At 70.2% G+C, this 99,633-nt stretch carries 93 protein-coding genes and 2 pseudogenes; 48 read left to right on the top strand and 47 right to left on the bottom strand.

The annotated features are described in order from the left end of the window. Window positions 1–263: 263 nt before the first annotated feature. Together IEY89_RS31845 and IEY89_RS31840 are read right to left on the bottom strand one after the other, a co-directional pair. Window positions 264–1,976, bottom strand: a complete 1,713-nt coding sequence (locus IEY89_RS31845) for a cellulose-binding protein (protein WP_229695515.1) — start codon at window positions 1,974–1,976, stop codon at window positions 264–266. A 390-nt stretch (window positions 1,977–2,366) separates the two neighbouring features. Continuing rightward, window positions 2,367–2,609 carry a hypothetical protein gene (locus IEY89_RS31840; RefSeq protein WP_189150983.1) on the bottom strand — a complete coding sequence of 81 codons (243 nt, stop codon included), beginning with the start codon at window positions 2,607–2,609 and terminating at the stop codon, window positions 2,367–2,369. Between IEY89_RS31840 and IEY89_RS31835 the strand changes: the two genes are divergently transcribed. After that, a complete protein-coding gene (locus IEY89_RS31835) occupies window positions 2,604–4,046 on the top strand; it encodes a non-reducing end alpha-L-arabinofuranosidase family hydrolase (RefSeq protein WP_189150982.1) in 1,443 nt (480 codons plus the stop codon). The two genes, IEY89_RS31840 and IEY89_RS31835, sit on opposite strands and share 6 nt — an antisense overlap. Before the next feature lie 499 nt (window positions 4,047–4,545). Here IEY89_RS31835 and IEY89_RS31830 read toward each other — a convergent pair whose 3' ends face one another. Beyond that, a complete protein-coding gene (locus IEY89_RS31830) occupies window positions 4,546–4,941 on the bottom strand; it encodes an ArsI/CadI family heavy metal resistance metalloenzyme (RefSeq protein WP_189150981.1) in 396 nt (131 codons plus the stop codon). A gap of 28 nt (window positions 4,942–4,969) precedes the next feature. Further along, a complete protein-coding gene (locus IEY89_RS31825) occupies window positions 4,970–6,352 on the bottom strand; it encodes an NAD(P)-binding domain-containing protein (protein ID WP_229695514.1) in 1,383 nt (460 codons plus the stop codon). Between the two features lie 144 nt (window positions 6,353–6,496). Here IEY89_RS31825 and IEY89_RS31820 point away from each other — a divergent pair, with 144 nt between their 5' ends. From IEY89_RS31820 to IEY89_RS31810, 3 genes are all read left to right on the top strand, one after another. Then, complete coding sequence (locus tag IEY89_RS31820; RefSeq protein WP_189150979.1) at window positions 6,497–6,868, top strand: ArsR/SmtB family transcription factor; 372 nt, start codon at window positions 6,497–6,499, stop codon at window positions 6,866–6,868. 49 nt (window positions 6,869–6,917) lie between these two features. Beyond that, window positions 6,918–7,361, top strand: coding sequence for a GNAT family N-acetyltransferase (locus IEY89_RS31815; RefSeq protein WP_189150978.1), 444 nt, complete (start codon window positions 6,918–6,920; stop codon window positions 7,359–7,361). A gap of 103 nt (window positions 7,362–7,464) precedes the next feature. Beyond that, window positions 7,465–8,250: a sulfite exporter TauE/SafE family protein gene (locus tag IEY89_RS31810; RefSeq protein ID WP_189150977.1), complete on the top strand. Its 786-nt coding sequence runs from the start codon at window positions 7,465–7,467 to the stop codon at window positions 8,248–8,250. Here IEY89_RS31810 and IEY89_RS31805 read toward each other — a convergent pair. Genes IEY89_RS31805 through IEY89_RS31795 form a run of 3 tightly spaced genes read right to left on the bottom strand, consistent with a single transcriptional unit; the run spans window position 8,182 to window position 10,444 of the window. Beyond that, window positions 8,182–9,345 carry an ArsO family NAD(P)H-dependent flavin-containing monooxygenase gene (locus tag IEY89_RS31805; protein ID WP_189150976.1) on the bottom strand — a complete coding sequence of 388 codons (1,164 nt, stop codon included), beginning with the start codon at window positions 9,343–9,345 and terminating at the stop codon, window positions 8,182–8,184. The two genes, IEY89_RS31810 and IEY89_RS31805, sit on opposite strands and share 69 nt — an antisense overlap. After that, window positions 9,342–10,139, bottom strand: a complete 798-nt coding sequence (locus IEY89_RS31800) for an aquaporin (RefSeq protein ID WP_189150975.1) — start codon at window positions 10,137–10,139, stop codon at window positions 9,342–9,344. The genes IEY89_RS31805 and IEY89_RS31800 overlap by 4 nt, the downstream gene beginning before the upstream one ends. Then, window positions 10,136–10,444, bottom strand: a complete 309-nt coding sequence (locus IEY89_RS31795) for an ArsR/SmtB family transcription factor (RefSeq protein WP_189150974.1) — start codon at window positions 10,442–10,444, stop codon at window positions 10,136–10,138. The genes IEY89_RS31800 and IEY89_RS31795 overlap by 4 nt, the downstream gene beginning before the upstream one ends. A 100-nt stretch (window positions 10,445–10,544) precedes the next feature. Between IEY89_RS31795 and IEY89_RS31790 the strand changes: the two genes are divergently transcribed. From IEY89_RS31790 to IEY89_RS31775, 4 genes are all read left to right on the top strand, one after another. Further along, window positions 10,545–10,958 (top strand): arsenate reductase ArsC, encoded by a 414-nt coding sequence (locus IEY89_RS31790; protein ID WP_189150973.1) that lies wholly within the window; start codon window positions 10,545–10,547, stop codon window positions 10,956–10,958. After that, window positions 10,955–11,947 carry a thioredoxin-disulfide reductase gene (gene trxB, locus IEY89_RS31785; RefSeq protein ID WP_189150972.1) on the top strand — a complete coding sequence of 331 codons (993 nt, stop codon included), beginning with the start codon at window positions 10,955–10,957 and terminating at the stop codon, window positions 11,945–11,947. The genes IEY89_RS31790 and trxB overlap by 4 nt, the downstream gene beginning before the upstream one ends. Before the next feature lie 35 nt (window positions 11,948–11,982). Then, window positions 11,983–12,306 carry a thioredoxin gene (gene trxA, locus IEY89_RS31780; RefSeq protein WP_189150971.1) on the top strand — a complete coding sequence of 108 codons (324 nt, stop codon included), beginning with the start codon at window positions 11,983–11,985 and terminating at the stop codon, window positions 12,304–12,306. 557 nt (window positions 12,307–12,863) lie between these two features. Further along, window positions 12,864–13,238, top strand: coding sequence for a peptidase inhibitor family I36 protein (locus tag IEY89_RS31775; RefSeq protein WP_189150970.1), 375 nt, complete (start codon window positions 12,864–12,866; stop codon window positions 13,236–13,238). A 196-nt stretch (window positions 13,239–13,434) separates the two neighbouring features. Here the strand turns inward: IEY89_RS31775 and IEY89_RS31770 are convergent, their stop codons facing one another. Then, window positions 13,435–14,937, bottom strand: a complete 1,503-nt coding sequence (locus IEY89_RS31770) for a SulP family inorganic anion transporter (protein ID WP_189150969.1) — start codon at window positions 14,935–14,937, stop codon at window positions 13,435–13,437. A 409-nt stretch (window positions 14,938–15,346) separates the two neighbouring features. On the opposite strand from IEY89_RS31770, the gene IEY89_RS31765 reads away from it, so the two are divergent. From IEY89_RS31765 to IEY89_RS31720, 10 genes are all read left to right on the top strand, one after another. Further along, a complete protein-coding gene (locus tag IEY89_RS31765) occupies window positions 15,347–15,760 on the top strand; it encodes a MerR family transcriptional regulator (RefSeq protein ID WP_189150993.1) in 414 nt (137 codons plus the stop codon). Window positions 15,761–16,604: 844 nt separating this feature from the next. Further along, entirely contained in the window at window positions 16,605–17,045 is a 441-nt protein-coding gene (locus IEY89_RS31760; protein WP_189150968.1) for an STAS domain-containing protein, read from the top strand. Beyond that, a complete protein-coding gene (locus IEY89_RS31755; protein ID WP_229695513.1) occupies window positions 17,042–17,716 on the top strand; it encodes a hypothetical protein in 675 nt (224 codons plus the stop codon). The genes IEY89_RS31760 and IEY89_RS31755 overlap by 4 nt, the downstream gene beginning before the upstream one ends. Then, window positions 17,706–18,452 (top strand): ANTAR domain-containing protein, encoded by a 747-nt coding sequence (locus tag IEY89_RS31750; RefSeq protein ID WP_229695512.1) that lies wholly within the window; start codon window positions 17,706–17,708, stop codon window positions 18,450–18,452. Before IEY89_RS31755 ends, IEY89_RS31750 begins: the two co-directional genes overlap by 11 nt. 81 nt (window positions 18,453–18,533) lie before the next feature. After that, the gene (locus IEY89_RS31745) at window positions 18,534–19,250 is read left to right on the top strand and encodes a GAF and ANTAR domain-containing protein (protein ID WP_189150967.1); all 717 of its coding nucleotides are present in this window, start codon (window positions 18,534–18,536) and stop codon (window positions 19,248–19,250) included. Between the two features lie 501 nt (window positions 19,251–19,751). Beyond that, window positions 19,752–19,964, top strand: a complete 213-nt coding sequence (locus IEY89_RS31740; RefSeq protein WP_189150966.1) for a hypothetical protein — start codon at window positions 19,752–19,754, stop codon at window positions 19,962–19,964. A 212-nt stretch (window positions 19,965–20,176) separates the two neighbouring features. Continuing rightward, window positions 20,177–20,386, top strand: a complete 210-nt coding sequence (locus tag IEY89_RS31735) for a hypothetical protein (protein WP_229695511.1) — start codon at window positions 20,177–20,179, stop codon at window positions 20,384–20,386. 61 nt (window positions 20,387–20,447) lie between these two features. After that, window positions 20,448–21,185: an ANTAR domain-containing protein gene (locus tag IEY89_RS31730; protein ID WP_189150965.1), complete on the top strand. Its 738-nt coding sequence runs from the start codon at window positions 20,448–20,450 to the stop codon at window positions 21,183–21,185. After that, window positions 21,182–21,949 (top strand): GAF and ANTAR domain-containing protein, encoded by a 768-nt coding sequence (locus tag IEY89_RS31725; RefSeq protein WP_189150964.1) that lies wholly within the window; start codon window positions 21,182–21,184, stop codon window positions 21,947–21,949. Before IEY89_RS31730 ends, IEY89_RS31725 begins: the two co-directional genes overlap by 4 nt. A gap of 147 nt (window positions 21,950–22,096) precedes the next feature. Beyond that, a complete protein-coding gene (locus IEY89_RS31720; RefSeq protein WP_189150963.1) occupies window positions 22,097–22,459 on the top strand; it encodes a hypothetical protein in 363 nt (120 codons plus the stop codon). 318 nt (window positions 22,460–22,777) lie between these two features. Here IEY89_RS31720 and IEY89_RS31715 read toward each other — a convergent pair whose 3' ends face one another. After that, window positions 22,778–23,320, bottom strand: a complete 543-nt coding sequence (locus tag IEY89_RS31715) for a GNAT family N-acetyltransferase (RefSeq protein ID WP_189150962.1) — start codon at window positions 23,318–23,320, stop codon at window positions 22,778–22,780. 49 nt (window positions 23,321–23,369) lie between these two features. After that, window positions 23,370–24,599: an FAD-dependent oxidoreductase gene (locus tag IEY89_RS31710; RefSeq protein ID WP_229695510.1), complete on the bottom strand. Its 1,230-nt coding sequence runs from the start codon at window positions 24,597–24,599 to the stop codon at window positions 23,370–23,372. 111 nt (window positions 24,600–24,710) lie between these two features. Between IEY89_RS31710 and IEY89_RS31705 the strand changes: the two genes are divergently transcribed. Continuing rightward, complete coding sequence (locus IEY89_RS31705; RefSeq protein WP_189150961.1) at window positions 24,711–25,286, top strand: TetR/AcrR family transcriptional regulator; 576 nt, start codon at window positions 24,711–24,713, stop codon at window positions 25,284–25,286. 255 nt (window positions 25,287–25,541) lie between these two features. Next, window positions 25,542–26,756 carry an acyltransferase family protein gene (locus tag IEY89_RS31700; RefSeq protein ID WP_189150960.1) on the top strand — a complete coding sequence of 405 codons (1,215 nt, stop codon included), beginning with the start codon at window positions 25,542–25,544 and terminating at the stop codon, window positions 26,754–26,756. Window positions 26,757–27,018: 262 nt separating this feature from the next. Here IEY89_RS31700 and IEY89_RS31695 read toward each other — a convergent pair whose 3' ends face one another. From IEY89_RS31695 to IEY89_RS31675, 5 genes are all read right to left on the bottom strand, one after another. Then, window positions 27,019–29,283, bottom strand: a complete 2,265-nt coding sequence (locus tag IEY89_RS31695; protein ID WP_189150959.1) for a bifunctional serine/threonine-protein kinase/ABC transporter substrate-binding protein — start codon at window positions 29,281–29,283, stop codon at window positions 27,019–27,021. Window positions 29,284–29,401: 118 nt separating this feature from the next. After that, on the bottom strand, window positions 29,402–31,546 hold the full coding sequence (locus tag IEY89_RS31690) for a bifunctional serine/threonine-protein kinase/ABC transporter substrate-binding protein (protein ID WP_189150958.1): 2,145 nt from the start codon (window positions 31,544–31,546) through the stop codon (window positions 29,402–29,404). Beyond that, window positions 31,546–32,529, bottom strand: coding sequence for a hypothetical protein (locus IEY89_RS31685; protein ID WP_229695509.1), 984 nt, complete (start codon window positions 32,527–32,529; stop codon window positions 31,546–31,548). The genes IEY89_RS31690 and IEY89_RS31685 overlap by 1 nt, the downstream gene beginning before the upstream one ends. Before the next feature lie 542 nt (window positions 32,530–33,071). Then, window positions 33,072–33,893 carry an SDR family oxidoreductase gene (locus tag IEY89_RS31680; protein WP_373287316.1) on the bottom strand — a complete coding sequence of 274 codons (822 nt, stop codon included), beginning with the start codon at window positions 33,891–33,893 and terminating at the stop codon, window positions 33,072–33,074. 116 nt (window positions 33,894–34,009) lie between these two features. After that, window positions 34,010–34,780: a sugar isomerase domain-containing protein gene (locus IEY89_RS31675; protein ID WP_189150957.1), complete on the bottom strand. Its 771-nt coding sequence runs from the start codon at window positions 34,778–34,780 to the stop codon at window positions 34,010–34,012. A gap of 244 nt (window positions 34,781–35,024) precedes the next feature. On the opposite strand from IEY89_RS31675, the gene IEY89_RS31670 reads away from it, so the two are divergent. From IEY89_RS31670 to IEY89_RS31650, 5 genes are all read left to right on the top strand, one after another. Next, on the top strand, window positions 35,025–35,909 hold the full coding sequence (locus IEY89_RS31670) for a MurR/RpiR family transcriptional regulator (protein WP_189150988.1): 885 nt from the start codon (window positions 35,025–35,027) through the stop codon (window positions 35,907–35,909). A 414-nt stretch (window positions 35,910–36,323) separates the two neighbouring features. Continuing rightward, complete coding sequence (locus IEY89_RS31665) at window positions 36,324–37,697, top strand: extracellular solute-binding protein (RefSeq protein WP_189150956.1); 1,374 nt, start codon at window positions 36,324–36,326, stop codon at window positions 37,695–37,697. A 2-nt stretch (window positions 37,698–37,699) separates the two neighbouring features. After that, window positions 37,700–38,728: a carbohydrate ABC transporter permease gene (locus IEY89_RS31660; protein WP_189150955.1), complete on the top strand. Its 1,029-nt coding sequence runs from the start codon at window positions 37,700–37,702 to the stop codon at window positions 38,726–38,728. Window positions 38,729–38,733: 5 nt separating this feature from the next. Continuing rightward, window positions 38,734–39,636: a carbohydrate ABC transporter permease gene (locus IEY89_RS31655; protein ID WP_373287317.1), complete on the top strand. Its 903-nt coding sequence runs from the start codon at window positions 38,734–38,736 to the stop codon at window positions 39,634–39,636. A 121-nt stretch (window positions 39,637–39,757) separates the two neighbouring features. After that, entirely contained in the window at window positions 39,758–40,732 is a 975-nt protein-coding gene (locus tag IEY89_RS31650; RefSeq protein ID WP_189150953.1) for a DUF4232 domain-containing protein, read from the top strand. An 11-nt stretch (window positions 40,733–40,743) separates the two neighbouring features. On the opposite strand, the pseudogene IEY89_RS41720 reads toward IEY89_RS31650, so the two are convergent. After that, a pseudogene (locus IEY89_RS41720) lies at window positions 40,744–40,830 on the bottom strand (transposase); the annotation flags it as partial. Window positions 40,831–40,961: 131 nt separating this feature from the next. Here IEY89_RS41720 and IEY89_RS31640 point away from each other — a divergent pair. The 6 genes from IEY89_RS31640 to cpt all read left to right on the top strand — a co-directional run bounded on the left by IEY89_RS31640 (window position 40,962) and on the right by cpt (window position 46,216). Next, complete coding sequence (locus IEY89_RS31640; RefSeq protein ID WP_189150951.1) at window positions 40,962–41,303, top strand: PadR family transcriptional regulator; 342 nt, start codon at window positions 40,962–40,964, stop codon at window positions 41,301–41,303. Continuing rightward, window positions 41,300–42,259 (top strand): hypothetical protein, encoded by a 960-nt coding sequence (locus IEY89_RS31635; protein WP_189150950.1) that lies wholly within the window; start codon window positions 41,300–41,302, stop codon window positions 42,257–42,259. Before IEY89_RS31640 ends, IEY89_RS31635 begins: the two co-directional genes overlap by 4 nt. Before the next feature lie 93 nt (window positions 42,260–42,352). Next, complete coding sequence (locus IEY89_RS31630) at window positions 42,353–43,276, top strand: phosphatase PAP2 family protein (RefSeq protein ID WP_189150949.1); 924 nt, start codon at window positions 42,353–42,355, stop codon at window positions 43,274–43,276. Window positions 43,277–43,478: 202 nt separating this feature from the next. Then, the gene (locus tag IEY89_RS31625) at window positions 43,479–44,612 is read left to right on the top strand and encodes an IS630 family transposase (RefSeq protein ID WP_189150948.1); all 1,134 of its coding nucleotides are present in this window, start codon (window positions 43,479–43,481) and stop codon (window positions 44,610–44,612) included. Between the two features lie 449 nt (window positions 44,613–45,061). Continuing rightward, on the top strand, window positions 45,062–45,457 hold the full coding sequence (locus IEY89_RS31620) for a DUF6281 family protein (RefSeq protein WP_229695507.1): 396 nt from the start codon (window positions 45,062–45,064) through the stop codon (window positions 45,455–45,457). Window positions 45,458–45,640: 183 nt separating this feature from the next. After that, complete coding sequence (gene cpt, locus IEY89_RS31615) at window positions 45,641–46,216, top strand: chloramphenicol phosphotransferase CPT (protein WP_189150947.1); 576 nt, start codon at window positions 45,641–45,643, stop codon at window positions 46,214–46,216. A gap of 13 nt (window positions 46,217–46,229) precedes the next feature. Here cpt and IEY89_RS31610 read toward each other — a convergent pair whose 3' ends face one another. Next, the gene (locus tag IEY89_RS31610) at window positions 46,230–47,003 is read right to left on the bottom strand and encodes an SCO4225 family membrane protein (protein WP_189150946.1); all 774 of its coding nucleotides are present in this window, start codon (window positions 47,001–47,003) and stop codon (window positions 46,230–46,232) included. A 374-nt stretch (window positions 47,004–47,377) separates the two neighbouring features. Beyond that, window positions 47,378–49,603, bottom strand: a complete 2,226-nt coding sequence (locus tag IEY89_RS31605; RefSeq protein ID WP_229695516.1) for a glycoside hydrolase family 3 N-terminal domain-containing protein — start codon at window positions 49,601–49,603, stop codon at window positions 47,378–47,380. A gap of 270 nt (window positions 49,604–49,873) precedes the next feature. Here IEY89_RS31605 and IEY89_RS31600 point away from each other — a divergent pair. Next, a pseudogene (locus IEY89_RS31600) lies at window positions 49,874–51,504 on the top strand (nuclease/transposase family protein). Window positions 51,505–51,510: 6 nt separating this feature from the next. Here the strand turns inward: IEY89_RS31600 and IEY89_RS31595 are convergent. After that, entirely contained in the window at window positions 51,511–52,641 is a 1,131-nt protein-coding gene (locus tag IEY89_RS31595; RefSeq protein WP_189150944.1) for an N-acetylglucosamine kinase, read from the bottom strand. Between the two features lie 84 nt (window positions 52,642–52,725). On the opposite strand from IEY89_RS31595, the gene IEY89_RS31590 reads away from it, so the two are divergent. Next, on the top strand, window positions 52,726–53,967 hold the full coding sequence (locus IEY89_RS31590; RefSeq protein ID WP_189150943.1) for a glycoside hydrolase 5 family protein: 1,242 nt from the start codon (window positions 52,726–52,728) through the stop codon (window positions 53,965–53,967). Window positions 53,968–54,257: 290 nt separating this feature from the next. On the opposite strand, the gene IEY89_RS31585 is transcribed toward IEY89_RS31590, so the two are convergent. Next, window positions 54,258–55,847: a glycoside hydrolase family 3 N-terminal domain-containing protein gene (locus IEY89_RS31585; protein WP_373287315.1), complete on the bottom strand. Its 1,590-nt coding sequence runs from the start codon at window positions 55,845–55,847 to the stop codon at window positions 54,258–54,260. A gap of 178 nt (window positions 55,848–56,025) precedes the next feature. Here IEY89_RS31585 and IEY89_RS31580 point away from each other — a divergent pair, with 178 nt between their 5' ends. From IEY89_RS31580 to IEY89_RS31570, 3 genes are all read left to right on the top strand, one after another. After that, window positions 56,026–57,417, top strand: a complete 1,392-nt coding sequence (locus tag IEY89_RS31580) for a histidine-type phosphatase (RefSeq protein WP_189150941.1) — start codon at window positions 56,026–56,028, stop codon at window positions 57,415–57,417. A 70-nt stretch (window positions 57,418–57,487) separates the two neighbouring features. Then, window positions 57,488–57,919, top strand: coding sequence for a DUF6153 family protein (locus IEY89_RS31575; protein WP_189150940.1), 432 nt, complete (start codon window positions 57,488–57,490; stop codon window positions 57,917–57,919). Between the two features lie 66 nt (window positions 57,920–57,985). Next, window positions 57,986–58,579 (top strand): DUF305 domain-containing protein, encoded by a 594-nt coding sequence (locus IEY89_RS31570; RefSeq protein ID WP_189150939.1) that lies wholly within the window; start codon window positions 57,986–57,988, stop codon window positions 58,577–58,579. Window positions 58,580–58,663: 84 nt separating this feature from the next. Here IEY89_RS31570 and IEY89_RS31565 read toward each other — a convergent pair whose 3' ends face one another. The 5 genes from IEY89_RS31565 to IEY89_RS31545 form a co-directional block, all read right to left on the bottom strand. Further along, the gene (locus IEY89_RS31565; RefSeq protein ID WP_189150938.1) at window positions 58,664–60,076 is read right to left on the bottom strand and encodes a HAMP domain-containing sensor histidine kinase; all 1,413 of its coding nucleotides are present in this window, start codon (window positions 60,074–60,076) and stop codon (window positions 58,664–58,666) included. Continuing rightward, entirely contained in the window at window positions 60,077–60,811 is a 735-nt protein-coding gene (locus IEY89_RS31560) for a response regulator transcription factor (protein ID WP_308437467.1), read from the bottom strand. Window positions 60,812–60,865: 54 nt separating this feature from the next. Next, the gene (locus IEY89_RS31555) at window positions 60,866–61,465 is read right to left on the bottom strand and encodes an FMN reductase (RefSeq protein ID WP_189150936.1); all 600 of its coding nucleotides are present in this window, start codon (window positions 61,463–61,465) and stop codon (window positions 60,866–60,868) included. Then, entirely contained in the window at window positions 61,462–62,562 is a 1,101-nt protein-coding gene (locus tag IEY89_RS31550) for an LLM class flavin-dependent oxidoreductase (RefSeq protein ID WP_189150935.1), read from the bottom strand. The genes IEY89_RS31555 and IEY89_RS31550 overlap by 4 nt, the downstream gene beginning before the upstream one ends. A 170-nt stretch (window positions 62,563–62,732) precedes the next feature. Then, window positions 62,733–63,212 carry a hypothetical protein gene (locus IEY89_RS31545; RefSeq protein ID WP_229695506.1) on the bottom strand — a complete coding sequence of 160 codons (480 nt, stop codon included), beginning with the start codon at window positions 63,210–63,212 and terminating at the stop codon, window positions 62,733–62,735. Window positions 63,213–63,416: 204 nt separating this feature from the next. On the opposite strand from IEY89_RS31545, the gene IEY89_RS31540 reads away from it, so the two are divergent. Continuing rightward, on the top strand, window positions 63,417–63,755 hold the full coding sequence (locus tag IEY89_RS31540; protein WP_189150934.1) for a YnfA family protein: 339 nt from the start codon (window positions 63,417–63,419) through the stop codon (window positions 63,753–63,755). A 49-nt stretch (window positions 63,756–63,804) separates the two neighbouring features. Here the strand turns inward: IEY89_RS31540 and IEY89_RS31535 are convergent, their stop codons facing one another. Continuing rightward, the gene (locus tag IEY89_RS31535) at window positions 63,805–64,239 is read right to left on the bottom strand and encodes an ester cyclase (protein WP_189150933.1); all 435 of its coding nucleotides are present in this window, start codon (window positions 64,237–64,239) and stop codon (window positions 63,805–63,807) included. A 166-nt stretch (window positions 64,240–64,405) separates the two neighbouring features. Here IEY89_RS31535 and IEY89_RS31530 point away from each other — a divergent pair, with 166 nt between their 5' ends. After that, window positions 64,406–65,182 (top strand): SDR family NAD(P)-dependent oxidoreductase, encoded by a 777-nt coding sequence (locus tag IEY89_RS31530; RefSeq protein WP_189150932.1) that lies wholly within the window; start codon window positions 64,406–64,408, stop codon window positions 65,180–65,182. A gap of 87 nt (window positions 65,183–65,269) precedes the next feature. Here IEY89_RS31530 and IEY89_RS31525 read toward each other — a convergent pair whose 3' ends face one another. Then, the gene (locus IEY89_RS31525) at window positions 65,270–66,463 is read right to left on the bottom strand and encodes an RtcB family protein (protein ID WP_189150931.1); all 1,194 of its coding nucleotides are present in this window, start codon (window positions 66,461–66,463) and stop codon (window positions 65,270–65,272) included. 225 nt (window positions 66,464–66,688) lie between these two features. Here IEY89_RS31525 and IEY89_RS31520 point away from each other — a divergent pair, with 225 nt between their 5' ends. From IEY89_RS31520 to IEY89_RS31510, 3 genes are all read left to right on the top strand, one after another. Continuing rightward, on the top strand, window positions 66,689–67,546 hold the full coding sequence (locus IEY89_RS31520; RefSeq protein ID WP_189150985.1) for a DUF3558 domain-containing protein: 858 nt from the start codon (window positions 66,689–66,691) through the stop codon (window positions 67,544–67,546). Between the two features lie 135 nt (window positions 67,547–67,681). Then, window positions 67,682–68,620: a DUF3558 domain-containing protein gene (locus tag IEY89_RS31515; RefSeq protein WP_189150930.1), complete on the top strand. Its 939-nt coding sequence runs from the start codon at window positions 67,682–67,684 to the stop codon at window positions 68,618–68,620. Window positions 68,621–68,699: 79 nt separating this feature from the next. Next, entirely contained in the window at window positions 68,700–70,142 is a 1,443-nt protein-coding gene (locus IEY89_RS31510) for a DUF2637 domain-containing protein (protein WP_189150929.1), read from the top strand. A gap of 120 nt (window positions 70,143–70,262) precedes the next feature. On the opposite strand, the gene lysS is transcribed toward IEY89_RS31510, so the two are convergent. Continuing rightward, on the bottom strand, window positions 70,263–72,050 hold the full coding sequence (lysS, locus tag IEY89_RS31505) for a lysine--tRNA ligase (protein WP_189150928.1): 1,788 nt from the start codon (window positions 72,048–72,050) through the stop codon (window positions 70,263–70,265). Between the two features lie 467 nt (window positions 72,051–72,517). Here lysS and argS point away from each other — a divergent pair, with 467 nt between their 5' ends. Next, on the top strand, window positions 72,518–74,299 hold the full coding sequence (argS, locus tag IEY89_RS31500) for an arginine--tRNA ligase (RefSeq protein WP_189150927.1): 1,782 nt from the start codon (window positions 72,518–72,520) through the stop codon (window positions 74,297–74,299). A 412-nt stretch (window positions 74,300–74,711) separates the two neighbouring features. On the opposite strand, the gene IEY89_RS31495 is transcribed toward argS, so the two are convergent. After that, the gene (locus IEY89_RS31495) at window positions 74,712–75,329 is read right to left on the bottom strand and encodes a helix-turn-helix domain-containing protein (protein ID WP_229695505.1); all 618 of its coding nucleotides are present in this window, start codon (window positions 75,327–75,329) and stop codon (window positions 74,712–74,714) included. Window positions 75,330–75,470: 141 nt separating this feature from the next. Here IEY89_RS31495 and IEY89_RS31490 point away from each other — a divergent pair, with 141 nt between their 5' ends. Then, window positions 75,471–76,022 (top strand): type II toxin-antitoxin system RelE/ParE family toxin, encoded by a 552-nt coding sequence (locus IEY89_RS31490; protein WP_189150925.1) that lies wholly within the window; start codon window positions 75,471–75,473, stop codon window positions 76,020–76,022. A 56-nt stretch (window positions 76,023–76,078) separates the two neighbouring features. Here the strand turns inward: IEY89_RS31490 and IEY89_RS31485 are convergent, their stop codons facing one another. Together IEY89_RS31485 and IEY89_RS31480 are read right to left on the bottom strand one after the other, a co-directional pair. Then, entirely contained in the window at window positions 76,079–76,390 is a 312-nt protein-coding gene (locus tag IEY89_RS31485) for a type II toxin-antitoxin system prevent-host-death family antitoxin (protein ID WP_229695504.1), read from the bottom strand. A gap of 134 nt (window positions 76,391–76,524) precedes the next feature. Beyond that, window positions 76,525–76,881 (bottom strand): DUF805 domain-containing protein, encoded by a 357-nt coding sequence (locus IEY89_RS31480; RefSeq protein WP_189150924.1) that lies wholly within the window; start codon window positions 76,879–76,881, stop codon window positions 76,525–76,527. Window positions 76,882–77,279: 398 nt separating this feature from the next. On the opposite strand from IEY89_RS31480, the gene IEY89_RS31475 reads away from it, so the two are divergent. After that, window positions 77,280–78,098, top strand: a complete 819-nt coding sequence (locus IEY89_RS31475; RefSeq protein ID WP_189150923.1) for a DUF4253 domain-containing protein — start codon at window positions 77,280–77,282, stop codon at window positions 78,096–78,098. Window positions 78,099–78,217: 119 nt separating this feature from the next. On the opposite strand, the gene IEY89_RS31470 is transcribed toward IEY89_RS31475, so the two are convergent. Then, window positions 78,218–79,447: an aminotransferase-like domain-containing protein gene (locus IEY89_RS31470; protein WP_189150922.1), complete on the bottom strand. Its 1,230-nt coding sequence runs from the start codon at window positions 79,445–79,447 to the stop codon at window positions 78,218–78,220. A gap of 152 nt (window positions 79,448–79,599) precedes the next feature. Next, window positions 79,600–80,502: an SAM-dependent methyltransferase gene (locus IEY89_RS31465; RefSeq protein ID WP_189150921.1), complete on the bottom strand. Its 903-nt coding sequence runs from the start codon at window positions 80,500–80,502 to the stop codon at window positions 79,600–79,602. Window positions 80,503–80,798: 296 nt separating this feature from the next. On the opposite strand from IEY89_RS31465, the gene IEY89_RS31460 reads away from it, so the two are divergent. Beyond that, window positions 80,799–81,035, top strand: coding sequence for a hypothetical protein (locus IEY89_RS31460; protein WP_189150995.1), 237 nt, complete (start codon window positions 80,799–80,801; stop codon window positions 81,033–81,035). On the opposite strand, the gene hemB is transcribed toward IEY89_RS31460, so the two are convergent. The 6 genes from hemB to IEY89_RS31430 form a co-directional block, all read right to left on the bottom strand. Beyond that, window positions 81,002–81,991 (bottom strand): porphobilinogen synthase, encoded by a 990-nt coding sequence (gene hemB / locus IEY89_RS31455; RefSeq protein WP_189150920.1) that lies wholly within the window; start codon window positions 81,989–81,991, stop codon window positions 81,002–81,004. The two genes, IEY89_RS31460 and hemB, sit on opposite strands and share 34 nt — an antisense overlap. Window positions 81,992–82,262: 271 nt before the next feature. Further along, window positions 82,263–83,969, bottom strand: coding sequence for a bifunctional uroporphyrinogen-III C-methyltransferase/uroporphyrinogen-III synthase (locus IEY89_RS31450; RefSeq protein ID WP_189150919.1), 1,707 nt, complete (start codon window positions 83,967–83,969; stop codon window positions 82,263–82,265). Next, the gene (gene hemC / locus IEY89_RS31445; protein ID WP_189150918.1) at window positions 83,966–84,952 is read right to left on the bottom strand and encodes a hydroxymethylbilane synthase; all 987 of its coding nucleotides are present in this window, start codon (window positions 84,950–84,952) and stop codon (window positions 83,966–83,968) included. Before hemC ends, IEY89_RS31450 begins: the two co-directional genes overlap by 4 nt. Then, window positions 84,949–86,760, bottom strand: coding sequence for a glutamyl-tRNA reductase (locus tag IEY89_RS31440; RefSeq protein ID WP_189150917.1), 1,812 nt, complete (start codon window positions 86,758–86,760; stop codon window positions 84,949–84,951). Before IEY89_RS31440 ends, hemC begins: the two co-directional genes overlap by 4 nt. Continuing rightward, window positions 86,757–87,557 carry a redox-sensing transcriptional repressor Rex gene (locus IEY89_RS31435; RefSeq protein WP_189150916.1) on the bottom strand — a complete coding sequence of 267 codons (801 nt, stop codon included), beginning with the start codon at window positions 87,555–87,557 and terminating at the stop codon, window positions 86,757–86,759. The genes IEY89_RS31440 and IEY89_RS31435 overlap by 4 nt, the downstream gene beginning before the upstream one ends. A 346-nt stretch (window positions 87,558–87,903) precedes the next feature. Then, entirely contained in the window at window positions 87,904–88,179 is a 276-nt protein-coding gene (locus tag IEY89_RS31430; RefSeq protein WP_189150915.1) for a glutaredoxin family protein, read from the bottom strand. Between the two features lie 148 nt (window positions 88,180–88,327). Here IEY89_RS31430 and IEY89_RS31425 point away from each other — a divergent pair, with 148 nt between their 5' ends. The 3 genes from IEY89_RS31425 (at window position 88,328) to IEY89_RS31415 (ending at window position 92,032) form a co-directional block, all read left to right on the top strand. After that, the gene (locus IEY89_RS31425) at window positions 88,328–89,272 is read left to right on the top strand and encodes an HAD family hydrolase (RefSeq protein ID WP_189150914.1); all 945 of its coding nucleotides are present in this window, start codon (window positions 88,328–88,330) and stop codon (window positions 89,270–89,272) included. 320 nt (window positions 89,273–89,592) lie between these two features. Next, window positions 89,593–90,363, top strand: coding sequence for an ECF subfamily RNA polymerase sigma factor, BldN family (locus tag IEY89_RS31420; RefSeq protein ID WP_189150913.1), 771 nt, complete (start codon window positions 89,593–89,595; stop codon window positions 90,361–90,363). Window positions 90,364–90,721: 358 nt separating this feature from the next. Further along, a complete protein-coding gene (locus IEY89_RS31415; protein ID WP_189150912.1) occupies window positions 90,722–92,032 on the top strand; it encodes a DUF5667 domain-containing protein in 1,311 nt (436 codons plus the stop codon). A gap of 86 nt (window positions 92,033–92,118) precedes the next feature. Here IEY89_RS31415 and IEY89_RS31410 read toward each other — a convergent pair whose 3' ends face one another. From IEY89_RS31410 to IEY89_RS31375, 8 genes are all read right to left on the bottom strand, one after another. Next, window positions 92,119–93,216: a lysophospholipid acyltransferase family protein gene (locus IEY89_RS31410; protein ID WP_189150911.1), complete on the bottom strand. Its 1,098-nt coding sequence runs from the start codon at window positions 93,214–93,216 to the stop codon at window positions 92,119–92,121. Window positions 93,217–93,264: 48 nt separating this feature from the next. Next, window positions 93,265–94,362 (bottom strand): NAD-dependent epimerase/dehydratase family protein, encoded by a 1,098-nt coding sequence (locus tag IEY89_RS31405; protein WP_189150910.1) that lies wholly within the window; start codon window positions 94,360–94,362, stop codon window positions 93,265–93,267. Between the two features lie 268 nt (window positions 94,363–94,630). Then, window positions 94,631–94,729: a 30S ribosomal protein bS22 gene (locus IEY89_RS31400; RefSeq protein ID WP_003948845.1), complete on the bottom strand. Its 99-nt coding sequence runs from the start codon at window positions 94,727–94,729 to the stop codon at window positions 94,631–94,633. Between the two features lie 184 nt (window positions 94,730–94,913). Beyond that, a complete protein-coding gene (locus tag IEY89_RS31395; protein ID WP_004984898.1) occupies window positions 94,914–95,126 on the bottom strand; it encodes a helix-turn-helix domain-containing protein in 213 nt (70 codons plus the stop codon). Between the two features lie 130 nt (window positions 95,127–95,256). Beyond that, window positions 95,257–96,072 (bottom strand): phosphatase, encoded by an 816-nt coding sequence (locus IEY89_RS31390; RefSeq protein ID WP_189150909.1) that lies wholly within the window; start codon window positions 96,070–96,072, stop codon window positions 95,257–95,259. Between the two features lie 298 nt (window positions 96,073–96,370). Beyond that, window positions 96,371–97,546 (bottom strand): acetoin utilization protein AcuC, encoded by a 1,176-nt coding sequence (locus tag IEY89_RS31385; protein WP_189150908.1) that lies wholly within the window; start codon window positions 97,544–97,546, stop codon window positions 96,371–96,373. Beyond that, complete coding sequence (locus IEY89_RS31380; RefSeq protein ID WP_189150907.1) at window positions 97,497–98,744, bottom strand: MFS transporter; 1,248 nt, start codon at window positions 98,742–98,744, stop codon at window positions 97,497–97,499. Before IEY89_RS31380 ends, IEY89_RS31385 begins: the two co-directional genes overlap by 50 nt. A gap of 156 nt (window positions 98,745–98,900) precedes the next feature. Then, window positions 98,901–99,545, bottom strand: coding sequence for an HAD family hydrolase (locus tag IEY89_RS31375; RefSeq protein ID WP_189150906.1), 645 nt, complete (start codon window positions 99,543–99,545; stop codon window positions 98,901–98,903). Window positions 99,546–99,633: the final 88 nt, after the last annotated feature.

Below are 99,633 nucleotides of genomic sequence, written 5' to 3'. Positions count from 1 at the left end.
ACGGTGTCGTACACGCCGGAGCCGACGAACTGCATCCCTTCGTCCCGGAACCGGCCTGACGAGGTCGGTCCCAGGGTCTGTTCGAGGCAGTCGGCACCCTCGGGCAGCGAAGCGGCGCTCAGGCCGCGGCTCGCTCAGTGTGCATCAGCCGACCGAAGGTTGTTTGTTTCCTGACCGCCGACGCCGGCGTGGAGGCCGACGGCCCGGCGCGCATTCCACGGGTGGGTGGCGTTGCTGCCGGGCCGTCAGTCACTCACGCGGTCTCACTTCCCGTGCGAAGCCCTGCGGCGACGTCCCCGAAGCACCAGCATGCCGCCGGCAGCGATGACCAGCAGGCCACCGAAGGCGCTGTACGTGACAGCGGTGCCCGCCCCGGTGGCAGCCAGGGGGCCGGACGTGCTGCTCGGGGTCGGCTGGCCGACGGGTGCGCCGAACTCCGCCTGTGCACGGGTGCCGGTCGTGTCGGCGGCGGAGACAACCGGCGTGGGGACGGTCGGCGTGGGGGCGGGCGACGGCTTGTCAGCGCTGGCCGTCCCCGACGCGGGCTTCAGCTGAAGAGTCGTGATCGAGTACGGCGGCAGCGTCTGTGCGACCGCCGTGCCCCGCTTCGCCGTCGTCAGGGCGGTGTCTCCCTTGGCATACGAAACGGTCGTGACCGCCCCTGCGGCCGGGGTGAATCCGGCGTACGAGAGCGACACCGGCGCCGCGTCCTTCGGGCTCTTGTTGATCAGCATGACGTTCAGACCGCCGGTGCTGTTCCGCACCGCGTGCACGGCGACCGACGAGTTGCGCGAGGACGACTTGACCATGGTGTCGCCGGGCTTCGCCAGTGCGGTCAGCGAGCGGATGCCCCAGTAGGTGGGGAAGGGCGTGTCGCGCGGCGGTTCGCACTTCCCCCCGGCGCAGGTTCCGGCGGAGAGAATGCCCCCGTCCTGGTAGTCGGTCTCGCCGTTGACGGTGGTGGGTGCGTCGCCCGAGCCGTTGTGCAGGTTCCACCAGTCCACGTGGGTGGCGCCTTGCTCGAACCAGGTCATGTAGGTGTCCGGCGCGAACAGGGCCGCGGCCTGGCTGGTCAGGGCGGGCGAGAAGACGGTGTCGGTCTCGGTGACCGCGATCTCCACCGAAGCGGCGTTCGAGCCCGCGTACTTGGCGATCAGCGAGCGCAGCGAGGACCTGACACCGGCGATCCGGGAGGGGGTGTTCAGCAGGTCGGCCGTGGTGGTGCCGCCCGGATACCAGTGGACGATGACGAAGTCGATCGAGCGTCCCGCGATGGAGAGCACCGTGTTGTTCCAGTCGGCGGTGTCACCGGGAGCCTTCTCCGCATCCGGCCAGAAGCCGGGGGTGGTGAGCACCGCTCCGATCTTCACCTTCGGGTCCACGGCCTTCATCGCCTTCGAGTAGGCGACGAGGTTCTTCCCGTACTCCTTCGGGCTCTTGTCGGCGTGGTTGTCGGTTTCCCATCCCTTGCCGTTGCTGTAGTGCCCGTTGCCGTAGACCTCGTTGCCGATCTCCCAGTACTTCACGCCGTAACCTTTGTCGACGTTGGCGTACTTGACCCAGTCGGCGGCCTCCTGGGGGGTGCCGGAACCGTAGTTCGCGGTCAGGATCGGCTGGGCACCGACCTTCTTCGCGGTGGCCATGAAGCTGTCGAAGTCGGTGTTGGGTACGATCCAGCCGCCGTTGCCCATGGTGTGGGTCTTCCAGTGGAAGTCGTCCGCGCCGGAGCCGCCGGGATAGCGAAGCTGCCGAACTCCCGCGGCCTTCATCAGCGATGTCACCTTGGCGTCCCCCAGGCGGTCGTCGCCGACGCCCGTGTTGAGGCCGACACCACTGCTGGGCACCGTGCCCAAGGAGGTACCGGCATCCACACTGATGCCGACGGTCGCCGCGGCGCCCGCGCTGGGCGCCAGGGCGCCGACACCGGCCGAGGCGGCGAGCACCGCCACCGCCCCCGCGACAAAGCGGAGGCGCATCCGGCTACGGCGGGGCGTGCGACCCCGAGGCATCGGCTGCTCGGCGGATCTCGGGTCGTCTGATGACACGTAGTGCTCCGATCGGGTGGTGACACAGAGGGCGTAACGCCGCTGAACCCGGCTCGCCCTCGTCGGTACACCGCTAAGTGGCCACTCGGAGCGGAAAGGTTGCCCTCTCAAATACTTCTTTCGCCGAGACGCGACCGCCCCGCCCCACCTGACCCCGTGACCCCGCGCCCCCGTGCCCCGGTGACCGGGCCAGCGTCAGTGAATGACACCGGCCCGCCGCGAGCGCGGGTCGGGCACCGACCCGAACCAGAGGCTCGGGTGAGCGACCTGGTCGGGGTTCTTAATGATCACCAAGCCCCCGCCCGCACCGCTGCCTGCCCCTCACGCCAAAGACGCGTACACCCCCGGGACTTGAAGCCGCCTGGTTTCAGCCTGCGAATCTTTCTGCCCGCGATTTTCGCGAGAGATATTGACGCTGATCATCGGATCTTTATCATCCAATTGCTCGACACTTCGACCCTTGTTCGACATATCGGACAACCGGGGCCGCACCACACCGCCTCCGGACAGCCCTTGATGGGCCACCGGAGTCGCTTGCTCAAGGATGACGAGGTCCTTATGCACAGTCGTAGTTTCAGTCTCAGACGCCCGTCCGCGGTGCTCGCCGCCGTGGTCTCGGCGCTGGCCGCGTTGGCGGCGCTGCTCGTCGCCGGCCCGGCCCAGGCGGCCACCACCAGCGATGTGCGCGGTGTTGACTCCGGCCGGTGTCTCGATGTGGCGGGCTTCAGCCAGACCGACGGCGGAAACGTGCACATCTGGGACTGCCACGGCGGAACCAACCAGCAGTGGACGTCGACGGACAGCAGCCAGCTGACCGTGTACGGCAACAAGTGCCTGGATGTCCGGGGCGGCGCCACCACGTCCGGGACCCCGGTGCAGATCTGGACGTGCAACGGCAGCGACAACCAGCAGTGGCGGGTGAACCCCGACGGCACGGTCGTCGGCGTGCGGTCCGGGCTGTGCCTGGAGGTCTCGGGCTGGGGCAAGGCCAACGGCACGGGGGTACAGATCTGGTCGTGCCACGGCGGCACCAACCAGAAGTGGACCGGCCTGTCCGGGACGGGCAACACGTGTGCTCTGCCGTCGACCTACCGGTGGAACTCGACCGGCCCGCTGGCGGAGCCGAAGGCGGGGTGGGCCTCGCTCAAGGACTTCACCACCGTGAAGTACAACGGCAAGCACGTCGTCTATGCCACGACGCACAACACCCTCGCCGGTAACGACGGGCGCTGGGGACTGACGGCCTTCAGCCCCTTCACGAACTGGTCCGACATGGCCACCGCCACCCAGAACACGATCCCCTTCGACGGCATCGCGCCGACGCTGTTCCACTTCGCCCCGAAGAACACCTGGGTGCTCGCCTACAACGGGGCTTGGCCATACAGCTTCGGCTACCGCACCTCGAGCGACCCCACCAACCCCAACGGCTGGTCCGCGCAGCAGGAGCTGTTCACGGGCACCCTCCCGAAGGGCGGCCCCCTCGACGTGACCCTCATCGGCGACGACACGAACATGTACATGTTCTTCGCCGACGATGAGGGCGGCATCTACCGCGCCAGCATGCCCATCGGCAACTTCCCGGGCACCTTCGGTTCGTTCACGAAGATCATGAGCGACACGCCGCTCAACCTGTTCGAGGCGGTCGAGGTCTACAAGGTTCAGGGTCAGAACCAGTACCTCATGATCGTCGAGGCCCAGAACTACACAGGGTATGGCCGCTACTTCCGCTCGTTCACGGCCACCAGCCTCGGCGGCACGTGGACACCGCAGGCCGGGGCCGACACCGTGACCAACCCCTTCGCCGGCAGTGCCAACAGCGGCGCGACGGCCTGGACCAGGGACATCAGCCACGGCGATCTGATTCGCACCAACCCCGACCAGACCAAGACCATCGACCCCTGCAACCTGCAGTTCCTCTACCAGGGGCGCGACCCCAGCACCGACGGCGGGGACTACGGCCTCCTGCCGTACCGGCCGGGGGTACTGACACTGCAGCGCTAGCCGGTGGCGTGACACAGGTCCGGCTCCGGTGTTCCTGACGTTCGCGGGCAACGACGTACGCCGAACCGGGTTAGCGTCACAGCGAGCGATCAGGAACGGGTGGAGTGGGAGCGGCGGGCTCGGTGCAAGGCCGAGCCCGCCCGTGCACGCGGAGAACCACGGGTGGTGACGGCCTCGTCCTGGTCGACCACGAGACGCGGAACGTCTCAAGCCTGGTGAGTCGGTCGGTTTCAGGGTTTGCCGAGTGCGCCGGGGTCGCCGGCGTCCGAGGTGATCACTGGGCGGCGTGGTCGTCCGGCTGGTTGATCCCCCCCGTTGGTGGGGATGATCGGCGGTGGGTGGGTTGTTGACGAACCGTTCGGGGTTGCGCTGGCAGACATCGGCGCGGACGGCGAACGTCGACGTCGTGCCCTGCGCCCCAGCCTCAGCCTGCCGACGTCGCCGGTGATTCCGCAGGCGCACACGACGACGCACAGGCAGGGCTTCCTGGCCGCTTCGGTCACGTGGGTTGCTTGGCCAGGGAGTCGGCGTCGGCCTTGACGACGTAGACCTCCCAGGGTTCCTGGCCGGGGCCGTGGACCCAGACCTTGTCCTGGAGGGCGTAGCAACAGGTGGTGTCGTTCTCCACGGCGGTGGTCAGGCCGGACTCGCCCAGGCGGGCGGTGGCGGCGTGGACGGCCTCGGTGCTCTCGACCTCGACTCCGAGGTGGTCCATGCGCGTCGCCTCGTCCGCGCCGCCCTCGATGAGGACGAGCTTGAGCGGGGGCTCGGTGATGGCGAAGTTGGCGTAGCCGTCGCGGAGTTTGGCGGGCTCGGTGTTGAAGAGCTTGCTGTAGAAGGCGACGGATGCGGCGAGGTCGGGGACGCGGAGGGCGAGCTGTACGCGGGATGTCATGGCGAACCTCCTTGGGTGGGTGGGGAGTTCAGCAGCCGCCGGAGGTGGCGGCCGGGGTGCCGGTGCCGATCTGGAGGGTGCTGGGGGCGGCGCAGCAGCCGCCGCCCTCGGTGCTCTGGGCGGCGTCGGGGTCGTCGAACAGGCCCGCGCCGCCGCACACGCCCGTCTCCGGGAGGGTGAGCTCGACGCGCTCGGCGGCTTCCTGGTCGCCGGCGAGCGCGGCGGCGACGGAGCGGACCTGCTCGTAGCCGGTCATCGCGAGGAACGTGGGCGCGCGGCCGTAGGACTTCATGCCGACCAGGTAGACGCCCTGCTCCGGGTGCGAGAGCTCGTTCACGCCGTGCGGGTAGACCGTGCCGCAGGAGTGGACGTTCGGGTCGATCAGCGGGGCGAGCGCGGTGGGGGCCTGGAGGCGTTCGTCGAGGCCGAGGCGGAGTTCGGAGAGGAAGGACAGGTCGGGGCGGAAGCCGGTCAGGACGATGACCTCGTCGACCGGGTTCAGGCGGCGGCCGTCCTCGGCGACGAGGACGAGCCGGTCGCCCTCCCGCTCCACAGCCTGTGTACGGAAGCCGGTGACCGCGCTCGCGTGGCCGGCCTCGACCGCTTCCCTGGCACGCAGGCCCAGCGCGCCGCGCGCGGGCAGCTCGTCCGCCTCGCCACCGCCGTAGGTGCTCGCGCCGATGCCGCGGCGCAGGATCCACGCGGCGTGGGTCCCGTCCTCCTCCTTGGCCAGGTCGGCGAGGTGGGCGAGGGCGGTGAAGGCGGAGGCACCCGAGCCGATCACGGCGGTGCGCCTGCCCGCGTAACGGGCGCGTACGGCCGGGTCGCCCAGGTCGGGGACCTGGTAGGAGACGCGGTCGGCGGCTGCCTTCTCGCCGAGGGCGGGCAGGCCGTCGGCGCCCATCGGGCCGGGGGTGGACCAGGTGCCGGAGGCGTCGATGACGGCGCGTGCGGTGAGCCGCTCCTCGCGGCCGTCGGCGAGCTGGACGTGAACGGTGAAGGGCTGCTCCTCGCGGCCGGAGTCGACGATGCGGTCACGGCCCGCGCGGGCGACACCGGTGACCGTGGCGCCGTAGCGGACCCTGTCGCCGAGGACGTCGGCGAGCGGCTGCAGGTACTTCCCGGCCCAGTCGCCGCCGGTCGGGTACGTGGCGGCGTCGGGGCGGACCCAGCCGGTCGGGGCGAGGAGCTTCTCGGCTGCCGGGTCGACGACCTCGCCCCAGGTCGAGAACAGCCGCACGTGCGACCAGTTCCGGACTGCGGTGCCGGCGGACGGCCCGGACTCCAGGACGAGCGGTTCGAGACCGCGCTCGACGAGGCGGGCGGCGGCGGCCAGACCGATCGGGCCGGCTCCGACGACCACGACGGGCAGCTGGTCGACGGTGAGCACGCTGTTGATGGACTCGGCCACGAGATACCCCTTTGTTTCGACACTTATCGATGGCTTACGTGGCCCAGGATGACACCTGTATCGATAGACGTCAACATAGACATTCATCGAATCCGATCGCCCCGACCCTCACCCAACTGGTTCGACGTATGTCAACATAGATGCATGTCGAACACGAAAGTGCTGCCACTGCTGGACGCCGGTGACGCCGTGGCGGCGTGCTGCCCGCCTCTGACGGAACGCCCGTTCACCGCGGAGGAGGCCGAGACGGCCGCGCGGATGTTCAAGGCGCTCGGTGACCCCGTGCGGCTGCGGCTGTTCTCGGCCGTGGCCTCGCACGAGGGTGGTGAGGCGTGCGTCTGCGACATCTCCGACGTGGGCGTCTCGCAGCCGACCGTGTCCCATCACCTGAAGAAGCTGAAGGAGGCCGGTCTGCTCAGCTCCGAGCGGCGCGGCACCTGGGTCTACTACCGGGTCGAACCCTCCGTACTGGCCGCGATGGGCAAACTGCTGACCATCACACCGGCCGCGGCCTGACCGTCGCGAACCACACGCGCCGACGGAAACCGACGTGAAACTGGTGGGAGTGGACAGCTTGAACGACCCCTATACGTTGCGCGTGGGCGTCCCCTCCGTCGAGGTGTTCCGCCGTCTGCGCACCGAGGCCGGCCTGTCGGACAAGGACCCCGACGCGGTTGCGCTCGCCCTGCCCCACACATGGCACGGAGTGGTCCTCCAGCACCAGGGGGAGCCCATCGGTATGGGGCGGATCATCGGTGACGGCGGTACCGCCTTCCAGATCGTCGACATGTGCGTCCACCCCGCCCACCAGGGCCGCGGCCTCGGCAGGCGCATCATGGCCGCGCTCACCGAGGAGTTGGACCGCCGGGCGCCCGCCACCGCCTACGTCTCGCTCATCGCGGACGGCCCCGCCCGCTTCCTCTACGAGAAGTTCGGCTTCGCCGACACCGCCGAGCACGGCTCGATCGGCATGTACCGCGTGATGGGCGAAAACCCTGGGCCCGCATGAACATCTCGTTGCGGACCGTCCCGCCGCCCTCCGGGACGCCGATACTGGCCGGGCGCCCGAAGGGCCAGGGGCAGAGGCAGGGGACGGGGATGCGGGGGCGACGGTGGACTGGACGGTGCCGGGAGGGCTGGCCGCCGGCCTGCTGATCGCGACCGTGACCGCCCCGGTCGGCGTCTCGGGTGCGGTGTTCCTTCTCCCCATCCAGCTGAGCGTCTTCGGTGTGCCCAGTCCGGCCGTCACCCCGACCAACCTGCTGTTCAACGTCGTCGCCGGACCCGGCGCCCTGTGGCGCTACCGCGACGACGGCGCCCTGCACGGCGATCTCGCCCGACGCCTGGTGCTGGGCACGCTGCCCGGTGTCGTCATCGGCGCCGCCGTCCGCGTCTTCGCCCTCCCCGGCCCGGACGTGTTCCGGTTCCTGATAGCCGCCCTGCTGCTGCCGCTCGGCCTGTGGCTGTGCCTGCGCACCCTCACCCCGGCACGCCATCGGCCGCCACCCGCAGGCGAGTTGGCCCCGCGCACGCTCACCGGCCTCGCCCTGGCGGTCGGCATCGTCGGCGGCGTCTACGGCATCGGCGGGGGTTCCCTCCTCGGCCCGATCCTCGCCGGACGCGGCCTGCCCGTCGCACGCGTCGCCCCGGCCGCGCTCGCCGCCACGTTCGCCACCTCCGTCGTCGGTGCCGCCGCCTACGCGGTGCTGTCGCTCGTCAGCACCGGAGAGGTCGCCCCCGACTGGTGGCTCGGGCTGGCCTGCGGCACCGGCGGCCTGATCGGCGGCTACCTCGGCGCCCGCCTCCAACCCCGCCTGCCCGAACGGGCCCTACGGATTCTGCTCGGCACCCTCGCGACCGGCGTCGGCGCCCTGTACGCCGCCCAGATCCTGACCTGAGCCCCGAGTCGGGACAGGCGCGGGTCCGCGGCCGGGCTCCTGCGCGAGCAGGCCGGCGATCTCCCGGGCGGCCTCGCGGGCGGGACGCCCGACGCCGATGAGGGTGGCGGAGGCGGGGCCGGTCCAGTCTCCGTAGCCGAGCAGGTGCACGCGCGGCTCGTCCACGGCCCGCGTTCCCTCGGTGGCGATGTGGCCGCGAACCCCGCGCAGCCCCAGCGGTGCCAGGTGGGAGAGTGCTGGGCGGAAGCCGGTGCACCAGACGACCGCGTCGGCCGGCGCCCGTGTGCCGTCGGCCCAGACGACTCCGTCGCGGTCGAGGCGTACGAACATGGGTGCCGCCTTCAGCCGTCCGGCGTCCCGGGCCTCCCGCACCGGCGGTACGGCGACGATGTCGCCCAGGGACACGACGCCGCCGGTGTCCGTGCGGCCCTCTTCGAGGGCGCGGCGGCGGGCGGTGGCCACGTCGAAGAGGGCTCGGCCGTCGATGTCGTCGGCGAGGAAGCGGGGCGGACGCTGGGTGGCCCAGGTCAGCTCCGTGTCGTGGGCGAGGTCGGCGGCGATCTGGGCGCCGGAGTTGCCGCCGCCGACCACGACGACCCGTTGTCCGGCGAAGTCGCGCGGGCTGCGGTACTCGACGGTGTGCAGCTGCCGCCCGGAGAAGTCCGCGCGGCCGGGAACGGCGGGCAGGAAGGGGCGCCACCAGGTGCCGGTGGCGCTGATGACGGCCCGGGCTCGCCAGAGGCCCGCGTCCGTCTCGACCCGCAGGAACTCGCCGTCACGGTGGACCCCGGCGACACGTACGGGACGGTGCACCGGAAGGCCGTACCGGCGCTCGTAGTCGGTGAGGTAGCCGACCACGTGGTCCGCGTCCGGGTACGTCTGCCCCGCCTGTACCGGCATCGGGCGGCCCGGCAGCGAGGAGTACGCGGCCGGGGAGAACAGGTGCAGGGAGTCCCAGGCGTGCTGCCAGGCGCCGCCCGGCGCTGCCTGGGCGTCGAGGACGACGAACTCCAGGCCGAGGCGGCGCAGGTGGTACCCGGCGGCGAGCCCGGCCTGGCCACCGCCGATCACCACCACCTGCGTCTCGACGGTCACTCGGCCGATCGTCCGGGCATGAAGATGAGCGCGACCAGCGCCAGCCCGACCACGCCGCCGATGATCTGCATGCCGATGAAGCCCAGGACCGAGCCGGGGGCGATGCCCGCGAAGGTGTCGGTGAAGGCGCGCCCGATCGTCACCGCCGGGTTGGCGAAGGACGTCGAGGAGGTGAACCAGTACGCGGCGCCGATGTAGGAGGCGACAGCCACGGGGGCGTACCGCAGGCGGTCGACCCGTGCCAGGCCGAAGATCAGGAGGATCAGACCGGCGGTGGCGACGATCTCACCGAGCAGCAGGTGTCCGGCGGAGCGGTCGTGGGTGGACCACTTCACGAGGGGCTCGGCGAACATCGCGTCCGCCAGGATCGCGCCCGCGATCGCGCCGACGATCTGCGCGGGTACGTACACAGCCACCTCACGCGGGGTGACCCCCAGGCCGCCGCGTCGGGCCGTCCACCACTCGGCCAGCGTGACGACGGGGTTGAAGTGGGCGCCGGAGACCGGGCCGAGCAGGAGGATCAGGATGCCGAGGCCGAAGACGGTGGCCGTGGAGTTGGCCAGCAGTTGCAGGCCGACGTCCTCGGTCAGTTCGGTGGCCTGGATGCCGGAGCCGACCACGACCGCCACCAGCAGTGCCGTGCCTATGAGTTCGGCGGCGGCCCGGGCGACCAGGGGGGTACGCGGCGGGGTGGCACCCGGCGCAGGTGCGACGGAGTCGGGTGCGGCGGCGGCCGGCGTGGACTCCGCGGTCGGCGTGGACTCCGCGGTCGGGGCTGCTTCGGCGGCGGTCATGGACAGGCCCTCTTGTTCTCGGCGGCGTTGCGAGCGGATTCGGCCAGGTCGGCGAACTGGCCGGCGAGCTGGGCGATGACGTCGGGGCGCAGCTTGTAGTACGTGTACCGGCCGCAGGGTTCCGTCTCGACCACCCCGGCCTCGCGCAGCACTCTCAGGTGGTTGGAGAGGTTGGTCTGCTTCGCACCGGTCTCCTCGATCAGGTGCGTGGAGCAGAGCGTCTCCCGGGCGAGGAGGGTGACGATCTGGAGGCGGAGCGGGTCGGCGAGGACCCGCATCAGATCAGTGTCGACTGACGTCATCATGGACTGATACTGTCACATCAGTGGTGGCTGACACCACCGGGTGCTGAACTCCTTCGTGCCTGATGCCGTCGTGAGACACGTGAGACAAGAGAGACCTCTGATGTCCGACAAGCCCTCCGTGCTGTTCGTCTGTGTCCACAACGCGGGCCGGTCCCAGATGGCCGCCGCGTGGCTGACCCACCTGGCCGGGGACCGCGTCGAGGTCCGCTCCGCGGGCTCGAACCCGGGCGCCGGCGTCAACCCGGCGGCCGTAGAGGCCATGGCCGAGGTCGGCATCGACATCTCCGCCGAGGTCCCGAAGATGCTCACCGTCGACGCCGTGAAGGAGTCCGACGTCTGCATCACCATGGGCTGCGGCGACACCTGCCCCGTCTTCCCCGGCAAGCGGTACCTGGACTGGCAGCTGGAGGACCCGGCGGGCCAGGGCGTGGAGGCCGTACGGCCCATCCGCGACGAGATCAAGGTGCTGATCGAGGGCCTGATCAAGGAGATCGCGCCGGAGCCCCAGGCATGAGCACCGCGACCGGCACGACTGGGGACATCCGCAACGTCATCGTCGTCGGCTCCGGTCCCGCCGGATACACCGCCGCCCTCTACACGGCCCGCGCCTCGCTGAAGCCGCTGGTCTTCGAGGGCGCGGTCACGGCCGGCGGAGCGCTGGTGCAGACGACCGAGGTGGAGAACTTCCCCGGCTTCCGCGACGGCATCATGGGCCCGGACCTGATGGACAACATGCGGGCCCAGGCCGAACGCTTCGGCGCCGAACTCGTCCCCGACGACATCGTCGCGGTCGACCTCACCGGCCCGGTCAAGACCGTCACCGACAGCGCGGGGACCGTCCACCGCGCCAAGGCCGTCATCGTGGCGACCGGCTCGCAGCACCGCAAGCTGGGCCTGCCCGGCGAGGACGCGCTGTCCGGCCGGGGCGTGTCGTACTGCGCGACCTGCGACGGCTTCTTCTTCCGCGAGCACGACATCGTGGTGGTCGGCGGCGGCGACACGGCGATGGAGGAGGCCACCTTCCTCTCCCGCTTCGCCAAGTCGGTGACGGTCGTCCACCGGCGCGACACCCTGCGGGCCTCCAAGGCCATGCAGGACCGCGCCTTCGCCGACCCGAAGATCTCCTTCGCCTTCCACCGCGAGGTCGCCGAGATCCACGAGGCCGACGGCAAACTCGCCGCTCTCACCCTGCGCGACACCGTCACCGGCGAGACCTCCCGCCTCCCGGCCACCGGTCTGTTCGTCGCCATCGGCCACGACCCGCGCAGCGACCTGGTCACCGGCCAGCTCGACCTGGACGACGAGGGCTACCTCAAGGTCGCCTCCCCCTCCACCCGCACGAACATCTCCGGCGTCTTCGGCGCCGGCGACGTCGTCGACCACACCTACCGCCAGGCCATCACGGCGGCCGGCTCCGGCTGCGCCGCCGCCCTCGACGCCGAGAAGTACCTCGCCGCCCTCGCCGACACACCCGCGACGGCCGCGGCCGTCGCCGCCGTCTGACGGCACCCGCCCCACCCCTGTACGAGGAGACCCGCATGGCCCTCAAGAACGTCACCGACGGCTCCTTCGCACAGGACGTCCTCACCAGCGACAAGCCCGTGCTCGTCGACTTCTGGGCGCCCTGGTGCGGCCCCTGCCGCCAGCTCGCCCCCTCTCTGGAGGCGATCGCGGCCGAGCACGGCGACGCCATCGAGATCGTCAAGCTCAACATCGACGAGAACCCGGACACCGCCGCGAAGTACGGCGTGATGTCGATCCCCACGATGAACGTATACAAGGGCGGCGAGGTCGTGCAGACGATCGTCGGCGCCAAGCCGAAGGCCGCGCTGGAGCGTGAACTGGCCGACCACCTCGGCTGAGCGGCCACAAGGCAACGAAGAAGGACCGGCTCCCGAGGGGCCGGTCCTCGCGCCGTACGACTGTACGGACAGCGGCCGTAGCTGTGGTGCCGACGCGGCCGGCCGCACCCGGTCGAGTGCCTGGGTCGCCAGTTCGCCGACCGACTGCCGCGGGATCGCGCGCACCCTGTTCAGGCCGTCGTAGTCGACCGAGTACCAGGACCAGGTGCCGCAGCGTTCGCGATTCAGCAGGCCCGCCACCCTGGAGCGGCAGCGTTGAAAAGGTCACTGACCGAACCCGTCACCTCCCGCGCTTTGCGGGGGGTGGCGCGCCTCGCCGGACGACGACTTGGCGGCGGCCCCGGCGCGGTGGTCGGCTCGCCGGGAACCGCGCCACGGCGCTCAGGCGTACGGGCAACGACCGCAACGGCACCGCCACCGCCGGGAGTTATGGGCAACATCACTCCTGCGAACCATCTGTGCGCGGGGACGCTCTTACGTGCGTAAGGCCTCGAGATCGACAGATGGACGGGGCGACCACGACCGCGCTTCCACAGGCGGCAACGGGAAGGGTTCTCATGAAACTGAATCTGAAGACCGCGGTGGCGGGAGCGGCCATCGCCGCCACCGCCGTCCTGGCGGCCTCGGGAACCGCGGCGGCCGACTACAACGCCTGCCAGGCGGGCAAGGTGTGCCTCTTCGACGGCCACGACGGCACAGGCGACGTCCTCCAGCTCGACGGGGTGGACAACCCCAACGTCGGCCAGGCGTGGAACGACCGGGCCGGCTCGCTCTGGAACCGCACCGACAAGAACGTGTGCGTCTGGACCGACGCCAACTACCGCGGCCTCAACTGGATCATCGAGCCGGGTCAGAAGCAGGAACTCCTGTTCCTCTACGACAACGCGGTGACCAGCATCGAGGTCCACTACGGCTACGGCTGCGGCGGCTGATCCAACGAACCGACCGTCCCCGCCGTCCCCCGCGAAGCGCGGGGGACGGCGGGGACGCGGGTTCCCGCCCCATGACGGGCGGCTCCTGCGCCCCGGGCCGCTACCGCGTCAACGTCCTCTGGGCCCTCCTGCGCGATCGACGGACCTGCGAAGCTTCCGCCCACCGCTCTCGCAGCTTGACAGACAGCATTAGGAATCAGTGGCTGGTGAGTTCGCCGGTGAGCTTGCCGTGAAGGTCGGCGCTGGGGTTGTTCAGGCCGATGATCTCCACGGTCTTGCCGCGCTGGGCGTATTTGGTCTCGATCGCGTCGAGGGCGGCGACGGACGAGGCGTCCCAGATGTGGGCGGCGGACAGGTCGATGACGACCTTGTCCGGGTCGGTGGCGTAGTCGAACTGGCCGACGAGGTCGTTGGAGGAGGCGAAGAACAACTCCCCGGTCACGGAGTACACCACGGTGCTGCCGTCGGGGTCGGTGACGGCACTGACGTTGGCGAGGTGGGCGACGCGCTTGGCGAAGATGACCATGGCGGTGACGGAGCCGACGACGACGCCGATGGCGAGGTTGTCGGTGGCGACCACGCAGATCACGGTGATGACCATGACGGTGATCTCCCCGGCGGGCATCCGCTTGAGGGTCTTGGGGGCGACGGAGTGCCAGTCGAAGGTCGCGAAGGACACCATGACCATCACGGCGACCAGGGCGGCCATGGGGATGTCCGAGACGATCGGGCCGAAGACGATGCACAGCATCATCAGGAACACGCCGGCCAGGAAGGTGGAGAGGCGGGTGCGGGCGCCGGAGACCTTCACGTTGATCATCGTCTGGCCGATCATGGCGCAGCCGCCCATGCCGCCGAAGAAGCCGGTGACGATGTTGGCGATGCCCTGGCCGATCGACTCGCGGGTCTTGGACGAGTGGGTGTCGGTGATCTCGTCGACCAGCTTGGCCGTCATCAGCGACTCCATCAGGCCGACCAGCGCCATCGCGAAGGCGTACGGGGCGATCGTCGTCAGAGTCTCCAGGGTGAACGGCACGTCCGGCAGGCCGGGCACCGGCAGGGAGGACGGCAGGGCGCCCTTGTCCCCGACGGTCGGCACGGCGATCCCGGCGGCGACGGTGATCACGGTGAGGATGACGATGGAGACCAGCGGGGCCGGAATCACCGTGGTGACCTTCGGGAAGAACACCATGAGGGCCAGACCGGCCGCGATCAGCGGATACACGGGCCAGGGCACGTCGTGCATCTCGGGGACCTGAGCCATGAAGATCAGGATCGCGAGGGCGTTGACGAAACCGACCATCACCGAGCGCGGCACGAACCGCATCAGCTTCGCCACCCCGAGCGCGCCGAGCGCGACCTGGATGACACCGGCCAGGATGACCGCGGCGACCAGGTACCCGAACCCGTGTTCACGGTTCAGCGGGGCGATCACGAGCGCGACCGCGCCGGTCGCGGCGGAGATCATCGCCCGTCGGCCACCGACGACCGAGATGACCACGGCCATGGTGAACGAGGCGAAGAGGCCGACGGCCGGGTCGACCCCGGCGATGATCGAGAACGAGATCGCCTCGGGAATCAGGGCGAGGGCGACGACCAGGCCGGCCAGGACCTCGGTACGCCAGACCTTCGGGTCGTTCAGCCAGTCGGGGCGCAGGCCGCGGAGCCGCGCGGCGGAAGTCGCTACGGAGGAAGACAAGGAGATGAGTACCTGTCGTGCTCGGGCACACCCCACTGGCAGGGCGGGCAGGGTGTGGGGAGAACGCGGAGGAACCGGGCCGGCTCCCCGCGGACGGCCCGCGAGGAGCGGGCCGGAAGTCGAAGAAGCGACGGAACCGAGGGCCTGCGCGCGGCGCGGCCGAGCGGCTCACATCGAGGGGCGAAGGGTCACGGCGGGCAGGCGGCGGCGGTGGGCGTCATGGGCTCGCGCACGCTCTCTCCTGCAAGAATCGGATCTTCGCCGGGGGCGCCATCGGCCCCGGAACAGCGGTTTGCGGGGCAGCCGGACCGCCCTCACCGCCAGCGACTCTACCCTAACGTTAGAGTAGAGATCGGTGGGGCAGCGCAGGATGCGGTCCCGGCAGGACGAGAAGGGCCAGGACACGGGCGTGGACGACAGGCACATGCAGATCGGCGAGGTCGCCGCGCGGACGGAGCTGTCCCTGCGCACCATCCGGCACTACGAGGAAACCGGCCTGGTCATCCCCTCCGCCCGCTCCCAGGGCGGCTTCCGCCTCTACACCGAGACCGACGTCGCCCGGCTCATGGTCATCCGCCGCATGAAGCCGCTCGGCTTCCCCCTCGACCAGATGCGCGACCTCCTGGACGCCACCGACCGCCTCGACAGGGACGACCCCCTCGGCGCCGCCGAGCGGGAGGTCCTGCTGGGCCGTGTCCGCGCCTACGAGCAGGCCGCAGCCGAGCAGGTGGACAAGCTCCGCGTCCAGTTGGCCCGCGCCGAGGACTTCGCCGCCACCCTCCGCGCGCGCCTGGACCAGAACACCCCTGTCGCCCCGTCCTGACACGCGCGCCTTACCTGCCTGGCCCATGCCCGGCGGGGTGCTCGGCGGGGTGCTCGGTCGGCAGTGCGCGGGTTAGGGCCGGCCTGGCTCCAGCCGTTCACAGTGGTCGGACCGTCACTGCGACCCGGGGGCCGCGGGTCTGCGTACACGGGCCGGCAGCCCGTCGCCGATCCTGGTCGGCGGCGGGGCGAGTCCCTGCCCGCAGTTGGACCGGACTCGGACAAGGCCAGCAGCATGCGATTCCGGACCCCTGTGGCCGGATTGCCGTGGGCGGCTGCACCGGACGGGTACGGGCGGGATGAACGGCGTACCGCACATGGGCAGTTCACCTGCCGGACCCGGCGCTCCGCGACCCCTGAGGTGACGGCGGGTTCGGCCTGTGCTCCGGGATGGGCGGGGCGGGAGGACCCGGTGCCGGTCTCGCTGATGGCGCCGGTGAGCACGACGAGCTGGAGGTCAGCGGCGGTCTGCGGCTCGCCGGCCTCGGCCCTGGCGCCGCGCCCGACATCCGTAGCGGGGTCCGGGCCGGAGGGGTTGGGTCCGGACAGGGCGGCTGCGGCCTGTCCATCGAACGGCGCAAGGACTAAGCTGTTGCGCAGACGTCCCAGACCCCGGCGGCATGCTGTTACCCGAACGCAGATGGCTGTGGGGTGCGGACTCTTCGTCTTCACCCGGCGCATCCCTGGAGGGAACTGGGTGGATCCTCTGTCCTGCTGCGCAGGTTGTCGGACCGGCCGTTGCCCTGCCTCCGCCGAAAACACGACACCGCCGGGAGCGCGCTCAGGAAGCCGGAACTCCGGCACCACCGCACCCGCTGCCGGATGGTCTTCCGAACCGAGGCATCATGCCCCTGCCACAGCTCACAGTCCACCGCCATGACCGAAGTACACGGGCGTTGGTCACCCTGGCCGGTGAGATCGACCTCGAATCCGCGCCGTTGGTGCGAATGTCCCTGGAAGAGTGCCTACGAGACGGTATCCGCGCCATCGACGTCGACCTCACACATGTCACCTTCTGCGACTGCAGCGGACTCAACACGTTCCTCTCCGCCGCAGAGCAGACCACCGCGGTCGGCGGGACCGTGCGACTGCATCATCCGCCGCCGACGCTGGCCCTGATTCTCGATCTCGTCGGCTGCGGGTCACTGCTCCTCGGTACTCCGCCCGCCCACTTTCCCGCTTCGCTCAGGGACACCCCGGTCCCGCCCGCCCCCGTCCCGCAGCACGGGTCCGTCCAGTTGGTGTCCGTGCCCTTGATATCCGTCCTCCTGGGCGACGGTCGATGACGGCCGACGCCCGGCAGGCCCAGTCGCGGAAGCCGGCGGACGGCAGGCCGTCCGCCGCCGTGGCTCCGGCGCGGCTGCGCCGGCTGAACCGTTGGCTGGTGGAGGGAGTGCGTGAGGACCTGGCTGATCTGTATACGGAGTCCCGTGCGACGGCGCCGGGCGACCCGTACCCCGGTCCCGGCCGCCGGAACTTCCTGAAGCGTCTCACCACGAACATGCATCGGCCGGGGTTCGCCCTGGTGATCGCCGAGACGGACCGCCTGATGGGATGCGCTTTCGGATTCCCGGTACGCGCCGACGGCTCCTGGTGGTCAGGCCTCGACAGAACACTGCCGCCCGGCATCGATCAACTCACCCTTTCCGGAGGGGTCTTCGCGTTCGGTGACATCTTGATCCGGCCACACGCGCAGGACCGGAGCCTCGCCCGTCGGGTGCAGGAACGGCTGCTGACCGACCACCAGGCGTCACTCGGCGCCACGTTGGTGGACCGGACCGATCACCCGGCTCTCGCCGCGGTCCGCTCCTGGGGATGGCTGGACGTCGGAGAACTGCGCAGGCCGGCCGGTCCCACCACGTTCCGCGCACTGGTCCTTCCCGTCGGGGAACAGTCCGCGGCGAGGCTGGAGGGCCTGGTCGAGATGCCCGGAGGTGGTGGCCCGGGTGGAGCCTGACAGCCGGTCGGCCCGTATCCAGGTGCTGGTGGCCGAGCACGCGGCGCGGCGCGGTGTCCGGGTCGGTGTGGCGGATGTGTGCAGCGCTGCTGTGGCCACACTGCCGGTCGGCGGGGCCGGGCTGTCGGCGATGTCCCGGACCGCGCCGAACCACCCGCTGTGCAGCACGGACGACATCAGCGAACAGTTGGAAGAGCTCCAGCTCACGCTGGGCGAGGGTCCCTGCGTGGACGCCTTCCTGCACGGCGCGGCCGTCCTGACACCCGATCTGCTCACCCGTGACCTGCAGGACCGCTGGACGGTGTTCACCGAGGCGGCCCTGGCAGCCGGGGCACGCGCGGTGTTCGCGCTCCCTCTGCAGCTGGGCGCGATCACCCCGGGAGTTCTGAACCTGTACGCCCACCTCCCGGTCCGGTTGAACGCGGACGAACTGGCGGACGCGCTGGCGTTCGCGGATCTCGCGACTCTGGTGCTGCTCGACACCCGGATCACGGAGACGGGCTACCCGCGCGGTGGCTCCGTCGAGGACCTGGGCGCGAACCGGGCGGAGGTCGACCAGGCCAGCGGCATCCTGACCGTCCAGCTCGGCGTCGGCATCGAAGAAGCCTTCGTCCGGCTTCGTGCCCACGCCTATGCGCGCGGACGCCGGCTCGCCGAGGTGGCCGCTGACGTGGTGGCCCGTCGGCTGCGTTTCTCACCGGACGCGGAGCCGGACCAGGCCGAAGAGGAAACCTGACGTCCATGGGTGCCGACCGACGAACGTGCCGTCCACCCCGCCTGTTCAGGCCGGGACCAGTCTCAATCGAGGGTGCCCACGATGGATCAACAACTCCTGGCCAAGACCTTCGTCGAGCTGGCCGACAGCCTGGTCGCCGACTTCGACCTCATCGACTTCCTGCGTCTGCTGACCGACCGCTGCGTCGGCATGCTCGACGCGAGCGCCGCCGGGGTGCTGCTCGCCGACCAGGACGGCAAACTCCGCGTCATGGCCGCCTCCGACGAACAGGTGCGCCTGCTGGAACTCTTCCAGCTCCAGAACGACGAAGGCCCCTGCCTCGAGTGCTTCCACACCGGCGCACCGGTGATCGTTCACGACCTGACCCGGGAGATCGACCGCTGGCCGCGCTTCGTCACGGCGGCCCACCGCAGCGGATTCGGGGCCGTCCAGGCCCTGCCCATGCGCCTGCGGGACCACACCGTGGGCGCCCTGAACCTCTTCCGCGCCGCCCCCGGTCCCTTCGACCCGCCCGCCACACTCATCGCCCAGGCCCTGGCCGACGTCGCCACCATCAGCCTGCTGCAACAACGCACCGCCCACCGCAGCACGATGCTCAACGAACAGCTGCAGACGGCGTTGAACAGCCGGGTCCTGATCGAACAGGCCAAGGGAAAGCTGGCCGAACGTCAGGGCATCGACATGGAGCAGGCGTTCAGCGCGCTGCGCGGTTACGCCCGCTCCCACAACCGGCGCCTGGCCGACGTGGCCCGCGCCTTCGTCGACGACTCCGAACCCCTTGCCGGTCTGTGCGTCTGACCCGCACGCCGGCCCTGGCCCACGTCCCGGCCCCTGCCCCTGCCCCCACTCCGGCGGGGGACCGCGGACGGAGGGAGGAGCCCGACAGGACCACGGTGAGGATGACGAGCAGGGCGAACACGGTGGCCTCCCCGGGAGCCGAACACGGCATCGGTACCGGGGACCGGGGCCTGCCCCCCAGCCGTGGTCCTGCCCGAAGGCTGGGGACACCGTCCGACGTCAGCGCGTCCTGCCCGATGGGGATGGCTGCTTGCCACCTGTCGGGAAACCGCTGCGAGGACTAGCGTTCGACATGCCGCCCCGGCCCCTGGCAGCGCCGCTCCGCCCACGCGCTCCCCCGAGGGCGCACCCCGCGCATCGGTGCCGGTACCCGCCGTGTCACGAGCAGGGCCGTTCCCGCACACGACCGTCGTCACGCGATCCCGGCGCGCCCGATGCGCATCAAGCGGGCACCGATCCGGCGCCCGCCGCGTCGCACGCATCCCCTGCCAGGCGGTACCCATGTACGCGCTGATCGTTCCCGCTTCGACCCCCCTCGTCCTGCTCGCCCTCGTGATGGCCCTGTCGTGGTGGGAGGACCGCATCCTGCCGTCGCCACCGGCCGAGAACGCCGAGGCACCCGCAGAGACTCCGGTCACCGCCGTTGCCCCTGCACAGCTCTTCGAACTCACCCCTGTCGAAACCGCGTTGGCAGGGGAGGCGGCCGGACCCTGACCGGCAGCACGGGCACGGGGCACGGGGCACAGGACCGTGCCCCGACCTGACCGATCCTGACTTCTCTCTCGCAACCTCACCCCTCGATCCGTCAGAAACCGACCAGGGACGACAGTTTCGACCACCCACACGGGCACCTGGAGAGGACCGACCGGCCGCTCTCTCCACGGCACTACTCTCCTCGTACGGCAGCCCGTGCCCCGGTCACGTTCATGGACGGCAGCGTTCTGGACCCGCTGTGCGCGGCGTGGGAGGACTGTCATGACCGGCTCGGATGGGCGCGGGTCGTGTACCACCGTCCGGCCGCAGATCTCGTGTTCCGGGCCGCCGGTCTGCTGGAGCGGTTCCCGCGGTACGCCGGTACCCGGAACGCCTGGCAGGACGTCACCGCGGGCCGTGCGGCGGTGGACCGGCCCGCGTAATGTACGGCGAAGGCCGAGCGGCGCCCCACCTTGAAGTGCCACCGACACGGGACGGAGACCGGTGATCAGCGACGGCATGGCCGAAGTCCTGCGGTCGCTGCGCCAAGGCGAGGTGGCCGACCCGGCTCCGGCGTGTGCGAGGGCGCTGGGCGCCGAGGGCATCGTGCTGTCCCTGCTGGTCGGCACGGCCCCGACGGCCGAGCCGGTCTGGTGCCATCCCGAGCTGAGCGCGCGGTTCGACGAGCTTCAGTTCACGCTGGGTGAAGGGCCTGGCCCGGACGCCGTCCACACGGGTTCGCCCGTCGTGGAACCGGACCTGCGCCGGGTACGCCCCGAGCGCTGGCCCGCGCTGCTGCCGGCCGCGTACGACCTGGGCGTACACGGCGTGTGCTGCTTCCCGCTGGGTATCGGAGCCATCCGGGTCGGGGTACTCACCGTGCTGTGCGACGGCGACCGACGGCTGAGCGAGCAGCAGTACACCGACGCCACCGCCCTCACGGCCGCGCTGACCGGAGCTTTCCTGAACGGGGGTCCGGGTGAGGGGAACGGGAACGTGCGCGGGTTCGACATGTCGCTGGACCCACCGTCGGAGCTGCGCCGCGCGGTGGTGCACCAGGCGACGGGAATGATCAGCGTCCAACTGGGTGTGGCCATGGAGGAGGCGCTCCTGCGCCTGCGTGCCCACGCGTACGGCAGTGAGCGCCCCCTCGGCGAGATCGCGGCGGACGTGGTGGCCCGCAGGCTCCGATTCGAAGACGATGTGAGCGGGCCGCAATCGCCCGACGGTGGAAAGGGATGATCGGCATGGCCCGTGAACGACGTCTGGCCGAGATCTTCGTGGAGATCGCGGACTCCCTCGTCGAGGACTTCGACGTCATCGACCTGCTGCACCGGCTGTGCGCACGCTGCGTCGAACTGCTCGACGTGTCGGCGGCCGGGATCCTGCTCGTGGACGCGCACGGTGAACTCCAGGTCATCGCCGCGTCCGACGAGCACACCCGGCTGCTGGAGCTTTTCGCGCTCCAGCACGACCAGGGGCCCTGCGTCGAGTGCTACCACACCGGCGTCGCCCGCACGAACATCGATCTGACGCGACCGCAGGCCAGCGTCGGCTGGCCGCGCTTCGCCCTACAGGCCCGCGAGACGGGATACGTGGCCACCCACGCCATCCCGCTTCGTCTGCGCAACCGGGTCGTCGGCGCCCTCAACCTCTTCCAGACCACGCCGCACCACCTCGCCGACGACGACATCGCTCTCGCCCAGGCCCTCGCCGACGTGGCCACCATCACGATCCTCCAGCAACGCACACTGGAGCGGTCGCACGTGGAGAACAGCCAGCTGGAGAACGCGCTGACCAGCCGTGTCCTGGTCGAGCAGGTCAAGGGTGTCCTGGCGGAGCGCTGGGACACCTCGGTCGACAACGCCTTCGACACGTTCCGGTCGTACGCCCGCGCCCACCATCTGCGCCTGTCGGACCTCGCCGTGCAGATCATCGCGGGCGACTTCGACACCGCGGCCATCCCCGCTCCGGCGCCGGACCGGCCTGGAGCCCAGCACGACTGACCGGCTTCACACCTCCGCCTCGGGGAGTAGCGTGAGGTCATCGGGAGCACCTCGCGCACCGGCTCCGCTGCCGGGGTCGTTCCTGGTGAGCAGCGACACCGGACACCTGACCGCAGACGCCTTCAGACGGAACGGATACGACCCCCGATGATGTACGACCAGACACGCGCCCAGCAGCCCGCGAGCCACAACCAGGGCTCGGACGAGCGCCGCAGGCCGGGCCCGGAGACGCTGCTGCCGTCGGACGAACAGGCCAAGATCGTCCAGCGTCTCCAGCACGCCCTCAACACCTTCGCCGACACCCCGCTCAAGGCGCTGGAAGAGGCCGAGAGCGCCTACGACGAGGCCACCGCCCAGCTCGTGAACGCCCTCGCGGAACGCCGGAGTCTCCTGCGCGCCGGCTGGCAGGACCAGAACCCCGAAACACAGCCCACCGAAACAGAGTCCGACGAACTCCGGCTCGCCCTGCGGCAGTACCGCGAGATCACCCAGCGCCTGCTCCGCCTCTAGTCTTCCGCGTCAGGAATCCCGCTCAGACGCAGAGGCCTGCTTGCTCCATGGCAGGACGGGGCGGCCGAAGGCCGGGGTGACGTTGGTGAGGTGATGTTGTCGGACGGGCGACGGGCAACGACGAGCATCGTGACGCCCTCGAGATTGTGCAGGCGGGCGGACGCCGAGCATGGAGGGCGTGGTGGAAGCGGGCGCGGACCCGTCGTGCGAGCGCCTGTGCTCCCGCTTCCAGTCGGACAACTCGTCATGTCCCCACCTCACCGCGGAAAGAGCCGAGCTGCGGCACCGGCTCCGTCTCCGGCTCCGGCTCCGGCTCCGTCAGCAAGCGGAAGGACCCGCCCCGTACTCCGCGGCCAGCAGACCGAAGAGGACATCGTCGGTCCACTCCCCCTTGATCCAGGTGCTCCGGACGAGGTGACCCTCGCGGCGGAAACCCACCCGCTCCAGCAGTCGCGCCGAGCGGACGTTGCGTCCGTCGCAGGCGGCCGAGACCCTGTGCAGCCCCTCCTCCACCAGCAGGAACCGCACCAGCCGCGCGACCGCCTCGGTGGCGTACCCCTGCCCCTGGAACTCCGGGGCGAACGTGAAGCCCAGTTCGGCCTGGCGTCCGTCCTCGCTGCGGCACACCCCGATGTCGCCGATCAGCCCCGGGACATCCCGTCGCTCGACGGCGTACTGGAACCAGCCCGGGGCACGAGGGTCCCCGGCCGAGAAGGTGCCCGCCAGCCGCTCGGCCTCCGTCAACGGCACCGGCGATTCCCAGGACTGGTACCGGCTCACCTCGGGGTCGGACCGGTACGCCGCCAGGGTCGGCGCGTCCGCCACGGTGAACCTCCGGAGCAGTAGCCTCGTCGTCTCCATGCCTTCGTTTCCCTTTCCTTCAGGGGTAGTTGAGTCAGTGGCAGGCGAGTCAGCGGTAGTTGAGTTCCGCCAACTCGGTAGCGAGCTTCCTCGGCATGGCCGTGTGACCCAGCAGGGGAAGCGCGATGTTACGCGCGCCGCGCACCACGGGGTTGCGGGTGGTGGCCATACGGGTCATCCGGTGGGTGAAGGCGACGACCCGCAGGGCGACGGGGCGACGCTGGGCCTCGTAGCCGTCGAGTCGCCCGGTGGCGAACGCCCGGCCGAGGGCGTAGCCGTCCTGGATGCCGGTGTTCATGCCCTGGCCGCCGGCGGGGCTGTGCACATGCGCGGCGTCGCCCGCCAGGAGCAGGCGGCCGGCCCGGTAGTGGTCGGCGACGCGGTGGTGCACCCGGAACCGTGAGGACCACGCGACGCCGGTGACCTTGGCCTGACCGGGGCCGCGCTCGTCGAGCAGCCGTTGGACGAAGGCGAGGTCGGGGGCGGGCGGGGCGTCGTCCACGGTGGCGACGACCCGGTAGTGGCCGCCGGGGAGCGGCGCGACGACGGCGAGACCTTCGGCGCCGAAGGTGAGCGACACCTCGGCGGGTCCCGGCGCCCAGTCCATCACGACGTCGGCGAGCACGAACGACTCCTCGTACGCGCTGCCGGTGAACCCGATCCCGGCGGCTTCGCGGACGGTGCTGTGCATGCCGTCGGCGCCGACGGCGTATGCGGCGCGCAGGGTTTCCCCGGTGCTCATGGTGAGCGTCACGCCGTCGGCGTCCTGGACGACGGAGGCGACCTCGTACGGGCGGTGCACGGCGCCGCCGAGCGCCCGCAGCCGGTCCAGCAGCACGCTCTCGGTCTCGTACTGGGGAACCATCAGGGCGTACGGGTGGACTGTGGGCAGCCGGTCGAACGGCACGGTCAGCAGGCGCCGGGAGCCGTCGCGGACGCCGAAGCGCGTGACCCTGATACCGCGGGCGATCAGCTCCTCGGAGGCTCCCAGCTCGTCGAGGACCTCCAGGGTGCGGGCGTGTACGACGGCGGCGCGCGAGGTGTTGGCGCCCTCCGTCAGCTTGTCCAGGACGACGAAGTCGATGCCGGCGGCAGCGAGCGTGACGGCCAGCGCGAGCCCGGCCGGACCGGCACCCACGACGGCGACCTCGGTGCGGGCGGGCAGTGCGGCGGTGTTCACGTCGTTCACGTCGTTCACGTCGTTCATGTCATTCACGCCCTTCTCGTCGTTCTTGTCGCTCACGTCGTTCGCTTCGTTCATGTTGTTCATGTTGTTCATGGCGGCCTCCTTGCCAACGAATGTTTGCCAACAAATGTTGGCCAACGCCTGTTGGCATGATGCTCGCACCCGCGCTGGAAAGTCAACACCTGTTGGCCTACAGTTGTTGGCATGAACCAGCACACCGAGCCCACCAGCACGGACAAACGCTCCGACCGCACCAAGGCCACGATCCTGCGCGCCGCACGCGAGCGGTTCGCGGCTCAGGGCTACGAACGCACCACCATCCGGGGTGTGGCCGCCGATGCCGACATCGACCCGTCGATGGTCATGCGGTACTTCGGCAACAAGGCCCAGCTCTTCGACGCGGCGCTCGCCATCGACCTGCGCCTGCCGGACCTCACCGGCGTTCCGGCGGACGAGCTGGCACGGGTGCTGGTACGGCACTTCCTCGACCGCTGGGAAGGCGACCCGGCCGACGAGGCGCTGCTCGTCCTGCTCCGTTCGGCGGTCACCAACGAGCACGCCGCGGCGCGGATGCACGAGATCTTCGCGACCCAGGTCGCCCCGACACTGGCCGCCGCTCTGGGCCCGGAAACGGCAAGGCGCCGGGCCGGCCTGGTCTCCGCCCAGCTTCTCGGCCTGGGGCTGACGCGCTACCTGCTACGCCTCCCGGCGGTGACCGGCCTCACCCGGGACGAGATCGAGGACGGCCTCGCCCCGGCCATCGAGGCCGTTCTTCATTGAGGGGCGATATTGGAGACGCGGCATTGAGGGGCGGTGGCGGGACCCGTCGTGAGTTGTCCGGTCAGCGCGTCGCGCCGGCGCCCGCGCTCAGAGAGGACGGGTGGCGACCGACAAAGACGCGTGGAGGACGGATCGAATCCGGGTGGACTTCGGGTGGAATTCGGGTGGAGACGCGGCGTCCGGAAAGCGGTGCCGAAGCTGTGGAGACCGTAAGAACGGGTGTGACTGCGCCAAGGCTGGGCAGGCGCGGACGATATGAGCACCCCCACCGACCGGAGCACGGTAGACGCCGCTGACACCGTTGAGGCCGTTGACGCGGCCACGGACCGGAGCGCGCACAGCCTGCGCGGGCCGGCGGCGGAACCGCGGCGCAGATCCGGTGGTGGGCGGGGTTTTCCGTCGGCGCTGCGTGGTGGCGGGCGGGTGGCGGGGCTGGACGGACTGCGGACGGTCGCGGTCGTGCTGGTGATCGTCTACCACGTGAAGCCGGATCTGGTACCCGGCGGCTCGGTCGGCGTGGACGTCTTCTTCACCCTCAGCGGGTTCGTCATCACCCGGCTGCTGATCGCCGAGTACGCCCGCACCGGCGGCATCGGCCTCCGGTCGTTCTACAAGCGCCGGTGGCTACGGCTGGGCCCGGCCATGCTGACGATGTGCGCGGTCACCGCGCTCCTCTCCCTGGCGCTTCCGCTGCCGCTGTTCGACGGGGCGTGGAAGGCGGCGGTGCTGGCGGCGGTGTCGGTGGTCAACCTCGTACGGGCGGGTGAGTCCGGCCCGTACTCCGACCTCACCGCCCCCCTGAGCCACACCTGGTCCCTGGGGGTGGAGGAGCAGTTCTATCTGGCCTGGCCGATCGTGCTCCTCCTGCTGCTGCGGCACACCACGGCACGGAGGGCACTGGCCTGGGTCGCGGCCCTGTGCGTCCTGCCTCTGCTGTGGCGTCTCGCCCTCTGGGACCCCTCGGCGGCCCACCGCATCTACAACGGCCCCGACACCCGCGCCGACCAACTCCTGATCGGCGCGCTGCTGGCCGTGGTCCTGGCCCGCCTACGCGCCGACGACCCCCGGCTGGCACTGCTCGGCCGCTGGGCGGGACGCCTGTGCTGGCCGGCGTTCGCGCTGCTGGGCCTGGTCGCCTGGCAGATCCCGATCGCCGACACGAGCGCGTGGAACCCCGTCTGGTACACGGCCGGCTTCATGATCGCCGCCCTTCTGACGGCCACGGTGGTGGCAACCCTGGACCTGCTCCCCGGGTCGTGGCCCTCCCGCCTGCTGTCACTCACGGCTCTGTCCTGGATCGGCCGCAACCTCAGCTACGGGATGTACCTGTGGCACTACCCCGTCATCCGCCTCCTCTCCGACCTGGGAGTGGAGGACGACCAGTTGCTGCCGATGGGCATGGTGGCGACGGTCGCGGCGGCGCTCGCCTCGTACGCACTGGTGGAACGGCCGCTGATGCGACGGGGGTGAGGGGACCGAACGGCAAGGTACGTACCCAGACCTTCTTCTACGACGTACCGCGCGGCGCCGCTGACCCGGCGGCCTCTCCTCCATCGCCGACGACCCGCCCGAGGAGGTCGGAGCCCGGCAGGGGCAACACACCCGCGGCTCCACCGACACCGGCTGCTGGAGCCGCGGCACCGCCCGCACGCTCAGCGTCCCGATGTGGCCGTGCTTCGGAGCGTCGAGGACGACCGCAAGGGTGTGCGGTTCGCCTGCGGAACGGCGCCGGTCAGGTCACCTGGTCGTATCGGCCGAGGAAGCGGAACTTTCCGTCCTTGGCCTGGTACAGGAAGCTCGTGTTCTCGGGTCTGAGTCCCTGGGTGATGTCCTGGTTGAAGCGGATGGGCTTGGCCACACCGGCGTAGGTGAGTTTGAAGAGGCGCTCGGCGACCTGCCCGGGTGCGATGTCGGCGCCGCCGCCCAGGGCGTCCAGGGCAGCGGCGATCAGACCCACCGCGTCGTAGGCTTCGGCGGCCCAGCGGGCGGGAAGCACGCCGTAGCGGTCGCGGTGCGCGGCAGTGAAGTCTCGGGCGGCCTTGCTGTCCGACGACTGTGGTTCGCTGTAGGGCGCCTCGAACACCCAGCCCTCGGCGGCCTCGCCGGCGGCTGCCAGGAACGCCGGGCGCATGACGGATTCGAAGGTCACCCGGGGACCGGTGAAACCCGCGGTGGCCAGTGCGCGGGCGCAGTCGGCGGCCCGGGTCGGCGAGGTGCCCGCGTAGACGACGGCCTCGGGGTGCGTGGCCAGCGCGGCGGCGACGGCCGGGCCGAAGCCGTCCGTGCCGGACGCCACCGGGTGGACCGTGGCGGTGCCCTCACCGGGCGGTGTCTCTCGCAGAGTGAGAGCGGTCTCGGCCATCCCGGCCGTGGCCTGGTCCTGGACGACGGCCGTGCGCTCGACCTCGCGGACCCGGGTCAGGTAGGCGAGCACCGGCAGGGTCCGGTACCTGCTCGGGGCCGTGGTCACGCAGAGGGTGCGTTCCGTGGCCGCGGACAGCCCCAGCGCGTCGTAGTCGGCCGAGACGAGCAGAACCGGCGTGAGTGCCTCCCCGTACCTGGGGACCGCCGCGCGGGCGGCGGCGACGGTGGTGGGGCCGATCACCGCGCACAGGGACGGCTCAGCAAGCAGCTTGCGGGCGCCTTCCTTCGCCCGCCCGGCCTCGCCCCGGTCGTCGTACGTGGTGAGGGCGAGCCGGAAGCGAATGTCCTTGCGGGCGTTGTGGGCGGCCACGGCGAGCCGGACGCCGCGCTCCTGCGCCAGTCCGACATCTTTCTGATCACCCGTCAGAGCCGCCTGGAAGCCGATGACATGGGCGGGCAGACTCTGCACCGCGCCACCCTGCGCGGCCTTCCGGCGGTTCGCCAGAATGATCGCGGTGCCGGTGCCGGACGCGGCGAGGACCGTGACGGCCGAGCCGCCGATGGCGAGAATCCGACGCCGGGAGGGCGCGCGTCCCTCGTCGACGACGGTGGGCTCCAGTGGCGCGGCAGGGCCGCTCTGCCGGGGCGGCGGGTCCAGGGCCCGGGCTGAGCGGTCGGCGACCAGGCGTAGTACGGCGGAGGGGAGCCAGTCGGCCGGAGGGCCGGGGGTGGACATGAACTCCTGGGCAGGAGTGGCCTGTTTATGGGAAAGGATGTGGTGTACGGGAGAGGCCTGTTGATCGGGACTGGTCGCCGTCCGATCGACATCCCGTAGGGAGTGGGCGAGTTCGGTCGCCGTGGGTCGTCCGGCGGGGTCCTTGGCCAGGCAGCCGGTGATCGCCGTACGCAGGGGGAGCGGCAGTCGGTCGAGGTCGGGGACGTCGGGTTCCTCGTGCACGGTGCGGTACAGGACGGCGGCCGGGTCGCCGAGGCCGAAGGGCCGCTGCCCGGTGAGGGCGTACGCCAGCACACAGCCCAGGGCGAACAGGTCGCTTGCCGGGACGGCCTCGCCGCCGGTCCGGACCTGCTCGGGGGCGAGGTAGCCGGGGGTGCCGACGATCACGCCGGGCTCGGTCAGCGCCGTGACGCCCGGCGACCGGGCGATGCCGAAGTCGATCAGCCGGGGGCCGTCGAGGGCGAGCAGGACGTTGCCCGGCTTGACGTCCCGGTGCACCAGACCGGCGTCGTGCACCTCGGTCAGCGCCTCCGCCAGCCGGGCGCCGAGCGCGGTGACGACGGCCGGCGGCAGCGGTCCGTGGCCGTCCACCGCCTCGGCCAGGGAGGGTCCTGGCACGAACTCGGTGGCCAGCCACGGCTCGCGGGCCTCGGCGTCGGCGTCGGTGACCGGCACCAGCCAGCGGCAGGTGAAACCCCTCGCCAGCCGCGCCTCGCGCCGGAACCGTTCCCGAAAGGCCCGGTCGGCCGCGTACTCGGCACGGATGACCTTCAGGGCGACGAGGGTCCCGTCGGCGGTACGGGCCAGGTAGACCACGCCCATGCCGCCGGCGCCGAGCCGGGCGAGCAGCCGGTGCCCGCCCAGTTCGCCGGGGTCCTGCGCGTTCAGCGCCCGCATCAGTCCAGATCCTCCGCTCCCACCGCCCTTCCGGCCCCTTCAAACCCCTCTGGCCCCTCAGCCTCTCCGGCCCGCTCAGTCCTCTCAGCCCCCTTCGGCCCCTCCGACCCCTACCGCTTCAGGAGCCGGTGATGTCCTGGACGCCCGCGTAGGCGAAGCGGCCGTTCTGGACGCGGAACTGGTGGAGCAGTTGCTGCTTCATCCGCTTCTTCTCGTCGAAGGCATAGGTCGCCGCCACCCCGGTGAACCGGGCTGAGGCGAGGGCCCGGGTGAGCCGGTCGTGGGTGGGACGTCTGCCGCCCTTCGGGGCGAGGGCGGTGAGCCGGTCGGCGAGCAGGCGTGTCACGTCGTAGGCCTCGGCCGCCCAGGGGCCCGGCGCGCTGCCGTACCGCTTGCGGTGGGCGGCGGCGAAGTTGCGCACGGGTGGGGCGTCGGGCCCGATGTAGGACGTATGCACCTGCCAGCCCTCGGCCGCCTGGCCGGCCAGGGAGACGAAGGCATCGGTGGCCGAGGCCGGGTCGAGGTAACGGGGCCCGGTGAAGTTCCGCTCCGCGAGGGCGCGGGCGACCGCGGCGGCACGTTCGGGTGTGCCGACGTAGTAGAAACCGTCGACGCCGCGGCCGAGCATGTCGTCGGTGACGGGTCCCAGAGCGCTCGTGCCCGCGAGGGCGGGCACGACGCGCAGATACAGTTCCGGCTGACCGGTCGCGGCGCTGCCGGCCACGAGCACCGACTCCATGCCGGCCACCCTCCCCGCCCGGTCGCCCAGCAGGCCCATCTTGCCGACACCCGCCGCGCCGAGCGCGGTGACGGTGGTGATGGCGCTGTACGCGGACAGCGTCGCGGCACGGAAGTACGCGCGCGGGGCGGTGCCGGCGATGGCCGTCTGCGAGGCGCTGGTCGACAGCTCCGACACCGTCAGCAGCGGCATCCCGGCACCCTCGTAGACCTCCACCGCGGCCTGCGCCGAGGTGTACCCGGTGGGGCCGAGCACGGCGACGACATCGGCGGCACCGGTCAGCCGCCGCGCCGCCCGTACCGCTCGGGCCGGCTCTCCCCGGTCGTCCTCCGTCCGCAGGGCAAGGGTGAACGGTCCGGCCCCGCGTGCGTTGAACCGCTCCACCGCCAGCCGCGCCCCCCGCTCCTGCGCCCGCCCGCTCTCCCGCAGCGGGCCCGTCAGATCCGCGTGGAGGCCGATGATCCAGGGGCTGTTCGTGGACTGTGCCTCCGGGGTGTCCTCGTCGCCGCGCAGCGCCGCCCACAGCGCGGCACCTCCGCCCGCCAGGAGCAGCGTCGCACCGCCGCCCAGGGCGAGGACCCTGCGGCGGCTGTGGCTCCGCGTCTCCGGTGACACCTCGGTGGGCTCGATGCCCGGAAGGGCGAGCATCTCCGCCGACCGTTCGGCGATCATCCGTACCACCGGGTCGGGCAACCAGTCGACCGTGCCGGCCGGGGCGTCCTCCACCAGTTCCGCGTCCACCTCGGCGGCCGTGGGCCGCTGCTCCGGCTCCTTCGCCAGACAGCGGCCGAGCAGCGCCCGCAGCTCGGTGTCCGCCACACCGTCCAGCTCGGGCGTGTCGTGGACGGTGCGGTACAGCAGCGCGTCCACCGCGCCGGTGCCGAACGGCGGGCGGCCGGTGGCCGCGTACGCCAGCACGCACCCCAGCGAGAAGACGTCGCTCGCCGCCCCCACCTGCCGCGCCCGCGCCTGCTCGGGCGAGAGGAAGCCAGGGGTACCGATCACCATGTTGTCCGAGGTCAACTCGGTCTCGTCGGCCGCCTGGGGGCGCGCGATGCCGAAGTCGATCAGCCGGGGGCCGTCGAGGGCGAGCAGCACGTTGCCCGGCTTGACGTCCCGATGGACCAGGCGCGCCTCGTGCACGGCGGTCAGGGCGCGTGACAACACCTTGCCCAGCACCCGTACCGCACGGTCCGGCAGTGGTCCGCAGGCCACCACCGCCTCCTCCAGGGAGGGTCCTGGCACGAACGCGGTGGCCAGCCAGGGCGCCGCCGCCTCCGTGTCGGCGCCCAGCACCCGTACCACCCAGGGGCTGTCGACCTGGCCGGCGGAGGACGCCTCGCGGCGGAAACGGGCCCGGAACTCGGCCTCATCGGCGTACTCGGGCTGGATCACCTTCACCGCGGCCAGGTCGCCGGTCCCGGTGCGGGCCAGGTAGACCACGCCCATGCCGCCGGCGCCCAGGCGGCCCAGCAGGCGGTTGCCGCCGAGGCGGGAGGGGTCGGTGGGAAGCAGCCGCTCCATCACTCGCCGCCCTTCTTGTTGTCGACGCCCGGACTCGTGGGACTTCCGGAGGCCGCGGAACTTTTGGGACTCCCGGAACTCCCGGGGGACGCGGCCGGGCCCGGATCCGGTGAGGCCGAACCGGCCCCGGTGGGGCTCCCGGTCGCTTCCTGCACCCGCAGCAGCATCCTGACCGCCACATCCAGCTCGTTCGTGGCGCCCTCCTGCCCTCCGCACGTGGACACGGCGATCACGACCGCGCCGAACACGGACTGCGTCCACGAGTAGGGGGACGACACGCCCCGGGTGTCGCTGACACACGTGCCGTACTCCGACAGCGAGTCGTCGCTGGAGGAGTTGCCGCTCTCGCCCCACGCGACGGCGACGGAGGTGAGCCCGGTCAGCCGCTCGCCCGCCCGTAGCGTCTGGTCCGGACACCGGACGGCCTCCTCCAGCATCCCGGCCTGCTCCCAGGCGGCGTCCAGCGCCGTACGGTGCACCGTGACCGTGGCCGACAGCCGCACCGGCTCCTCGGCACCGCTCGCGGGCAAGTCGAAGTGGCGGGTGAGCGTGGCCAGTACGTCCTCCGGCAGCCCCTGCCGCTGCCAGGCGCAGGACTCGCCGAGCACGGCCCAGGTGTTCGGGTCGCTCTCGTACGGTGTCGCCGGTACCGCCCCCGACCCGGCCAGCTCCGGATCGGCGATCATCTTCCGGACGAACGCCCGCGCCTCGGCCGCGGTGTGTGGCTGCTTCGCCGGGTCCGCCTGTTCGGTCGGCGAGGCCGCGGGTAAGGCACCGGCGCCGGTGACCTCGTCCGAGTCAGTGTCTGTGCGTGTTCCTGCGGACGACCCGGTCTCCGCGTCACCAGCACTCCGGGTGGCATCCGGACTCGACCTCCGCGTCGTCTCCCCGCCCGGACCGCCGCCGCCGTCCGTACAGCCGGCCAGCAGCGTCGCGCACGTCAGCACGACCCCGCAGACCAAACGGGCCTTCGTATACGTCACGACCCCTCCCCCTCCCCTCGTCGCGTGCTCACCTTCCGGCTCCAACGCTCCGGTTCAACGCTCCACGTGACGACCGCCGCGCACGCCGTGTCAACGGCCGCGGTTCATGTCTGTACCGATGCCGCGCGGGTACCGGACGGTTCCCAACCCCCTGCTTTCTCAAGGTAGTTCAGAGTGCTCGTGATGTACGGGGTATGCCTCGTGAACTATCCGCAACCGGTGACGCCGGCACCTCGCCAACGGCCTGCCCAGACTCCGACGTCCCACAGAGAGCGCATGGACCAGCGGCGACCTCGACACCACCTCCCTCGACTTCCTGCACGCCGAGGGCTTCGGTGGTCGTACGGGGCCTCCGGCTGGCGCACGCGGTTACGACGTCACAGCCTCGGCTGGGTCTGCGCCCGGGACGGCGGCTCCCTCGTCGGGTTCGTCAACGTCACCTGGGACGGCGGAGTGCACTCCTTCGTCCAAGACAAGGTCATGGCCCGGCACTGCCGGTCCCAGGGCAACTGCGCCGCCCTGAACACCGCCGCGGCCCAGTTCTATCCGAGCCCCCCGTCACTCTTCAGCAGCTGACCGTTGATCCACTGCCCCTCCCCCGAGCACAGGAAGTCCACGAGGTGGGCCGTGTCCTGTGGGGTGCCCAGGCGGGCCGACGGGGTGTGGCGGATGATGTTCGTCCGGGCCTCCTCGGACATCCAACCGGTGTCCACCGGGCCGGGGTTGATGACATTGGCGGTCACCCCGAGGTGGGAGAGTTCACGGGCCGCCGCCAGAGTGATGCGGTCCAGCGCTCCCTTGCTCGCCCCGTACGGCAGGTTGCCCACCGTGTGGTCGCTGGTGAGGCCGATGATCCGACCGGTTCCCGGGGTCGCCGCGAAGCGGCGGCCGAACTCCCGGATCAGCAGCCAGGTCGCGCGTGCGTTGACGGCGAAGTGGCGGTCGAAGCTCTCCAGGGTCGTGTCGAGCAGGCCCGAGTCGACCGACTCGCAGTGGCACATCACCAGCGCGGTGACAGGGGCACCGCCCATCCGTCGCCCCACCTCGTCGAAGACGTGGGCCGGGGTGTCCGGGTCGGCGAGGTCCGCTTCGATCGCCGTGCTCGCGGCGCCCTGCCCGGCGAGGGACCGGGTGATCGCCTCGGTCGCACCCGATTCGGCGCCCCAGGACATACGCGCGTCATACGGGGTCCAGTACGTGAAGGCGATGTCCCAGCCCGACGCCGCCAGTCGGCGGGCGATCCCTGCACCGATCCCGACGGTCCGGCCCACTCCGGTCACCAGAGCGAGGGGGCGGGTGGTGGGAGGGGACGGAGTCGGAGTCGGGGTTCGGTCGGGGTAGGGCTCGTCGGCATGCGTCGTCACGGTTCGGGATCGTCCATGACCGACGCCTGCTCAGCAACTGCTTTCCCTGTGGCCGAAGTCGAGGCCGAAGTCGAGGTGAGGAGGGGAACCCATGGGATCCCCCGCCCCCAGCCACCTCAGCTCGCCGGCCGCCGGATCCGGTCCCCGTAGTGCCGCTCCAGCCCGAGGTTCCCCTCGAACCCCCCGGGCACGTTCGCCGACACGTACACCGGCGGACGCTCCCCCGCCCCGATCAGCAGCGCCGCCGTCTCCGCGACCGCCATCTGCACGAGCATCACGCCGGTCAGCGTCGACAGGGCGCACACCGCGCCGCCGCCCGGGAGTTCGAGGAGCGCGTCGCCCGTGGGGGCCGCGTTGTCCAGCACGACGTCCGCGATGTCGGCCAGTTTCCTGCCGCTGGCGTGGCCCGCCGGGACCGTGCGGGTGTGGGTGAGGGACGTGATCGCGAGGATCCTGTGGCCGCGTTCCTTCGCCCGGAGGGCCATCTCGACGATGACGTTGTTGACGCCCGAGTTGGAGATGATCACGAACAGGTCGGACGGGTGTGGCGCGGCGAGTTCGTACAGACGCCCGGCGATGCCCGGCTTGCGTTCCAGGAGGGGGTCGTCGAGGGCGCTGGGGTCGTCGCCGCCGTAGAGGACGAGGTCGGCCATGCTCAGGCGGTTGGTGGGGACGAGGCCGCCGGCCCTGCCCGCCAGTTCCAGGACGAGGGCCTGGGAGTGGCCCGTACCGAAGGCCTGGATCACGCCGTCCGCGCGGATGCAGTCCGCGATCAGCCCCGCGGCGCGGGTCACCGACTCCTGGACCGCCTCCGACCCGGTGATGCGGTCGAGAACGGCCCGGCTCTCGCGCGCGAACCCCTGCGCGCTGACGGACTCGACGGACACTCGACACTCCCAACCGGTGGATTGAACCACCCACTCTACCTCTATCAGTGAATCAATAAATCACAGTGTACGGGCTGTGAGCAACGGGCCGCGGGCAAAGCCCCTGCGGGCCACCGGTCCCGGTCCTGGGATTCAAACTGCCCTACAGACGGTGGCTGGTACATTCGCCACTACCGTCAAGTACAGCCGCACAGCACCAAGGAGATCGGGTAACCCCATGGAACGGACCGGCTCCGGCAACGGGATGCCCTCGACCGACGTCACCACGCTCATCCGTACGGAGCTGCCGCGTCTCGCCGGCTCCCTGCGGAAGGTGGGCGAGCTGATCCTCGAGGACCCCGCCGCCGTCACCCACTGCTCGGCCGCCGAGCTGGGCCGCCGCACCGGCACCTCCCAGGCCACGGTCACCCGGTTCTGCCGCGCCATCGGCCTCGACTCCTACCAGCATCTGCTCATCGAGCTGGCCCAGGAACGCGGTCGCGGTGAGGTCTCCGACTGGGGCACCGCCGAGATCGGGCCGGACATCTCCCCCGACGACAGCCTGGAGCGGGTCGTCCAGGTCGTCGGCAGCGCCGATCTCCGCGCCATCCAGCAGACCATCGACCGCATCGACCTCGACTCCATCGAGCGTGCCGGCCAGGCCACCGCCCGTGCCCGCCGTATCGACGTGTACGGCGTCGGCGGCAGCGGAGCCGTCGCCCAGGAGACCGAGACGCGGCTCTTCCGCATCGGCTGCGCGGTGCGCGGCTGGACCGAGGTGCACGCCGCCCTGACCTCGGCCGCCCTCCTCACCCCCGCCGACGTCGCCATCGGCATCTCGCACTCCGGCTCCACCCGCGAGACCATCGAGCCCTTCGAACTGGCCAAGCAGCGCGGCGCCACCACCGTCGCCATCACCGCGGACCCCAAGTCCCCGCTGGCCCGCGCCGCCGACGTACGGCTCATCTCCTCCTCCTCCGAGACCAGTTTCCGCACCGAGAGCATCGGCGCCCGCCACTCCGTGCTGGTCCTCATCGACTGCCTGTACGTCCGGGTCGCCCAGCTCTCCTACCAGCGCGCCAGCGCCTCCCTCGCCCTGACCGACCACATCGCCAGGGAGCACGCGGTGAAGTCCCGCCGCACACGCTGAGCAGTCACAGAAATTCGCAGAACGTCACAAAAGCCGCCTCGGGCCCTCTCGCCCCCGGGGCGGCTTTTGCATGGATGAACCACCAAGGAAACTTGAGGATGGTTGTTTGAACCATCCGAACGGTGCCACGATGGGTGCCCGCGTTCTCCCGCAGGCCCCACAGGAGACCCATGCGCGTCACCCCAGTCGAGCCGACCGGGCTGTTCGCCGTCGGCAACGCCGAGCATCCGCGGGGACCCGTCCCACCCGGACCGCGTACGCCACCGCCGAAGCGGTCGCCGTCGGTTCCGGAACCTAAAAGCAACACGGCACCCCATTGACCTCCGATGAATTCTGGTCCACATTTTCATCAGCCGGAGTCAAACTTGGTGAATTGAACCAGCACCAGCATCCGCATCCAGGAGGGCAGCAGCAATGCGCGCAAGAAGACTGACCGGGTCCCTGTCCTGTCTCGTCGTACTGACGTTGACGGCCGCCGGATGCGGCCTCTCCGGAGGCTCCGACGACAGCGGCGGCGCCACCGCCGGCGGCTGCTCGGTCGACAAGGGCAACGTCGGCTCCGGGAAGCTCACCGGTGACGTCAAGGGCAGGATCACGTTCCAGACGACGAACCTGAAGAAGGACTTCGGCGGCTACTTCAACGGGGTCATCGCCGCCTTCGAGAAGGCCCACCCGGATACGACCGTCAAGTGGATCGACGACCCGGGCGACAGCCAGTTCACCCAGCGCCTGGTCGCCGACGCTCAGGCCTGCACCCTCCCCGACGTCGTGAACCTGAACGTCAACACGTCGATAGCCCTCACCAAGGCCGGCTACCTCCTCGACCTCGACAAGAAGGCGCCGGGCTCGGGCGAGTCGTTCGGCGCCTCGATGTGGAAGTCCAGCGTGTTCACCGACGCCTCGGGGGCGAAGGTGCACAGCGCGTATCCCTGGTACTCCGGCGGTATCGCCCAGACCTTCAACGTCGACCTGATGAAGAAGGCGGGCCTGGACCCGGCCAAGCCGGCGACCACGATCCTCGGCATGTTCGACGACGCCCTGAAGATCGCCAAGGTGTCCGACGGCAAGTACTACGCCACCGTCGCCAACCCGATCTGGCGCATCCCGGCCGACTGGCAGCAGATGGGCGTCAAGGTCCTGTCCGACGACGGCAAGTCGTTCACGTTCGCCGACGACCCGAAGACGGTGGCGTGGGTCGAGGCGATGACCAGGATGTACCAGGCCGGCGCGATGCCGAAGGACTCGCTCTCCTCCAACCAGGACGCGTCGACCCTCTATGCGCAGGGCAAGCTCGTCTACGGCTCCACCAACCCCAACTACCTGCGCTTCATCCAGCAGAACAACCCGAGCGTCTACAAGAAGACGGGCGTCGCCCGCTACATGCTGGACGACCTCGGCCACACGGTGGGCGCCCCCCAGTACATCTCGGTGGCGGCAACGAGCAAGAACGCCCCCACGGCTCTTTCCTTCGCCCAGTTCCTGACGAACGCGGAGAACCAGCTGGCGTGGGCCAAGGACCCGAACGTGGTCATCTTCCCGTCCACCACGGCCTCCCTCGACGACCCCTTCTTCCAGTCGGTCAAGGGCACGGACCCCTTCTCCGAGGCCCGCAAGATCGTCGCCGAGGACCGCAAGACCGCCACGGCCGACGAAATCGCCCTGTCCCCGGGCGAGTTGAACGCCATCACGGCCCAGGTGCAACTGGCGATGCAGGGCAAGAAGAGCGCGGCGGACGCCCTCAAGGAGGCACAGTCCAAGGCCGACGAGCTGCTGAAGCAGGGCAGTTGAGGATGACGGCCGTACGTACGATGCCTGACGGCGAGGCGCCCCCGACCGCTCCGGCGGCCCCGGGCGCCCCGGCGCCGCAGTCACCCGGCAGGATGCGCCGCGCGCTGAAGGCGGTCACCCCGGGTCCGACCCCGGACGCGGGCGGCGCGGCCATCTACCGCCGCTGGTGGCTCCCTTGGCTGTGGATGCTCCCGGCGATCGTCGGAGCGGCGGCCTTCGGTGTCTTCCCGTTCCTGAACACGCTGGTCCTCTCCTTCACCGACGCGAAACCGCTCGGCGGCGCGGCGGGCTTCGTGGGCCTCGACAACTACACCCGCATGCTCGGGGACTCGGACTTCTGGCTGGCGACCCGCAACAGTGTGCTGTACGCGGTGATCGTGGTCCCCCTGATGGTCATACTCCCTCTGTTCCTTGCGGTGTTGGTCGAGAAGAACCTGCCGGGCATCGGCTTCTTCCGCTCGGCGTTCTACACCCCGGTGCTGGCCTCCAGCGTGGTCGTCGGCCTGAGCTGGCAGTGGCTGCTGGCGGACCAGGGCCTGGTCAACACCTGGCTGGAGAAGACCCACATCATCAAGGGGGCCATCCCCTTCCTCTCCGACAGCTGGCTGATCCTGCTGTCGGCGATGGGCCTGACCCTGTGGAAGGGCCTCGGCTGGTACATGATCTTCTACCTGGCCGCCCTCGGAAACGTCCCCAAGGAACTCCACGAGGCGGCCTCGGTGGACGGCGCCGGCGCGGTACGCCGCTTCTGGCACATCACGGTGCCCGGCGTACGCACGTCGATGATGCTGGTCGGCACGCTGACGGGCATCGGGTCGCTCCGCGTCTTCACGGAGATCTACATGCTCGGCGGTTCGACAGGCGGCCCCGGCGGCGCCGACCGGACGCTCCCCTTCTACATCAGGGACGTCGGCCTCGACCCGCTGAGCGGCAACGCCGGTTACGGCGCGGCGGTCAGCGTCGCCCTCTTCGTACTGACCCTGGGCCTGACGCTGCTCGCACAGCGCCTGACGAAGGAGAACGAGTCGTGACGACCGTGGCCCCGACCACCTCCGGGGCGCCGACCACTCCTGGGGCGCCCCGCCGACGCTTCCTGCCCCGCTGGCGGGACTACGGCCGCCCGCGCGAACTCGTCGTCCGCTACCTGCTGCTGCTGTTCGTGCTGGCCATCACGATCGGCCCGCTCCTCTGGCAGCTCCTGGCGTCGCTGAAGGGCGTGGGCGAGGACGTCTTCGGCTCGAACGCCTCCCTGATCCCCCACCATCCGACGCTCCGCGCGTACCGCGAGGTCTTCGACCAGGTCCCGGTGGGCACGTACATCAGGAACAGCGTGATGATCGCGCTGCTGTCGATAGCGAGCCAGCTCGCCTTCTCGACCCTGGCCGGCTACATGCTGTCCAAGCCGGGCTGGAAGGGCAAGAAGGCGGTCTGGGTACTGCTGTTGGCGTCAATGATGTTCCCCTTCGAGTCCATCATGGTGTCGCTGTTCCTGAGCATCCGGGACCTGGGCCTCGTCGACCACCTGGCGGGCGTGTGGCTCCCCGGTTTCATCGGCGCGATCAACGTCCTGATCATGCGGGCGGCTTTCCTCGCGGTCCCGCGCGAGATCGAGGACGCGGCGATGCTGGACGGCGCGGGCGAGTGGAAGCGATTCCGCTACCTGTACCTGCCGTCGGCGTACGGCGCGATCCTGGTCGTCACCATCAACACGTTCATCAGCGCCTGGGACGACTTCCTCTGGCCCCTGATCGTGCTCCGCTCGGAGGAACACTTCACGCTGACACTGGGGTTGGCGAGGCTCCAGACGTCGTCGTTCGGGTACGACCAGCGGATGGTGATGGCGGGGTCGGTGATCTCGGTGGTGCCTGTGCTGGTGCTGTTCGTGATCACGCAGCGGTGGTTCTATCGGGGGGTGGCTGCGGGGGCGGTGAAGATCTGACGGCCGGGGGGCGGATGGGGAGACCCCCTGGCTCGATGCCCGCCGACCTTGTGACACCCCCGTGACGGGAATTGTGCCCTCCATCACACGCACACGGTTCACACCCTGATCAGATGACCGGATGCGTGGACCCGCCCCCCTCCGCCCGGCTCTCGCCAGGACCGCCCCCTTTCTGTCGGCTCTCGCCGCGACCGCTCTGCTGCTCACGGCCTGTGGGACGGAGCACGCGGGCACCGGGAGCACCGGCGCCGACGCGGTCCAACCGCCGTCCTCCGCGCAGCTCGACGACCCCGGCAAGGACGGCGTACGGATCACTTCACTGACCCTCCCGTCGACCTCCCCCTCACCCACTCCCTCTCCCACCCGCGACTACTCCGTCTCCGCCGACAGCCTCGACCTCGCCACGGACTCCGAGGTCATCGCCGACTACGAGGTCACCAACGAGGGCACGGAGAGCCTGACTTACTCGGTCGTCTTCACCTTCATGAGCGATGACGGCGGAGCCGTGACCAACCAGACCGCGACCGTGCGCGACGTCGGCCCCGGGAAGACCGTGCGGGGCACGGTCCGGGCCGGGGAGCTTCCGCCCGCCGCGCCACGGGTGACGCGGGCCAAGGTGCTCGAAGTGACCAAGGTCCCCGCGAGCGAGGACCCGGCCGCTCCGGGAACGTGCCCCGCCTCCGGGATCCGGGTCAGCGCCGACGAGGGCGACGCGGCCATGGGACTGCGCGTCGTTGGCTTGCACCTCGACAACTGCGGCACGCGCGACTACACCGTCGAGGGCTACCCCCTGCTGAAGCTGCTGGACAACGACCGCAAGCCGGTCAACGGCATCAAGATCCTCGACGGCAGCAGCGAGATCACCACGGGCGCCGGACCCGACAACCAGCCCCGCCCCGTCACCCTCGCACCCGGCGAGTCGGCGACCGCCGGCCTGGTCTGGCGCAACACCACGACATCCGGCACACCGGTGAACGTCCCCTACGTACAGGTCCGGGCAATGCCCGACGCCGCCCCGGTGACGGTGACCCCGAACCTCGACCTCGGCACCACCGGAAAGCTGGGGGTCAGGCCGTGGGAGAAGGCGGAGCGGTAGCTGGTGCCGCATCAGGCAACGTTCGCCCTGTTCACGACCTCGCGGAGGCGTTCGTCGGCGGCGTGCTTGTTTCACCAGATGATGTAGCGACGGATCATGGGTGCGTCGAGGAGACCGCCGTCGCGCCCGCCGACCGGGAGAGGGTGACGCTCGCCGCGGGCGTGGAGGTGCTGCCGGTGATCACCCAGGGCTGGCAGATATATTTCGTAGCTCGATATATGCTCGATGCATGACCAGACAGAATCCGCCCTTGACGGAACCGCAGTACTTCATCCTTGCTGCGCTCATGGATGGTCCGTTGCACGGTTACGGCATCATCAAGACTGCCGAGCAGGCCACCGACGGGCGGCTCCGGATCGCTGTCGGCACTCTCTACGGCGCGCTGGAGCGGATGGAGCGGGCCGGGCTGGTGGCCGCCGGCCATGAGGAGATCGTGGACGGGCGGGCGCGGCGCTACTACCGGCTCACCGAGGACGGCACCGAGGCGCTCGGCCGGGAGGCGCTGCGGATGCAGCAGGCAGCGGCCGTCGTCATCGGACGCTCGCGGGATGCCGGAGCGGCCCCGGCATGAATCGTCTGCTGCTTGCGGCCTATCCCGAGCCCTACCGTTCCCGGCAGGGAGAGGAGGTGCTGGCCTGCCTGGCCGAGGCGTATCCCGGCCGCTCCTGGCCCCCGCCGCGGGAAGTTGCCGCCCTGGTGCGCGCCGGGGGGCAGGCCCGCGCCCGTGCCGTCGTCGACGACACGGCCCGGCCGTGGTGGCTGGACGGCATCCATCTGGCCGCCCTGGCCCTCGCCGCGCTGGCGCTGGTTCCGTACTTGCAGGATGTGTGGCATTGGGCGCTGCACATCGATCCCGGCCGGAATGCCATCGCCTTCCCCTTCTCCGGCTGGTACCCGTGGGCGCAAGGTCCCGGCGGCCGGACACGGCTGTTGCCCTACGGGGTGCTTCCGCTGGGCTGCCTGATCGCCCTGCTGCGCGGCAGACCGTGGATCGCCCTGCCGGCCGCAGCAGCCATGATCTGGGCCGGTGCCACGTCCCACGGCGGCACCCTCTTCGGCGACGAGGGCAAGGCGGGCCTGAGCTACTACGGTCTCGGCGCCCCGATAACGGCCCGTGACCTGGTGCTGTCGGGGGCACTGTGCGCCGCGTGCGCCGTGCTGGCGCTCTGCCGTCCCAGTCGCCTGCGACGCCGCTCCTACCGCTGGCTGGCCCCCGTCGTACTCGCCATGTTCATTGCCGGGAGCCTGCACATCATCTACGTCAGTCCGGCTTTCCAGCGCGGCTTGTTCGTCCTCGAAGCCACCGCGCTGATCGCCGCGTGGGTGGCGACGGCAGCCACCGGCGACCACCGGTGGCTGATCCCCGTCGCGGCGGTCGCGATCGTCCGCACGCAGGCGATCGTCGTCCAGCCGGACGCGTTCATGCAGTCCTTTCCAGACCTGGTCGTCCTCATCCTGCTGATCGCGCCCCTCCCCGCCCTGGCGATCGCCGCCCAGCGCCGGCAGGGGCAGGCAGTCGCCGAATAGGAGCGGACTCCCGGTGGGCCGGCCGAGCCCGGCGGCCCACGTCGTGTCGGCAGGCGTGCGTGACCGAACTCCCCCAACGGAAGAAACAGAGCGATGACTCAGCACGAATCTCCGTCCCTGCCCGCGCACCGTCCAGGGGCCTCAAGGCAGGCCCCCGAGGGCCCCGACGACCCCAGCCCGTCGCGTACGACACGGCCGTGGATGCCGGCTCTGCTGTACACCCTGGGGTTCCTGACGGTCTACCTGCTCGCCATCTGCACCCCGTGGGGACAACGAGCTGAGAACGCCCTGTTTGATCTCGGTAAAGACAACCCTGAAGATGTATGGATCTACCCCTTGTCAGGAGCGGAATACGGCTCGACGCCCCTGCCCCCGCTGGAATTGAGCGCCAAGCCCACCCTGATGGCGGGCCTGGCCGTCATCGTGGTCCTCACTCTGGTGCGGCGCTGCTGGCGGCAGGGGTGCGCGGCGCTCGGGGTCGTCATTCTCACGGCCGGAAGCCAGGATGTGCTCAAATCGACCATCCTGCCCCGCCCCGATCTGGCGGGCGCGCCGGAGAATCTCCTTGATCAGGGTTTCCCCAGCGGGCACACGGCCATCCCCGCCGCGCTGACCCTCGCCGCCGTCCTCGTGGTTTCCCCCCGCATCCGCCCCTACGTCGCCACGGCCGGTGTGCTGTGGCTCGCCTGCATCGCCGCCTACAGCGCGACCAACGGCGGCCACCGGCCCAGCGAAGTGCTGGGGGCCACACTGTTGGCCTGTGCCTGTTACGGCCTCGCAACCTGGCTGCTGCCGCCAGCCGCCGCGCCAGGCGCCACGCGGAGCCACCGTGCGCTGCCCGTCATCACCCTGACGCTGGCACTGGCCGTCGCCCTCGTTTCCGGCGCACGGAACGACACCCTCACAAGGTCACTAACCTCCGCGGCGGCGGCCTTCATATGCGCGGCCATGGTCTGGTACGCCGCAGTCGGGCGGCCCGCACACACCGCACGCCGCACACGCCCCGCACTGGACTGACCACCCGGCCGGCTCCGGGCGGGAACCGGCGCATCCTGGCAAAGCGGCGGTCCGACGCCACCGCCCAGTCGTAGAAGCCGTCGACGCCCGAGCGGGGATGCGCTACCGCCCTGTGTGTCCTCCCGTACTCCGGTCAACAAGCCGGTGTCGCCCGGCGCGGCAACCGGACGACACCGGACGGCACCGGACGGCCAATGATCACGTGGCTGAACGAGTGCAGGTCCGGGAGATCGACGATGACGAGGGCCGGCGGCTGCTGCGGATCATCCGCAGGGGCACCGGGTCGATGGTGACCTGGCGGCGGGCCCAGATGGTTCTGCTGTCCGCGCAGGGGATGCCCCTGGCGAAGATCGCCGAGGTGTCGTTCAGCAGCGACGACCGGGTCCGCGATGTGATCCACAACTTCAGCACCGACGGCTTCGACTCGCTCTACCCGAAGTACAAGGGCGGGCGGCCCAGGACGTTCAAGCTGCCCGAGCGCCGCGAGATCAAGAAGATCGCGAAGTCCAAGCCGACTGAGCACGACCTGCCGTTCTCGACCTGGAGTCTGTCCAAGCTGGCGGACTTCCTGGTCGCCGAGGGGGTGGTCGACGACATCAGCCACGAGGGCCTGCGCATCCTGCTCCGCGAGGAAGGCGTCTCTTTTCAACGCCTGAAGACGTGGAAGACCTCCCGCGACCCGGACTACGCGGCCAAGAAAGCCCGCGTCGAGCACATCTACGCGATCGCCGACGGCGAGGTCATAGCCGAGGACGGCGAGCCCGAAGTCATCTTCTGCATGGACGAGTTCGGCCCGCTCAACCTCATGCCCCACCCCGGGAAGCAGTGGGCCGAGCGCGGCGGCAAGCACAAGGACCCCGACCGTGGGCCGCGCCGCAGGCGGCGGGCGACCTACAACCGCTACGGCGGAGTACGGCACCTGTTCGCCGCCCTGGACCTGGCCAAGGACAAGCTCTACGGCCACATCAAGCCGGTGAAGCGGCGGACGCAGTTCCTGGAGTTCTGCCGCTACCTGCGCACCCTCTACCCGGACAAGGTCCGTACCGCGATCGTCTGCGACAACTTTTCCCCGCATCTGACCACGAAGAGGTGCCAGCGGGTCGGCACCTGGGCGGCGGCGAACAACGTCGAGATCGCCTACACCCCGACGAACTCCTCCTGGCTCAACCGCATCGAGGCCCAGTTCACGGCTCTGCGCTACTTCACCCTCGACGGCACCGACCACGCCACCCACAAAGAGCAGGGCAGCATGATCCGCCGCTACATCATCTGGCGAAACCGCCATGCCGACGACCGGCACCTACGCGCCGTCGTCGACAGGGCGAACGTTGCCTGATGCGGCACTAGTTGCGCCTTGGGCCTTGGTCGTGGCGGGCGGTTACGCCGGCCGCTAGCCCTTGTGACGTGCTCGGTGGAGCCCTCAAAGCGATCTGGGTCGCCTTGTGGAAAGACCTGAGTGACAACCAGAAGCGTTGATCGCTCGGGCAAGGGTCTACACATCGGTATAAGAGAGACGCCCCGCCGAGCGTTGGGGCGTCGGCACACCCGTGCCCATCCCGAGCGAAATACCCCGCCCGGCCAATGCAACCCCGCCCACCCCTGAAAACGTGGCATCACGCGAACGGTTGGCCGAACTGCGGAAACGCCACCGCATACAGCCATAGCCCCGGTCGGCAGTCACACGAACGAAAGCGCCCTCCGCTCCGTCGGTACTCATGGGGAAGGCAAGGACGTTCGGCAAGAGACGCGTCCTCGCACCTCGAAGTACTCACCAGGAGGACACCGATGAGACGGACCGGACGACGATTCGCGGGCACCCTGCTGGCAGCCGCCATGGCATCAGCCGCGTGCACCTCGGGAAGCAGTGGCGCCGACGAGGCATCGGCATCGTGCGCCTACCTGATCCTGTACGAGGGCCGCACCTACCAGGACGTCGCCGACGTGGAGTTCACGATCGGCCGGCGACTCGGCGAAGCCACCCTGCCGGCCTGCGACGACACCGGCGGCCAGGACGAAGCCGAGGACCCTGGTACGACACTGAGCGCATATGAGGTGGACGGAATCTCCCCGAAGGTGGCCGTCGCAGTCGGGGACTCACCCGATGAAGCCGTCTTCGTCGCTGTCCGCTCCGGCACCGAGCTGCCTGCCGAGGTGCAGAAGCTGACGATCGACGGCTCATGACCGAAACTCCTCGTGGGGGAGAACGGCCAGGTCACCCGGATCAACGGGTGAACCCGCCGCCCCGCGCACCAGGGGACAGCCCGCTCCGGGCGGAACTCGTTTCGTTCCCTGCGGCGGGCGCCCTAGTGTGGCGCGGTGGCGATTCAGGCTCAGGACCAGGTTCCGGCTCAGACTCAAGTTCAGATGATCATTCTCAACGGTGGTTCCAGCTCGGGGAAGTCCGAGATCGTACGGTGTCTGCAAGCCGAACTGCCGGAGCCGTGGCTGGCGTTCGGGTGCGACTCGTTCGTCGACGCCCTGCCGGCGAGGATGCGGGAGTCGGACGCGGGGATCGAGATCGCGGCGGACGGCGAAGTGAGCGTCGGGGCGGACTTCCTGGCCCTGGAGGCCGCCTGGCGGGAAGGCATCGCGGCGATGGTCCGGGCCGGTGCCCGGGTCGTCATCGACGATGTCTTCCTCGGCGGGGCGGCGTCCCAGCAGCGGTGGCGGAAGGCTCTCGGCGAGGCAGGTGACCTGCCCGTACTGTGGGTCGGCGTCCGGTGCGAGAGCACCGTCGCCGCACGCCGCGAGGTCGCCCGGGGAGACCGGGTCCGGGGAATGGCCGCGTCGCAGGCGGATGTGGTTCACGAGGGCGTGGTCTACGACCTGGAGGTCGACACGACGCGTACCGAGTCCCTGGTGTGCGCGCGAACCATTGCCGCCCACGTCCACGACGGCGAGGTGGCTCACAGCCGTTACGCCCTGGACCCGGCCGACTGATCCGGCGTCTCCCTCAACCGGCGGGGCGCGGTTTTGGAGCCCGCAGCCTGCGTGCGAGGCGGCCGAGCAGCACGGCGTTGAACAGCCCGGCCAGGACCGCACCCGCGGAGAAGACCAACGGGCTCAGCCAGGCGAGCGCGGGGTTCCACTCGGGTGACACCACCAGCGAGACGAGGACGGCGAGGATGCTGAGCGGCGCCGTGGCCATGAACGGCCAGATCCCGGAGAACTGCGGGTCCGGCAACACGTACGCGGCGTACAGGAAGTATCCCACCGCCGCCGCGACCACGGCGAGGTACCCGCGCGCGAGCCAGTTGTCGACCGCGGGCGCCAGCAGAGCCTGAATCCCTTGCCGCCGGGGGTGTGCGGCATCAGTCGCGACCGCCGTAACCGTTGCCTTCTGCCCGGAGGAATCCGAGACACTCGGGAGGGTCTCAGGCGCGCCGGGCGATGCGGCGGTACCCGACCTCGCGGCGAGGGCGCCGATCACGGCGGCGTTCACGAGGGCGCAGAGAAGCAGCCACGCGACCCAGTAGCCGACGGCCAGCGCCTCGACCGCCCCGCCGCCCTGGGTGCCGGGACCGAAGGGGAGGACCACGCTCAGGAAGGAGAGGGGTGCCGTGAACAGCGCGGGGATCCCGGCGAAGCCGCTGTCCGGGAAGAGCAACATGGCCGCGACTGAGGCTGCGAAGACGGCCAGATAGCCCCGGGCAGGCCAGTTGTCCGTGGCGAGCGCGAGGAGCCGTCGCAGTCGCGGGAGGCGGCGCGGGCGGGAGGCGTTCGGCATCGCGGGGGCCCTTCGGGTCGGTCCGTGAGTGGTGCGTGGGTGATACGTGGGTGGTGTTCTCCACGGTGGACCGGGGGGGCGCGCTCAGACACGAGTACGGGTACTCATCCCCGTGTGGGGGCAAGGCGGGTTGCCCTCTCGGCATCGTTTCCTCGTAGATCTCAACCAGTCAAATGCCGTACGGGGCAAGTTGGTTCACTGATCGTCGGGCCTGTTGCACAGCCTGCATGAACCGCCGGTTTCTGTTACACGTCACCGCTCCTCCGCACGCGACGGTGACCGGGACATCCCCACCGGCGTGACAGCGAGACGACGGCGCCCCGGCGGCGGAGGCCGCACTGCCCTGGTGAACTCTTCGATGTCCGCCCTGCCGGTCAGCCTTGGACATCGAGGACGGCCGGTACGGCGTCCAGCGCCCCCCGCGCCGACTCCGCCACCCGGATCTCCACGCTCCCCGGCAGTACCGTCCGCTCCAAGTCCACGCCCACCTGAGCGAGTTGATCCACCCCGAGGGTGAACGCGACCGTACGGCACTCGCCCGGAGCCAGGTCGACGCTCTGAAAGGCGCGGAGTTCGAGGGTCCGGGGCCACACCGTCGTACGCAGCGGGCGGATGTACAGCTGGACGACCGAACACCCCGCCCGTTCACCGGTGTTGGTGACATCGACCTCACAACTGACCCCATAACTGGTGCCGTCCCGAACGATGTTCGGAACGCCGTACTCGAACGACGTGTACGTCAGACCCTGCCCGAAGGAGTACAGCGGCTCGGCGTCCTCGTCCACGTACGACCCGTACTCCGTGTCCTTGTGGTTGTAGTAGACGGGGAGTTGGGCCGCCGAGCGCGGCACCGAGACGGGGAGGCGGCCGGTCGGGGCCGTATGGCCGAGGAGGATCTCGGCGATCGCCTCGCCGCCCCAGGGGCCCGGATACCAGGCCGTCAGGAGCGCGGCGGCGCGTTCCGCCGCCTCCGGGACCGCGTGCGGGCGGCCCTGGACCAGGACGACCACCGTGGGTGTGCCCGTCGCCGTCACCGCGTCCAGCAGGGCGTGTTGGGCCTGGCCCAGCCGCAGACCGGCCAGGTCGACGCCCTCGCCGCAGGTCATCTCCGAGACGATCGTCCGGGCGGCGCCGTTGGCGTCGAACTCCGTGTCCGGTGTACGGGCGCTGCTGCCGCCCAGGACCAGGACCGCCAGGTCGGAGGCCGCTGCCGCCGCCACCGCCTCCGGGATGCCGGAGCGGTCGTCGCCGGTCAAGGCGCAGCCTGGAGCGTGGCGGACCTCCGTCCCGGGAAAGGTGAGCCGGTTCAGGGCGGCCAGAACGCTGGTTCCTGTGCCGGGGCGTTGGGGGGCCGTGTAGTCGCCGAGTTGGTGGGCCGTGGTGGCGGAGTGCGGGCCGATGACGGCCATGCGGGAGACCCTGGCCGGGTCGACGGGCAGGACGCCCGCCTTGTTGTGGAGCAGGGTCACGGCCGAGCGCGCCAGCGCCGTGCTCAGGGAGCGGCCGTCTTCCCCTGAAGCGGGCGGCAACTCCGGTGTCATATAAGGGTGTTCGAAGAGGCCCAGGCGGAATTTCAGGGCCAGGACCCGGGACACGGCCGCGTCGAGCGCCGACTCCTTCACCAGGCCGCGCTCCACCGCCTCCGCCAGGTGCGTGAAGCCCTCGTCCCAAAGGCTCAGGTCGATACCGGAGTTGAGGGCGAGAGCGCCTGCCGAGACCTTGTCGCCGGTGATACGGGCGAGGCGGTCCACCGCCAGGCCGTCCGCCATGACCAGGCCCTCGAAGCCCCAGTTTTCGCGCAACAGCCGGTTCAGCAGAGGGCCGTTGGCCGAACACGGGATACCGTCGACCTCGTTGTACGCGGCCATGACGCCCGCGGCACCGGCCCGTACGCCGGCCCTGGCTGCCGGGAGGTGGATCTCGTGGAGTTCGCGGGGGCCCAGCTCCGACTCGGCCGAGTTCCGGCCGCCGACCGTCGCGCCCTGGCCGGCGAAGTGCTTCAGGACCACCGGGGCCTTGTCCGAAGAGAAGCCGACCTGCTCGGCCGCGTTGCCCTGCATGCCTCGCACCAGCGCCTCCGTCAGGCGCGCGGCGAGGTACGGGTCCTCGCCGAAGCATTCCTCCGTGCGGCCCCAGCGGGGGTCGCGGGCGATGTCCAGCGCCGAGACCAGCGCCAAGTGGCCGCCCCGGGCGCGGAGTTCGGCGGCGGCGTGGGATGCCGCCCGCTCGTACAGCTCCGGGTCCCAGGTGGCGCCGACGGCCAGGTTGACGGGGAGGACCGTGCCGTCGAGGGCCATGAGGCCGTGCGGTACCTCCTCGACGAAGAGAGCGGGAATGCCCAGGCGGCTGCGTTCGAGTACGTGCCGTTGGACCAGGTGGGCCAGTGCCGGGCCCGCCTGCGCGTCGGCACCCGTCGAGTGGTCGACGCCGGACCAGGCGTCGGCGCGCAGCAGCCCGTACAGGGCGCCGAGTCCCTCGAAGCGGTCGGTCTCCTCGTACAGGGCACGGGTCAGCTCGAACTCGCCGTCCGGGCGGCGGCGGTAGGCGTTCCAGCCGTACATCCGCTGGTTGAGCTGGCCGACCTTCTCGCGCAGGGTCATCCGGGCCAGGAGGTCGGCGACGCGGGCGTCGACCGGGGCCGCCGGGTCATGGTAGAGAGGGGTTTGGACCTGTTGCCGCTGGAGTGTGTTCAAGCGCGTTCTGGTGAGCGGGAGTGAGCGCGCGGGGCCTGTGTCGTGTCGCGCGTCTCGGCCGTGGTGTTGATTCTCGGTAGGGAACTGACGTTCTTGCATCGAATGCGTGACCTTCCCGGGTGGCACTCGTTCCTCATGGCGACGGATCTTCGGATGGGGCCGGGCGGGGGTGACAGGGTGGGCGAGCTAAGGAGCATTGCGCCGCCATTCGTCGCGTCCGGTCCGAGTGGTGTGGCCGTCCGTACCCGCCTCAAGGACCTGACGCCGGACGATGAGAAGGTGCTGCGCCTGCTGGGTGCGCATCTGGGGTCGCTGGCTTCGAGGGATCTCAAGACACGGTGTCGGGACGGTCTTTCGCATACTGGTGAGGCGTGGGCGGTGCGTAAGCGGGAGCTGACGCCGCTGTCGTCGTCGCGGTGGGCGGGGTCGATTACCAAGGCTACGCATGACCAGTGGGCGCTGGCCCGCCGCTGCCAGCTCGCACACATCCAGAACCTGGAAGCGGGCGTCCACACCATTGAGGACCGCCTGGCACTGCCGGTCGGACAGAAAGGGACGAAGAAGGCGCCGGGGGGTTACCGCTCCCAGCGGGAATGGCATGCCAAGTCGCGGCGGCTTCGGGCGCTTCAGGATCGGCTGGCCGCCGTGCGTGCCGACCGCGAGGCAGGCGTCGTGCACGTCGTACGCGGCGGCAAACGTCTGGCCCGTGCCCGGCATCACCTGGACGCGGCGCAGCTGACCGAGTCCGAGTGGCGCCGGGGCTGGGAGGCGGAGCGCTGGTTCTGCCAGGCGGACGGCGAGTCCGGCAAGCGCTACGGCAACGAGACGATCCGGATCAGTCCGGACGGCGAGGTGAGCATCAAGCTCCCCGCGCCACTCGCGCATCTGGCGAACGCCCCTCACGGGCGGTACGTCCTGGCCTGCCGGGTTACGTTCGCGCACCGGGGCGAGGAGTGGGCTGACAGGATCGCGGCCAACCGGGCTGTGGCCTACCGCATCCACCTCGATATCGGACGGGACCGCTGGTATCTGACCGCCTCCTGGCAGATCCCGCCCACCCCCACCCTCCCCATCGAGGCCGCCCTCGCCCACGGCGTGATCGGCGTCGACATGAACGCCGACCACCTCGCCGCCTGGCACCTCGACACCCACGGCAACCCACCGGCAACCCGCACCGTTTCTTCTACGACCTCACCGGCACCGCCCAGCACCGTGACGCCCAGGTCCGCCACGCCCTCACACGCCTCCTGCACTGGGCCCAAACGTGCGGCGTCAAGGCGATCGCGGTCGAGGACCTGGACTTCGCCGCCGAGACGACCCGGGAAAAATACGGCCGCCGCAAACGCTTCCGCCAGCTGATCTCCGGCATGCCCACCGCCAAGTTCCGCACCCGGCTCGCCTCGATGGCGGATCAGACGGGCATCGCGGTCCTCGCCGTCGACCCCGCCTACACCAGCCGCTGGGGCGCCCAGCACTGGCAGAAACCCCTCACCACCACAACCCGCACAACCACCCGCCACGATGCTGCCGCCGTGGCGATCGGAAGGCGCGCCCAGGGACACCCGATCCGGCGACGGACGACACCGCCCCCACACGACCGGAGTGATCGTGCGGAGCATCGGACCGCCCAGGCCAGACCGAGTGTTCCTGGGCGTGAGGGAACCCGCCCCCGCATCCCCGGACCACGGACACGATCCGTGCCGCCAGGACGCGGAGCGAACGCGGGCAACCAGAACGCCCAACACCGTCCGGGGCGTTCGGTCGAGCATGATTTCTGGCAACAGGACTCACTCCCGCTCAGTCTCTAGGAACGGTCACTTTTCCTTCTCCGGGTAGGTAACGGCGCCGTCGTGGGCGAGGCGGGCCAGGGCCACCGCACCCCGGCTGCCGTCCGGGACCCAGTGCGCGACCAGGCCGAGGGCGCTGAGATGCCGGTCCAGGGGAGCGGTCAGCGGGCCTTCCGGGCCGAGCAGACCGCCCGTCGCGACCACCGACTCCCCCGGCGCCGGCTCCAACGCCCTTACGCAGTCGGCGAGATGACCGGCCGCCTCCCTGAGGATCGCCCCCGCGAGAGCGTCCCCCGCCCGAGCCGCCTCGGCGACCAGCGGGGCCAACCGGGCCAGCCGGACCGGTGGTTCGGCCATGACAGCGGGGAGGACGTGCCGGCGATAGGCCTCGCGGGCGGTACGGGACCATGCCCGACCGCCACCACCCCCACCCTCGTACCCCTCGCGTTCCCCGTACTCCTCGAAAGCCGACACCTCGCCCCCGGAGGGGAGAACCGCCTCCGGCACCCCCAACTCCCGTCCCACCAGCACCGCCAGAGCCGTGTCGCCACCCCGCCGGTCCGCCATGCGCAGGGCGACCCGGACCGCTTCCCGGCCGATCCAGAAGCCGCCACCGTCGTCGCCGAGGAGCCAGCCGTCGCCGCCGACCGTCTTCTCGCAGTGGCGGGCGGTGATACGCATCGCGACCGCGCCCGTACCGGCGACCAGGGCCAGGCCGTCAGCCGGGGTGTCCGGGGCGGCGGCGAAGGCGGCCTCGATGTCGCTGCTGATCCGGATCTCGCGCGCGGGGATGCCGAGGCGCCGCAGGGCTTCCGTCAGCGCGGTGAGGGCGTTGACGCGGCCGGGTTCGTCGGCGGTGCCGGCGGCGCCCGCGAAGCCGCCCGCGACGGCGACGACCCGGGGGCGGTCCGGCTCCGGCACCGCCCCCGCGAGAGCCTCGACGAGGTGCTCGGTGAGCTGCGGCACGGGGACGGTGAGAGCGTTGCCCGGCCCCGCGACGCCCTCACCGAGCGGGCGCCCGTCGGAGGCGGACGCCAGCACGGCACGCGTACGGGTGCCACCGGCGTCGAGCCCGACGACGAGGGCGCCGCCTGCCCGGACACCGTGTTCGCCCCGGCCGGGATCCCGACCCAAATCTTGGTTCAATTCATTGCTCATCGCGCACTATGGTGGTTCATACATTCGCCGAGGACAAGACCCGACTCGCGGCCCGGCGCAGTCACGCACGTCCGAGGAGGACCCGTGAGCACTTCCCCTGCCCCCTCTTCCGCCCCTCGTTTCGGCGTCAACTACACGCCGCGCCGGGGCTGGTTCCACTCCTGGTACGACTTCGACGCGGCCCTCGCCCGCGAGGACCTCGACCAGATCGCCGGGCTGGGCCTGGACCACGTACGGATCTTCCCCCTCTGGCCGCTGCTCCAGCCGAACCGCACGCTGATCCGCGCGTCCGCCGTCGACCAGGTGGCCCAGCTCGTGGACGTGGCGGCGGAGGCGGGCCTCGACGTCATGGTGGACGGCGTGCAGGGCCACCTCTCCAGCTTCGACTTCTACCCGGAGTGGACCCGCAGCTGGCACCACCGCAACGTCTTCACGGACCCGGAGACGATCGAGGCGCAGGCCAACCTCCTGCGCACCCTCGGCAGCGCCCTGGCCGGCCGCCCGAACCTCCTCGGCCTCCAGCTCGGCAACGAGCTCAACAACCTGGTCGAACACAACCCGGTGACGGTGGCCGACGTCGACCACTACCTGGACACCCTGCTGGCCGCCGCGCGAACAGGGCTGGGATCGACGGCGGGCCTGGTCACGCACTCCGCGTACGACGCCGCATGGTATGGCGACGACCACCCCTTCACGCCGGAGGCCTCGGCCCGCAAGGGCGACCTGACGACCGTCCACCCCTGGGTGTTCTCGGCCGACTGCGCCCGCCGCTACGGCCCCCGCTCCCCCCAGGTCGAGCACCTCGCGGAGTACGGCGTGGAACTGGCCACCGCGTACGCCGAGGACCCCGCCCGGCCCGTCTGGGTCCAGGAGACCGGCGCCCCCGAACCACACATCCCGGCGGCCGACGCCCCCGGTTTCGCCCGCGCGACCGTACGCAACGCCGCCGGGTGCGCCAACCTGTACGGGGTCACCTGGTGGTGCTCCCACGACGTCGACCGCTCCCTGGCCGACTTTCCCGAACTGGAGTACACCCTCGGCCTGTTCGACGCCACGGGCCGCCCGAAACCCATCGCCCAGGCCCTCGCGGAGACGGTCGCCGAGCTGCGCGCCGAACCCCGCCCGACAGAGCCCCGTACGACCGCCCTGGCCCTGGTCCGCACACCAGGGACTCGTTCGATTTCGGGCCCTGGAGGCGCGTACTTCGAGGCGTGGATGCGGCTACGGGCGGAGGACGTACGCCCGGCGGTGGTACTGACGGAGCACGCCGAGGACGAGACCTACCTGACGGCACGCGGCATCAAGGAAGTCGTCCGCCCCCTTTGACCGGGTCGAACGACGAGAGCCGAGGAGACACCCCCGACCGCGGCCCTGCCCGGAGGCCTGCGGCAGGGGGCCACTCCCCGGGCACCAGCCCAACCAGAAGCCAGCAGCAAAGGGCCGTCCCCGAGACTCGGGTCCGGCCGGAGCCCAGCAGCAAGGGCGAGCGCTCCCAGGGCGCGAGTGACCCGGCGCAGGCAGGGACCGGCCTGCTTCAGGGGCGCGGGGCTGTGACATGTGCGGCTCCGCCACATGGGCGCGACCAGCCGCCACCGGCCCGCACCAAACACACCACCTCAGACGCCCCCCACCAACACCTCGGCCAACGCCCGCAGATTGACCCGCCCCCGCCCGTAAGAACACCACGCACCCGCACCGGAACGAGCACCAGCACCAGCACCAGCACCAGCACCAGCACCAGCGTCCGGCAACCCCGTCTCCACCAGCACCGCATCCCCCCGCCCCGCCACCAACGCCCCCCGCAGCTCCCCCTGCCACGGATACAACCCCGCGTCCGACGTGGCGACCACCAGCGGCACCCCGGCCGCCCACCGCAGAACCCCCTCGACCAGGGCCGCCGGATCCACCGGAGCCTCGTTGAGCGCCATGCCCGAAGCCGTGGGATCCAGCGCGCGCACCGCGCTCAGCAGATCCTCGCCACCCCAGTTCAGCGCGGGATGCGGCGGCGGGAACAGATCGAGGACGTACGCACCCCGCCCCGGAGCCGACACCGCACCGCCTCCGGAACCGGTGGAGCCACCCCGCACAGCCCGCCGAGCCGCATCGAGCCCCGCACCCGCGTCCCACGGCTCGACCGCGCTCTCCCTCGCCCCCTCCCCCACCGCGCCCGCATACCGCTCCGCCAGCTTCCGCACCCGCCCGGCGGCCTCCCGTACCCGCTCCTCCGCGAGCATGCCGTCCCGCAGCGCGCCGATCACCGCGTCCCGGCAGGCCAGGGTGGTCGCCAGGTCCGGTACCGCCACGATCACCTGGTCGGCGCCCGCGGCGAGGGCGAGCCGGGCGCCGGCCGCCTCGCCGTACCGGTCGGCGATCGCCTTCATCTCCAGCGCGTCGCTGACCAGGACCCCGTCGAAGCCGAGGTCGTGGCGGAGCAGGTCGCCCAGGATCCGGCGGCTGAGGGTCGCGGGCCGCTCCGGATCCAGCGCCGGGTACACCACGTGTGCGCTCATCAGCATCGGCACGCCCGCCGCCACGGCCGCCCGGAACGGCTCGACATCGGCACGGATGTCGTCGTACGACCGCAGGTCGACCGCCATCTCGTGGTGGCTGTCGGTCACCGTGCCGCCGTGGCCGGGGAAGTGCTTGGCGCAGGAGGCGATGCCGCGTGCCTCGGTCGCCGTGATCCAGGCCCGTAGGTGACGGGCGGCGAGTTCCGGACCGGCGCCGAAGGAGCGGGTGCGGACGATCGGGTTGTCGGGGCGGTGCTGGAGGTCGGCCACGGGGGCGTACGAGACGGTGATGCCCAGCGAGGCGAGGTGACCGGCGAGGGCGTCGGCGCAGCGGGCGGTGAGATCCGGGTCGTCGACGACACCGAGGGCGTACGAGCCGGGCACCTCGGGCGCGCCCGCGGCGACGAGGTGGCCGATGCCGCCGCCCTCGTTGTCGATGGCGACGAGGAGGTCGGGGCGCAGGGCGCGCAGTTCGTCGGTGAGGCGGCGGACCTGGTCCGCGTCGCGCACGTTGCGGGTGAAGAGGATCACCCCGCCGAGGCCGCGCCCGATGAGCCGCTTGAGGGTGTCCGGGACGCCGGTGGTGCCGTCGAAACCGGCGACGAGGCATCGGTGGACGGCCTCGTCGAGGTCGACGGGCAGGTCGACGGGCAGGTCGAGGGGCAGGTGGTGCTGGGGCTGCTGCATCGACTTCATCGGACGGCCTCTGGGTTCGCGGGAAGGTCCCTGGATGATAGAAGTCACCAAAACTTCTGCACAAGGTGAATCAAACAACCAGAATCCTCGCCTCATTTGCCCCGCACATGCCGAATACGCCCCTCGCGCGCCATGACACGGACGCCGCGCATTCACCCACGCCCCCCACGATGCGCCCATGAACCGCACCGCCCTCGCCCTCGCCGCACCCCTGTGCGCCCTGCTGGCCACCGCCCTCCCCGCCCACTCGGCGGACCGTTCCGCCCCCGGGTCCGTCTCCGGGTCCGTCTCCGCCGACAGCTACGGCACCAAGGCCTCGTACGCCCCCCAGCAGAGCCTGCGGAGCTACCAGCAGCCCCCGAGGGGCTTCGTCCCGGTGTTCACGGAGAACGTCTCCCGGCACGGCTCCCGGGCTGCGACCGACAGCTCGGACGGCGACCTGATCCTCAAGCTGTGGGACCAGGCGGCGAGCGAGGGGCAGCTCACGGCGCGCGGCAAGGAGTTCGGGCCGAAGGTGCGGGCCCTGCTCGCCGCCATGGCCGAGGTCGGCTACGGCAACCTCAGCGGACGCGGAAAGAGCGAGATCGCGGGCACCGCCGTCCGGATGGAGAAGCGCCTGCCGGGCCTCTTCGCCGGCATCGCGAGGAACGGCGAGAGGATCGACGTCGTCAGCTCCGGACAGGGCCGCGCCGTCGACAGCGGCCAGCTCTTCGCGGACACCCTCGCGGCCACCGATCCGGCGCTGGGGCCGCTCATCGGCGCGGCCCGCACCGACAAGGACCTGCTCTACTTCCACAAGGCCGCCGGCGGCGCCGCCTACCGCGACTACATCGCGAACGACCAGCGCCTCGCCACCACCCTCACGTCGATCACCGACCAGCCGGCCACCCACCGCGCCGCCTCGGACGTACTGCGGAAGATCTTCAAGCGGGCGTTCGTCCAGCGGATCGTCGACGGCGACTTCTCCTCCGTCGGCAGCGCGGTGGCAGCGGCCGAGGCGGTCTACAACCTGTACGGCATCGCCCCGGCCATGAGCGACGAGAGCCCCGGCGGCAAGGGCTGGCACATGGACCGGTACATCTCGCAGCGCGACGCCGCCTGGTTCGGATATTTGAGCGACGCCGAGGACTTCTACGAGAAGGGTCCCGGCTTCGCCGACAGCGACATCACCTACAAGATGGCGAACGTCCTGCTCGACGACTTCTTCAAGAAGGCCGAGACCGCGCAGGACAGCACGGCCGACGCCGGCACCCTCGGCGCCGAACTGGGCTTCACGCACGCCGAGGAGATCATCCCGCTGGCAGCGCTGATGGGCCTGCCCGGCAGTACGCGAGGGGTGAGCGCCCAGCGGCCGTACACGTACGGCGACAACCCGTGGCGGGGCGCGGCGGTTGCGCCGATGGCCTCGAACATCCAGTGGGACGTGTTCCGCAAGGGCGACACCACCCTCGTACGGATGCTCTACAACGAGAAGGAGACCGCCTTCAAGGCAGGCTGCCGACCGGTGTCCAAGGGCAGCAAGTTCTACGCCCTGGATGAGCTGGAGCGCTGCTTCGGCCGTACTTCCTGACGTACGACGCGCGGCGCGCATATACGGATACCCCGTACCCCTATACGTCACCTGGGCTAGCATGACCCGCGTGACAGCCCGCGCCCAGCGACAGCAGCGCACGCACCCACCGTCCTGGTGGACGCGTGCGTTCGTCGTGCTCGGGCTGCTGGCCGGTGTCCTCGCGATGCACGGCCTCACGCCGGGTGCCATGTCCGGCGGAATGACGGACAGCGCCCATCACGGGCACCGGGCGCAGGCCTCGCAGGCGATGAGCATGCGGGCAGGGTCTGCCGACGAATCCGTCTGCCACGGCTCCGGCTCGCACGGCGGTCACACCAAGCACGCCGACTCGACCTGCGCGTCCGGCGCCGTCCCGGCCGGGCATACGTTCCCGGTTCTCGCGCCCGACCCGGCCGGGGCCTCGGTCCTGGCCGCCCGTGCCGACCGCTCGCCGCCCCGGTCCCCCGAGGGCGCCCGCGCGCCACCGTCCCTGGCCGAACTCCAACTCCTGCGGATCTAGAGGCCGCCGCACGCCACCGGCGTGTCCGCCAACCTCAATTCCCTTTCGGACATCAGGAGTTCCAGCATGCGCACAACCCGCAAGACTCTCGTCGCCCTGGCCGCCGCAGCCGTGCTCGCCGTCACGCTCACCGCCTGCGGCAGCGACGACGGCAACAGCGACGCCGGCACCGACAACACCAGCAGTGGCGCCAAGGCCGAGGGCCACAACGCCCAGGACGTCAGCTTCGCGCAGGGCATGATCCCCCACCACAAGGGCGCCCTGGAGATGGCGGAGGCGGCGGCCGACAAGGCCTCGTCGGCCGAGGTCAAGTCCCTCGCCGCGCGCATCGAGAAGGCTCAGGCCCCGGAGATCGAGACCATGTCGGGGTGGCTGAAGGCCTGGGGCGAGGACGTCCCGACGTCGACCGAGTCGATGCCCGGCATGGAGTCGATGGAATCCATGGAGGCGATGCCGGAGATGAACCACGGTTCCGCCGCCGACGACTTCGACAAGGCGTTCCTCGCCATGATGATCGAGCACCACAAGGGCGCCGTGACCATGGCCACCACCGAGAAGGCCAAGGGCGAGTACGGCCCCGCCACCGCTATGGCCGACGACGTCATCCGCACCCAGAACGCCGAGATCACCGAGATGAACAAGCTCCTCGGCAAGAACTGACCCCGGGACCGACACCGCGGGTGAGCCGGCCGACCGCTACCGGGCCGGCCGGCTCACCCCTGCCCGTGCCGCGCGCATGCCCGCTCACCCCTGCCCGCCCACCGTGAACCCGATGACCGCCCCGCCCCCGTCCCGCCGGTTCGCGAAGGGTGCCCCGCCGTGCGCGATCGCCACCTCGCGGACGATCGACAGCCCGAGGCCCGAACCCGGGAGGCTACGGGCGTCGGCGGCACGGTAGAACCGGTCGAACAGGCGCAGCAGGTCGCCCTCGGTGACTCCGGGCCCCCGGTCGAGCACCTCGACCCGGATCGCGCCGGGCCGTGCCCGTTCCGGCCCGGTGACCGCGATCTCGATGGGCGTCGTGCCGCCCCGGTCGAACTTGGCGGCGTTCTCGACGAGGTTGGAGATCGCGCGCTGGAGCGCGGCGGGCCGGGCGTCCGCGGCCGTCTCCCCGCTCACCCGGACGACGACCTCCCGCCCGGTACGCCGCCGGGCCACCACCGCGACCTCGTCCGCGATGTCGGCGAGGTCGATCCGCTGCTTCGGCTCGGTGTCCGACTGACCGGCCGCCAGGTCCACCAACTCGTTGACCAGATCGGTGAGTTCACGCGCCTCAAGGGCAAGGTCGTCGACCAGGTCCTCCCGCGTCGCGGGCGGCAGTTCGTCGATACGGCGCAACAGCGAGATGTTCGTACGGAGGGAGGTGAGCGGGGTGCGCAGCTCGTGCCCCGCGTCCTGCACCAGCCGGCGCTGGTCCTCCTCCGACTGGGCGAGCCGGCCCAGCATGCGGTCGAAGGACCGGCCCAGGCGGCCCACCTCGTCGGACCCGGTCACCGGCACCTGGATGCCGAGGCGGCGGGTGCGGGCGACGTCCTCGGCGGCGGAGGCGAGGATCCGCAGCCGGTGCGTGATCCGCCGGGCCAGCCACCACCCGAACAACCCTGCCGCGACGACGACCGCGACCTCCGTCAGGATCGTCCGCTGCTGCAGCTCCCGCAGCAGGTCCTCCGTGTCGCTGAACTCCTGCGCGACCTGCACCGCGCCCCGCCCCTCCCCCCGCTCCCCGCCCAGCGAGACGGTCGCGATGCGGTAGACGTCCTGGCCGACGGCGACGTCCTTGTGCTGCACGGCCAGCCCGGCGACCGGGGAGGCGGCGACGCGACGGTCCTCGGCGGTCACGGGCAGCCCCGGACTACCCTTGTCGACCACCTCTCCCCCCGGCCCGAGCACCTGCACATCGGTACGGCTGGGCCGGACGATGTCGTGCCCCGGCTCGGACGACGAGAAGTCCCGCGGCGTCATCGTGTTGTGCCGCACCTCGTCCTGGAGGTCCTGCACGACCTCGGCGAAGGCGGACTGCTGGTCCACCCGGACCAGTCGCGCGGCGGCGTCGTACGACAGGAACCCGACCAGGACGGTCACCCCGGCGGCGACCGCGGCGAACGACACGGCGAAGGTGGTCCGCAGCGAGGCGAGTCCCGCCCTCCGCAAGGTCACTCAGTCCTCCCTGAGGACGTAACCCACGCCTCGCACCGTGTGGATCAGCTGCGACGCGCCCGGCTCGTCGAGCTTGCGGCGCAGATAGCCGACGTACACGGCGAGGTTCTTCGAGCCCGGACCGAAGTCGTAGCCCCAGATACGGTCGTAGATCGTGGAGTGGTCGAGCACGATCCCGGCGTTGCGCACGAGCAGTTCCAGCAGCTCGAACTCGGTCCGGGTCAGCTCCAGCTCCCGCGTCCCGCGCCACACGCGCCGCGCCTGGAGATCCATCCGCAGCCCGGCCGCGGCGAGCTGCCGCTCGGGAACTGCGGGTTCCCTCGGTACGGGGGACGCGGGTACGCCGAGGGGGGCGACGCCCCTGGGAGGACGCTCGGCGGTGCCGGTGCGCCGCAGCAGCGCACGCAGCCGGGCGAAGACCTCCTCGACGTCGAACGGCTTGACGACGTAGTCGTCGGCGCCCGCGTCCAGGCCGGCGATCCGGTCGGCGGTCTCCACGAGCGCGGTGAGCATCAGGATCGGCGTACGGTCCCCCTCGGCGCGCAGCACCCGGCACACCTGAAGCCCGTCGATGCCGGGCATCATCACGTCCAGGACGAGAATGTCCGGCGGCGTGCGATGCGCCTGGGCGAGCGCCTCGACGCCGTCGGCGACCGCGGTGACCCGGTAGCCCTCCAGGGTCAGGGCCCGCTCCAGGGCATGGCGGATGGCACGGTCGTCCTCGGCGAGCAGCACGGTTTGTGGCACCCGCCCAGTGTGCCAAGGGGGGCTCTTACTCGCCTCTCACCCTCATCCCCGGAGCGCGTTCAGCCGCTGCTCGAACGGGACCACCTCGAACCCGCCCGCCAAGGGCTTCGGTACCGGGGGCCGCTGTGCCGACAGCCCCGACATCAGAACCGCCAGTTCCCCCGCCGCCCGCTCCACCCGCGCCGCGAGCCCCTCCGCACCCCAGTCCTCGGAGGCCGCGTACACGGCCGTAGGCACCACCACGGCCCGCAGATACGCGAACAACGGCCGCATCGCGTGCTCCAGCACCAGCGAATGCCGGGCCGAGCCACCGGTCGCGGCGACGAGCACCGGCTTCCCCGCCAGCGCGTCCTTCTCCAGCACATCGAAGAACGACTTGAACAGCCCGCTGTACGAGGCGGAGAAGACCGGCGTGACGACGATCAGCCCGTCCGCCCCCGTCACCGCGTCCAGCGCGTCCGCGAGCTTCCGCCCCGGGAACCCGTTGGTGAGGTGGTGCGCGATCTCCACGGCCAGTTCGCGCAGCTCCACGATCTGGATGTCGACGGCCGCCTTCCGGTCCACCTCGGCGGCCAGCCGGTCGGCCAGCAGCCGGGTGGACGACGGAACGCTCAGCCCCGCCGAGACGACGACGAGCTTCATACGGCCGTCTCCTCCTTCGAAACGCCCTGAGCCGCGGCCAGCAGAGAAGCGTGCGTCGGCGCGTCCGGCACCTCCGCGGCCCGGCCCTTGGCGAACTCCGCCCGCAGCACCGGCACGACGTCCTCGCCGAGCATGTCGAGCTGCTCCAGCACCGTCTTCAGCGGCAGCCCCGCGTGGTCGATCAGGAACAGCTGGCGCTGGTAGTCGCCGGCGTACTCCCGGAAGGCCAGCGTCTTCTCGACGACCTGCTGCGGCGACCCGACGGTCAGCGGCGTCTGGTCGGTGAAGTCCTCCAGGGAGGGCCCGTGCCCGTACACCGGCGCGTCGTTGAAGTACGGCCGGAACTCGCGTACCGCGTCCTGCGAGTTCTTCCGCATGAACACATGGCCGCCGAGCCCCACGATGGCCTGCTCGGCCGTCCCGTGCCCGTAGTGGGCGTACCGGGACCGGTACAGCTCGACCATCCGCCTGGTGTGGTCGGCCGGCCAGAAGATGTTGTTGTGGAAGAAGCCGTCGCCGTAGTAGGCCGCCTGTTCGGCGATCTCGGGCGAGCGGATGGAGCCGTGCCAGACGAACGGCGGTACGTCGTCCAGGGGCCGGGGGGTCGAGGTGAACCCCTGCAACGGCGTCCGGAACTTCCCCTCCCAGGTCACGACGTCCTCGCGCCACAGCCGGCGCAGCAGGGCGTAGTTCTCGACGGCGAGGTTGATGCCCTCGCGGATGTCCTGCCCGAACCACGGGTACACCGGGCCGGTGTTCCCGCGCCCCATCATCAGGTCCACGCGCCCGTCGGCCAGGTGCTGGAGCATCGCGAAGTCCTCCGCGATCTTCACCGGGTCGTTGGTGGTGATGAGCGTGGTGGAGGTGGAGAGGACCAGCTTCTCGGTCCGCGCGGCTATGTAGCCGAGCATCGTGGTCGGGGACGAGGGCACGAAGGGCGGGTTGTGGTGCTCACCCGTGGCGAACACATCGAGCCCGACCTCCTCGGCCTTGAGCGCGATGGCGACCATGGCCTTGATGCGCTCGCGTTCGGTCGGCGTACGTCCCGTGGTCGGGTCCGGTGTGACGTCGCCGACGCTGAAGATCCCGAACTGCATGGTCGCTCACCCTCCAGGTTGTTAACTCTTCAACTATAGCGTCCGCGTGCGACAACCGCGCCCCTGCCAGAGGTATTCCGCCGGCCTTCCCCCTGGACGCCGTACCGCGCGGGCGTGGGGTCACCGTCCTGGAGGTGGCGGTGACCCCACGCGAGGCGGAGACGGGAGCGTCAGAAGTAGTACGCGTCCCCGGTGTCGAGCACGAGCACGCGCTGCTCGTCGTTGCCCCGGTTACGGTCCACGACACCGCCGCTCCAGACCGTGCCGATCTCCAGCGTCACCTCGGCGGGCATGCCCTGGAGCCGCATCCGCAGCCCGATCTGCTCGCCCACACCATCGGCGGTCAGCGCCCCCGTACGGCACACGACCACCCGCGCCCCGAGCCGCGCACATCCGTCCGGCAACTGCTGCCGGGCGGCCAGCGGAGCCGACCAGGTCAGCCGCACGGTCGCGTCGGCGACGGCGGACGGCCCGTGGTTGCGCGGGGTCACCCGCAGGTCGATCTGCCCACGGTCCAGGGAGACCGCCCCGTGATACGCGAGATCGGCCTCGGGCCCCTCGCTGTCGGCACCGGCGAACCCCCCGACCCCGACCAGCCCGATCGCCACCGCACCCGCCACCAGCCCACGCACCCAAACCCTCGTGCTCACGCCACCCACTCCTCGCCCGGAAGACCGTCACCGCCGTCGAAGCGATGTATCCCACCTGACGCGCCCCGCAGGCGCCCTCCAACAGGTGACGGTGAAGACGGGAGCACGGGAGACGGCGAGCGCAGGAGACGGGAGTACAGGGGACGGTGACAACAGAGGACCTCGAGAGCAGGGGACAGCGGGCGGGCATGCGAAGCTGCCCGCATGTCGTCGGTCGTGCGCTCCGTAGTCCTGTTCCTGGTCGCCGCCCTCTTCGAGATCGGTGGCGCCTGGCTGATCTGGCAGGGCGTACGGGAGCACCGGGGCTGGGCGTGGATCGGCGCGGGCGTCCTGGCCCTGGGCGCGTACGGGTTCGTCGCCACCCTCCAGCCCGACGCGCAGTTCGGCCGCATCCTGGCCGCGTACGGCGGAGTCTTCGTCGCCGGTTCACTGGCCTGGGGCATGGCCGCGGACGGCTACCGCCCGGACCGCTGGGACGTGACGGGCGCGCTGATCTGCCTCGCCGGCATGGCCGTGATCATGTACGCCCCACGAGGCGACTGACGGACGTACGAACGCAGACGGGTCAGACGGGTCAGACGGGTCAAGCGAGTCAGGCGAGCTCGTCGGGCAGCAGCCCGAGCTGACCCAGGAACTCCATCTGGTCGAAGTAGAGCCGGTAGTCGACGATGTGACCGTCCCGGACCGTCGCGACGTCGACGCCCCGGACACGCACCTCCTTCTGCGTCGCCGGCAGATGGTCGCCGGAGGGCAGCGGGATCGGCCCGGTGTTCCGGCCACTGAAGTAGCCCTCGTCGACGGCGGTGTCGCCGATCTCGTACGAGTGCACGGGTTCGTACGTCGCCTCGGGCATCGCGCCGGTCATCTGCCGCCAGTACTCCACGATGTTGTCGCGCCCGTGGATCTCCCCGCCGTCCGGCGTGACGGCGACCGCGTCGGGCGCGTAGAGCTCGGCGACGGCCTTGAGATCGGGCGTCGAGGTGAGCGCCTCCGTGAGCCGGTCCATGACGTCACGTGCTTCTCCCATGATCCACCTCCACCACTTCCGCGGATCACCCATCCCATTTTCCCACCGCCGCCCGGACCCCGCAGCACCACACCGGCCCACCCTCCGGACACCCCGCCGCCCGCCGGCCCCGCCTGCCTATCCTGGGCGCGCACCCCCAGCACCCCGATACCCGAGGAGCAGTCCCATGGCCCCCGCCGCCCCGTCCGCCGCCTCCCGCATCGCCGTGGTCACCGGCGCGAGCAGCGGAATCGGCGCCGCGACGGCCCGCCGGCTCGCCGCCGCCGGTTACCGGGTCGTGCTGACGGCCCGCCGCAAGGACCGTATCGAGGCGCTGGCCGAGGAGATCAACGCGACGGGCGGCCAGGCCACGGCGTACCCCCTGGACGTCACCGACCGCACGGCGGTCGACGAGTTCGCCACCGCCTTCAAGACCATCGGTGTCCTCGTCAACAACGCGGGTGGCGCGCTCGGCGCCGACCCGGTGGCCACCGGTGACCCGGCCGACTGGCGCCAGATGTACGAGACGAACGTCATCGGCACCCTCAACCTCACCCAGGCACTCCTCCCCGCCCTGACCGCGAGCGGCGACGGGACCGTCGTGGTCGTCTCCTCCACCGCCGGCCACGGCACGTACGAGGGCGGCGGAGGCTACGTCGCCGCCAAGCACGGCGCCCACGTCCTCGCCGAGACACTGCGCCTGGAGATCGTCGGCACCCCCGTCCGGGTGATCGAGATCGCGCCGGGCATGGTGAAGACGGACGAGTTCGCCCTGACCCGCTTCTCCGGCGACACGGAGCGGGCGGCCAAGGTCTACGAGGGCGTGGCCGAGCCCCTCACCGCCGACGACGTGGCCGAAACGATCACCTGGACGGTGACCCGCCCGAGCCACGTCAACGTGGACCTCCTGGTCCTGCGCCCCCGCGCCCAGGCGTCGAACACGAAGGTTCACCGGGACGCGTGACCTCGGGACGCGTGGTCCGGAGTCGGGACACAGAGGCGGCGGAGGGCCTGGCCATCATTGGCCAGGCCCTCCGCCGCAGCCCACGGATCAGCCCTTCACGCAGACGACCTGCTTCAGCTTCGCCACGACCTCCACCAGGTCCCGCTGCTGGTCGATGACCTGCTCGATCGGCTTGTACGCGCCCGGGATCTCGTCCACGACGCCGGAGTCCTTACGGCACTCCACGCCCCGCGTCTGCTCCTCCAGGTCCTTCGTCGAGAAGCGCCGCTTGGCCGCGTTGCGGCTCATGCGCCGACCGGCGCCGTGGGACGCCGAGTTGAAGGACTTCTCGTTCCCCAGGCCCTTCACGATGTACGAACCCGTGCCCATGGAGCCCGGGATGATCCCGTACTCCCCGGAGCCGGCCCGGATGGCGCCCTTGCGGGTGACGAGGAGGTCCACGCCCTCGTACCGTTCCTCGGCCACGTAGTTGTGGTGAGCACTGATCTCCGGTTCGAAAGTCGGCTTCGCCTTCCGGAACTCCTTGCGGATCACGTCCTTCAGTAGCGCCATCATGATCGAGCGGTTGTACTTCGCGTACTCCTGCGCCCAGAAGAGGTCGTTGCGGTAGGCCGCCATCTGCGGGGTGTCCGCGATGAAGACGGCGAGGTCGCGGTCGACCAGCCCCTGGTTGTGCGGGAGCTTCTGGGCCACGCCGATGTGGAAGTCGGCCAGCTCCTTGCCGATGTTGCGGGAGCCGGAATGGAGCATCAGCCAGACAGAACCGGTCGTATCCGTGCACACCTCGATGAAGTGATTTCCGCTTCCGAGTGTTCCGATCTGCTTAGTGGCGCGCTCCTGACGGAATTTGACCGCTTCAGCGATTCCATCAAACCGCCCCCAGAAGTCGTCCCACCCCCCGGTGACGAACCCGTGCAGCCGCCCCGGATCAACGGGACTGTCATGCATTCCCCGCCCCACCGGAATAGCCTCCTCGACCTTCGACCGCAGCCGGGACAGGTCACCCGGCAGGTCGTTCGCCGTGAGCGACGTCCTGACGGCGGACATCCCGCAGCCGATGTCGACCCCGACCGCCGCCGGGCACACCGCGCCCTGCATCGCTATGACCGACCCGACCGTCGCCCCCTTGCCGAAGTGGACGTCCGGCATGACGGCGAGACCCTTGATCCACGGCAGCGTCGACACGTTCCGCAGCTGCTGCATCGCGACGTCCTCGACCGAGGCCGGGTCGGCCCACATGCGGATGGGTACCTTCGCCCCCGGCACTTCCACGTACGACATATCGTCCTCATTCCCCCGAAAAATCAACAGAGTTCTTTAATCGCAAAACCGGCGCCAAGGTCAACGAAAGGGATGCCGGACCGGCGTGCACGGTGGTGCGTGCGATACACATTGTCTGCCGGTGAGGCCCCCGTGCGGCAAGCGATTAACCAGCGGGGACACTGGAGCAAGCACCGCCCCACAAAGATCGTCCCCATCGCCGAGATCGTCGAGAGGAACCTGACCGTGCAGCGGAAGGCCTACGTACCCGGCGTCGCCGCCCTCCTCGCGGCGCTGCTGGCCGGCTGCACCAGCGGCTCGGGCGGTGACGACACCGCCGAGGACGCCAAGCCCGGCGACAGCGGCACCACGACCGCCGCGGCACAGCCCGGCCGCTACCTCACCCTCCCCGAGCCCTGCGTCGCGGTCGGTCAGGGCACCCTCGACTCGCTGCTGCCCGGCATCAGGCAGATCACGGACGAGGACCAGCGCGAAGAGGCGTACGAGGGCGAGTCGACACTCACCTACAACACGGACCGCAAGGTCGGCTGCCGCTGGAAGGTGGAGTCCACGGACGCCGCCGATCATCTCCTCGTCGACTTCGAACGGGTGGTGTCGTACGACAACTCCGTGAGCGACGACAGTGAGGCGACGGACCTCTTCGCGACCAAAGTGGTGGCCGCCGACCTCCCGGAGCCCGCCGCCACCGAGTCCGCCACCGCCACCGAGTCCGCGTCCGAGTCCGCGCCCCCGTCGGCTTCCGCGTCCGGCTCCCCTTCCTCCTCTTCCTCCTCCACCACCCCCACCGGCACGGCCTCACCCTCCGCCTCCCCTGACGCCGAGGCGGACGCGGAGTCTGCCGCCGCTCTCCAGCCCCGTCTCCTCGACGGCCTCGGCGACGAGGCGTTCCTCGACGACGAGCTGACCCCCGCCGGTTCAACGGCCCAGCAGCGCACGGTGACTGTGGCGTTCCGCACGTCCAATGTGATCGTGACCATCGAGTACGTCGAGCAGCCGACGACGCTCGGCACCGTGCCCGACAGCAAGGAAATGCAGGACAGGGCGCAGAAACTGGCCTCGCAGCTCGCCGGCGCGTTCGACTAGGACACGGCCCGTGTCCCCTCGTGCCGGCCGTCCGCAAAGGGCGTGAAGCAGGACGGCGTGCCCCCCTCACCGCGTACCGTGGCCCCTCGGACCCGATCCGACCGCAGGAACCGAGAGCCGCAGGAACCAAGCGCGATGAGTGAAGGAACCATGCACCGACCCGCACAGCGAGACCAGCGCAGCCGGAACACCGGAGTGACGACGAGGCGGCCGCACCGCGCCCTCGCCACCCTGGCCGCCGTCCCCGTACTCCTCCTCGCGGCCGTCGGCTGCTCCTCCGACTCGGGATCCGACTCCGGGTCGGGATCCGGTTCCACCGACAACGCGGCGCAGAAGAAGGGGGCCGGCGCCGGCGAGACGGTGAGCGCGTCGCCGACCGTGCAGGCGGCGGCGTACCAGAAGCTTCCGGAGCCGTGCGCGGTGCTGTCGACGAAGACGCTGAAGGACCTGGTCCCGAAGGGTGTGAAGTCGGGCAAGGAGGGGTCGTCCAACGACACGTCCACGCGCGGCAGTTGCTCCTGGACGAGCCTCGTCAACAACGGTGTGAAGGGCTCCCAGTTCCGCTGGCTGAACGTGTCGCTGCTGCGCTTCGAGTCGACAGCGTCGCGCGGTTCCGGCGAGGAGCTGGCGCAGGCGTACTACGACAGCCAGGTGCAGGACGCCGAGTCGTCGACGGGTGCGAAGAACACCCGTTCGGAGCCGGTGGCCGGGGCGGGCGACGTCGCGACGTCGGTGCGTTACGACCTGAAGAAGAAGGAAGGCTCCTTCCGGCAGCAGACGGTGGTGGTCCGGGTCGAGAACGTCGTCGTGACCCTCGACTACAACGGCGCCGGGCTCGCGGGCGAGAAGACGCCGAGCGCGGACAGTCTGGCCAAGGCCGCGGTGAAGGCCGTCAAGGAGGCCGTCGCCAAGGTGTCGTCGGAGAACGGCGAAGGCGGCGCGGGCACCCCCGCTCCCACCAACTCCCCTTCCTCCTCGGCGAGTTCGTCGGCGAAGCCGAGCGCGTCCCCGTCCAAGGCGGCGTCCGAGGCACCTTCCTCGTCCGCGTCCCCCTCAGCGTCGAAGAAGAACTGACCTTGTCTCGGCAACACGTACGCCGCACACATGTGCCACCCTGTTGCGCGCAACAACACGCACTGGGAGGGGAGTACGGGTGGCCGCGCCACTGCAACTGACACGAACGCACCGAATACTCATCGGCGTGGTCGTCGCCGGTGCGGTGGTCATCGCCGGGATCGGCTTCGCGGGCTCGTACGCCGCCGTCCGTGAACTGGCCCTCCAGAAGGGCTTCGGGAACTTCAGCTACGTCTTCCCGATCGGCATCGACGCGGGTATCTGCGTCCTGCTCGCTCTGGATCTCCTCCTCACCTGGATCCGGATCCCGTTCCCGCTGCTGCGCCAGACGGCGTGGCTGCTGACGATGGCGACGATCGCGTTCAACGGCGCGGCGGCCTGGCCCGACCCGCTGGGCGTGGGCATGCACGCCGTCATCCCGATTCTGTTCGTGGTCTCGGTGGAGGCGGCCCGGCACGCCATCGGCCGGATGGCCGACATCACCGCCGACAAGCACATGGAGGGCGTCCGCCTCACCCGCTGGCTCCTCTCCCCCCTGCCGACGTTCCTCCTCTGGCGCCGGATGAAACTGTGGGAGCTGCGTTCCTACGACCAGGTCATCAAGCTGGAGCAGGAACGTCTCGTCTACCAGGCCCGTCTGCACGCCCGCTTCGGCCGCGCCTGGCGGCGCAAGGCCCCGGTGGAGTCCCTGATGCCCCTGCGCCTGGCCCGCTACGGCGTCCCCCTCGCGGAGACGGCACCCTCGGGCCTCGCGGCGGCGGGCATCGAACCGGCGCTGCTGCCGCCGGCCCCGCAGCCTGCCCTGGAGGCGGCCGACGCGGGCGCGAGCAGCCGTACCCCGGAGGCGGTGGCCGTCGTACAGAGCAGCGGGGCACCGGCCCAGGAGCAGCGCCCCGCTCCCGAGCAGCCGGACCAGTCCGAGACCGAGCCCCAGAACCCGTGGCTCCAGGCGCGGGACCCCCGGGCCATCGCGTACCAGGGCGGCTACGACCCGACGTACGACCCCGAACCCGCGGACGCCCAGTGGTACGAGGAGCAGCAGCGGGCCGAGCAGTACGACGCCAGGCAGCAGTACGACGCCCGACAGCAGTTCGAGAACCGGCAGCGGCACGAGGCCCAGCAGCAGTTCGAGGAGCAACAGCGGTTCGAGGAGCAGCGGTTCGAGCAGCGGATGTTCCCGCAGCAACAGGCCGACCAGTTCGACCAGGTCGACGATTCGCCGGCCCGCGCCCCGGAGCCGCTTCCGGAGCCCTCTCCGGAGGACACCGGTACCTTCCCGATCCCGGCCGGCCCGGGCCGCACCCGTGAGATGGGCGCGGGCGGCGGTACGGAGCCGACGGAGGAGGACTACTACCTGGTCTTCAAGAAGTCGATAGACGGCAGCTACCCGACCTCGGGCCAGTTCAGGGGCGATGTGGAAGCGACGTACGGCACGAAGCTCCCGCAGCGCGAAGCCGACCGCATGGTCAACCGCTTCACCAACCGCCACACGGCGGAACTCCAGGACGACCACATCGCGTAGTCGTCCCTGTTGTCCGCCGGTACGAGGACGGGGCGCCCGGAGTTCACCGGGCGCCCCGTCCTCGTAACAAGGGAGCACACGCTCCCTGCTGCTCAGCTACTCGGCTACTCGGCTACTCGGCTACTCGCCCAGCAGGGCCCGCACCCGCTCCTGCCCCACCGCGAGCAGCAGCGTGGGCAGGCGCGGACCGGTGTCCCGGCCGACGAGCAGGTGGTACAGCAGCGCGAAGAACGTGCGCTGGGCGACCTTGATCTCGGCCGGAAGCTCCTTCGCCGTGGCGTCGGCGGAGAAGCCGGCCTGGACCTTGGGGACGCCGTAGACGAGATGGCTGAGGCCGTCCAGGGACCAGTTGTCGGCCAGCCCGTCAGCCAGAAGCCGAAGCGACTGGCGCCCCTGCTCGTCAAGGGACTTGATCAGCTCGGTGTCGGGTTCCTGACGGACGATGGTCCGCTGGTCCGCCGGCACCTGGGTGTTGATCCAGGCCTCGGCCTTGTCGAGCCGGGGCCGGACGGCATCGAGCGAGGAGAGCGGATCGGAGGGATCCAGCTCGCTCAGGATCCGCAGCGTCTGATCCTCCGCACCGGCGGTGATGTCGGCGACGGAAGCGAGCGTCCGGTACGGCAACGCCCGCGGTGTACGCGGCAGTTCACCCTCGGCGGTACGCACCGCGCGGGAGTGCGCGGCGACGTCCGCCGGGAGCGCGGTGCCGTCGGCGACCTTGGCGTCGAGCTTGTCCCACTCGTCGTAGAGCCGCTGGATCTCCTGATCGAAGGCGATCTTGAAGGACTGGTTGGGCCGCCGGCGGGCGTACAGCCAGCGCAGGATCTGCGGCTCCATGATCTTCAGCGCGTCACCGGGAGTAGGCACACCACCCTTGCTGCTGGACATCTTGGCCATGCCACTGATGCCCACGAAGGCGTACATGGGCCCGATCGGCTGCTTGCCACCGAAGATGCTGCCGACGATCTGCCCGCCGACCTGGAACGAGGATCCAGGGGACGAGTGATCAACACCGCTCGGCTCGAAAACGACCCCTTCATAGGCCCAGCGCATCGGCCAGTCGACCTTCCAGACCAGCTTGCCGCGGTTGAACTCGCTCAGCAGGACGGTCTCGGAGAACCCGCAGGCGGTGCAGGTGTAGGTCAGCTCGGTGGTGTCGTCGTCGTAGGCGGTGACGGTGGTGAGGTCCTTGCCGCACCCACCGCAGAAGGGCTTGTACGGAAAGTACCCGGCGGACCCGGAACTCCCGTCGTCCTCCGCGGCGGCCCCGGACCCCTCGGCGGCCTCGACCTCGGCCTCGTCGAGGGGCTTCTGGGACTGCTGAGGCTTCTTACCGGAACTGCCGGAACTACCAGGAGTACCGGGATTGCCGGGGGTCTTCTTGGTCCGGTACTGGTCCAGAATCGCGTCGATGTCACCCCGGTGCTTCATGGCGTGCAGGATCTGCTCGCGATAGACACCGGAGGTGTACTGCGCGGTCTGGCTGATCCCGTCGAACTCGACACCGAGCTCGGCGAGCGCGTCGACCATCGCGGCCTTGAAGTGCTCGGCCCAGCTGGGGTGGACGGACCCCTTGGGCGCCGGTACGGCGGTCAGCGGCCGTCCGATGTGCTCGGCCCAGGAAGCGTCGACACCCTCGACCCCGCTGGGCACCTTGCGGTAACGGTCGTAGTCGTCCCAGGAGATCAGATGCCGGACCTGGTACCCCCGCCGCCGGATCTCGTCGGCGACAAGGTGCGGAGTCATCACTTCCCGGAGATTCCCCAGGTGGATGGGCCCGGAGGGCGACAGCCCGGACGCGACGACAACAGGTTTCCCCGGGGCTCGGCGCTCCGACTCCTCGATGACCTCGTCCGCGAAACGGGAGACCCAGTCGGTGGTCTCGGTGCTCTGAGCCACGATCGGCACGTCCTCTTTTTCTGAGAGTTCCTCAAGGCCAGCCGTGACGGTCGGACGGCTGACCGCCCCATTCTCCCAGGTGGTCCCAGAACAACGAAAACGCCTTTCCGCGGAGCGGCGTTTCCCACCCACCCGCTCACCGTCTGTATCCAGCCCAGGCCCGGGCACCTCCAGCCCGTCCGGCGTTCGAGGACAAGGCCCGTCCAGCCCGGGCGGTGTTTCCCACCCACCCGCCCCCGCCCTCTCTACAGCCCAGGCCCAGGCCCATCCAGCCCGTCCGGCGTTTGAGGACGAGCGCGTCCAGCGCGAAGGGGGGTCTGGGGGCGCAGCCCCCAGAAACAGGATGGGACGGGTAAGGGCGGCGGGGGCGAAACAAACCCACCCCACCCACCCTCTCGCCCAGGAAAACCCCTTTCCCCCCCATGGGATACTGACCCCATCCACACGTACCCACCAGGAGAACGGCACCCACTCCTATGGCCCCGGTCAAGTCCCTCACCGCCACCGTCCACCAGCGCCTCGCGGACGCCCTCACGGCAACCCTGCCGGAGGCACACGCGGACCCGCTGCTGCGACGCAGCGACCGTGCGGACTACCAGGCGAACGGCATCCTCGCCCTCGCCAAGAAGGCCAAGGCCAACCCCCGTGACCTGGCGACCCAGGTCGTGGAGAACGTCGTGTCCGGCGACCTGATCAAGGACATCGAGGTCTCCGGCCCCGGCTTCCTGAACATCACGCTCACCGACAAGGCGATCATCGAGAACCTGGCGGCCAGGACCACGGACCCCGACGCCCGCCTCGGCGTACCGCTCGCCGCCCACCCCGGCACGACGGTCATCGACTACGCCCAGCCGAACGTGGCGAAGGAGATGCACGTAGGCCACCTCCGCTCCGCGGTGATCGGCGACGCGGTGGCCCAGCTCCTGGAGTTCACGGGCGAGAACGTGATCCGCAGGCACCACATCGGCGACTGGGGCACCCAGTTCGGCATGCTCATCCAGTACCTGGACGAGCACCCCCACGAGCTGGACCACAAAGCCAACAACTCGGACACCGAAGCCAGCGGCGAGGAGGCGATGTCGAACCTCGACCGCCTCTACAAGACGGCCCGCAAACTCTTCGACTCCGACGAGGAGTTCAAGACGAGGGCGCGGCTGCGCGTCGTCGACCTCCAGGCCGGCGACCCCGCGACCCTCGCCATCTGGCAGAAGTTCGTCGACGAGTCGAAGATCTACTTCTTCTCGGTCTTCGAGAAGCTGGACATGGAGATCCAGGACGCGGACATCGTCGGCGAGTCGGGTTACAACGACATGCTGGACGAGACATGCCGCCTCCTGGAGGAGTCGGGCGTGGCGGTCCGTTCGGAGGGCGCCCTGTGCGTGTTCTTCGACGACATCAAGGGCCCGGAGGGCAACCCGGTCCCGCTGATCGTCCGCAAGTCGGACGGGGGCTACGGCTACGCGGCCACCGACCTCTCGGCGATCCGCGACCGGGTCTTCAACCTCAAGGCGAACAGCCTGGTCTACGTGGTCGACGCCCGTCAGTCCCTCCACTTCAAGATGGTCTTCGAGACGGCGCGCAAGGCCGGCTGGCTGAACGACGAGGACGTCAAGGCGTACCAGTTGGCCTTCGGCACGGTCCTCGGCAAGGACGGCAAGCCGTTCAAGACGCGTGAGGGCGAGACCGTACGGCTGGTGGACCTGCTGGACGAGGCGGTCGACCGGGCGACGACGGTGGTCAAGGAGAAGGACACTCAAGCCCAGCTGTCCGACGACGAAGTCGCCGAGCGCGGCGCCCAGGTGGGCATCGGCGCGGTGAAGTACGCGGACCTGTCGACGTCGGCGAACCGGGACTACAAGTTCGACCTGGACCAGATGGTCTCGCTGAACGGCGACACGAGCGTGTACCTCCAGTACGCGTACGCCCGTATCCAGTCGATCCTGCGCAAGGCCGGCGAGGTACGCCCGCAGGCGCACCCGGAGCTCGAACTGGCGGACGCGGAGCGGGCGTTGGCCCTGCACGTGGACGCGTTCGCGGAGACGGTGGCGGACTCGGCGACGGAGTACGCCCCGCACAAGCTGGCGGCGTACCTGTACCAACTGGCGTCGCTGTACACGACGTTCTACGACAAGTGCCCTGTCCTGAAGGCGGAGACCGCGCAGCAGGTGGAGAACCGCCTGTTCCTGTGCGACGTCACGGCGAAGACCCTGCACCAGGGCATGGCCCTCCTGGGCATCAGGACGCCTGAGCGTCTCTGACGCACTGCCGTACTGAAGCCGGGTACCCATCGGGGTACCCGGCTTCCGGCTTCCTGCCGCCTTCCAGCCCGATTACATACCCCCTGGGGGTATGTAAATTAACGCCATGACGCACCCTACGGAACACCCCGCAGAGACCAGAACGCCCACCACCCGACCAGGCGGCGCGCGGGGCATCACACACCACTGGCCCGTCCTGGCCGGCATCGCGGCAGCCGCACTAATAGGCCTAGACATGTCCGAAGGCGTCGACGCGGCCCCCGCCCTGGCGGCCTCCGCACTCGTCTACTTCGGCACCGCGGCCCTTCGAAGGCCCTCGTCGGAATAGCCGCTGTTCTTCGCGTCGGTCGTCGTCATCTCCGCCACCACCCGGCAGGCCTGGACGGCGTTCACCGCGTACGCGGCCCGCTGATCACCACCCCCGGAGACCCTGGCGCCTCTCGCTCTCCGCTCTCCGCACATACGCGACCGGCCCCCCGGACTCCGAGTCGAGGCGTCTGCCCAGCAGGCGCCGCGCCTCGTCGGCGCCAGGTACGTCCGTGTGTACGACCTGCACAGGAGTGACCAGGTCGCTGGTGAACCCGGCCAGTCGCGCCGAGAAGCGGTAGCGGCCGGCGCCGTCCGGCTCGGCGCCCCGGAACCCGGTGAGCACCGCGACGACGTACGGCCCGACGGTCACGGCCAGCACGCCCGCCCTCAGCACCCGCCCCGGATCACAACGCCACCAGCCGCGCAGCGCCTCGTACATGTCCTCCGGCGCGAGCCCCGCCGCGTAGCCGATCCAGGCCCGCTCCGGATCCTCCGGCACCGGCTCGGCGGGCCCCACCCGGAGCACGGGCAGTTCCGCACCGCCCAGCGCATCGAGGTCGACGGCGTCACGCCGGGCGAGTGCGCGTACATCGGCCGCCGGAACGACGGTTCGGTTGCCGCGCCTGCGCACCTCGGGCAACAGCCCCGCAGTGACCAGTTTCTTGAAGGTGTTCGTCGATACGCCAAGCCTCTCCGCCGCGATGGTCGTCGTCATATCCATCAAGGCATCTCCGTCGCAGAAGTCAGCAGAGGTCGGGAGAACCAAATGACGTTTCGCATTTGAGATTCGACATCTGCATCCACCGTACTTATCAATCAAGGCGGTTGCGAGTATCGGCAGCTCCCCGATACCGTCGGCAGCATGCCGGACACGCCACGTCACCCCGTACGGTTCACCGACGCAGCTGTAGCCGACCTGGCGGCTCTGCACCGCCGGGATCCGCAGACCGCGCGTGCCGTCCTGCAGAAGGTGTCGCTGCTGGAGCGCGACCCGTACGCGGGCAGGCCTCTGGTCGGCGACCTCGTCGGCTGGCGAAAGCTCGTTGTCGGTGACCGGCACTGGCGCCTCGTGTGGCGGGTGGTCGAGGAAGTGGATGGCACGACCAGCGTGGAGATCTCCGAGGTGTGGGCCGTCGGCCCTCGCGAGAACTCGGCCGTCTACGACGAACTCCGGACCAGGCTCTCGAACCTGCCCGACACCCCGGCCGCCCGAAACCTGCGAGATCTGCTCGACCGGTTCGGCCTCGACACAGGCGCCGCCGCTGCCGCACCGCCGCCTCCGGACCCCGTACCGGACTGGCTCGTCAGCCGACTGACCGACAAGGCGGGCCTTCCCTCCGAGCGGGTCCTGGCCATGAGCCTGGAGGAGGCGATCGCCGCCTGGGAGGACTGGATGGGCCGACCGCGCGACTGATCGCGCAGAGGTTGCCCTCCGGAGCAGCCAGGACACCCGGCCAGACGGTCAGGCAGTCAGCGCTGCGGGATATCCGTGTCGAGACCCTCCCGGTCCACCCCGAAGCGGCGCAGCACATCATCGAGCGAGCTACGGTCACCGCTGTCCGTGGCGGCCCTGGTCAGCACGAGCAGCGCGTCCAAAAGGTCCTCCTCGAACTCCTCCAGCCTGCGCAGTCGCTCCACACCGATCACGGCGGCCACCGGCTTGTGATGCCGCTCGACCATGATGTCCTCGCCCGCCTCGGCCGCCTTGACCAGCCCGGCGACTCCTTTGCCCGTGGCTTCGGTGACGGAGAGCACGGTCGGGTTCTCGCAGAGGATCGACATGAAAAAACTATACAATTTACCAGCCGAACCTGTACAGATTTCTCTGTGTGCCCGGAGAACGCGAAGGCCGCCCAGAAGAATCCGGGCGGCCAGGGCACGACCAGGGCACGGGGACGATGCCCTCGGTGCGAACGTCAGATGTGCGCGGGGGCGAACTTCGGGTTGTGGCCGTACTTGTTCTCGCCCTGCTCACCGTCGAGGCACAGGAAGACCAGCAGCGTGATCCACCCGACGACCGGGATGATCCCGAACAGGATCCACCAGCCCGAGCGGCCCGTGTCGTGCAGTCGACGCGCGGCGACAGCCAGGGTGGGCAGCAAGACGGCCAGGGCGTACACGCCGCTGAGAATCTGCACGCCGATGAAGCTGTCGATGACCACCAGCACCACGTCGACGATCAACGAGAACAGCGTGAACATCCAGTATTCCTTGCGGCGCGCACGCCCGCTGAACACCGCGTACTTCTTGAGCACGTCGAGGTAATAGTTCATTGCATCCCCCAGGGAACGATGTGGGCCCGCCGAGCGGATCAGGCCAAGGGGAGAAGTTACGGAGACTGACGGGAACTCGTCAATAGGGTTAATCGTTGCAGGTAACGGGCAGAAAGTTGATCCCTGCACAGGGTCGAGGTCACTCCCGGACGGCGATTTCAGGACAGACCCACACAAGATCATTGACGGCGGCGGCACAACAGCCTGATATTCACGGCGCTGAGCCCCGCAGGCCACCGAACCATGGCTGATCCATTGCCGGTTCTACTCCAGTCCGACGCACGTTCGAGGCCGCACCGACACCGGACCGATCTCGAACCGTTGCCCGCCCACCCTCTCCCACCTGGGCTCCCGGCTCCCAGGGCCCGTTGTCAGAGGCAGGCCCTACAGTCACCGGCATGGCGACACTTCCCAACCCGCTGCCCCACCTCGCGACCGACCCCACCGGCAGCACACTCGGCCTCGCCCTCCCCGCCGGGAGGCTGACAGACGCGACGGACGAGGGCCCGTGGCACGAGCCCCTGCTCTGGCACGCCGACGCGCCCTCCGCCCCCGGCGACTGGACCGCGCACCACGACGCGTGCCGGCCCGCGGGGCTCGTCCCGGTGGTCATAGAGGTGGGCGGCGGCCAAGGCGGGCCGGAGGATTGGGAGTTGATGCCCGCCGACACCTCCTACCCCGGGGACCACGACGCCGAGGAGGTCCTCACCGGATTCTGGGAGGAGTACGCGGCACAGGGCGAGGCCTGGCCCGGCCTCGCCCCCGCCACCATCAGCACCGACGCCGACGCCGACGCCACCACCGAGCAGGCCGACGCCGACGTCCTGGCGGCCCGGTTGGCCGACTCGCTCCTCACCCCCGGCTCCGCCTTCAAGGAACCGCGCCTCGCGCTCGTCCCCGCCCGCCGTTCCGCCGACATCCCCGCCGCCATCGGCTGGTCGGGCCCCGCCAACTACGAGAGCGACACGGCACGCCTCTGCGCGGTACTCCGCTCCTGGGAGGACCGCTTCGGCATACGGGTCCTGGCGCTGACCTTCAATCAGTTGGTTCTGTCCGTGGCGGCCCCGCCGACCACCCTCGCCGAGGCCGAAGCCATAGCCGCCGAACACTTCGCGTTCTGCCCGGACAACATCACGCAGGGAGCCCACAGCACCTTGCGCGCGTACGCCGAACACGAACTGCTGACCCAGCAGACCTGGTCCTTCTGGTGGGACTGACACCGCCTCGACAGGGGCGCGGGGCTGTGTCGACATGCGGCTCCGCCGCGCGGGCGCGACAAGCCCCCACCGGCCCGCAGCCAACGAACCGCGTGTCCAGCCCCCTGACCAGCGGAGCGCTACCGCAACCCCGCCCCCAACCGCCGAAGCCCCTCCCCGATCTCCTCCGGAGTCTGAGTGACGAAACACAACCGCATCGTCGCCCGCTCAGCACCCTCCACCTCGCCCGCGTAGAAGGGCGCCCCCGGCACGTACGCGACGCCCCGCTCCACCACCCCACGGAGCAGGGCGGTGGTGTCGTACGACTCCGGAAGCCGGGCCCAGAGGAACATGCCGCCCTCGGGACGGGTCCAGGTCGAGCCCTCCGGGAGGGCGTCCCCGATGCCGTCGAGCATGGCGTCGCGCCGCTCCCCGTAGACGCGGGCCACGCGCCGCACATGGGCGTCGAGGTCACGGTCGGTCAGATACCGGGCGGCGGCGAGCTGGTTGACGGTCGGGGTGTGCAGGTCGGCGGCCTGCTTGGCGACGGTGCACGCGCGCAGCAGCTCCGCCGGTGCCCGCAGCCAGCCCAGCCGCAGCCCCGGCGCCATGACCTTGGAGAAGGAGCCGAGCAGGACCGTACGGTCCTCCGCGCCCGGACAGGAGGCGATCCACGGCACACGCTCGCCCTCGAAGCGCAGCTCGCCGTACGGATCGTCCTCGACGACCCACAGCCCGAGCCGCGCGGCGACCTCCGCCACCGCGGCCCGGCGCTCGCCCGGCATGGTCTGGCCGGTCGGGTTGCGGAAGTTGGGCACGGTGTACAGCAGCTTGGGCCGGTGGCGGACGACCAGTTCCTCCAGCGCCCCCGGAGCGATCCCGTCCTCGTCCCCGGGGACGGCGATCACCCGCGCGCCCGCCAGCCCGAACACCTGAAGTGCCGCGAGATAGCAGGGGGTTTCGACGAGGACGGCGTCCCCGGGGTCGATCAGCGCGGTGGCGAGCAGCGACAGCGCCTGCTGGGAACCGGTGGTGACGAGGAGGTCGTCGGCGTCGGTGGGCAGGCCGCGTCCGGTGTGCCGTAGGGCGAGCGCCTCGCGCAGGGCCGGCTCACCCTCGGTCGTGGTGTACTGCAGGGCCCGCGCGGGCGTGTCCGCGAACACGTCCCGGAACGCGGCGGCCACGCCCTCCGCGTCGAACAGTTCGGGTGCGGGCAGCCCACCCGCGAAGTTGATCACCTCGGGCCGCGCGATGACGGCCAGGATGTCCCGTACGGCCGACCCGCCAACCGCCCGTGCCCGCGCGGCGAGCGCGGGCACGGAAGCGGAGACGGAAGCAGAAGCGGGCGCAGCGGTCACTGGGGCTGTCATGTGCGGCTCCTTCAGGCGGGCGGGCCATACGGCTCCTGCCCACACCCTAGGGAAGTGCGTGCCGCCTACAATCGCTTTTCACGATCCGGACGCCCACGACGGACTTCAGCCCAGCCGGCCTCAGGACTTTGCGGCCTCAGCCCTTTGCGGATTCAGGCCTTGCGGCCACTCGCCCCGTACACGTTGATGTCCGCGTCCGTGACGTCGTTGATGTCGCGGTAGCGGACCTTCTCGATGTCGTCCAGCGAGTCGAGGTACGCGGCCTCGACCACCTCCGGGACGGGCGCGCCGCCGTCGGGACGCCAGTGGTGGGCGGGCACGACGCCCGGCTCGTCGAGGGTGAGCCCGTTCTCCTCGAAGAAGCGCTCCACCTCGGCCCTGGACCGCAGCACGAAGGTGAACCCGCGCTCGGTGTACGTCCGTTGGACCGCGCGGATCTTCTCGGGGTTCAGGTCCTCGGTGAGGTGACTGAGGACGAGCCGGCTGCCGGACGGCAGCGCGTCGACCAGTTCGCGCACGATGTCGTACGCCTCCGGCTCCGCCACGAAGTGCAGGACCGCCGCGAGGACGAGCGCGATCGGCTGGTCGAAGTCGAGGGTCTTGCGGGCGTGTTCGAGGATCTGGGCCGGGTCGGCCAGGTCGGCGTCGATGTAGTCGGTACGGCCCTCGGGCCCGCTGGTGAGCAGGGCGCGCGCATGGGCGAGCACGATCGGGTCGTTGTCGACGTACACGACCCGGGTGTCCGGGGCGATGCGCTGGGCGATCTGGTGGACGTTGTCCTGCGTCGGCAGGCCGGTCCCGATGTCGAGGAACTGCCGGATGCCCTCGTCCGTCGCCAGGGTGGTCACGGCGCGGCGCATGAAGTCCCGGTTGTGCCGGACGTCCAGGTAACCGCGCGGATTCGCGGCGAGTGCGGCGGCAGCCGCGTTGCGGTCGGCCGGGTAGTTGTCCTTGCCGCCGAGGAAGACGTCGTAGACCCGGGCCGGGTGGGCCTTGGTGGTGTCGATCCTCCTTCTCAGCTCGGCGGGGTCCTGACTGAGAGCATCGCCGCTCATGGTGCCTCTCCCTGGGGAGCCTGGTGTCCAAACCTCTTCAACGGACAACAACCTAGCCGCCGACCGGAGTTGATATTCGAGAATCGAAAATCGACCGCCGAAGCGTCCCGCAACCCCCTCCCGGCGTCCCGGACCGTCCCGCAACGGGACACCATCCCCGCAGGTCAGCGCAGTGGTCCACCGGCAGGCGTCCCGGAATCGCCGCGAACCATGGTGCTGGGACGGATCACCGCACAAGCTGTTGCCAACCGACCGGCACCGTCCCCCCTCCCCTTCCCCTCCGAAAGGGCACCCCCATGTCCGTACGCACCTCCCGTACGCGCCTGTTCGCCGCCACGGCGGTCGCGCTCGTCGCGCTCACCACCCTCACGGCGTGCGAGGACGGCGAGGGCGTACGGGACGAGGGCCCGTCGTCGGCATCGGCGAAATCGGCCCCCGGACGCGCCCCCGCAGCCACACCCGCACGCACGCCCGGCACCGGACGTGCCGTCGGGCAGGCTCACAGCATGCGGGCAGCCTCGGTGGCCCAGTAGGTGAGGATGTTCTGCGCGCCGGCGCGCTTGATCCCGGTCAGGGTCTCCAGGATGGCCCGCTCCCGGTCGACCCAGCCCTTCTCCGCCGCGGCCTCGATCATCGAGTACTCGCCGGAGATCTGGTAGGCGGCGACGGGCACGTCCACGGCGTCGGCGACCCGGGCGAGGATGTCGAGATAGGGCCCGGCGGGCTTCACCATGACCATGTCGGCGCCCTCTTCCAGATCGAGCGCCAGCTCCCGCAGCGACTCCCGCACATTGGCGGGGTCCTGCTGATACGTCTTGCGGTCCCCCTTCAGGGAGGAACCGACGGCTTCCCGGAAAGGCCCGTAGAAGGCGGACGAGTACTTGGCGGTGTAGGCGAGGATGGCGACATCCTCGCGCCCGATCTGATCAAGGGCATCGCGAACAACCCCGATCTGCCCGTCCATCATCCCGCTGGGCCCAACGACATGGGCGCCGGCATCGGCCTGCACCTGGGCCATCTCGGCGTACCGCTCCAGGGTGGCGTCGTTGTCGACGCGCCCTTCCGCGTCCAGCACCCCGCAGTGCCCGTGATCGGTGGTCTCGTCGAGACAGAGGTCGGACATGACGAGCAGCTCGTCCCCCACCTCGGCCCGCACATCGCGGATGGCGACCTGGAGAATCCCGTCCGGATCGGTACCGGGGGTCCCGAGGGCGTCCTTCTTCCCCTCCTCGGGCACCCCGAAGAGCATGATCCCGGAGACCCCGGCGGCCACGGCGTCCACGGCGGCCTTCCTCAGGCTGTCCCGGGTGTGCTGGACGACCCCGGGCATCGCGGAGATCGGAACCGGCTCACTCACCCCTTCCCGCACGAAGGCGGGGAGGATGAAGTCGGCGGGGTGCAGCCGCGTCTCGGCGACCATGCGCCGCATGACGGGCGTGGTACGCAGCCGCCGGGGACGCGTACCGGGAAACGATCCGTACTTCGACATACACCCACGCTACGCCCGCCCCGCACACCCCTTTACCGACGCACCGTCGGACGTTTCCAGCACCGGCGGCATCCCTCAGCCCAGGCCCGGGCATTCCAGCCCGTCTGGGGGTCCCCCCGCTGGGGGGTTGAGGACGAGGCCCGTTCAGGGCCGAAGGGGGGTCTGGGGCGCAGCCCCCAGGAACAGGATGGGACGGGTAGGGCGGTGGGGGCGAGCAAACCCAACGCCCACCCCCACCGCCCCACAGCCACGGCCACAGCCCCAGCCCCAACTACGTCGTCCGCCTCCGCCGAGCCCCCGGCCGCCGCTCACTGGGCCGAGTAACGGGATCCCCCGACTCCACCGCGGAAGCCCTCCGCCGCAACCCGAAGTCTGCCAACGCCTCCGCCAACTTCAGCACGGACGGCTCCGGAGCCATCACATCGACCCGCAGACCGTGCTCCTCGGCGGTCTTCGCCGTGGCCGGCCCGATACACGCGATCACCGTCACGTTGTGAGGCTTGCCCGCGATCCCCACCAGGTTCCGCACCGTGGACGACGACGTAAAGAGAACGGCGTCGAAGCCACCCCCCTTGATCGCCTCCCGCGTTTCCTGCGGCGGCGGCGAGGCCCGCACCGTCCGGTAGGCCGTGACGTCGTCGACCTCCCAGCCCAACTCGATCAGCCCGGCGACCAACGTCTCCGTGGCGATGTCGGCCCGAGGCAGGAAAACGCGGTCGATCGGATCGAAGACCGGGTCGTAAGGCGGCCAGTCGTCCAGCAACCCGGCAGCGGACTGCTCGCCACTCGGCACCAGATCGGGCTTCACCCCAAAGGCGACCAACGCCTTGGCGGTCTGTTCACCCACCGCCGCGACCTTGATCCCGGCGAAGGCCCGGGCATCGAGCCCGTACTCCTCGAACTTCTCACGAACCGCCTTGACCGCGTTCACGCTCGTGAAAGCGATCCACTCATAGCGGCCCGTGACCAGCCCCTTGACCGCCCGCTCCATCTGCTGCGGGGTCCGCGGCGGCTCGACGGCGATCGTCGGCACCTCGTGCGGCACGGCCCCGTAGGACCGCAGCCGGTCGGAGAGCGACGCCGACTGCTCCTTCGTACGCGGCACCAGCACCCGCCATCCGAACAGCGGCTTGTTCTCGAACCACGACAGCTGCTCGCGCTGGGCGGCGGCGAACCGCTCGCCGACGACGGCTATCACGGGCCGGCCGCCGTCGGGCGACGGCAGCACCTTGCCCTGTTTGAACGTCTGGGCGATGGTCCCCAGCGTCGCCGACCAGGTCCGCTGACGCGTCGTGGTCCCGGCGATCGTCACGGTCAGCGGGGTGTCCGGCTTACGCCCGGCCGCGACCAGCTCACCCGCGGCGGCAGCCACCGAATCCAAGGTGGTCGAAACGACGACGGTCCCGTCGGAAGCCCCGACCTCGGTCCAGCACCGGTCCGACGCCGTACGGGCGTCCACGAAGCGGACGTCCGCGCCCTGTGCGTCCCGCAGCGGCACACCCGCGTACGCGGGCACGCCCACGGCGGCGGCGACACCCGGGACCACCTCGAACGGGACACCGGCGCGCGCGCACGCCAGCATCTCCTCGGCGGCGTACGCGTCGAGCCCGGGATCCCCGGACACCGCACGCACGACCCGCCTGCCGCCCCGTGCGGCCTCCATGACAAGATGTGCGGCATCCCGCACAGCGGGTGCACCAGCGGTCGTTGACGCGCCGTCAACAACCGTTAGTTGAGGCGTGCCTGTGCCTGGATACGTGCTGCCAATAGGCGTGTCCAATTCGGTGTTGAGCTCGGCAACGCCTTGTCTGGCGTGTGCGCGTACGACGTCGAGCACCTCGTGCTCGGCGACCAGTACGTCCGCGTTCGCCAGCGCCTCGACGGCGCGCAGAGTCAGTAGTCCCGGATCCCCGGGTCCGGCACCGAGAAAGGTGACGTGCCCATGGTCCGGACCGGCGGGAAGGGTGGTGGGGCTCACTGTGCTCGCTCCCCCATCAGACCGGCCGCGCCCTTGGCAAGCATCTCGGCTGCGAGTTCACGGCCGAGCGCCATTGCTTGGTCGTACGTCTCGGGCACGGGACCGGTGGTGGACAGCTGCACCAGCGTCGAGCCGTCGGTCGTGCCGACGACGCCGCGCAGGCGCATCTCCTTGACAATCTGCCCGTCGGCCAGCAGGTCGGCCAGCGCGCCCACAGGGGCGCTGCAACCGGCCTCCAGGGCGGCGAGCAGTGACCGTTCGGCGGTCACGGCGGCCCGGGTGTCCGGGTCGTCGAGCTCGCCGAGTGCCGCGATCAGGTCAGAGTCGTGGAAGGTGTTCCCCGCTCTGCACTCGATCGCCAGGGCCCCTTGGCCAGGGGCAGGCAGAACCATGTCGACCGACAGGAAGTCGGTCACTTCGCCGGCGCGCCCGATCCGGTTGAGGCCGGCCGCGGCCAGCACCACCGCATCCAGCTCACCACTGCGCACGAACCCGATCCGGGTGTCGACGTTCCCCCGGACCGGCACGACCTCGATGTCCAGGTCATGGGCGCGCGCGTACGCGTTCAGCTGGGCCGTGCGCCGCGTCGAACCCGTCCCGACCCGCGCGCCGCGCGGCAGGTCGGTGAACTTGAGGTCGTCGCGCGCCACCAGCACGTCACGCGGATCCTCGCGCCCGGGTACGGCGGCCAGCACCAGGTCGTCGGGCTGCGCGGTCGGCAGGTCCTTCAGCGAGTGCACCGCGAAGTCGACCTCCCCACGCAGCAACGCCTCCCGCAGGGCGGTCACGAAGACCCCCGTGCCGCCGATCTGGGCGAGGTCCTCGCGGGACACGTCGCCGTACGTCGTGATCTCGACGAGCTCCACGGGCCGCCCGGTCAGCCGGTGCACGGCGTCGGCGACCTGTCCGGACTGGGCCAGGGCGAGTTGACTTCGCCTGGTCCCAAGCCTCAGCGCCCCTTGTACTGGCTCTGGCTCACTCATGCTCGCCCTCGGTTCTCGGCGTTCTGCTCAGAATGGTCGTCGTCCTGGTCCGCCCGGGACACGCCGTCGACCGTCTCCTGGTCGAGGTCGAACAGGGTGCGCAACGCGTCCGCGTACCCGGCGCCGCCGGGTTCGGCCGCGAGCTGCTTGACCCGTACGGTCGGCGCGTGCAGCAGTTTGTCGACCACGCGCCGCACGGTCTGCGTGATCTCGGCCCGGTGCTTCTCGTCTAGCCCGGGCAGGCGTCCGTCGAGCCGGGCGATCTCACCGGCGACGACATCGGCGGCCATGGCGCGCAGCGCGACGACGGTGGGGGTGATGTGCGCCGCGCGCAGGGCGGCCCCGAAGGCCGCGACCTCGTCGGCGACGATCCGCCGGACCTGGTCCACGTCGGCGGCCATCGGAACGTCCGCCGAGGCCTCGGCCAGCGACTCGATGTCCACCAGCCGCACCCCGGCCAGCCGGTGCGCGGCGGCGTCGACGTCCCGGGGCATGGCGAGGTCGAGCAGCGAGAGCACGGCCGGGGGCCGCGTCACCCCGGCCGGCGCCGCGGGGCGCCGCCGCTCGGGGATGCGCCCGAGGGCGGTCGCGGTCAGGGCGAGCGCGGCGATCAGTTCACGGTCGTCGTCGGGCGTACGGCGGGCGGCGTCCCGCCGGTCGACAGTCCCGTTGTCCACCCAGGCCGCGTGCTGCTCCAGCGTCGCCGCGTCCATCCCGGCGACGGCGGCCTCGCCCATCACCGAGAACCCGGCCGACTCCTGCACGGCCTGCCCGGCCTGGCTGGTCTGGCTGGTCTGTGCGGCGGACAGGTCCAGCGGACAACCGTCGTCGGTGCCGATGCTGGTGGGCGGCAGAACCCCGCGTACGTCTCGTACGTCACCCGTCGCGGTCGGACGAGGGGCGAGCCCGGCCTCGTCCGCCGGTACCCGGCCCTCGACGGCCGCCGCGATGATCTCGGCGGTGAGGACCAGCCCGGTCGCGCCGGTACAGGAAACGGCTATATCGGCACGTGTCAGCTCGAAGGGCACCGATTCCATCGGAACGGCTCGGGCGGACACGGGCGTCGCGCCACCCTCGTGGCCGCCGGAACCCTCGTACTGGCTGTTCTCGCTGTTCTCGTTGATGATCTGCGCGAGCCGCTCGGCGCGGTCCGGCGTGCGGTTGGCGACGACGATCTCGGCGACCCCGAGCCGCGCGAGCGTGGCGGCGGCCAGTGAGGACATCGACCCGGCACCGATGACCAGGGCTTTCTTTCCCGCGGCCCAGGCTTCCACAGAAGCCCCGGTCCCCCGCCCCCCGGCGAGCTGCTGGAGCCCGAAGGTGACCAGGGACTGTCCGGCCCGGTCGATGCCGGTCTCGGAGTGGGCGCGCTTGCCGACCCGCAGGGCCTGCTGGAACAGGTCGTTCAGCAGTCGGCCGGCGGTGTGCAGATCCTGGGCGAGGGCGAGCGAGTCCTTGATCTGCCCGAGGACCTGCCCCTCGCCGACGACCATGGAGTCGAGCCCACAGGCGACGGAGAACAGATGGTGGACGGCCCGGTCCTCGTAGTGCACGTACAGGTACGGGGTGAGTTCGTCCAGCCCCACCCCGCTGTGCTGGGCGAGCAGCGTGGACAGCTCGGCGACCCCTGCGTGGAACTTGTCCACGTCCGCGTACAGCTCGATGCGGTTGCAGGTGGCGAGCAGCGCGGCCTCGGCGGCGACGGTGTCCTGAAGCAACTTGATCTGCGCGTCCTGGGACAGCGCGGCGCGCTCGAGAACACTGACGGGAGCGCTGCGGTGGCTCAGCCCGACGACGAGGAGACTCATGCCGGCATCACGGCGGGAACGTCCCCGTCAGGCCCTTTGCCACGACCACCACTACCGCCCCGCACCTTGGCCGCGACCACCGGAGCGGTGTCGCCCGCCCCGGCTTCGGCGGCGGCAGCGGCGGCGTCGGCCTCCTCGCCGGCCTTGCGCTGCTCGTGGAAGGCGAGGATCTGCAACTCGATGCTGAGATCGACCTTGCGTACGTCTACGCCGTCCGGGACGGTCAGCACGGTGGGCGCGAAGTTGAGAATGGAGGTCACACCGGCGGCGACGAGCCGATCGCACACGGGCTGGGCGGCACCGGCGGGGGTGGCGATAACGCCAATGGACACACCGTTGTCCGCGATGATCCTTTCCAGATCATCCGAGTGCTGCACCGGAATACCGGCGACGGGCTTTCCTGCCATCGCGGGATCGGCGTCGATGAGGGCGGCCACCCGGAATCCACGGGAGGCGAAGCCGCCGTAGTTCGCGAGGGCGGCGCCGAGATTACCGATACCGACGATCACTACCGGCCAGTCCTGGGTCAGCCCCAGCTCGCGCGAGATCTGATAGACGAGATACTCGACGTCGTAGCCCACACCACGGGTCCCATAGGACCCCAGGTAGGAGAAGTCCTTGCGCAGCTTCGCGGAGTTGACGCCCGCGGCGGCTGCCAGTTCCTCGGAGGAGACCGTGGGTACCGAGCGCTCCGACAGTCCGGTCAGCGCACGGAGGTACAGCGGAAGCCTGGCGACGGTGGCCTCGGGAATCCCTCGGCTGCGGGTCGCCGTTCGGTGAGTTCGGCCAGTTGCCACGGTGCTCCTGCGGGTAGCGCGGGGCTGCAGGCGGTCACACGTCCCTGGACCGCCCCGTCGAATGCAGGCTATGTCTTTGTGAACGCGTGCACAAAGATGGTGTCCGATTTGCCCACCCAACGTGACCGGGGTCACGCACCCCCGTCGCATGCGCAGGGAACCGGCGCACAAGCACCGTTGTCCCTCGCCGTCACAGGCACCGTTCGGGGGCAAAACCTCACACACTCCTCATGAATCCCGCCCCCGAGATCTGAACCGCTCTCGATCCTAAGCGACTTTCCGGACCACTTGGACTGCTCGGTCAGCACTTGGTCAGAACGCGACCGCTCGGTAATCCGTCGGGAATCTATGTGAGGGCTTTGCGAAGACGTTCTTCGCTGACGCGCCAGAACGTGTGCTGGGCGCCGTCGATGAGCACGACGGGGATCTGTTCCCAGTACTCACGGTGGAGTTCTTCGTCCTGAGTGATGTCCTTCTGTTCCCATGGCACCCCAAGATCGGCACACACCTTCTCGACAACCCCCTGTGCGTCATCACACAAATGACAACCGGGCTTCCGGATCAGAGTGACCAGCCGGGACTGTGGCGTTCGACGGTCGCCGCGCCGAAAGAGGGGACTCATACGTCCATTGTCCCGCGCCGGCCGGGGAGGCACTCGACGTCCCTGCACGGCAGTTGGACCGGTTCTTTAACTGCGCGGTCGCGGAGAGTTCACAACCTCCAAACCTCTCGACTCCGGAAGCACCGAACAAACTGGCTATGCTCACGCCATGGCCGCTCTCGGATGGCTCACCCCCCGTAGGCGCTCCGCCACGGCGCGGAGCGTGTTGGCAGGCGAGGCCTCGGCGGAGGCAGCGCGCAAATCCTCCCAGGAGCTGGAGGAGCTGGCGCACGCACCGGATCTGTCGGGCGCCGTGGAGGAATCCGCGTTTCCCGTCCTCGGTGATGTCAGGGCCGCCGCCTTCTTCGACCTCGACAACACCGTCATGCAGGGCGCCGCCATCTTCCACTTCGGCCGGGGCCTGTACAAACGGAAGTTCTTCGAGTCCCGCGATCTCTACCGGTTCGCCTGGCAGCAGGCGTGGTTCAGGCTGGCCGGTATCGAGGACCCCGAGCACATGCAGGACGCCCGGGACTCCGCCCTCTCCATCGTCAAGGGCCACCGCGTCGCCGAACTGATGTCGATCGGCGAGGAGATCTACGACGAGTACATGGCCGAACGCATCTGGCCGGGCACCCGCGCACTGGCCCAGGCGCACCTGGACGCGGGCCAGAAGGTGTGGCTGGTGACGGCGGCCCCGGTGGAGATCGCCACGGTCATCGCCCGCCGCCTCGGCCTGACGGGCGCCCTGGGCACGGTCGCGGAGTCGGTGGACGGCGTATACACGGGCAAGCTGGTGGGCGAACCCCTGCACGGCCCGGCCAAGGCGGAGGCGGTACGCGCCCTGGCGACGGCGGAGGACCTGGACCTGACACGTTGCGCGGCGTACAGCGACTCGCACAACGACATCCCCATGCTCTCCCTGGTGGGCCACCCCTACGCGATCAACCCGGACACCAAGCTCCGCAAGCACGCCCGCCGACTGGACTGGCGTCTACGGGACTACCGCACGGGCCGCAAGGCGGCGAAGGTCGGTATCCCGGCGGCAGCCGGCGTGGGAGCGGTGGCCGGCGGCACAGCGGCAGCCATCGCCCTCCATCGCCGCCGCCGCTGACCCGCCCGGCGACGAAACAACCATTCGCCCCGCAATACCCCCGTAACCCCTCCATCAGTCCCGTTGGCGGTACACAGCCACAACACGCCCTGAGCGGTGCTCAACTCGGCCTTAATCGATCAACAATCTGTCACACTGCGGCGCTTGAACGGGCGCCAATAGGTAACAGAAGCGACGTAATCGATGATTTGAGCAACCGGGTGTAGCAGGGCCTGCACGAAGCGTTATTCTCCTCAGACGCAAACCGGTACCCCTCCGTCGCCACGACGGGTGAACGGTCCCGCACTGCACGTGATGGAAGCTCTGCCTCTGGGAGTCCCGTGTACCCACACGTCGGGGTTGACGCCTCGGGCCTGGCTACGCTGCGCGCAACGGTCCTGGACCTGTTGCGCGGCTTCGTCCCCACCGCGTACGCCGTCCCCGCATTCGCCACCGCCGCACCACTCGGCCCGTGCTACGCGCTGGCCGACGGCACCGCCGCGGTCGGCAGACGAGGGCGTGCGGCCGGCGCCGCCACCCCTCGCCGCCCCGCCGCGGACAGTGACAGCGCCCGCATGATGGACCTTGTCGAGCGTGCCCAGGCCGGTGAGGCCGACGCCTTCGGCCGCCTTTACGACCAGTACAGCGACACTGTGTACCGGTACATCTACTACCGGGTGGGCGGAAAGGCCACCGCCGAGGACCTGACGAGCGAGACGTTCCTGCGCGCCCTGCGCCGCATCGGAACCTTCACCTGGCAGGGCCGCGACTTCGGCGCCTGGCTGGTCACCATCGCCCGCAACCTCGTCGCCGACCACTTCAAGTCCAGCCGTTTCCGGCTCGAAGTGACCACGGGCGAGATGCTGGACGCCAACGAGGTCGAGCGTTCACCGGAGGACTCCGTCCTGGAGTCCCTCTCGAACGCCGCTCTCCTCGACGCCGTGAAGCGCCTCAACCCCCAACAGCAGGAGTGCGTGACCCTGCGCTTCCTCCAGGGGCTGTCCGTCGCCGAGACCGCGCGCGTGATGGGCAAGAACGAGGGCGCCATCAAGACCCTCCAGTACCGCGCCGTCCGTACACTCGCCCGGCTCCTCCCGGAAGACGCGCGCTGAGCACCCTACGAGGTACTCCGCGCCCGTCGCCCCCGGCACATTCCCGTGCCGCACCCGCGCCCGAAGACCCACCGGGCACACCTCGCACCGCACCGCGGACTCGCGCCGCTTTCGCCCGCCCGGGGACCGCACACTCAGCGACCGCCAACTCACCTTCCGTGAAAGTCCGTTGAGTTCGCGGTCCGATCATCCGCCGTCCGTAACCCAAGTGCCGCGCCACTCGTTGTGCGGGATACAGGCTCCCTGTGGTCACTCCCTGGCCGTCTCCGATCATTCGATCGAGTGGATGTGGTCAGGGATGTGCAACCCTCAGGACCCCCTGGGGAGCCGACCGTCATGACGAGAGGAGGTGCCGCCAGTGATCGCGAACGTTTCGGCGCACCGGCGGGCGAACGCCTTCGCCCAGGCCCTGGAGGAGCTGTCCGACCGGGACTCGGCGGCCGAACAGCCCGAAGGACCGGCACCGGACGCCGCACCGGAACCGGCCCCGGCTGCCGCGGAACGGGCGGACCACCAGGCGGACCACCGGGCGGAACAGACCGAACCGAACCGACTGGTGGCCCTCGCGACCGGTCTCGGCGAGCTGCCCAAGCCGGTGCTCGACCCCGCGGTCAAGGTCGTCCACCGGGCCCAGCTGGTGGCCGCGATGGAGGCCATGCTGCGGGACGGCACGGTGCCGGGAGGCGAGGCGACGAACCCTTCGGTGCCCGAGCAGCGCTCCCGGGCCAAGGGCGCTCACCGGGCGACCGGGCTGGGGAAGTTGCGACCCCGTACACGCCTGACGAAGGGTCTCGCCGCAGGCGGACTCAGCGTGGGTGTGGCCGCCGGAGCCTTCGGCGGTGTCGCCGCTGCCAGTTCCGACGCCCTGCCCGGTGACTCCCTGTACGGCCTCAAGCGCGGCATCGAGGACGTCAAGCTCAACTACCTGGCCGACGGCGACAGCGAACGCGGTCAGGTCTACCTCGACCAGGCCTCGACGCGGCTCAACGAGGCCCGCCGGCTGGTGGAGCGCGACCGCGCCGGTCAGCTCGACCACGAGTCGCTCGGCGAGATCCGCCGCGCCCTCTCCGGTATGCGGCACGACGTCTCGGAAGGCCACCGCCTGCTCCATCAGGCGTATCAGCGCGACCCCGACTCCCTGGGCCCCATCCAGGCCCTGGACACCTTCTCCCGCTCCCACCGCGAAGCCTGGGGCGCCCTGCGCGACCGCCTCCCCGTGCAACTCGGGGACGTGAGCCAGGAGGTGTCCTCGGTCTTCGACGCCATAGACCAAGAGGTCGCCCCCCTCCAGTCCCTGCTCCCGAAGCCCCCCGCCCGGAGCGGCGGCAGCCGAAGCGGTGACAACGGAGGTCAACGACAGGACTCCGGACCGGGGTCGAGCACGAGTTCGTCCGGTTCCGACCGGTCGGCCGCGCCCAGCGACACCGGCGGGGACCCCGCCGGCGGGCGCGACTCCAGCAGCGGCAACCCCAAGCCGTCCGCCTCCGGCGCCGGCAGCGACGGGCTGCTCGGCGGCAACACCGGGGGCCTCCTCGACCCGCCCCAGAACAGCGGCACGGCGTCCCCGTCGACGACCACCCCGTCCACCACCCAGCCGGACGTCACGCTCCCACCGCTCCTCCCGGGCCTGCTGCCCGGCCTGGGCATCGACGGCGAGGACGCGAGCTAGAGCAGTCCCTTGTACGTCGGTGGGGGCGCCCTTCCTGTGAAGGGCGCCCCCACCGACGTACACGTACCGTCCGAAACGAACCGGCGTCAGAAGAAGACCGACCGGCGCTGCACCAGCAGCTTGTAGAGGGTGTGCTGGATCTGTTCCCTGACCTGGTCCGTCAGGTTGAACATCAGCATCGGGTCCTCGGCCGCCTCCGGCGGATAGCCGTCCGTGCGAATCGGCTCGCCGAACTGGATCGTCCACTTCGTGGGCAGCGGAATCGCGCCCAGCGGACCCAGCAACGGGAACGTCGGAGTGATCGGGAAGTACGGGAACCCGAGCACCCGGGCCAGCGTCTTGGCGTTGCCGATCATCGGGTAGATCTCCTCGGCCCCGACGATCGAGCACGGGATGATCGGCGCGCCCTGCCGCAGCGCCGTCGACACGAAGCCACCCCGCCCGAAGCGTTGCAGCTTGTACCGCTCGCTGAACGGCTTGCCGATGCCCTTGAAGCCCTCCGGCATCACGCCGACCAGCTCGCCGCGCCCCAGGAGCCGTTCCGCGTCCTCGGCGCAGGCCAGGGTGTGACCGGCCTTGCGGGCCAGTTCGTTGACCACCGGGAGCATGAAGACCAGGTCCGCCGCCAGGAGCCGGAGATGGCGGTCCGCCGGATGGTTGTCGTGCACGGCGACCTGCATCATCAGGCCGTCCAGCGGCAAGGTCCCGGAGTGGTTGGCGACGATCAGGGCGCCGCCCTCGGCAGGGATGTTCTCGATGCCCTTGACCTCGACCCGGAAGTACTTCTCGTACAGCGGGCGCACCAGCGACATCAGGACCTGGTCGGTGAGTTCGGCGTCGTACCCGAAGTCGTCGACCTCGTAGTCCCCGGTGAGCCGGCGTCGCAGGAAGGACAGGCCGCCCGCGATACGTCGTTCAAGGCCGCCGACGACACCGCCGTCCGGGGCGGGCGAGGGGACCTGGTGCCCGGGCTGGTCCTGGGACTCCTGGGGCGGCTGTTGCTCTTGTGTCACCTGAACATCATCCTGCGGGCGGGCCCGTCCCGGCAGGGGCTGGACCTCGCGAACCACAGCCGATTCGCCCTTGCGCCGGCTGCTCCCCGCGCTCCGGCGGCGCGACGGCCGCGGGACGGTGCCCGCGCGGGACCTGTCGTCGTCGAACGGAATGACCTTGGCATCCGCCATCGTTGATGCGCTCCTCGGTTGGCGCTCTGCGTCGGTGGGCTGTCTCCGTCAGGTCGCTTCGGCAGCTGTCGTGACCGGTGCGGTGTTCGGGGTGCGGGCACCACCGCTGCCCGCGAAGGGTACGAAGGGCAGCGCGGCGATCCGGTCGACGACCCGCGCGAGGGCCTCCGGCGGCAGCAGACCGGGGCCACGGACGCGCGCGAAGTCCTCGAACGTCTCGGCGGTCGTGAACTTCGGCTGATACCCCAGAGTCTCGCGCATCTGGTTCGTCGCCACGACCCGGCCGTGCGTGAGCAGCCGGATCTGCTCGGGTGAGAAGTCACTCACGCCCAGCGTACGCACGAGCGAGCCGGCCCAGGTGACCGCGGGCAGCAGCAGCGGCATGGTGGGACGGCCGAGCCGCCGGGAGCACTGCGAGAGCAGCAGGACTCCGTCGCCGGCGATGTTGAACGTGCCGCTGTTGAGCGTTCCACGCTCCGGTTCGTGCGAGGCGATGCGCAGGACCTCGATCACATCGTCCTCGTGCACGAACTGGAGCCGCGGGTCGTAGCCGAACACGGTCGGCAGGACCGGCATCGCGAAGTACTGGGTGAGCGGTGAATCCGCGGTCGGCCCCAGGATATTGGCGAAGCGCAGCACCGCCACGGCGACGTCGGGCCGGCGCCGCGCGAACCCGCGCACATACCCCTCGACCTCCACCGCGTCCTTGGCGAAGCCGCCGCTGGGCAGCGACTTGGGCGACGTGGTCTCGGTGAACACCGCCGGATCCCGGGGCGCGGACCCGTACACGTTCGTACTGGACTTCACCACGAGCCGCTTCACGGCGGGCGACTTCTGACAGGCACCCAGCAGCTGCATGGTGCCGATGACGTTGGTCTCCTTGAGCGTGACCCGGCTGCCGCTGCCCAGGGCGATGCCCGTCACATCCAGGTGCACGACCGTGTCGGCGTTCGTCTCGGCGAGCACCCGCGCGATGGTGGGCTGCCGGATGTCGGCCTGGATGAAGTCGGCGCCGCCCAGATGGTGCTCCGGCGGGACCGCGTCCACGGCGATGACCCGTTCCACCTGGGGATCACGCTGGATCCGTCGTACGAAACGGCCCCCCAACTGACGGGCCACTCCGGTCACGAGCACGACCTTGCCCAAGATCAGCGCCTTCCTTCCAGCCGTGTTTCCCGTGTGGAGCCCAACCTAGCGGTTTGTTGTTGCGCTGTGATGACCGCCCGATGCACGAAGTCACGGGGACTTTCCACCGACGACCAGACCCAGCCATGTGCCACACGGTCATACACACAAGCTAATACGGCTGTGGCCCCCCACCGGAAACCGGTGGGGGGCCACAGCCTTCACACTCACGCTCGCGCTCTCGCAGCGTCACGGAGAAGTGGCGGTCCCGATCTCGCGATCGGACCGACTACTTCTTGTTGCGACGCTGGACGCGCGTGCGCTTCAGCAGCTTGCGGTGCTTCTTCTTGGCCATCCGCTTGCGCCGCTTCTTGATAACAGAGCCCACGACTACCCTCGCTCACTTCTCATCACTCGGCGTTGGGCGCCATGGGCCCATACGACCTACAAGGGGCTAGCCTACCCGTCCGAGCGCTGAGGTCGTAATCGAGGGCAACCGAGGAGATCGGACGAGATCAGAGGGGGACCCGGTCAAGCCCTGAGGACCCCCATCCGCACCCCCTCGACCGCCGTCAGGCTGTCTCCACCCCCACATAGCTCTCGCGGAGGTACTCGTGAACCGCTTGCTCGGGGACGCGGAAGGACCGCCCCACCCGAATCGCGGGCAGATGACCGCTGTGCACCAACCGGTACACGGTCATCTTGGACACGCGCATCACCGAGGCGACTTCCGCCACGGTCAGGAACTGAACCTCGTTCAGAGGCCTCTCGCCAGCTGCAGCCATGACACACCCGAACCTTCCGCACTCGACTGGCCACCGGCTTCCCCTTCCGGTGACTCTTCGTCGCTGCGTGCTCACTCCCCAATGTAGGGGCGGGTGATGCGAGTGGGGAAGAGGTGCACCCATCGGCGGCCTACTGTGACAGACACGCTCGATTGAGTACGTAGCGGGTAAGCGGCCGGTAGTAATCGGACCGCACAGCGTCATCAAGTGGAACGACGACGGACACGCGCCCCTCGGCCTCACCGACGAAGAGGGCGGGATCGTCCGTATCGGCCAGCCCCATGGCCTCGAACCCCAGTTGACCTGCACCGCAGACCCATCCGTGGTCCCCGATCACCAGCTCCGGGAGCGTCCCGCCGGCCTCGGCGGCGGCGGCCAGAGCGGTCCGAACCGGGAGGGGAGAATGCGTGTGTGCGCCGGGCTCACGCCCGGCGGCCCCAGCACCCTGTTCCCGTACGAGCGCGACTCCTCGTGCGTAGTCAAGGTTGTACGTGCGTAGACCGAACCGGGTCGTTATGTCGACAGAGCTACCCTGCGCCGGGGTGAGGACAGCACATCCCGCCGCCGACAGAGCGTCCGCCAGCGCGGCGTAGAAATCGAGCAGTCGGTGCGGGTGACCGGTGCCCAGGAGTACGGGTGCCCGGCGCCGCGCGACTGCGGAGAGTCGCTCGGCGAAGGCGTCGAGGGCCACGAGGGTCCGTTCCGGATCGATCACATCACATCCGGAGGTGCACTGCGGATCGGCGGAAACCCCGCATTTGTCGGCCATCAACCCGATCAGATCCCGTTGCCGCCACGTCCGTTCGGGATCGAGTCCGATCAGCACCCGAGGATCACGAGCGGCGAAGAGCCGATAACTCCGCAGACTCTCCTCCCGCGAGGTGGCCACGGGCCCGGCGAGACGGGCGGCCAGGAGATGGGCACGCAACGCCCCGGCACTCAACACACAAACGATGCTGGCGGATCCCCCCGACGACCACCCCGAAAACACCGGAAACACCCCACAGTTGGCGCAACGGAACACGGCGACGCGACCCAGGAATGGAGGAGCCCGGGGTCACTGCAGCCCGGGCGGTGATCCCACCAACCCGCCTCCACCGTCTCTAGCCCAGGCCCGGGCATCATCCAGCCCGTCCGGCGCTTGAGGACGAGGCCCGTTCAGGGCCGACAGCGGGGGTCTGGGGGCGCAGCCCCCAGGAACGGGATGGGACGGGTAGGGGCGGCGGGGGCGAGAACAACCCGGCCTAAGCCAACAACCCCCGCAACGGGAAAACCGCCCTACGCGCCGCGATGACCGCCTGGTCCAACCGGTCCGCGGGGTCGTACCCCGACTCCCAGTCGGCGTAGGCCACCGGCCACCGCCCGTCCGTCATCCGCGCCGGCGCCAACTGCCGTGTACGCGCGAACACTTCCTGCCGCCACCCCTCCGGGATCACGGCCGTGGGCTCGACGGCCCGCCCCGCCGCGATCGCCACCAGGTGCGTCCAGGACCGCGGTACGACCTCCACCACCGCGTATCCGCCCCCTCCCAGGGCGATCCACTTCCCGTCGGCGTACTCGTGCGCGAGGTCGTGACAGGCGACCTGCACAGCCCGCTGCGCGTCCAACGACACGGCGAGATGAGCGAGCGGATCCTCGAAGTGGGTGTCAGCCCCGTGCTGGGTGACCAGCACCTGCGGCCGGAAGTCGGCGATCAGCTCGGGCACGACCGCGTGAAAGGCCCGCAGCCACCCGGCGTCCCCCGTCCCCGCCGGCAACGCCACGTTGACGGCGCTCCCCTCCGCGGGGCCCTCCGCCCCCGTCTCCTCGGGCCACCCGGTCTGCGGGAACAGCGTGCGCGGATGCTCGTGCAGCGAGATCGTCAGAACCCTCGGGTCCTCCCAGAACGCGGCCTGGACCCCGTCCCCGTGATGCACGTCCACATCCACGTAGGCGACCCGCTCGGCACCCAGCTCCAGCAGCCGGGCGATGGCCAACGAGGCGTCGTTGTAGATGCAGAACCCGGACGCGCCCCCGGGCATCGCATGATGCAGGCCGCCCGCGAAGTTGACGGCGTGCAGCGCCTCTCCGCGCCACACCGCCTCGGCGGCCCCCACCGACTGCCCGGCGATCAGCGCGGACACCTCGTGCATCCCGGCGAAGGCGGGATCGTCGACGGTCCCCAGCCCGTACGCCGGGTCGGCCGACCCCGGGTCGGCGGAGGCCGCCTTCACCGCCTCGATGTAGTCCTCACGGTGCACAAGCCGCAGGGTCGACTCCCCGGCGGGCTTCGCCGAGACCACGTCCACTTCCCGGTCGAGCCCGAAGGCCTCGACCAGTCCCCGGGTCAGGGCGAGCCGGACCGGATCCATCGGGTGGTCCGGACCGAAGTCATACCCCGTTACTGCCTCGTCCCACATCAGCTGTGCGCGCCCGCTCATGCCCGTCACCGTATCCGGCAGGTCCAGGATCGAACGACCCCGCGTACCTCAACGTCACCAGGACCAACACCATCGGGACGAGCATCGCCCCCCGGTAGCTCCACAGATCACCCAGAGCCCCCACCAGGGGCGAACCGATCAAGAAGCCCACATAGTTGAAGATGTTGAGCCGCGCGACGGCGGCATCCGACGCCCCGGGGAACAACCTCCCGGCGGCGGCGAAGGTCTGCGGCACGATCACACACAACCCGAGCCCCAGCAACGTGAACCCGAGCATCCCGATCCACGCACCGGGCGCCACGGCCACCACACCGAACCCGAGCGCCGCCACCAGCGCCCCCGCCCGTACGACGGTCACGGCCCCGAACCTCCGCACCCCGACGTCCCCAAGCGTCCGTCCGATGAGCGTGGTGACCATGTACACGTTGTAGGGAACGGTGGCGAGCTGCTCAGAGCTCCCCAGCACGTCCTGCAGATACTTCGCACTCCAGTTGGAGACGGTCGAGTCCCCGATGTAGGCGAACGTCATCACCAGACACAGCGGCAGCAGCATCTTGAAAACGAGAGCACCGGAGTCGGCCCCCTCAGGGGCCGCGTCAGTCACCCCCGAGCTGGGCTTCGCCTCCGCTCCTCCCCCGTCCCTCGCGTCGACGTACCACCGACTTCCGACCACCGCGGCCGGCAACAGCACGGCCACCACCGGCAGATAGGACACGAAGAGGGCGAGATGCCAGTGCGCACCCGCCCAGGAGAGCGAGGCTCCGACAATCCCGCCCAGGCTGAACGCCGCATGGAACCCGAGCATGATGCTGCGCCCGTACGCCCGCTGCAGACTCACCCCGAGCATGTTCATCGAGGCGTCGAGCGCACCGACGGCCAGCCCGAACGCCCCCAGCGCCAAAGCCACCTCGGCCACATGGTCCCCGGCGCCGACACCGAGCAGCGCCAGGAGTACGACAGGCTGCGACCACCTCAGTACGACGCTGGGCGGCACCCGCTTCACCAACTGCTCGGCGCACACACTGCCGACCCCGGCCAGCACCGGCACGGCGGCGAGGAAGAGAGGCAGCATCGCGTCGGAGATGCCGTACCGGTCCTGGATGGCCGGGATCCGTGTCACGAGCAGCGCGAAGGCAGCACCCTGGGCAAAAAAGCTGAACGCCAGCGAGGCCCTGCCGCGCCGCAGCACATCTGTCATGGCGGCGAGCGTAGGGCCCCGGCTTACTCGTGGGTAGATGATTCGGAAGATGAATTCTGCTCACCTTTGATCTCAGCCAGGAACAACGCCCTATCAACCACGCTGAGCGACCGACCCAGCACAACTGGTACGCGCTGCCCCGATCGCGACGCCGGATCAAACGACCAACTCAGCCAACTCATCCATGCTGCCGAAGAGCTGAGTGGCCCCGACCAGCCGCTCGGCAGGAGTCATGGCGGTGAACCCGAGCACGTCCATCCCGGCGGCGACAGCGGCCCGCACCCCCAACGGACTGTCCTCCACCACCACACACCGGTCAGCCGCCACCCCCATACGCTCCGCCGCATAGAGAAACAGATCGGGCGCCGGCTTCCCCCGCCCCACATCCTGCGCACTGAAAACCCGCCCCCCGTCGAACCACCGCTCAAGCCCGGTGGTCCGATGCCCCACCCGAATCCGCTCATGGCTCCCGGAGGAAGCCACGCAGTACGGCACTCCGTCAGCCCTCAGCTTCTCCAGTACGCCGACCACGCCGGCGACCGGCTCCAGCTCCCGCTCGAAAGCGGCGAACACCCGACCGTGAAAGACGTCATCGAAGTCGTCCGGCAACCGCCGCCCACTCCGCGCCTCGACCAGATCATGTACGCGATGCATGGCGGACCCCATGTAGTCGCGAACCGAGTCCTCGTACGAGGTCGGATGCCCGAGTTCGGTGAGATACGCGGCCAGGAGCGTGTTGGAGATCGACTCACTGTCGACGAGAACACCGTCGTTGTCGAAGATGACAAGGTCGTAGCGCATAACTGGACCCTAAATGACCCGAGAACGCAGAAAACCCCCGCACTGGAAAGTGCGGGGGTTTTCGTAATATTTGTTCGGCGGTGTCCTA

Origin of the sequence: Streptomyces lacrimifluminis, assembly GCF_014646095.1 — a bacterium.
In the GTDB taxonomy this organism is placed as follows: Bacteria; Actinomycetota; Actinomycetes; order Streptomycetales; family Streptomycetaceae; genus Streptomyces; species Streptomyces lacrimifluminis.
This window is presented reverse-complemented; position numbering and strand designations above follow the sequence as displayed.

Bases quoted from the DNA above. Each gene is read 5' to 3' on its own strand.
- hemC (WP_189150918.1), bottom strand. From the start codon at position 84,952: ATGAGTGAGCCAGAGCCAGTACAAGGGGCGCTGAGGCTTGGGACCAGG.
- IEY89_RS31800 (WP_189150975.1), bottom strand. From the start codon at position 10,139: ATGACCGCCGCCGAAGCAGCCCCGACCGCGGAGTCCACGCCGACCGCG.
- IEY89_RS31465 (WP_189150921.1), bottom strand. From the start codon at position 80,502: ATGAGCGGCGATGCTCTCAGTCAGGACCCCGCCGAGCTGAGAAGGAGG.
- IEY89_RS31720 (WP_189150963.1), top strand. From the start codon at position 22,097: ATGATGTACGACCAGACACGCGCCCAGCAGCCCGCGAGCCACAACCAG.
- IEY89_RS31670 (WP_189150988.1), top strand. From the start codon at position 35,025: ATGCCCTCGACCGACGTCACCACGCTCATCCGTACGGAGCTGCCGCGT.
- IEY89_RS31665 (WP_189150956.1), top strand. From the start codon at position 36,324: ATGCGCGCAAGAAGACTGACCGGGTCCCTGTCCTGTCTCGTCGTACTG.
- IEY89_RS31375 (WP_189150906.1), bottom strand. From the start codon at position 99,545: ATGCGCTACGACCTTGTCATCTTCGACAACGACGGTGTTCTCGTCGAC.
- IEY89_RS31700 (WP_189150960.1), top strand. From the start codon at position 25,542: ATGAGCACCCCCACCGACCGGAGCACGGTAGACGCCGCTGACACCGTT.
- IEY89_RS31635 (WP_189150950.1), top strand. From the start codon at position 41,300: ATGAATCGTCTGCTGCTTGCGGCCTATCCCGAGCCCTACCGTTCCCGG.
- argS (WP_189150927.1), top strand. From the start codon at position 72,518: ATGGCCCCGGTCAAGTCCCTCACCGCCACCGTCCACCAGCGCCTCGCG.
- IEY89_RS31795 (WP_189150974.1), bottom strand. From the start codon at position 10,444: ATGATGACGTCAGTCGACACTGATCTGATGCGGGTCCTCGCCGACCCG.
- IEY89_RS31640 (WP_189150951.1), top strand. From the start codon at position 40,962: ATGACCAGACAGAATCCGCCCTTGACGGAACCGCAGTACTTCATCCTT.
- IEY89_RS31745 (WP_189150967.1), top strand. From the start codon at position 18,534: ATGGATCAACAACTCCTGGCCAAGACCTTCGTCGAGCTGGCCGACAGC.
- IEY89_RS31820 (WP_189150979.1), top strand. From the start codon at position 6,497: ATGTCGAACACGAAAGTGCTGCCACTGCTGGACGCCGGTGACGCCGTG.
- IEY89_RS31790 (WP_189150973.1), top strand. From the start codon at position 10,545: ATGTCCGACAAGCCCTCCGTGCTGTTCGTCTGTGTCCACAACGCGGGC.
- cpt (WP_189150947.1), top strand. From the start codon at position 45,641: ATGATCATTCTCAACGGTGGTTCCAGCTCGGGGAAGTCCGAGATCGTA.
- IEY89_RS31440 (WP_189150917.1), bottom strand. From the start codon at position 86,760: ATGAGTCTCCTCGTCGTCGGGCTGAGCCACCGCAGCGCTCCCGTCAGT.
- IEY89_RS31830 (WP_189150981.1), bottom strand. From the start codon at position 4,941: ATGACATCCCGCGTACAGCTCGCCCTCCGCGTCCCCGACCTCGCCGCA.
- IEY89_RS31395 (WP_004984898.1), bottom strand. From the start codon at position 95,126: ATGGCTGCAGCTGGCGAGAGGCCTCTGAACGAGGTTCAGTTCCTGACC.
- IEY89_RS31380 (WP_189150907.1), bottom strand. From the start codon at position 98,744: ATGACAGATGTGCTGCGGCGCGGCAGGGCCTCGCTGGCGTTCAGCTTT.
- trxA (WP_189150971.1), top strand. From the start codon at position 11,983: ATGGCCCTCAAGAACGTCACCGACGGCTCCTTCGCACAGGACGTCCTC.
- IEY89_RS31385 (WP_189150908.1), bottom strand. From the start codon at position 97,546: ATGAGCGGGCGCGCACAGCTGATGTGGGACGAGGCAGTAACGGGGTAT.
- trxB (WP_189150972.1), top strand. From the start codon at position 10,955: ATGAGCACCGCGACCGGCACGACTGGGGACATCCGCAACGTCATCGTC.
- IEY89_RS31495 (WP_229695505.1), bottom strand. From the start codon at position 75,329: ATGGATATGACGACGACCATCGCGGCGGAGAGGCTTGGCGTATCGACG.
- IEY89_RS31475 (WP_189150923.1), top strand. From the start codon at position 77,280: ATGGCGACACTTCCCAACCCGCTGCCCCACCTCGCGACCGACCCCACC.
- IEY89_RS31705 (WP_189150961.1), top strand. From the start codon at position 24,711: ATGAACCAGCACACCGAGCCCACCAGCACGGACAAACGCTCCGACCGC.
- IEY89_RS31570 (WP_189150939.1), top strand. From the start codon at position 57,986: ATGCGCACAACCCGCAAGACTCTCGTCGCCCTGGCCGCCGCAGCCGTG.
- IEY89_RS31535 (WP_189150933.1), bottom strand. From the start codon at position 64,239: ATGGGAGAAGCACGTGACGTCATGGACCGGCTCACGGAGGCGCTCACC.
- IEY89_RS31605 (WP_229695516.1), bottom strand. From the start codon at position 49,603: ATGACCCTGCGCGAGAAGGTCGGCCAGCTCAACCAGCGGATGTACGGC.
- IEY89_RS31660 (WP_189150955.1), top strand. From the start codon at position 37,700: ATGACGGCCGTACGTACGATGCCTGACGGCGAGGCGCCCCCGACCGCT.
- IEY89_RS31585 (WP_373287315.1), bottom strand. From the start codon at position 55,847: ATGAAGTCGATGCAGCAGCCCCAGCACCACCTGCCCCTCGACCTGCCC.
- IEY89_RS31470 (WP_189150922.1), bottom strand. From the start codon at position 79,447: ATGACAGCCCCAGTGACCGCTGCGCCCGCTTCTGCTTCCGTCTCCGCT.
- IEY89_RS31480 (WP_189150924.1), bottom strand. From the start codon at position 76,881: ATGAACTATTACCTCGACGTGCTCAAGAAGTACGCGGTGTTCAGCGGG.
- IEY89_RS31490 (WP_189150925.1), top strand. From the start codon at position 75,471: ATGCCGGACACGCCACGTCACCCCGTACGGTTCACCGACGCAGCTGTA.
- IEY89_RS31410 (WP_189150911.1), bottom strand. From the start codon at position 93,216: ATGGCGGATGCCAAGGTCATTCCGTTCGACGACGACAGGTCCCGCGCG.
- IEY89_RS31530 (WP_189150932.1), top strand. From the start codon at position 64,406: ATGGCCCCCGCCGCCCCGTCCGCCGCCTCCCGCATCGCCGTGGTCACC.
- IEY89_RS31650 (WP_189150953.1), top strand. From the start codon at position 39,758: ATGCGTGGACCCGCCCCCCTCCGCCCGGCTCTCGCCAGGACCGCCCCC.
- IEY89_RS31695 (WP_189150959.1), bottom strand. From the start codon at position 29,283: ATGCGGGCGCTGAACGCGCAGGACCCCGGCGAACTGGGCGGGCACCGG.
- IEY89_RS31610 (WP_189150946.1), bottom strand. From the start codon at position 47,003: ATGCCGAACGCCTCCCGCCCGCGCCGCCTCCCGCGACTGCGACGGCTC.
- IEY89_RS31710 (WP_229695510.1), bottom strand. From the start codon at position 24,599: ATGAACAACATGAACAACATGAACGAAGCGAACGACGTGAGCGACAAG.
- IEY89_RS31555 (WP_189150936.1), bottom strand. From the start codon at position 61,465: ATGAAGCTCGTCGTCGTCTCGGCGGGGCTGAGCGTTCCGTCGTCCACC.
- IEY89_RS31690 (WP_189150958.1), bottom strand. From the start codon at position 31,546: ATGGAGCGGCTGCTTCCCACCGACCCCTCCCGCCTCGGCGGCAACCGC.
- IEY89_RS31845 (WP_229695515.1), bottom strand. From the start codon at position 1,976: ATGCGCCTCCGCTTTGTCGCGGGGGCGGTGGCGGTGCTCGCCGCCTCG.
- IEY89_RS31775 (WP_189150970.1), top strand. From the start codon at position 12,864: ATGAAACTGAATCTGAAGACCGCGGTGGCGGGAGCGGCCATCGCCGCC.
- IEY89_RS31580 (WP_189150941.1), top strand. From the start codon at position 56,026: ATGAACCGCACCGCCCTCGCCCTCGCCGCACCCCTGTGCGCCCTGCTG.
- IEY89_RS31515 (WP_189150930.1), top strand. From the start codon at position 67,682: ATGAGTGAAGGAACCATGCACCGACCCGCACAGCGAGACCAGCGCAGC.
- IEY89_RS31430 (WP_189150915.1), bottom strand. From the start codon at position 88,179: ATGAGTCCCCTCTTTCGGCGCGGCGACCGTCGAACGCCACAGTCCCGG.
- IEY89_RS31740 (WP_189150966.1), top strand. From the start codon at position 19,752: ATGTACGCGCTGATCGTTCCCGCTTCGACCCCCCTCGTCCTGCTCGCC.
- IEY89_RS31620 (WP_229695507.1), top strand. From the start codon at position 45,062: ATGAGACGGACCGGACGACGATTCGCGGGCACCCTGCTGGCAGCCGCC.
- hemB (WP_189150920.1), bottom strand. From the start codon at position 81,991: ATGTCGAAGTACGGATCGTTTCCCGGTACGCGTCCCCGGCGGCTGCGT.
- IEY89_RS31735 (WP_229695511.1), top strand. From the start codon at position 20,177: ATGGACGGCAGCGTTCTGGACCCGCTGTGCGCGGCGTGGGAGGACTGT.
- IEY89_RS31460 (WP_189150995.1), top strand. From the start codon at position 80,799: ATGTCCGTACGCACCTCCCGTACGCGCCTGTTCGCCGCCACGGCGGTC.
- IEY89_RS31760 (WP_189150968.1), top strand. From the start codon at position 16,605: ATGCCCCTGCCACAGCTCACAGTCCACCGCCATGACCGAAGTACACGG.
- IEY89_RS31540 (WP_189150934.1), top strand. From the start codon at position 63,417: ATGTCGTCGGTCGTGCGCTCCGTAGTCCTGTTCCTGGTCGCCGCCCTC.
- IEY89_RS31595 (WP_189150944.1), bottom strand. From the start codon at position 52,641: ATGAGCAATGAATTGAACCAAGATTTGGGTCGGGATCCCGGCCGGGGC.
- IEY89_RS31550 (WP_189150935.1), bottom strand. From the start codon at position 62,562: ATGCAGTTCGGGATCTTCAGCGTCGGCGACGTCACACCGGACCCGACC.
- IEY89_RS31525 (WP_189150931.1), bottom strand. From the start codon at position 66,463: ATGTCGTACGTGGAAGTGCCGGGGGCGAAGGTACCCATCCGCATGTGG.
- IEY89_RS31725 (WP_189150964.1), top strand. From the start codon at position 21,182: ATGATCGGCATGGCCCGTGAACGACGTCTGGCCGAGATCTTCGTGGAG.
- IEY89_RS31630 (WP_189150949.1), top strand. From the start codon at position 42,353: ATGACTCAGCACGAATCTCCGTCCCTGCCCGCGCACCGTCCAGGGGCC.
- IEY89_RS31755 (WP_229695513.1), top strand. From the start codon at position 17,042: ATGACGGCCGACGCCCGGCAGGCCCAGTCGCGGAAGCCGGCGGACGGC.
- IEY89_RS31425 (WP_189150914.1), top strand. From the start codon at position 88,328: ATGGCCGCTCTCGGATGGCTCACCCCCCGTAGGCGCTCCGCCACGGCG.
- IEY89_RS31485 (WP_229695504.1), bottom strand. From the start codon at position 76,390: ATGTCGATCCTCTGCGAGAACCCGACCGTGCTCTCCGTCACCGAAGCC.
- IEY89_RS31835 (WP_189150982.1), top strand. From the start codon at position 2,604: ATGCACAGTCGTAGTTTCAGTCTCAGACGCCCGTCCGCGGTGCTCGCC.
- IEY89_RS31715 (WP_189150962.1), bottom strand. From the start codon at position 23,320: ATGGAGACGACGAGGCTACTGCTCCGGAGGTTCACCGTGGCGGACGCG.